Below are 114,211 nucleotides of genomic sequence, written 5' to 3'. Positions count from 1 at the left end.
GGCCGATGCTGCGCGAGGTCGCACGCAAGCCGATCAAGCCGCTTGGCTGCTTCGTCGGCGAGCCGACCCAGATGCAGGTGATCATCGGGCACAAGGGCAAGCACGGCGTGCGCGCCACGTTCCGCGGGCTCGCCCGCCACTCCTCGATCGCGCCCGACGGCGTCAACGCCATCGAATATGCCGCCGACCTGATCACCGAAATCCGCCGCCGCGCCGCGTTGCTGGCCGCGGATGCCGAACAAGTCAGCCTCTACGATGTCCCGCACTCGACCCTGCTCACCAGCATCGTGCATGGCGGCGCCGCGCTGAATATCGTGCCCGACCATTGCGCCGTGGAATTCGAGTGCCGCGGCATCGGCATCACCGAGTCGAGAGAAGTGACCGATGCGATCATCGCCTGGGCGAAGGCCGAGATCGAGCCCGCGATGCGCAAGCGGCATCCCGAATGCGGCATCGACTTCGAGGAGATCCTCGATTATCCCGCGCTCGACACCGCGGCGGACGCTGCGATCGTCACGCTCGCCAAGCAATTTGCCGGCCGCAACGATCACGCCAAGGTCGCCTTCGGCACCGAGGCCAGCCTGTTCGTCAGCATGGCGGATGTGCCCTCCGTCGTGGTCGGCCCCGGCTCGATCGCACAGGCGCATACGCCGGATGAGTTCGTCGAGATGTCGCAACTCGAGGCGTGCGGCGCATTCGTCGCACGGCTGATCGCGCATTGCGCGAAGTGATTTGCAAATGATTGCGTGGGATGGGTAGAGCGAAGCGAAACCCATTCCCTCGTATCCGCGGCGCCATGATGGGTATCGCTGCGCTCCACCCATCCTACGGATCACGGATGCATCACAACCCGTCCGGCGGCAGGCCCGGTCCGGTCGCGGCCGGACGCAGCTTGTCGCGCTTGCGCTCGCGGTAGAAGGCATAGAGGCCGGAGGCGACGATGATCGCGGCGCCGGCGAGCATTGGACCGTCGGGCTTGTGGCCGAAAGCGAGATAGCCCGTCAGCATCGCCCACGGCAGCGCGGTGTAGCGGAACGGCGCCACCGCCGAGATGTCGCCTGTGCGCAGCGACACGATGATGCACTGGTAACCGATCAGGATCAGCACTGCGGCGAATGTGAGCAGGCCGAGCGCATTGCCGGACAGCGGGCGCCAGCCGCCGAGCGGGACAAGGACGACAGCACCCGCCGTCGTCACGGTCACGGTGGTGAGCAGCGTGATGAACACGGTCGGCAAGTCCTTCGGGATGCGGCGGGTGGCGAGATCGCGCACCGCGCAAAAGCCGACCGACGCCAGCGCCAAGAGCGCAGCCTGGCTAAAGCCTTCCGCGCCCGGCCGAACGATGACGAGGACGCCGATGAAGCCGGCTGATATCGCGAGCCATCGCCGCCAGCCGACCGGCTCGCCGAACACCAGCGCCGCGCCGAGCGTGATGACCAGCGGCAACGCCTGGAAGATCGCCGAGGCGTTGGCGAGCGGGATCTGCGAGATCGCGGAGAGATAGGTCAGCGTGCCGCCGATCTCGCCAAGGACGCGCAGTCCGACCGGCCAGATCAGCAGCGCACGGAAGCTGCGCAGCGCGTCGCGGTACCAGGCGAGCGCCGCGACCAGCACCATCGCGACCAGGCCGCGGACGAGCAGGATCTCCCCGACGTTGAGCTCCGCCGACACCGCCTTGGTGATGGTGTCGTTGACCGTGAAGCTGGCCATGGCCGCAGCCATGAACAGGCTGCCGCGAAGATTCGAGGAAAGGGTCAAAATGAAGATGTCCGATCAGGACCAGGGCGGGCGTTGACCGGACTGACTTGCCAAAGCGGCAGCGCGAACTCAAGTCACAGATGGCTACAATGCGGAAACATGCCGCACTTTGCAGCGGCAGCGCGAGCCCTGAGGATCGCGTCATCGCATCAGCTTCGCCGGCGTCCTGCTCGCTCTTAGAGGCTTGGGGTGAGGGGCTGCCTCTGCAAACTCCGTGAAGGACGGACTCGCGGAGAGTCCCCCTCACCCGGATCGCATTTCGCTTCGCTGCATGCGATCCGACCTCTCCCCGCAAGCGGGGCGAGGTGAAAAGAAATGCGGCGCGAGCCCTGAGGATCGCGCCGCGTTCCTGGATCAGGTTGCGCCGGCCTTCTGCGCGTATTCCCAAGACGCCTGCGACAGCGGCACGGTGCGCTTGGCCGACTCGAGGGCCTTGGCATTCGACGCGGTGCCGTCGCGCACCCGCCCCGCGATGCCTTGCGTGATGCCCGCCAAGCGGAACAGATTGTAGGAGAAATACCAGTTCAGGTCGGGCACCGGGATGCCGGTCACGTCGCAGTAGATCTGCGCCGCCTCATCCTGGCTCGGAATGTTCAATGCCTTGAGGTCGGCATTGACGAGGCCCGGCATGGTCCACTGCATCAGCAGATAGGTGAAGTCGGCCATGGGATCACCGAGCGTCGACAATTCCCAGTCGAGCACCGCCTGCACCCGCGGCTCGGTGGCGTGGAAGATCATGTTGTCGAGGCGATAGTCGCCATGGACGATCGAGACGCGCTTCTGCTCCGGAACGGTTTTCGGCAGCCACTCGGCGAGCTTCTCGAATTCGGGAATGTGCTGGGTTTCGGAGGCGCGGTACTGCTTGGTCCAGCGGTCGACCTGCCGCGCAAAATAATTGCCGGGCTTGCCGAAGTCGCCGAGGCCGATCGCCTCGGGATTGAACAGATGAAGCTTGGCCAGCGTCTCGATCTTGCTGGCGAAGATCTTGCGGCGCGCGTCGGGCTCCTGGGTCGGCAGCGTCGGATCCCAGAACACCCGCCCCTCTTCCATCGACATGATGTAGAAGGCCGAGCCGATCACCGCGTCGTCGGTGCACAGCGCGTAGGCTTTCGCGACCGGGAAATTCTGCTTGCCGAGCGCCGCGATCACGCGGAACTCGCGATCGACCGCATGCGCCGACGGCAACAATTTACCGAATGGCTTGCGCCGCATCACATAGTTGCGGCCGGGGGTCTCAAGCTTGTAGGTCGGGTTGGACTGGCCACCCTTGAACTGCAGGACCGTGAGCGGGCCCTGATAACCCTCGACGTGTTCCCTCATCCAGGCGTCGAGACTGGCCTCGTTGATACGATGGCGCTCCTCGACTTCCCTTGTGCCGGAAAATTCCTCGTCTTTCCTGACGCCGTCCGCCACGATGACGCTCCCTCAATCATTCTTGGGGAACGCTATCATGCGTTCCCTTCGGTTCACTCCGTCACACCCTCATGGTGAGGAGCGCGGAACGCGCGTCTCGAACCATGAGGCCCCGCCTGTAGCCTGCATCCTTCGAAACGCCCTGCGGGCTCCTCAGGATGAGGTTCAGAATGGTGATCGCGCAGCAAGATCAGTGCGACGTGTTTGCATACTTCCGAAGTTCAAGTCTGGCAATGGCGCGATTGTGCACCTCGTCCGGACCGTCGGCGAGACGGAGCGTGCGGATGTGGGCATAGGCGCGGGCGAGGCCTGCGTCGTCGGAGACGCCGCCGCCACCATAGGCCTGGATCGCCTGGTCGATGATCTTCAGCGCCATGTTGGGCGCCGCGACCTTGATCATGGCGATCTCGGCCTGCGCGGTCTTGTTGCCGACCTTGTCCATCATGTCGGCGGCCTTGAGGCAGAGCAGACGGTTCATCTCGATGTCGGTGCGGGCATCGCCGATGCGCTGCTCCCAGACCGAATGCTCGATGATCTTCTTGCCGAACGCGGCGCGCGAGGCGAGCCGCTTCACCATCTTCTCCAGCGCCTCCTCGGCCTGGCCGATGGTGCGCATGCAGTGATGGATGCGGCCCGGACCGAGACGGCCCTGCGCGATCTCGAAGCCGCGGCCTTCGCCGAGCAGGATGTTTTCCTTCGGCACGCGGACGTTCTCGAGCAGCACCTGGGCGTGGCCGTGCGGCGCGTCGTCGAAGCCGAACACCGGCAGCATCTTCTCGACCTTGATGCCGGGGGTGTCGAGCGGCACCAGGATCTGCGACTGCTGCTGATGCTTGGCGGCGTTGAAGTCGGTCTTGCCCATCAGGATCGCGATCTTGCAGCGGGGATCGCCGACGCCCGACGACCACCATTTGCGGCCGTTGATGACGTAGTGATCGCCGTCCTTCTCGATGCGGGTCTCGATGTTGGTGGCGTCGGACGAAGCGACCGCCGGCTCGGTCATCAGGAAGGCGGAGCGGATCTCGCCGTCCATCAGCGGGCGCAGCCATTTGCGCTTCTGCTCCTTGGTGCCGTAGCGGATGAACACCTCCATGTTGCCGGTATCGGGGGCGGAGCAGTTGAACACTTCCGAAGCCCAGGAGATGCGACCCATCTCTTCCGACAGCAGCGCGTATTCGAGATTGGTCAATCCCGCGCCATGGAATTCATCGTCCTCATGCGAGGACGGCGGCATGAACATGTTCCAGAGGCCTTCGGCCTTCGCCTTCTTCTTCAGATCCTCGAGGATCGGGATCACCTTCCAGCGCGGGCCTTCGGCGTCCTGCTTGTCGTAGATCGGCACGGCGGGCCGAACATGCGCTTTCATGAAAGCCTGAACGCGCTCCAGCCATTCCTTCTGCTTGGGCGACATCGTGAAATCCATGGGACGCTCCTCGTTTCCTAGACTTGGGCCGCTCACTCGGGCCGTGAACTTGGGCCGCAGCCATTTGTCGACATTGTTGACCCCGCCTCCGCGGCTCGCAAGGGCGTTCGCAGAAGAGTGGCGGTGGTGTGCCAGAATGCTGCCCCGCGATCAGCGGATTGACATTTCCAGCTCTTCAAACGATAGTTTCATACAAATGTTTGAAATGCAACTCCCTGTCGTCTTCGTCATTCCCCGGCGTACCGCGGAATAACGGAAAGGCTCCCAGCCATGGCCAGCGACCAGACCCGATCCGCCATTCTCGCCGCCGCCGAGCGGCTCTATGCCGACCGCGGCTTCGGCGACGTCACGCTGCGCGACATCGTCGCGGAAGCGAACGTCAACCTCGCGGCGGTGAACTATCATTTCGGCTCCAAGGACGAATTGATCGCGGAGCTGTTCGTCACCCGCAGCATCCAGACCAACCGCGAGCGTCTCAACGAATTGCGGGCGGCGGAGGAAAAAGGCGGCGGCCGCGCCGCGATCGAGGACATCATGCGCGCCCTCGTCGGCCCCACCCTGCGCGGCTGCCTCGGGCCGGATCGCGAGGGCTCGACCGCGGCGCGCTTCATGATCCGCGCCTCGATCGAATCCGTGCCGCCGATCCGCCGCATCAAGAATCGCGAGGTCGATCACTTGCGCAAGTTTGCCGCCGCGATGCGCCGCGCGATGCCGGCGAGCAGCGACACCGAGCTCTATTGGGGCCTGCACTTCGCGCTCGCGATGGCGCACCACACCATCCGCGAGAAAGAACGCCTGCTGCGGCTGTCGGAAGGCAAATGCGACCTCGACGACGTCCACGCCATCATCGACCGCGTGGTCACGGTCTCGGTGACGGCACTCACGATGGGCGACGTGCCGAGCAGGCCGGCCGCGCGGCCGGTCGCGATGCACGGTCGGCTGACGCGCCAGGATCTGTGAAACGCGCGCGAAGAAGCCAGGCCGGATAACGCCGGCGATAGGATTGCGCTCCTCGCCCCGCTCTTGCGGGGAGAGGGTTGGGGCGAGGGGCCGATCCGCGCAGACGGTTGCAGCCGAACTCGCGGAGACTCCCCCTCACCCGGATCGCATCTCACGATGCGATCCGACCTCTCCCCGCACGCGGGGCGAGGTGACGCGAAGCCTGTTGCGCGATGCGAGACTCCGTCGGCGCGCCCTACACCATCGCGATGCAGTCGATCTCGACGTCGAACGGCCCGGTCCATTCGGGGATGCAGACGAAGATCCGCGCCAGCGGCTGGTGCGGGAAGTACCTTGCATAGACTGCGTTGAAGGTTGTGAAGTGCTTTGCCGAGGTGCAGAACACGTTGCACTTCATCACATTGTCGAGCGTGGCGCCGGCCGCCTCGAGGCATTGCTTGAGTTGCTCCATGAGCAGCTCGCTTTGCCGCTCCATCGACGCACCGGCGGCGAACTCGCCGGTCGCGGGATCGAACGGCGGCAGGCCGGAGACGAACACCATGTTGCCGGCGCGGGTGACCGGCGATGCCGGCGCTTTCCAGCGCTCGAGCCAGCTCGAGATAGGCTCGACGCGGACTACTTCCCATTTCATGATTGGCACCTTCGATGAGGGATCGATGACGCCAATCTAGCGGGCGGATGTCAATGATGCTTCGATATCAGTCGAAGTGTTATCGCGCCGGCTCCACTGTCTGACCGTCATCCTGAGGAGGCCGCGCAGCGGCCGTCTCGAAGGATCGACGGGCACCAGCCGGGCCGTTCATCCTTCGAGACGCGGCCAAGTGGCCGCTCCTCAGGATGACGGAATGGCGGCTCGAGGGCGCGCGAGCTTACAGAATCCCCTGCGCCTTCAGCCCCTCGACCTTGGCGTCGTCATAGCCGATGGTCGCCAGGACTTCCCTGGTGTCGGCCCCTAACAGCGGCGGGGCGCGGTATTCGGTGATCGGCGTGCCGGAGAAGGTCAGCGCGTTGCGGATCAGCGACAGGTTCGGTTCGAACGGATGATCGACCTTCACCCGCATGCCGCGCGACTGCACGTGCGGATCGCTGAACACCTGCTCGAAATTGTTGATCGGGCCCGACGGCACGCCGGCCTCCTCGAGCTTCTCCAGCCAGTAGGCCACCGGGTGCTTCAGGAACAGCCCGGCGAAGATCGCCATGATCTCCTTGCCGTGCACGACGCGGTCGTTGTTCTTGACGAAGCGCTTGTCGCTCGCGAGTTCGGGCTCGCCGAGCACGGCGCAGGTGCGCTGGAACTGGCCGTCATTGCCGACCACCAGCATCAGCTCACCGTCGGTGCAGCGGAACACGCCGGCCGGCATGCCGCCATTGCCCCAGGTGCCGCGGCGCGGCGGGGTCTTGCCATTGACGAGGTAGATCTGCAGCCAGTGCGACAGCGACGCGATCACGGTGTCGAACAGGCAGACGTCGATATGCTGCCCTTCCCCGTTGTTGGCGTCGCGATGGTAGAGCGCCGAGAGGATACCGATCGAGGTGTTCATGCCGGTCATGTAGTCGACGATCGAGGGGCCGACCTTCATCGGGCCTTCGCCGGGCTCGCCGTCGATATGGCCGGTGACGCTCATCAGGCCGCCCATAGCCTGCAGGATCGCGTCATAGCCGGCGCGCGGTGCGTAAGGTCCGGTCTGGCCGAAGCCGGTGACCGAGCAATAGATGATGCCGGGGTTGAGCTGCTTGATGGTCTCGTAGTCGAGGCCGTAGCGCTTGAGGTCGCCGACCTTGTAGTTCTCCATCATCACGTCGGCCGTCTTGGCAAGCTCGCGGATGATCGCCTGCCCTTCCGGCTTGGCGATGTTGACGGTGACCGACTTCTTGTTGCGGTTGGCGCAGAGATAGAACGAATTGTTGTTGTTCTGCTTGCCTTCGGGATCGGTGAGATAAGGCGGGCCGAAGGCGCGGGCGTCGTCGCCCCCGCCGGGCCGCTCGATCTTGATGACCTCGGCGCCGAGATCCGCCAGCATCTGGGCCGACAGCGGGCCTGCGAGCACCCGCGTCAGGTCGAGAATCTTGATGCCCGAGAGTGGCAGAGCCGACATGAACGTTCCTCCAAAGTCTTGCGATATCTTGATTGTGTGGCGCCGGGCCGCTGCCCGCGCGCGCTCAAGCCTGCCGATACACCATTTTGGTGTGACGAGCACTGCATTGTCGGCATGAAGCCATCCACGGGCGGCCTATGTGCGACGCACCGGCGGTATTTGGCCGGAACCGGCCGGCCCCTGCCCCGATTGCCGCCACGCGAAATTGTGAAGATGGCCGACACCGATTTGCCTCAGCGTCAGCGGTATTTGGCGCGACGAGGAGGAAAACATGCGGACGATCACGACGGTCGGGCTGCTGCTGGCGCTGCTTGCAGTCGCTATGCCGGCGGCTGACGCGCGCCATGGCCATGGCCATGGCGGCGGGCACGCGATGCACGTGGGCGGCGCCACCGGCGCCGGCGGTTTTGCCGACGACAAGCGCCACGGCAACGCCCCCTACACCAAGGCGGCCTCGGACGAAGAGGACCGCCTGCTCAACAGCAAGCTGAAGAGCATCTGCCGCGGCTGCTAAAGCGCGATGGGATCAGGCGGCGCTGGAGCGGTAACGGAGGTTCGCCTCTTTCCGGCGGGGAGAGGTGAACCGAAACCTTGGCGTGCCTGCATCGCAGCAAGCTTGGTTCACGTCCAGCGAAGCCGCGCCAGGATCGCGCGACCCATGATCCAGTCCTTGTCACTTTCGGTAAGGAACGGAAGCTCCTCAGTGAATTGCGTCACACGCTGCCGGTAGGTGGCCCGGGCGAATGAATTGGTGACATCGGTTCCCCAGTGGCAGCGCTCCGGGCCGTAGGCGTCGAACAGGCGGTGGATATGCGGGGTCACGTCACGGAATGGATATGGCTCGGTCGAAATCAGCGGTACCGACGTCAACTTCACCGACACATTCGCATATTTTGCGAGCGCCGCCGCCTGGACGATAGCTTCCGGCACCGCGTTGTTTTCCGATGAGCCAGGACGCGGGCGCAGGCCCGCGCCGACCCCCATGTGGTCGATGATGAGCGTAAGTTGCGGGTGTCGTTCGGCGATCTGGGCGAACAGCGATGTCTGGCCCGACGTGAGAAACATCACAGGCAGGCCGGCCTTCTCCGCCGCCGGCCAGAACCAGTCCGCGGTTCCGTCGGTCAGCCACACCGCTTCGCCGGGGCCGAAGTTCAACCTCACGCCCAGCACGCCGGGCTGGTCGCGCCAGGTCGCAAGCCGTGCCGCGCGGTCGGGCTTGTCGAGAGCGACACGCGCCATGATGGCGAAGCGGCCCGGGTATCGTTTGACCGCCTCTTGGGCATAGTCGATGCGCTCGCCTTCGAGCGACACTGGCGGAACGATGACGACGCGATCGACGCCAGCCTCGTCCATCAGGGGAATTATTCGCTCGATGGTGAAGGGCTCCGGAAGCTGCGGTTTGGCACCGGGGAGCCAGGGTCTTTCCGGGGTGCTCGCCGGCCACAGGTGAACCTGCGAATCGACGATCACTCGTTTTTGCTGCGCGACTGCTGTCGCGGCATGCTGCATTGACAGCGCGACACCGGTCGCGACAGTGCCGGTCAGGAAATGACGGCGTGAAGGCATGCGATGTCCTTCCTGTCTAATAGTTCTAGTCACAACATCATGGGTGCCGCTGAGCAAGCGTCGCAGCAAAATGGCTCGCAATATTGAAGATCACATCAGGAAATTGCGACCATGAAAATAGGGTTCAAAGGTCAATTTGCGCCGCACCAATCTTGAACCGCGCATGTCTCGGTTGGGCCAGGAGCCGCCCATGGCGGCCAAACCGGGCGGCGTCCGCCCTGCTCAAATGAGCTGGCGTGCTCACGGACGAGTGGACCTTCGACGTTAGGCCACAAGCAGGCTTGACGGCCAGATCACTTCGCTCGTTTCCAAATCACTTCAACTATATCTCCTGCCGGGGGATGAACGGTCAGCGTCAGTTGGTCACCCGCAATCGCGACAAAGCGCTTCTGTTCGGTGCCATTCCAGTTTGGAAAAGAACTGCCTTCCACGTGGATTGCGATGCTGCTATCTGCCTCGTTTGCCGAATACGTTCCAAAGTAAGTTATCGTGCCGTCGGCGGTTTCCTTGTATTCCTCGGGTGTGCCTTGCCGCAGGGTATTGCTTGCATATTTAGCTCGATCTGAGCGCATCACTGTGATGATGTATCGCCCACCCGCATCAAAGAACGCGACGCCCTTCGGAGCGGCCCCATAATGCTGGACCTTGGCGCCGTCACCTTTCTTTTGCTCCCATGAGAGCAGCGTCCACGTACCAACCAGTTGATCCTTTAGCGATTGCTTCTGACCAAGCGCGTCGATTGTCATCATGAGCGACCCAGACGCCGCAATAGCGCATGCGGCGAAAATTGCTCGCAAAGTCATTTGTCGATCCCAAGGAAGAATTGATCGTATCAGTTGAGCACCGCGGACGTTATCACGCTCGGGCGAGATGGGTAAGATGAGCCCCACATGTCCGCGCCGGGTCGAGACCGGAAGCACTCGAGGCATGATGAGTCCGCTTCCGGGCGGATCGCGACCCAATTGCACTGCTTGCGTTTCGCCCTGGCGCGGTCGCGACGCGCGAAGATTCAGGACGCGATCGCCTGCCGCGGCTGCGTGGTGGTGCCGATCAGCTTGCCGATTTCGGGCTTGCAGCCGCCGCAATTGGTGCCAGCCTTCAGGCAACGGCCGATCGCATCGACGCTGTCGGCGCCCTTCCTGATTTCGGCGGTGATCTGGTGCCGTCCGACGCTGAAGCAGGAGCAGACGATCGGACCGACATCCTCGCCCGCGCCGAACGGCCGTCCGGCCAGCAGCGACATCCGCGCATTGGCCGACAATTGCTGTTCGGCGAACAGCCCGGTCAGCCACGCACGCGACGGCAGCGTGTGATCGGGCGCGATGAACACGCAGCCCTCGAGCCGGCCGTCGCGCACCGCCGCGTAGCGGAAGCGGCCCGCGGCCGGATCGCGATAGGCGATCCATTCGATCTCGACACCGTCGAGGCCGAGCTGCGCCCTCGCCCAGTCGCGCCAGCTCTCCGGGCGAGTGTCGAGCGCAAGTTCCAGCCGCGTGCAATCGCCGGCCTTGCCGTAAACCCAGTAGCCGCTTGCCGGACGCCTGATCGCGTCGCGGCTCAGGATGAAGGCGTGCCATTTCGGCGCGTAAGGGACGGCCTTGACCGGCGTGTGCTTGGACTCCGGCTGGCCGGACAGCGGATCGGTCGCCGGATTGACCAGCGCGTTGACGCGTCCCTCGCCGGCGAACTCCGCGTTCCAGTGCATCGGCACGAACACGCAGCCGCGGCGCTGGTCGGCGCTGACCACGACGCGCGCGATCATCTCGCCCCAGCTGCTGGTCAGCCGCACCAATCCTTCGTTTTGCAGCCCGGCCTGCCGTGCGTCCTCGGGGTGAAACTCGGCATAGGGCTCGAACACATGCGACAATAGCCGTCCGGTTTTGCCGGTCCGGGTCATGGTGTGCCACTGATCGCGCACGCGGCCGGTGTTGAGCACCAGCGGAAAGTCGCGGCTGGTCGCGTTGCGCGCCGCGCGTGGTGCCACCGGCACGAAGCGCGCCTTGCGGTCCGGCGTGAAGAATTGCTGGCTCTCGAACATCCGCGGCGTGCCGGCCGGATGCTCCGATGTCACCGGCCACTGCACCGGCGCCAGCACCTCATAGGCGCCGTCGTCGAGCGCAGCCAGCGCCGAGATGTCGAAATCGCGCCGGCCGTCATTCTCGAATCCCGACAGTTCGGCGTGCTCGCGGAACACCTCGGCGGCCGAGGCATAGTCGAAGCCGGAATATCCCATCCGGGCGGCGACGTCGCAGATGATGCGCCAGTCGGCGCGCGCCTCGCCCGGAGCTGCCAGGAACGGCCGCTGCCGCGAGATCCGGCGCTCGGAATTGGTGACGGTGCCGTCCTTCTCGCCCCACGCCAGTGCCGGCAGCAGCACGTCGGCATGGCGCGTGGTGTCGGTGTCGCGCATGCAATCCGTCACCACGACGAGCTCGCAGGCGTCGAGCGCGGCGCGCGCGCGATCGGCATCCGGCAGGCTCACCACCGGATTGGTCGAGATGATCCACACCGCCTTGATGCGGCCGTCGGCGATCGCGTCGAACATGTCGACCGCTTTCAGCCCGGCCTTCTCCGCGATCACGGGCGCGCGCCAAAACCGCTGCACCAACGCGCGGTGCGCGGGATTGTCGATCTCCATATGCGCGGCGAGCTGGTTGGCGAGCCCGCCGACCTCGCGGCCGCCCATCGCGTTGGGCTGGCCGGTCAGCGAGAACGGCCCCATGCCGGGACGGCCGATGCGCCCGGTCAACAGATGGCAATTGATGATGGCGTTGACCTTGTCGACGCCGCTCGACGACTGGTTGATGCCTTGCGAGTACAGCGTGACGACGCGCTCGGTCCGCGTGAACCAGTCGAAGAACAGCCCGACCGCACCTTCGGTCAGCCCGCAAGTCGCCGCGGTCTGCGCCACGGTCTGGCCGCCGACCTGTTTCAGCGCGTCGACGACACCCGTCGTGCAATTGCCGACAAAGCCGCGGTCGACCGCGTTGCTGCCGGCAAGGAAGGCGAACAGGCCGTTGAACAGTACGGAGTCGCTGCCCGAGCGCAGCGGCAGATGCAAATCGGCGCCCTCGCAGGTCGCGGTGCGGCGCGGATCGATCACCACGATCTTGCACGCCGGATTCTTCTCCTTCGCCGCCAGCATGCGCTGGTGCAGGATTGGATGGCACCAGGCGGCGTTGGAGCCGACCAGCACGAGAAGCTCCGCTTGCTCGAGATCCTCGTAGCAGCCCGGCACGGTGTCGCTGCCGAACGCGCGCTTGTGCCCGGCGACGCTGGAGGCCATACACAGCCGCGAATTGGTGTCGATATTGGCGGTGCCGACGAAACCCTTGGCGAGCTTGTTGATGACGTAATAGTCCTCGGTCAGGAGTTGGCCGGAGACATAGAACGCGACCGCATCGGGCCCGTACTCCCTGATGATCCTGTTAAAGCCATCGGCGACGCGATCAAGCGCGTCGTCCCACGCCGCCGGCGCGCCGTCCATCATCGGCTCGAGCAGACGCCCGTCGAGATCGATGGTCTCGGCAAGCGCCGAGCCCTTGCTGCAAAGCCGACCGAAATTGGCCGGGTGCTGCTTGTCGCCCTCGACGGTGACGGCACCCGCCGCGTCCTTCGACGCGATGACGCCACAGCCGACACCGCAATAGGGACACGTGGTCTTGACGGACATTGCCTGACCTGACCGCTCAGCTCACCGCAACCGCCTGCCGCACCGACAGCCAGACAACGCCGTTCTCGACCTTGGCCGGATGGGTATGGGTGCAACCTTCGTCGGGCGCGACCGCCTGCCCGCTCGCCAGCTCGATGACGAAGTTATGCAGCGGACAGGTCACACGCTTGTTGTGCACGATGCCCTGCGACAGCGGCCCGCCCTTGTGCGGGCAGCGGTCGTCGAGCGCGAACACCTCGTCGCTCTCAGTCCGGAACACCGCGATGTTGCCGCCCGGCGTGCGCACCACGCGCGAGCCGAGCCGCGGAATGTCGGCCAATGCGCCGATTTCGATCCACTGGGTCATGCGAGCTCCAATTCGGCGAGAGGCGCGAACTCGTTGCGGTCGACGCCGCGGCTGGCGCGCTCGGCCCACGGATCGGTCTGCGCGAACTGCTGCGAATGGGCAAAGCGGGCGAACAGCGCCTTGCGATTCGCAACGTCGTCGACCACCCGCTTCCTGATCTGCTCGAGACCGACGCGGTCGCACCATTTGTACATACGCTCGAGATACCAGCCCTCCTCACGATAGAGCTGGGTCAGCGCCACGATCACCTCGAGGCATTCGTCTTCGGTCTCGACCTTGGTCAGGAACTCGGTGCCCTTGATGTGCAGGCCGGCGGCGCCAGCGAAATGGATCTCGTAACCGGAATCGACGCAGACCACGCCGACGTCCTTGCAGGTCGCTTCCGCGCAGTTGCGCGGGCAGCCGGAGACGCCGAGCTTGACCTTGGCCGGCGTCCACGAGCCCCACATGAACTTCTCGAGCTTGACGCCGAGGCCGGTGGAATCCTGGGTGCCGAAGCGGCACCATTCGGAGCCGACGCAGGTCTTCACCGTGCGCAGGCCCTTGGCGTAGGCGTGGCCCGACACCATGCCGGCATCGTTGAGGTCGGCCCACACCGCCGGAAGATCCTCCTTCTTGACGCCGAGCAGGTCGATGCGCTGGCCGCCGGTGACCTTCACCGTCGGGATGTTGAACTTCTCGGCGACATCGGCGATCGCGCGCAGCTCGCTCGGCGTCGTGACGCCGCCCCACATCCGCGGCACCACCGAATAGGTGCCGTCCTTCTGGATGTTGGCGTGGACGCGCTCGTTGATGAAGCGCGACTGCTGGTCGTCGCGATATTCGCCGGGCCAGGTCGCGAGCAGATAGTAATTCAGCGCCGGACGGCAGGAGTGGCAGCCGTTCAGGGTCTTCCACTCCATGAAGCGCATGACCGCGGGAATGGTCTTGAGCTGCTGCTCGACGATGACGCGGCGAACGTCGTCGTGGCTGTGATCGGTGCATTTGCACAGCGGCTTGACCTTCGGCGCCGCCGAATAGTCGCCGCCGAGCGTGAACGCCAGCACCTGCTCGACCAGGCCGGTGCAGGAGCCGCAGGACGACGATGCCTTGGTATGGGCGCGGACATCGTCGAGCGTGAACAGCTTCTTCTCGCTGATCGCCTTGACGATGGCACCCTTGCAGACGCCGTTGCAGCCGCAGATCTCGGTCTCGTCGCTCATCGCGGCAACCGAGCTCTGACCGCTGACGCCGCCATCGCCGAGATTGGCGGCGCCGAACACCAGGCGCTCGCGCATATGCGAAACGTCGGTGCCGTCGCGCAGATGCTGGAAGTACCAAGGGCCGTCGATGGTGTCGCCATAGAGCACGGCGCCGACGATCTTCTTGTCCTTCAGGATGATGCGCTTGTAGACGCCGCGGTTGGCGTCCTGCAGCACGATCTCCTCCTTGTCCGGGCCCGGCGCGAAGTCGCCGGCCGAGAACAGGTCGATGCCGGTGACCTTCAGCTTGGTCGAGGTGACCGAGCCGTCATAGGTGGCAAAACCCTTCATCGCGAGGTGGTTGGCGCAGACCTTGGCCTGGTCGAACAGCGGCGCGACGAGACCGTAGGTCTGGCGGCGGTGCTGCACGCACTCGCCGACCGCGTAGATGCGGCCGTCATAGGTCTGCATGGTGTCGGAGACGACGATGCCGCGTTCGCAGTAGAGCCCGGCCTTCTTGGCGAGCTCGAAATTCGGGCGGATGCCGACCGCCATCACCACGAGATCGGCCGGCAGCTCGGTGCCGTCGCCGAACCGTACGCCGGTGACGCGGTCCTCGCCCAGGATCGCCTGGGTCTGCGCCGGCATCTTGAACACCATGCCGCGCTCTTCCAGCGACTTGCGCAACAGGCCGCCTGCCACCGGATCGAGCTGACGCTCCATCAGCGTGTCGAGCAGATGCACGACCGTGACGTTCATGCCGCGCTTCATCAGCCCGTTGGCCGCCTCGAGGCCCAACAGGCCGCCGCCGATCACCACCGCGTTGCGATAGTCGGTCGAGGCCTTGATCATGCGATCGACGTCATAGATGTCGCGGAAGCCGATTACGCCCGGCAGGTCCTTGCCCGACAGCGGCAGCATCATCGGATTTGAGCCGGTCGCGATCAGCAGGCGGTCATAGGGCACGCGCTCGCCGGCTTCGGTGACGACCTCGCAGGTGCGACGGTCGATCATGGTGACCGTCTCCCCCTTGCGCAGCGTGATGTTGTTGTCCTCGTACCAGTCGATGGTGTTGAGCATGATGTCGTCGACGGTCTTCTCGCCGGCGAGCACCGGCGACAGCAGGATTCGATTGTAATTGCCGTAGGGCTCGGATCCGAACACGGTGATGTCGTAGAGATCGGGCGCGCGCTCCAGCAGCGCCTCGACCGTCCGGATGCCGGCCATCCCGTTGCCGATCACCACGAGCTTCTGCTTGGTCACTTTGTCGAGCATGGTCTGCCTTTCAATTCCGACGGCGCTGCGCAGCGACGCGGCGTGCGTCGTTGATAGGCACCGATAAAGGTTTGGAGTTGTAGGAAGCCCAGCCGCGGGCGCAGACCGTCTTCGATGACGACCGATGTTCCGTTATTGAGTGTTATTCAAAACGCGTGCCAACTCGCGGCGGACGAATCCGCCTACAAAATCAACAGGTTTCCGGCCGACCAAAACCCACCGGTCCGCACGCCGCGCCGACATCCGGCCGAAATTTTAGCCACGCCGATGATCTCTTGTGCATCACAGCATCGATGGCCGCGATGGCGCTCGCGAAGTCGCATTTGATGCGCGACCGCACGGGCTTGGCGCATCGCACAAAAAAACACCAGCGTGCGCGTTTGCGCGGCGGCACTTGCCGCAAGCCACGCCACGCGCGGCGGCGGAACGCTGTTCGCAATTGCGCGGCAACGTCTTGCGACTGCTCGGCAAAGCGACGCGACCTGATCGATGGCACGGTAATTGCTCACCACAGCTATTGACGGAGTGCGTCTCAACGACGAGCGCGCTCCGCATTCACCCACATTCCATTTGTCTGCGCTTGAGACGGCCGCGCTTTGTGCGGCTGCCTCCGCCGCATCAACGCGAGATGCTTGCGATGAAGCTAGCCGAGTTCAAGAAGGCAGGTCACTGGCCGACACTGCTTGCCGCGTTCCTGTACTTCGACATCAGTTTCATGGCGTGGGTCGCGCTCGGACCGCTGATCGTCTACATCGCGCGCGACATGAATCTGGCCGTGAACGAGAAGTTCACCCTGGTTGCCATTCCCGTGCTCGCCGGCGCGCTGCTGCGCGTGCCGTTGGGCATTCTCGCCGACATCATCGGCGCCAAGCGCACCGGCATCATCGCCCAGCTCGTGGTGATCGCCGCGACCGCGGCGGTGTGGCATTTCGGGCTGACCAGCAAGCTCGCGATCGAGCTGTTCGGGCTTGCGCTCGGCGTCGGCGGCGCCTCGTTTGCCGTCGCCCTGCCCCAGGCGAGCCGCTGGTATCCGCCGCAATATCAGGGCGTGGTGATGGGCATCGCCGGTGCCGGCAATATGGGCGTCGTGCTCGACACGCTGCTTGCGCCGAGCATTGCAGAGCATTGGGGCTGGCAGGCCGTGTTCGGCTGCCTCTTGATTCCGATGCTGATGGTGCTCGCCTATTACGCGTTCGCAGCCAAGGACGCGCCGGGCGAGCGCAAGAAGGTCTCGCTGCAGGCTTACGGCGCACTGCTGAAGGATTCCGACAGCCGCTGGTTCATGTTCTTCTACTTCATCACCTTCGGCGGCTTCGTCGGCCTCGCCAATGCGCTGCCGCTCTATTTCACCGTGCAGTATCATGTCTCCGGCGTCGCCGCCGGCATGCTGGTCGCGTTGATCGTCGCGTTCGGCTCGGGATTCCGTCCCGTCGGCGGCATGATCGCCGACCGCATCGGCGGCATTCGCTCGCTGTCGATCCTGTTCGGTGTCGTGGTCGCCGCCTATCTCGTCATTGCCTTCATGCCGGAGGGCCCGACCGCGCCGACGCCGGCCGGCTGGGCGTTGACCGAACTGCCGCGCATTGCCTGGATCTCGGTGCTGCTGTTCTCGATCGGCGTGCTGGCGCTCGGCATGGGCAACGGCGCGGTGTTCCAGCTGATCCCGCTGCGCTTCCGTCACGAGATCGGCCTGATGACCGGCCTTGTCGGCTGCGCCGGCGGCATCGGCGGCTTCTTCCTCGCCCAGACGCTCGGCTTCGCCAAGGGCATGACCGGCGGCTTCGGCGCCGGCTTCCTGTTCTTCGGCGGGCTGGCGTTGCTTGGCTTCATCGGACTTGCCATGGTCAAGGTACGCTGGCGCACCACCTGGGGCGCGGTATCGGGAGCGCGCGTCTGAGGACTCCGCTCCGCAACGTGACGGGGCTCGGGCGTGGCGAACGGTTCGCAACGGGATTTGGGGGTGCGCGTCGGCTTCGCCAGCGAGACCGGCAAGCGCGCCGCCAATGAGGACTATGTCGCGGCCTGCCTCGGCCAGCCGGGTGCGGTTCACCGCGACGTCGTCGCCGCGGTCGCCGACGGCGTCGGCGGCCACAAGGGCGGACGCGAGGCCGCGGAGGTCGCGGTCCGCAGCTTCATCGACGCCTATTATTCGCTGCCCGAGACGCTCGGCGTCCGCCGCCGCGCCGCGCGGGCGCTGGAAGCCGCCAACAGCTGGATCTACGGCCAGGGCCGCGTCGATGCCGCGCGCAGCGGCATGGCCTGCGCGTTCTCCTCGATCGTCCTGTCGCGGCGGCAATGCCATGTGATCCACATCGGCGACACCCGTGCCTATCGCCTGAGCGACGGCCGGCTGGAACGCCTGACGCAGGACCATATCGCCGGCCGCGGCGAGCTCGCTCACATGCTGAGCCGCGCCATCGGTTTCGAGGAATTCGCCCGCTTCGACTACACGTCCCTCGGGCTCCGGCAACATGATCGCCTGCTGATCTGCAGCGACGGGGTTCACGGCGCGCTCGGCGATTTGCGCCTCCAGCAATTGCTGGAGGAACGCACGCCGCCCGACGAGTCCGCGCGCAGCATCGTCGATGCCTCCCTCGCGGCCGGCAGCAGCGACAACACGACCGCGCTGGTGCTCGATGTCGTCGACCTGCCGCCGGCGGATCGCGACGATCTTACCCACGCGATCGCGACGCTGCCGATCCTCGATTTGCCGGAGACCGGCGATACGATCGACGATTTCAGCCTCGGCGACGTCTTGTCCGACGGACGCTACAGCCGCCTGTTCAAGGCGACCGACAAGCGCGCCGGCCGCGAGGTGGTGCTGAAATTTCCGCATCCGCGGGTCGCGAGCGAGGGCTCCTACCGCCTCGCCTTCGTGCGCGAGGCCTGGGTCGCCGCGCGCGTGCGCAGCCTCTGGATCGGCGAAATCATCGAGGTGCCGGCGGAGCGGCAGACCAGGCTCTATTCGGCGATGCCGCTCTACGAGGGCGAAACGCTGGAGCAGCGGCTTGGCCGCGCGCCACGGCTGTCGCTCACCGACGGCATCGCGATTGCAACCAAATTGGTACGCGCGGTCACCGCGCTGCACCGCGCCGGCATCATCCATCGCGACATCAAGCCCGACAACGTGATCCTGTTGAAGGATGGCGGGTTGCGCCTCGTCGACCTCGGCGTCGCGCGGGTGCCGCTCTTGGAGGACTTTCCCGCCGAGGACATTCCGGGCACCGCGAGCTACATGGCGCCCGAGCTGTTCGGCGGCCAGGCCGGCGACGAAGCCTCCGACCTGTTCGCGCTCGGCGTCACGGTCTACCGCATGTTCACCGCGAACTATCCGTTCGGCGAGATCGAGCCGTTCTCGCGGCCGCGCTTCGGCAAGCCGGCGCCGCTGTCGCGCTACCGGCCGGACCTGCCGGCCTGGCTCGACGCGGTGATCGGCAAGGCGCTCAGCGTCGACCCGGCACAACGTTTTGGCGACGCCATCGAGTTCGCACACGAACTGGAAAACGGCGCGACCTGGGCCGGCCCCGCCGTCACGACCCGCAAATCGCTGCACGACCGCGATCCCGTGACCTTCTGGAAGGTGCTGTGCGCCATCCTGGCCCTGATTGTCGTCGTGCTGCTGGCGCGGCACTAGACTAGCTCCGTCATGCCCGGCCTTGTGTCCGCCTTCGCTGGAGCTTCGGCGAGACTCGCAGTAAAGCCCGGCGAAGCCTCGGCGTAGCCGGCTGCCGGGCATCCACGTCTTCGCTGCAATCGCGTAAGAAAAGACGTGGATGGCCGGGACAAGCCCGGCCATGACGAAGAGAAAGAGAGTCATTTTAGATCAGTTAGGCAACTGAAATTTGGCTATTTCAGTTTGCAGCTCAAGACCCGGCACGGCGAATCGTGATCCGGGTCTCGTCAGTCATGTCCTTGAGCTCCTTGTTCGGCTCGCGATAGAGATGACGTTCGATCTCGACCGTCCGGCCGTCGATGGTCTTGGTGCATTTCTCGTCGACAAATACGCCGCCGACCTCCTGCTTGTCGGCGCCCGGCTGTGCCTTCGAACAGGTCCAGCCGTCCTCGCCATAGCGCGACCTCGCCTGCAGGCCGAGCAGGAAGGCTTTCTTGCGCAGATAGAGCCGCGCCTTCGGATCGGTCTCGATCATCAGCGCCGCGATCTTGGCGTCCTTGTCGATCATGACGGTCAGGATCGCGGGATGGCCGCCGACCATGGTGCCTTCCCGCCCGCTCTCGCGATCGTACTCGAAGCGGATGCCGCGCAGCTGGTCCGGTCCGGCCTGGCAAGCCTGCCACTGCGCCCAATCAGCCAATCTGTGGGTCTTCTCGCCGACGCAGGTCAGGTTGATGTAGCCCGCGTCCGGCACGCTGCTGATCGCCATTCCGACGCTGATGTCGCGCAGGTCGCCCGCGGTCGCCATCGCCGGCACCGCTGCCGTGACAGTGACAGCGAAGACCAACCCACGGATTGCCGATCTTTGCGTGCTCATGGCTTTGCCTTCTCGCTCTGGCCGGACGGCGCGGCGGCGTGGCCGGCCTCCTTATAGATGTTGCAAACCCGCGAGCCATCGCCGAAGAACGCGATGCATTCATCGTAGGTCGGCTCGCCCTTGCCCTTGACGCGGGCGAGCACGTAGTCGGCGACGGCCTCGATCTCGTTCGGCCGCAGGAACACATTCGCCTCGGGCGGCATGCGGTCCGCGACGTCCTGTCGGGTCATCTCGTAGCATTTCGCGGTGTCGTAGGAGCCGCGCACGAAGAACGGCATGCCGGTGCCCGGCCGGCCGCACGTCACGGTCTCGATGATCTGCTCCCGGGTCAGCTCGGTCTTGCGCAGCGACAGCGCGTCGCCGCCATAGCCGCCGCCGCCATTGCCATGCCATTTGTGGCAGCCGACGCAATTGCCGCGCTTGAACACCGCCTTGCCCGCATCGGTCGGATCGTTCGCCGACTGCGCTTGCGCGGTACCGATAAATCCCATCACCAGCGCGCAGCCGAGCCACGCGCCAATCAGCGATATTTTTTTCATTTGTCTTGTTTCTTGTCTTTCGCGGCCAATCGACGCGGGAGGCCCCGATGAGAGGCCTCCCGCGCTGCGACGTCAAAGGGCGAACACGTAGAGCATCGAGCCCGGCTGCATCCGCTTCAGTTCGGGCGTGGCATCGATGAACCACTTGTCCCAGGCACCGCCGAGGCCGACCAGGATCGCGACATACTGCTTGCCGTCCACCGAGAACGTCATCGGGGGCGCGTTGACGCCGCCGCCGGTGTTGAACTGCCAGAGCTGCTGCAGCGATTTCGCGTCATAGGCGATCACCTCGCCGGACGGCTGTCCGGAGAACACGAGGTCCGGTGTTGCCAGGATGCCGCCGAGGTTCGGGAATTCGGTCTCCGCCTTCCCTGCCACCTTGCCGGTGGTGACGTCGATCGCGGTGACGCTGCCGGTGATCTTGACCGGCTGGCTCGGTCCGCCACCCGTGAAGAACTCGCGCTTCTTCAACTTGTCCGGCGTCGTCTCCTCGACCGTGATCCGGTTGCAGCTCTCGATCACCGGGATATACCAGAGCTTCAGGTTCGGATTATACGCGGTCGGCGGCCAGTTCTTGCCGCCCATGTTGCCGGGGCAGATGTCCGTCACCTTGTTAGTGCGGCTTGGCGTCACCGCCGCGTTGTAGCGCTGCACGCCCTGCTTCGGATCATACTCCACCGGCTTGCCGGATTCGGGGTCGAGACCCTTGGTCCAGGTTACCTTCTTGACGAACGGCAGACCCCAGATGAACTTGCCGCTGTTGCGGTCGATCGCATAGGCAAAGCCGTTGCGGTCGGCCTCGAGCGCGAGCTTCTGCGTCGTGTTGTTCGGACCGGGGACGTCGACCAGCACGTTCTCCGCCACGCTGTCATAGTCGTAGGGATCGTTCGGCGTGTGCTGGTAGTGCCATTTGATCTTGCCGGTGTCGGCATCGAGACCAAGCGAGGAGTCGGTGTAGAGGTTGTCGCCGGGCCGATACTCGTTGTCCCAGTCCGGTCCGGGATTGCCGACGCCCCAGACGATGGTGTTGGTCGAGGGGTCGAAGCTGCCGGTGACCCAGGTCGATCCGCCGCCGCTCGCCTTGGCGTCCTTGTCGTCCTTCCAGGTCTCGTGACCCGCCTCGTCCTTGCCCGGGATGGTGTGGGTGCGCCACACTTCCTTCTGGCTCTTCAGGTCGGTCGCCGCGATCCAGCCGCGAATGCCGTATTCGGCGCCGGCAACGCCCGTAATCGCCATGTCCTTGACGATCAGCGGTGCACCGGTGATCACCTCGCCCTTGTCGGGATCGGCGACCTGGCGCTGCCAGGCAACCTGCCCGGTCTCCTTGTTGGTCGCGATCAGGCGGCCGTCGAGCGTGTGCGAGACGACGAGGTTGCCCCACAATGCGACGCCGCGGTTGTCGACGCCGCAGCAGGCGACCGCGCCGGCCCAGTCATGGTCGGTCTTCGGATCCATCTTCCAGAGCAGCACGCCTTTGCCGCCATGCGCATCGATCTTGTAGACCGAACCCCAGCCGTCGGTAACATACATGAAGCCGTTCTCGACGATCGGCGTCCCCTCCAGGCCGCCATGCGACCAGATTCCGCCGCCCTCGACGCCGCCGAGATGCATGGTCCAGGCGACCTTGAGATTCTTGACGTTGTCCTTGTTGATATCGGCCAGCGACGAGAAGCGCGTCGCCGAATAGTTCTTGTGGTGGTGCAGCCAGTTGCCTGCTTCCTTGTCAGCATTGAGCAGACGGTCCTGGCCGACATCGTCGGCGAGCGCGAAAGAGCCAGCGAAGGTCGCTGCGGATGCTACTGCCGCGGCGAGCATATGCGACTTTACCCAATTCAACCTTGTCATGAGTTCATTTCCTCCGGATCTAGCATTCTTCATTGATCGAACCGCCCGTCACACACGGGCGATCACGCGAGAAGCCTTGAGTCCCGGCGCATGGCTGTGCACCACCCGCCGCCTTCTTGAGTCACTTATGTGAGGTCACTTCTGGACCTGTACCTCCGTCTCGATGGTGCCTGCTTTCTGAAAAACGATCGCGCATTTGAAGGTCTCGCCCGGCGTGAGCGCCTGACGCATCTGCAGCAGCATGACGTGATAACCGTCGCGCTTCAGCTCGAGCATTGCCTTCGCCGGCACTGGTATATTGGATATCGAGCGCATCGCCGGTGCCCCTTCGCCGCGATCCACAGTATGACGCTCGGAAAAATTCGCAACCGGGCAGCGGACACGAAGCAGCGCATCGGCGCTGTCGGCCTCGTTCTTGATCGTCATGGTCAACGGAAGGTCCCCGCCCGCTTTGTCGACCGCCGGCACGCGCGCGTCCACAATCTGCAAGGACTCGTTCGCGGCGGCGTTATGCACCACTCCGAACGTGCTGATCAGGCAGAATAATGGCAACGCGATCGATGATCGGCACGCAACGGCGCAATGCAACCCCCGCTCGAACGACATCAAGTTCTCTCCCAACATGATTTTTGCGGCATTGTTTCACGCTTCGTCGTGCGCTGCCAGCAATAGATCGCGAACGCTGCATCAACGCGATTTCGGCGCGCATGGCGGCCATGCTAACTTCTTGCGCATGAGTGCTCTCGATAAACTTCCGCCGGCAGAGCGCGACGCAGCACATGCCGCACTGCGTCAGGTGATCGGCACCGCAGCGATCGACGCCGTCACATCCGTCTCGGGCGGCGCAACGTCGGCGCAATTGTTCCGGATCGATGCGCACGGCGAGAATTATTTGCTCCGAATCGAAGGAATGCCGAGCCCGCTGCGCAATCCGTTTCAGTATGTGTCGCTCAGGATCGCGGCCGAGGCCGGCGTCGCGCCGCGACTCCATTATGTCGACGAGGCCTCGCGCGTCGCGGTGATGGATTTTGTGCAGCGGCAGCCGCTCGGCCGCTATCCCGGCGGCCTGCCGGCGCTGGCGAAGGCACTCGGCGAATTATTGGCGCGCTTGCAGGCGACGCCGACCTTTCCCGCTTTCGTGCGCTACCCCGACATCGTGGCCCGGTTCTGGGCCCATGTCGGCCGCACCGGCCTGTTCGCGCCCGGCGTGCTTGAGCGCTGCAACGAGCAGCTCGCGCGCATCCGCGCGGCGTATGCCTGGGATGAGGCCAACTCGGTGTCGAGCCACAACGACTCGCTCCCCGCCAACATCCTGTTCGACGGCAACAGGCTCTGGATGATCGACTGGGAGCCCGCCTATCGCACCGATCCGCTGGTCGACCTTGCGATTGTCGGCGACAGCCTGGCGCGTACGCTGGAGCTGGAAAGCATTTTGCATTGTGCCTGGCTCGGCCACCCGCTCGACGAGGCGCTGCGCGCACGGCTCGCACATGTCCGCGCACTCACCCGGCTCTACTACGCCGGCGTGCTGCTCAGCGCATCGGCGACGGCGCCGCGCGCCGCACCCGACACGAGCCTTGCGGCACCGACGCTTGCCGAGCTCGCAGAGGCCACACGCGGCGGCCGGCTCAAGGCCGGCACGCCGGCGGCCAAGCACGTGCTGGGCAAGATGTTCGTCGCCTCGTTCCTGACCGAGGTCGCGACGCCCGGCTTCGATCTTTCGGTCTGATGTTCAACCCGGCGGATCGAACGTCGACGGAAACTGCGGCGCAGCTCACTGCGGCACCGGGTGCAGCCTTGCGAGCTGGTCGAGCGACAATTCGGCCTCGCGATCGCTCAGGGGAAAACGCACAATCACGTCCTGACGCGCCAGCTGGCCCCACAGCGCGTCCGACGACCATTTCTGCGGCTCGGGCCCGCGCGGACCGTCGACCCAGATGAAATACCATTCCGCCATGGACGCGACCAAAGCTCCTCGCCGGAACATTGGTCCTTCGCCGGCCAATCCGCAACGCCCGATTTCGGGCGCACCGCGGCAGGTGGGCTATTCGTACGGCGTGCCGTCCTTGTGCAGGAAGCGGCCGTCGGAGCTCGGGCTCATCATGTCGATGTCGGAGCAGGTGATGACGTCGGCGCGCGAGCGCGAGCCGACCTCGAGATAGGTCGCCGTCATCTGCGACCTGTTGATCAGATGATGCCCGTTGCCGGAGTTTTTCGGAAACGCCGCGCAATCGCCGGCCCGCAGCACCGTCTCGCCGTCGTCTTCCACCAGCACCACTTCGCCCGCCAGCACATAGACGAACTCGTCCTCATCCGAGTGCCAGTGGCGCTGGCTCGACCAGTTGCCGGGCGGCAGCCGCATCAGGTTGACGCCGAAGTCGGCGAGCCCGCCGGCATCACCGAGACGCTGCCGCACCCGCTCGGCGCACGGCGCGGCAAACTCCGCCGGATAGCCGGTCCCCTTGCGTTCCGGCACGTTTGCAAGGTCGATCCTGGGCATGGCGTCTCTCCGGCGGTTGGCGGGCGAACGAGCGATCGGGCTGGCGGTAATCCGTTTCATGGAAGGCGCCAGCAACAGGTTCCGACGTCAGCCGCCAAATCGCTTCACCAGTTTTGAACTTTTGGCCGTGCTGATCTGCTGACCGGTCAAATCGCTTCCCACGCTCAATCCCTTCGTCATCAAGTTGCTGCGCAGGGCGGCCTGCTTCTCATCGGCGTAATCTACGTCGACGTGGTCGAGACTCATCAAATGCCCAAGTTCATGGGCCCACGCGCGTCCGTTGGCAAAGTCATTGCCATACCATTGGACAAAGCTTGCCGGCTCGGGATCGCTATGAAGGTATGAGCCGCCACCGGCCGAGAGATTGACAATCGGATTGACGAGATAGATGTGGACCGCATTGTCGGGAGCATGCCGGAGACTGAGAACATCCAGCACGCGCTGATCATTGTTGCGCGCGCTCTTCGCCATATCGAGCGGTTTGTCTTCCACGTAATCATTGATCACGAACGCGATCTTGGCCTTCGCCCAGATCTTATTGACCACATCCAGTGCCTTCTTGGCGGCCTCGCCACTCCATTTTTGAGGCTCGGCGACACCTTTCTCGGCAAATGAGGTGACATAGATTTTCAGCGGAATAGACATGTGCGTCTCCAACGCTAGAGATTTCAACGACACCTGCGGTGGGCGTCCACACGTCGACGGCCAGTTCCCGAGGACGCAGATTTCGATTCTTTCGGGACTCGCACGTCTCAGCTCGAACGGATCGGCGTTGCTTCCAGATAGACGCAGTTCGCGCTCCTATGGAAGAGGCCCGGGGCTGCGACAAACGGCCGAGACGTACGGGCTGAACCTTGTCGATGCCACCGAGACTAACGACGCGGCCGTCACACCCTGACGATCCGGCACGCGCATCGCTCGAGCATGCGAGTTCAATTCCGAGATCACTATCGAGAGATGGAGCTTCGCTTGGCGAAGCCGCCCGAATGGCGGCACTGCCAGCCATTCCGGCGCTAAAGATAAAAAGCAGCTATTTCAATATCTTACAGGTCATCTGACATTTATTCGGCCGTCCGCCACCGGCCCTACACGCTTCGGTGTATCCTTGAACATTCTCGCTTCCCCAAGCGACAACATCAGGAATGGATTGGACTCAGGATTGTTACTGTACGGAGGAATGCCGGCGCTCGTAACGCTTGACGCAGTGGAGTTTGCGCGCGGCCACCTTCGATAAAGCTCCCGTTGTTTCGAGCCGATTTTTGGACGTTCGCGATGCGCTACACGCTCCTCCGAGTTCTTGTTGTTCTTGCTGCTTCAGTTCTCCTGGCGTCTCAGCCCGCCTGGGCAACGAAGCGGGTGGCTTTGGTGGTCGGAAATTCGAACTATCAAAATGCGCCATTGCTTCCAAATCCTGCCAATGATGCCACCGCTATCGCCGCGACCTTGAAGGGCGCCGGGTTCGATTTGGTGGAGTCTCGGCTGAACCTGACCTCGAGCGACATGCGGCGGGCACTGAGGGATTTCGCCGATCAAGCTCGCGATGCAGACATCGCCATCGTCTACTATGCAGGTCACGGAATCGAGATCGACGGGACGAATTATCTGATTCCGACGGATGCCAGGCTGGAACGCGACACCGATATCTATGACGAGGCCTTCTCGCTCGATCGCGTCCTGCTCGCGATCGAGCCCGCGAAGCAGCTGCGCGTCGTGATCGTTGACGCCTGCCGCAACAATCCATTCGCCGACACGATGAAGCGAACCGTCGCCTCACGCGCGATCAGCCGCGGGCTCGCCCGGGTAGAACCCGCCGTGTCCAACACGCTGATCGCGTTTGCGGCCAAGGCGGGACTGACCGCGCTCGACGGCAACAGCACGAACAGTCCCTACGCGACGGCGCTGGTGAAATATATTGCAAAGCCTGGCCTCGACCTGCGCAGGGCTTTCGGCTTCGTCCGCGATGATGTCCTGCAAGCCACGGGCAACCGGCAGGAGCCCTACGTTTACGGATCGCTGGGCGGTGAGGACGTTGCGCTCGTACCAAAGGCAGAGGAGCCGGCGGCGCCGCCGGCTAACGCTTCGTCGGAGATTCGTCGCGACTACGAATTGGCCCTGCAACTGGGTAACAAGGCCGCCATGAGCGCGTTCCTCGCCCAGCATCCCGACGGCTATTACGCAAATCTGGCCAAGCTTCAGCTCAGTCAGATCGACGCGGAGGACGCGCGCGTTACCGCGACCCGGAAAGCGCAGGAAGCGGAGCAGCAGAAGGCTCGGCTTGCGTCCGAAGGTGCCCAGCGAGCAGAGCAGGAAAAGGCGGCCGCAGATTTCAAGGCTGCGGAGGATGCCCGCATCGCGGCAGAAAGAACGAAGCAGGCGGCGCAGGACCAGGCTGCTGAGGCTGAACGGAAGCGGACCGCATCGCAAACCTCAACGGTCGCCATGCTTTCCGCGAACGGATCCACGCCCGACAGCGCCAAGACGGACAATATCGCAACCGCGACCCCGTCCCAGAATAGCGAGGGCGCGAAGGTGGCCGCCTTGAACACGGCGCCGCCGCAGGAGGATCTTGCCAAATCGGTGCAGAGCGAGTTGAGCCGGGTTGGCTGTTTCACAGGCTCCATCGACGGTGAGTGGAACGCGGCCTCGCGTCGCTCCCTGACCCTGTTCAACCGGCACGCCGGAACCAAACTTGACGTCAAGCTTGCAAGCCTCGATGCGCTCGATGCGATCAAGCTGAAACCGGCCCGGGTTTGCCCGTTGATCTGCGAACACGGCTACAAGACCGATGGCGACCAGTGCCGCAAAATCACCTGCGCCGAAGGCTCGTTCCTGAACGAGGACAACGAATGCGAGAAGCGGCGCGGGAAAAGGCCGGTGGCAAAGCGCAACACGGATGAGCGCCCGTCGCGCGCGGATCGGCCGGTCCGCGATACCTCCGAGCCGCAAGCCGATGTTCCCCGACGACGACAGGCGACTGCAAGGCCCTCGGGCGGCAGCGGCCAGATCGTGTGTGATGCTTATCTATGCCGCCCGGTCCGCCGCGGGTGTCATCTCGATTACCGTGGCGGCGGAGGTCCCGGCGGCGGTACCGGCAATGTCGAGGTCTGCAATTAGGACGGCATGCACGGCGGCTCGAGATCATGTACGGGCCGCCGTCTCCTCCCGCAATCGGCAATGCCGGGGGCAAGGGCGCAGGGCCCTGCACGCAAGACGCCGGACAGCAGCCCGGCCGCAGGAATATTCTCGCTTACCTACTTGATGGAGTATGATTTGATGTCGAACGACCAATTGTTCGGCAACAGTCTTCCGCCGCCGCCCTCCGGTATCCGCAGCTGACTGGTCCAATCCGACAGGTAGCTCAACGTGTCGGCCGGCCCCTGAAGCTTGCGCTGAATGTCTGGCAAATCGAGCAATTGCACACGTCGCTCGCTCAGGATCGCAACGATCACAGCGGACCCGGCCGGCGGCGCGACGACATATTCAAATCCACGCTGCTGAGCCGCCGGGGTCGGAACAATGAATTGGACGCCAGGCTTCACAAGATTCATGTCGGGTCCGACCGACTGCGCCAATAGCTCGGCAGTCGGAAAGATCTGGCTCATCCGCCCTTCCGCATCCACATCCACCAGCATCAGATAGCCGGGCTTCCGGGCGGTTACGCCGAATGACACCTTGCCGCCAATGTTGACAGTTGGACCCGGCAGGATCTCAAGCGTCACGCCGGCAGCATTTGCCGGGCCGCGCGGGGCCTGTACGTGCCAGAGCAAGGAAACGTTCGTCGCTGCAGATGGAAATGCCGATGGCGGCGGCGCCGCGCACGCGACCCCACTTCCCGCCAGCAACGGTACGAGCGCGAGCCAGGATTGCTTCCGGGAAAACAGTTTCGCTGGCGACATGACTGGCTGTCACAGCTTTGTCAGGGAACGCTGAAAAAGCCGATTGACGCGATCCGCGCGTCAGCCGGCAGATAGCGCTCCAGACTCTTGATCACCTGCCCCGAGGCACGACGCCGGTTGAGCTGCATCAGGACCGTCTCCAGATCGACCATCCGCTGCTGCGAGGTCACCGCAACGATCTGCTCGGCACCGAACGGCTCGCCCACCCGGAGAGGCAGCCGCAGATTTGCCGATCGAGCCAGCGCGGCATCGGACCCCACCGGATACAGCATTTGGATAGTTCCATCGCCGGACACGTTGAACAGCAGCACCGCCCGTGAACCGACGTCGGACAATTCGACCTCGACGGTCTGTCCGCTGCGCTGCTGTCGATCATCCGGCCAGATACGCATCAGCTGCGGCGACTTCGTCGCCATGCGCTTCAGCTCCCGGATTGCCGCGGTTCGGTTGACAACTGTCGTCAAGCCGCCAACGTCAACGCCATAGGCCACGACGTCGCCCCAGGCAATCACGTCATGGGATACGGGATCCCAGATCAGGTCGGGATTATCAGTCGGTTGAACGGCCTGCACGCTGGCGTCCTGTGGCTTGACGCTGGTGAAATAGTTCATCTTGCCGTCAAGCGCCGCCAGGCGGATCGGCGTGGTGAGGCGGAACGGCGGCAGTGCGGCACTGGGCGCGGCCGGGGCGGTCGCAGCGGCACTGGTTGGAGCAGTTTGCGACTTGGCCGTAACGGCCGGTGGCGCAGGGATCTGTTTCTCGGCGGACACGACGTTGGCAACCTGGCCGGAGGCAGCTCTCGCGGCCGTCCCCTGGATCAGCACCACGCCGCGCGTCAATTCGAAGGCGACCTCGGTTTCCGGCGTCTGTGCCGGCGACGATACCGTCACGATGTTCTGGCGCTGGTCGGACAGCTGATAGACCACCTGCCGGACATTGCTGAAAAGCTCCTTCAAAGTCACCTTGCCATCATGATTGATGTCCGCGTTGCCCTCCACGGCGCGCGCGACGGCATAACTCAGGGCGCCGCGCAGGCCATCGATCCCGGGAATCCGCACTTCCGGAGCCTTGGTGTGCCGATCGACCGCGGCGATGAACGCGGTGTGGTCGAGATCGAGTTCGGACTTCGGGTCGTCGCTGCTCGACACCGGCTTCAATTCATCGACCAGCAGCGTGTAGCGCGGCACCTGTCGAAAGCTCATCTCAGCCGCACGCGGATCGATATCGCGCACCATTCCGCCGCCATGGCAGGTATCCGCGACGAAGATCACCCTTGCGCCGCGCAATTCGAACTGCCGGATGAAATGGTTGAATTCGCTTCCCAGAATACGCTCGACCGACCCGGCTGGCGTGGTCGCGAATTCGGGCAGCAGGAACACGTTCTCCATTCCGTCCGGTTCGGAGCCTTTGATCCGCTCCGGCTCCTGCGTGCCGTGGCCCGCGATCGACAGGAAGACGAGATCGTTGTTCTTTGTCCGCTCCACCAGTGAGCTGATCTCGCGCAGCACGCTCGCCCTGTCGGCCTGTGCATTGGTCAGCTCGACCACATCGCTGACGCCCATGGTCCTCAAGCTCGACACGATGTCATTGGCGTCGGCGACCGCGCCCTTCAACTTGCGCACATGCTGGTAGTCGTCGATCCCGATGACGAGCGCCCGGAGAGCCGCACCGTCAGGATTGCTTATCGACAGCTCACCCGCCGCATGCGCGCGCTGGAGTGGCAGGCCGATCAACGCAGCGAGCAGGATGGCGGCACACAGCCAACCGGTCCTTCGATCAAAGCCCTTGAACGTTCGCATCGCGATCCACCTCGATATCAAGCAGGTCCGCCCTGGAACCGCACGGCAAGGCAGAGCGGCAGGAATGCCGTCCGGACCTCCGGAAACCAGCGCGCAGGCGGTGATCCATGTTCATCTGTAGCCTTGTTCATCTGTAGTCTTGGCAAGACCTCAGGTTCAGCGCCGTTTATTCGCCGTCTTGCGGCCTGTCGGCGCCTCGGTCTCCTGATAGGCGTTCGCGGAAACGGTCGTCTGATCGTCTGCGAACGCGCGAAAGCGGACCGGAACGTAGCCGCGCGCGAGCAGGCTTGCGAGCGGATAGACGTTGCGGCAGACCCGACCGTTGCAGCCACCGGTCGAGGATTCCATGACCTCGGCCTTGCGATCCGGGGTGAACCGCAGGAACAACATCACGTGGGAACCCGGTTTGTTCAGGGCATCACCAGGCTTGAGGTCCCAGGGGTTGGTCACGGGCGCGGCGATCGCGGGGATGGCGGCGGTCGTGTAGTGGACGGAAAGCCCCCACGCGGCGCTGACGAATGCCGAACAGTCGACACCGGCCACATCCGGCCGTGGCTCGTTGCGGGTGCAGACATTGCCCGCCAGCGTCCCGCTGTCGATCCGCTGCCGGAAATTCGCGAGCGAACCGTGGCAGCCCCAGCAATAGGGCACGCCTCGCACTTCCTGGTTTACCTTGCCCTGCAGATACCACGGCCGGCGAATACGGCTGAAACCGGAGCATTGGCTGTCGGGATCGCTGCCGTAGTTGGCCGGTGTCAGCTTCCACTGAATGCCCTCAAACGCGAAGGCGGTCTCGATCGCCTGCTGACGATTGGACGGCCGCACGGCGGCGGTCGCATTGAACTTGATATCCGGCCGCGCCGCCGCCGGCGCGGCCGCCGTGCGCGACGGCCTGACGTCAATGACGGACACCTTCCCCAGGGGGCGGAAGCCGACACCGACCACCTCGACACCATCCGGCTTGGTGCGCAGAAAATAGACATCGCCGTCGCCCGAGACGGTGACGAACCGCCGGGTCACGGGCGTGTTCTCCAGCGGCAGCTCGTAGATCCCCTCAAGCCGTCCGTTCGCGGCATAGCGTGCGACGAAGGTGGAGGCATTCTTGCCCGACGGAGGAATGTCCTCGGCCAGCACGTAGAAGCGGTCGCTGTTGTCGATCTCGAGAAACTCCACGGTGCCGAGCTGGTTGCGGACCCGCAGGCCGAGCTGACCGATGGTCTCGTTGGAGACCATGGTCTGGATTTCGACCCGAACCCCGGCATTGCCCTTGTCGGGAATGATATCGGCGATCACCGATCCCTTGCTGCGCGAGGCGATATATTGCCGGTCGGGCTGTCGCGTGGTCCTCACGATGGCCGCGCGAGTATCCTGATCCAGCAAGTCGGTCGGGCTGCTCAGCGCCTGGGAGCCCATCTGCGCGAAGGCCGAAATGGCGACCTGGTCGTCGGTTCCGCGGGATGAGACTTCCTCCAGCTGGATCACGTCTCCGCCCAGCCCGCGGGTGGACTGGCCTGGTGCCGCCTTCAGCATCCGTACGCCGCCGTCCCAAACCATGATGTCGTCGTTATGGACGACGAGGTCGGTGGGCTGCACATCGCCGGGCATCTTCAGGATGTCAGGAGCCGTGTTCGGTTGTTTGGGGTCGAACTGCAGAATGCGGCCATTGATTTGATCGAGCACAAACAGGTTTCCCTGCCCGTCAGCGCTGAGCGCTTGCGGGCCCGCGAGTTCGACGTCCTGGCTGGCCGCGACGATCCCCACCATGGATGCAGCCGAACCGCCGGCAAAGCTTCGCACGACCGCATCGTCGGCCCTAGCCCCGGTGGCAGCTATGGCCGCGCCGACGATAGAGAGCCAGATCCAGCTAGATCGACGAAGCATATCCGCCTCAATGTAACCGAACCGAATGCGGCGTCAGTCCGACTAATCCAAGACTGCCTAATCCAAGACTGCACGAGTGCAGCGTCAATTAGTGGCGAGCAACCCCGATCCCGTTCAACTCTTTCACTGGACGGTGATAGTCCGAACTCCTTCAGCTTGCAGTGCAAAATCATGGCCCGAAACAGATTTGAGCAAGTCAGCGAAATCCAGCCCGACGCGATTACGCTGGTTTTGAGACGCGACAATGCCGGCGCCTCCGGGTCAATCGTGTTGCCGGCCGCCGCAAGCGGGGGACGCCTGAGCAGCGACCAGGTCAGCGCCGATCTGCCGGCCCAGGATGCCTTTCGCGGCGCAATCCGTCTCGCCAATGACATGAAGCTCGCGATCGTGGTTTGCGACCCCGATGGCGTCTGGAAGCCGGAATGGGGCGACCTTTACCAGGCGATCGATTGACCCACACCGACACACGCTGCGGCGCCGCATGGAGGCCGGCATGGCAAATGGAGCGTTAAGCGGGCTGTCGTTGAGGTCGCGAGCCTTGATGATCGTTCTGTTGGCCGCAACCGGCTGGCCTGCGCGGGCGAACGATTCGGCGGCAGAATTGTCCATCGGCGGGCTGCAATTCGTCCGCACCAAGGACGTGGCCATGGCGAGCGAGGAGCTTCGAATCGGGCTGGACCGGGTCAGCGTTCGCTACCAATTCGTCAACCAGACGAGCAAGCCGGTTGCGCTCACCGTTGCCTTTCCGCTGCCCGACATCGATTTGTCCGAAGCCGAGAACATTGCGTTTCCATCGAGCGATCCAGTCAACTTCGTCGCGTTCGAAACCAGGATCGACGGCAACGCGGTGCCGCTGACCATCGACCAGCGCGCCATGGTCGGCAACAAGGACGTCACCGCCCTCCTCCGTCAGTTCAAACTGCCTTTGCTGCCGCTCGGTGATCGGGAGATCCGGGTCGCCGACCTGCCGGCGACAACCCGCACGAAGCTGATCGATGATGGCCTTCTGATGCCTGCCGGCATGAGCGACAACGGTCGCCAGCAATATACGCCCGGCTGGATAACCAAGACGTCCGCCGTTCGCGAGCAGGTGTTTCCAGCGGCGCGTACCGTCACCGTCGAACATCAATATCGCCCGAGCGTCGGCTCCAGCCCTGACACGGTCCTGCGCTCGGGCCTGCGTCGCAGCGCAGCGCTAGGTCCGGAAGTCGAGCGGTACCGGAGAGACTATTGCGTTACGGACGCGTTCCTTGCCGAATTGGACAAGCGCACAGGTGACAGCCAGGCCAATACCGCAAAGCTGCAGGAGCGGCGCATTTCCTACGTGCTCAAGACGGGCGCGAACTGGGCGGGACCAATCCGGTCCTTCACGTTGACGATCGATCCGGGCGGCGACGACCGTCTGGTCAGTTTTTGTCCGGGGCATCTCAAGCCGTCATCTGCCGACAACGCGCGGCAGTTCACGGCGAGCGACTTCAAGCCGGATGCCGACCTGAAGATCCTGATGATCGGCAGATTCTGAACGGCGGCTCAATTGGTGAGCATCACATACCGTCCAGCCGCGGTGATGGTGACGTTGCCGCGTTGAGCTTCGCTCGTCGCCTGCAGGAAGAATGTGTCGGCAGCCATCGGTCGCGGCTGGCGCAATGAATCCAGGACCCGCGGGGCTGCGACGGCCAACAGGAGTTGCGGACCGGTCGTACGCTCCATCGGCAGGGCAAAGGAAAGCGAGTCGACGCCCGGCTTCAGGAGATAGGACAGGCTGCGCACCTCGCCGCGATCCGAGACCATGAGCAGTTCCACCACCCGGTTGGCAAAATTCTCGACGGTCCCATTGAGGGTCTCGCCGGCCTTCAGCTCCGTCGCCGACAGGTTGATGCGGGGCGCACGCGCTTGATCGCTTCCGACCTGACTGAGGAATTTGACGGCCGGACATTGTGCCTGATTCACCTGCCTGACGCCGACCGACGCCTCAAATCCCTGCTCCTTTCGAAACGCCTTGTCGAAGGTATCGAACGGGGCGGTCGAAGCGCCGAAGCCTTCAATGACGGCTGCACTTGAGCTCACGGCAACAGGCAGGATGAAGAAGCAGTCGCCGCCCGCATATTGGGCAACATATTTGCGGATGCGCTCGGCTCGACCCGGCCCGTCGGGGGACGGAGACGGCGTCAACGTCGGCTGAGACGGCAGCTTCACCGGCTCCTGACGTGCTGGCGGTGGCGGAGCAGGCTCGCTCGGCGGCGTGGATGTCCCGGCGAGTTTCGGAGGTGGCGGCAAAGCCGCCAAGCCCGATGTCCTCCAGACAAATTTATAGAAGGTGTACCCACCGCCGCCCAGCAGAAGCAGCAACCCCGCGACGCAGGCGCCGAGCCAGATGCGGCGGGAGTCCCGCGTGGTCGATGGCGCCCGCTCCTGCGGCGCAGATGCACCAGCCTGAGAATTCGCCAATGGATCGAAGCCGTAGAGCGGTGCTGCGGACGGCTGTGCCGAACCCGTCGGCGTCCAGTTGGCGACCTCCGCCATGGTCGGGCGCAAGGCCGGGTCCGGCTGCAGCATCCTCTCGAGAAGCGGCCTGATGCGCATGTCGACTGCGCCGAGATCGGGCACGCGCCGACGCTTCTCGACCAGTTGAAACTGGCTCCCGCCCATATCGAGCTTCTGTCCGGTCAGGGCATGGAACAGCACGAGACCAAAGCTGTAGACGTCGGATTTCGCGGTGACATCGTTGCCGTACAGGCCGACCTGTTCCGGCGACGCGTAATTGTCCTTGCCGGCGAAGCCGGAACCGATGATGGTCTTGTCGCCCATCTGCGTTGACCGGGCGATCCCAAAGTCGATGATCTTCGCCCGCCTTACATCGTCGAGCGGCACGATAATGTTGTCGGGGGAGACATCGCGATGGATAATGCCGTGCTCGTGAGCGGCCTGAAGGCCCGATGCGACCCGCCGCATCAATTTGATCAGCGCCTCGAAGGTCAGCGGCCCATCGTCGAGCATGTTCGACAGCGAGCGCCCGTTGACAAACTCCATCGCCAGATACGGGCGCTGCAGTGCGGGTTCGACCGTGAACAGGAAGTAGCGAACGATTGCTTCGTGCGGAAGATTGTGAAGTGCGGCTGCCTCCCGCCGGAACAGCACAAGCGCCGCCTCGTTGTCGACCATGTCGGGAAGCAGCATCTTGACCGCAACGGGCGATCCGGTCTGGATCTCGCGGCATCGATAGACCTCCCCCATGCCGCCTGCCCCGATCATCGCCTCGATCTCGTAGATGCCGTTGAGCCGGGTGCCGGCCGGCACACCGCGGTAGGATGACCGAAACGGATCGTTCGCGCTCATGGTCGCGGCTCCGGATCGAGCGGCGTCCTCGTGGGCTCCGAGGATCGTGGCGCGAGCAACCGCACGATCACGATCGTGACGTTGTCGAGCCCGCCGCGATCAAGCGCGAGCGCGAGCATGTCGTCGCAGGCTGTCTGGGCAAGGCGAGTGGCCGCGTGCTGCTCGATCTCGTCGTCCCGCACGTGTCGGGTCAAGCCGTCGCTGCAAATCACGAAGATGTCTTCCGGCTCGGCCGGACCGGTCACCACCTCGAGCTCGGGATCGGCGACGACACCAACAGCCCGGGTGATGGCATTGCTCGGCCAGTCCTGGACCTCTTCGCGCGATAGCGCGCCATCGGCGATCAGTTCCTCCAACTCGCTATGATCGTGCGACACCTGTGTGATGCCGTGGCGGTTGATCAGGTACACCCGGCTGTCACCCGCCCAGATGCAGGCATAATGGCCGTCGCGTACCAGCAGGACTGCCGTTGTGGTCCCGACAATGGCACCCTGCCTTTCATGGCTGAGTGCCAGGATCTGCTGGTTGGCGCTGAACAGACGCGCCTCGCATTGCGCCAACAGGTCCGCCGCGGAGTCCGGCGCGCCGATCGCATCAAGCGACTCCACCACGATGCGGCTGGCAAGATCGCCCGCCTCGTGGCCGCCCATACCGTCGGCGACGGCCCACAGGCCGACGTCGGTTCTTACCAGGTATGAATCCTCATTCCGGGCCCGCACCCGTCCGGCGTGAGTGACGCTACCGACATCGAACAAGGAGGGGACGTGTGCCATCGCGCGTCATCCCGTCCCGGATACTTCGCGGCCAACGTCGCCGGTCAGCAACGTGGAATAGCGAAACGGATCCGGCAATCCGCGGCAACAAAGTGCGATCGGCGAGAACCCTTCGCCTCCGGCGGTCCACCAGAAGCTAGCCGCGGCATAGACTTGAGGGTTGGCGCCGCAGAGCGTGCCGAACGACTCGGCAAACCCATCGACCGTCGAAACCATTCCCAGCGTCGCGTCGCCCAGCGGCACGACCGGCGGTCCATCAGTCCCCGGCGTCCGCAGACGCGGAAGCGCGAGACGATCCAGTGCATCGGAGATCTGCTCGAACGTCGCAGCCCGGTCCAGGGTCGAGAGCAGAAACGTCTCCACTTGCCCATACCACTCGTCCTGCGGGTCGATGTGCGGCGGCGGCAGCGCGGCGTCACCATCCGGCACCGCATGCAGCGTCAACGGATAGTATCGCCCCACACCGTCAAGCGAGGGCATGATCGCTCCTGCGACGGTGGTGCCGCAGATCGCGGCGCCAAGCCAGAATCGCCAAATCGGCGCAGTCAGGAATGCTTCCTGCCAGCCGGCGCCGAGTTGATGGCGGCTCGCGGAGATGGCAGCTTGCACCCACGGCTCCCAGACTTCCAGGAAGTTACGCGGCGTCGCGATCGCGATGAAATCACGCTTCGCGCCGATCTTGCCGAATAAGCCGCATCGCATGGTCATATTCCGGTCGGGCAACGAAACTCGCGGAGCACTGACAGGTTGAGTGGATTGCGCAACGATCCGGTCGAAATCTGATAGTTGAGCTCACGTCCGGCAACAATGAAAGTTGCGCTGGCGGATTCCGCCTTGGCGACCAGCGAGCCGGCCTCCAGCATTCGGAACAATGACCAGGGGCCGATGCGCTCGAGCACGGATGGCGAGCCGGTCTCGTTACTGACCGAAATTGCCGTCCGCGGCGACGGACCGGGCCAGAGCACCGTTGTCGGTGAATTACTCTGCGGCGGCGGCGGAGGAGCGGCTTGCGGCGCACCAAACATGGAGGGAGTTGGGGCTGGTCCTGGTGTGGTTGGACTCGTGATCGTCGTGCCGCCGATCTCGGTCTTGACTGTGATGCCCGGTCCGGCCGCAGCCGGCGGCCGAATTGCAAAGGACACCGCCGGCACACCACCGCCAGTTTGGAAGAAGGCATCGCGGATATAGGCGGCGTTCTGGAACTGCTTCAATGTGTCGGGCGAGAACGATCGGCCGACGGGGCTCTCCTTCCGCCAGACCCATTCGGACCGCGACGTATCCGCATAAGGCGCCAGGAATTGAGTGAAGAACTTGTCCATGATGCCGTTCGGGCTGAACAGCTTGGCGAAATCCGCAAGGGGGACTTCCTGACCACTGCCCCGCACGAACGGATAGCGGTTGGTCACCGTCTGCTGACAGACCGGCGTGACCTGATCGCGCAACGACTGCAGGATCTGACCGGCCGTGGAGGCGGCGATGCTGCCTTCGAACTCCGCGGCCGCCGCCCGCAGCATATCGGAAAATGGTGGCGGCATACGCGAGGCATTGTTGCGCAGCGCTGCAACCTGGGTCTGAAGCCCCGCCGTTGCTTGCGCCGTCAGTTGCGGATTCTCGACCATCAGCGTCAGATTCTGCGCGATGTCGTTCAGGTTTGCGATCGTCGAGTCGATCGGCCGGCGGGTGCTCTCCCCTTCAAGGACTGCATGGTAGGGTTTGAACTGCGACTCGATCGCCGCGCCAGGCGTACCATCCTGGGCATTGTTGAACAGCGCTGGCGTGGTCACCGCGGGCGGCGCGGCTGGCGTGCCGGCGCTCGCCGGCTTCGGGCGTTCCTTGGTCAGCATCGTCTCATCGCGCACCGACTCCAGGATTTGCCGCATCGGCGAGGTCGGTGCCGAGAGCGCTCTCAGCACTTCGTATTTCGGCTTGTCCGCGAGCAATTTCTTCAGACGCAGACTGCCGAGCGCAGTCCGCCACGTCGTCACGAACTCATTGGAGTAGATGCTGAGCAGATCGCCAGCCAGGTTGTCATACTGCTGGTCGATTGCCGACTGCTGGCCGGCGTCACCCAAGACCCAGCGCTCGCGCTTCATGCGCTCCGACAATCCGGGCAGTCGAGCGATGAACTTCTGATTGAAGCCGTTGTAGGTGAAGAACTCGGGCACCCGCACATTGTCCAAGGGCTGCCCATTTGTGGTTTCGAAGACAACTGCCACGTCCGGACCGCCTCGGCGGCTGGCGATCCAGTCGCCGGCGGTCGATCCACGAGCCTCCGACTTCAGGAACTCGTAGGCGCGTTGCGACACGCTGAGGCGCGCCAATGAATTCTGGGCCTGCTTGATCAGCCGGCCGTCAAGCTCGACCAGCGGCGGCTGTTCGGTTTCGAGGTCGAACATGGCGACGAGATTTTCATCGAGCAGACGCCGCCCTTCCGCGTTGGTCGCGCCGGGATAGAGGTTGTCCGCCCAGTCGCGCTGCATCCAGGAACGGATGAGCTCGCGGTCCGGGGATTGCAGGCCGCCGAGCATCAGGTAGACCTTCAGCGCCTCATAGACGAAGGCAGGCTCGTTGATGCGCGCATTGAGCTGCTCTTCCAGGCGGTACAGCAAGCGAGGCCTGAACATGCGCTCAAGCGCGGTGTGATAGGCCGCCTTCGCGGGCGACAACAGGCGCGCGTGCTGACTGAGCCCGTAGCGCGCCGAAAGTGCTACCGGCTCATTCCGCGAGGCATAGCCGGCCGGGGCATTCCGCAGCCGATAGAGCAGCGGCAGCACCTTGTCGAGATCGTGATCGGCAATCAGCGTTTGCTTGATGAGCGGCGCGCCGGCGGCCGCATACTCGTTGTCCGCCTGCAGGCTCTGCTCAATCAGCTCGGAGTTGCGCTTGTAGCTGGTCAGCCACGCACCGATCAGCCCGATCGCCACCAAACCGATCACCGACAGCGCCGCGGTCTTGAGGATCAGAGCGCGGCGAACCGCAGCACGATCGGTCGAGACCCAGTCGGCCTCGCCGATGATGACCTTCGAAATCAAATCGGCGAGGAAATAGCTCTTGCCGGTTCCGGAGTACGATCCGGCGCCGACCTCCTCCGCGCCGAACGTGCGCGCCAACGATCCGATCAATTGATCGATCGGCGTACCCTGCTGGGTGCCCGACGTGAAATAGAACCCACGCAGATTGGCGTTCACGTGATACCGCGTCGGCTCGAAAATCTGGTTGAGGAAATCGTGGATTTGCGGCTTGAGCCGCGCCATCTGCGCCGGAAAGCCGAACAACTGCACCCGGTGCTGCGGCGTCGGCTCGTCCTGCAGACGATCGAGCGTTTCCTCGCTCAGACGTTCCAGCAGGCGATCGAACTCGACCGGGACCTGTCCCACCAGATTCTGGGTCTTGTCGGCGGTCTGGAACGTGGCGCCCCAGACCTGGCGCCGGCCGGCCTCGCTAAGATAGGCAAAATATTCGGTGAAACCGGCAACCAGATCGGCCTTGGTGAACAGCGCGTAGACCGGGAAGCTCACTTTCAGCCTTTGATGCAGCTCGAGGAGCCGCATCCTGATGGCATCGGCATGAAGCGCGAGTTCCTGCTTCGGCAGCGTCAGCACGTCCTCCAGACTGATCGCGACGAGAACGCCGTTGATCGGCTGGCGCGACCGATTCTTTTTCAGGATGTCCAGAAAGGACAGCCAGCTTTCCTTGTCGGCCTTGCTGTTTGAATCCTGGGTTGTGTAGCGACCGGCGGTATCGATCAGCACCGCCTCCTCGGTAAACCACCAATCACAGTAGCGAGTCCCGCCGACCCCGGCGATCGCCGCCGGCGTCGCCCCGCGCGCGAGCGGAAACTTGAGCCCCGAATTGACCAGCGCGGTGGTCTTTCCCGCACCGGGCGGGCCGATGATGACGTACCAGGGCAGATCGTAGAGATAACCGGACTTGTTGCCGCTCGCGGTCTTGAGTGTCGCGAGCGCATCCTTCATGCGCTCCTTGAGCACCGGCTCGTCGCTGACAGCCTGGTCCGCACCGCTGACGCCGTCGGCGATCTCTTTGGCATTCTTGCGTCGCTTGAAGAAATGAAGGCCGGTGATGCCTGCGGCCGCGGCGCCGAGCAGCAGGATCGCGATCTGGCGAACGATGTGATTTTCCAACGGATGCCAGTCGCCGAAAGCAACGAAGGGACCGGCAAGGTAGATCACCGCCCCAAGCGAGCTGAACCCGACTCCATAGAGAACGATGCGTAGAATGTCCTTGGCGAGCATATTGACCGGTACCTGTCGCTTATCGCGTGAGCTTCTGGCGTCCGCCTATTCGCTGCGTTCGATGAAGATTTCGACCCGACGGTTCTTGGCACGCCCCTCGGGCGTCGAATTGCTGGCAATCGGTGAATCAGATCCCTTGCCGTCGACATCGATGCGCGAACCATCGGCCAGGCTGGGCTTCAGCGCGGCGGCAACCGCCTTGGCGCGCTCGACCGACAGTTCGAAGTTCGAGGGGAAACGCACGGTGCGGATCGGCGAGCTGTCGGTATGGCCAACCACCCGGATTCGGCCCGGCTCCTTGTCGAGCGTCGCCGCAACGCGGGCCGCGATCGGCTTGAAACCATCCAGGATGGTTGCCTGGCCCGAGGCAAACAATGCGAGATCGCAGACCCTGATCACGATGAAGCTCGCCGTCTGATCCGCGGTCATGGCGCAGGCCGTCTTCTCCTGTGCAAGTGCGTTGCGAATGCGCTGCAGCTGCGTGATGCGGTCCGGGGGTGGCGGCGGAGGCGGTGGTGGCGGCGGCGCAACGACGCGGCGCTTGAGCTCGATCGGATCGCCGGGATGCAGTGCCAGCGCAACTTGCGCAGCATTCTCTGCACGGCCAGCCAGCAACGTCCGCAGAACGAAATAGGATCCGGTCAGCAGCGCGGCGACCACGGCCGCCACCAGCCAAACGGGGATACGCAAGTGCTTCCGCCGACCGGCCAAGGCCTGGCCGCGCCAGTGCGGCGACAAATCGTTGGTCGGCTTGGGCCGAACCCGGCGCAGCGTTTCATAGAGGTTGCGCTGGATCACCTGGAGGTTCGCAAGCCCGCCCGGCGACGTCCGGTGAATGCCCTGGAATCCGAGCGCAAGGCAGGCGTGCTGAAGCTCGAGCACTGGATAGTTGACGAGCGGATCGGTCTTCAAATGGTCGAGAATCTCGAAGAAGCGTACGCCGCCCACGCGCTCGCCGAAGAACCGGCTGAGCATCGAGTATTGGGCCCAAACGTGTCGATCGTCGGTCGGTATGTGCTGCACAATATCGTCGGCGGTAGCGCACAGGATATACTTCGCGGTATTGGCCTGGTGCTCGGAAATGCCGGCCGAGCGGATATCCTTCTCGAAGAACTTGATGGCGTCGGCGACCTGCTCCATCAGGCTCGCGAATGACGCCCGCATCAGCGCGACGCGCAGCCGGCCAAGCAATTGCAGCAAAGGGCCACCGGCGCGCATCACCGGATTGGCGTTTGGTGCAACCAGATCGTCGACACGCAACGGTGGTCCGGGCGGCAGGATCGGTTGCGGCGCCTGAGCCGGCGCCGGTGTCGAAATCCATTCCTCTGACGGCTGGCTGGTCGGCAGGTTGGCGTAGCTTGCGCTCTGCGGTACGGGAGAAAATGAAGGCGGTGGCGAAGGGCCACCCGGCGTAGCCATGGGCGATGGCGAGTACGCCGGACGGCTGGCAGGCCCCTCGCCTGCCGGAGGTTGAGGGGCCGGAGCCGGCGGCATCTTCCCGCCGGGGTTCGGACGGATGATGGTCCGCTCACCCCGACCGAAAGGATTAACCGGCTTGTCCCTGTCGGTCATGGCCGCTCTTCCAGGATGGCCCAAAGGTACAACTCAAGCTCCGGCCAGTCGCCGGAAAAATGCATCCCGATCGACGCCGCTGTGCTGAACTCGGGCCACAGCGGCGACTTGCGATCGAGATAGAAATAGACGTGGTCTGTGATGGCCCGGATGTGCGGTGGCGGCGTCGGCAGATGCACCAGGGTCAAACCCGGCAGGTTTGCGTGCACAATCTCGGTCATTTTCGTGTTGGGCCCGACCTTGAACAGGTGCGGGAATTCATTCTGAATCTCCACGAGCGGCCGCCGCGCGGCGACCTCAAGCACCAGCGTCGCATTCCGGAACAGCGCGCGATCGCGGATCGGCGATACAAATGCGTTCTGGGCACGTTCGATGATCTCCAGACGGATCGCCCGCCTGCCCAACCGCGCGCTCAGGAAATCCTGGATGTCGCGCACCAGGGGCGTGAAGACGTATTCGAGGTTGTCGTGATCATATACCGGGTAGTCCCGTGCGCGCCGTTCGGTGGTCGCGAAGGTCGCAAGCTCACCGGCAAACCTCAACAGTTCCTCGTACAACCGCTCGGGATGTACGCTGCCGGACCGCTTGAAATGAGTCAGCACCGGAATGGTCCGGTTCAGCACCTGCAGCACCAGATAATCGACGCTTTGCAAGCCGCCGCCGGACGAAGGATCGACTGCGTAGCGCGCCAGCTCGTCGAGCTTGGTCTCAACCCAGCCGATGATTCGATTGAGCCAGCCATCGACAACCGGATGCGCGGCGCAGACCAGCATCGGCGGCACAAATTTGTCGTCGAACAGGATATTCTTGTCGCGCACTTCGAGGATGCGAGCGATGCCGAGCCCCATGTATCCCGGCTTGCTCGTCTTGCGCAGCTCGAACGAGAGCCGCGGATAGACAATGTCGATCTCTTCCTCGATGCGCAGCGCCGAGGTTGAATCGATAAACGTCTCGGCAGTCCGAACGTAGCGACTTGCGCTGTCGGTGCGATCCTCATCCACCTCCCGCGTATTGGGCGCCGCGACCGGCATCATCAGCCAGACGATCTGGCCAGCGGCCGAATCCGGCACTTCGATGGCTTCCGGGATCGGACTGTCGGCAGGAATATCGAACGGCGTTCCGTCCGGCATGACGCCGGTCGCACTGCGCACGGCGAACTTGCTCTGCTGAGTAAGATCGTTGTCGATCTCGAGCTGGGCGAAGCCCCAGGGGTACGGTGTCGTGTAACGAACGCGCTTTTCCAGCAGATGCTCGAGATAGCGATCGTTCTGCTGCAGATGATGCGGCCGCAGGAACAGACCTTCCGACCAGAAAACTTTGCTGTACCAGGACATTCCTACATCCACTTGGCAATGATCGGCGACTGCATCGTCACCGACAGTTCACTTTGACCCCGATTTGTCTGTGCGGTCGTAATATTCGGAGAAATGCAGCATGAAGGTATCGATCGGCGCGCTTTCGTCGCGACCGAGATGCGCGTTCCAGCGCGTCAAAAATTCATCCCAGAGCTTGCTCTTGTTCGAGCCAAACAAGGACCTTGCGCCGCGCTGAAGCTCGAGCTCGCGCGCCATCAGCGTCGGATCGATACTGGCGATCAGTCCCCGGACGGCATGCTGCATTGCCGCATAGGTCTTCAATTGGTGGGATTTGAGGTCCTTGAAGCCCTGGGCGAAGGCATGCGGCGCATCGAGGTAACTGCGCGTCGGCGGCCCGAACAGGATACGCATCGCGTCTTCCGCGGTCGGCGAGAATTTCAGCGGATTGTTCTCGATGGCCTGGATGGTGGTTTGGCTGGTGCTGCGCGTCAGCTGCTTGGCCTGGGTCCGCGCCTGCAGCAGGGCCATCAGGTTTTCCACCGTCATGCGCAGGATGACGCCAAGCTGTTCCGCGAGTTCGGCTTCGGTCTTGTCGGCAAAGAAACCGTCGGGCAGCCCGGCAGCACGTGCAACCAGGCGCGCAAATTCGGGGTTGCCGATCGGCGCGGCCGTGGCCGGTGTCGGCTCGGCCAGTTGCGGCCGCGGCGCTCCCATATGCCCTGCCGGTGAGGGAGCCGGCGGTGGCGGGACAGCCGCTTCGTCGTCGGCCCATACCGATGGTCGGCGCGGCGTCGGCATCGCGTGCAGCACGTCGACCGGCGGTTTTGGCGTGGCGACCGGACCGGCTGCCCAGCTCATGTCGTCGTGCAGCGGCGGCTCGCGCTGAGGCATCTGCGGCGAATGCCGGACAGGATCCATACCCGCCGGCGGAACGCTCGCCGCCCAGTCCAGGAATTCCGGATTGACGGGCCGCGCGGCCTCGCGCGGTTTTCGCAACTGCTGCGGGTCGATCGGCGGCGGCACGTCGCGACCGGGAGCCCACAGTTCCTGGTAATCGGCGTGCTGCCGAGCGAGCGGAGCTTGCTGCTGCGCGCCATGGCTCGGCGTGCCCTCGGCAGGCTCATCCAGGTCCAGCGAAACGCCAATGACATAGTGGCCGATGACGAGCCGATCGCCATTGCGCAGCCGGTGCGCTCCCCGCATGCGCTGGTCGGCACCGTTGAGAAAGGTGCCGTTGGTCGAGACGTCGTGCAACCAGTAGCCGCCGTCGCGATAATGGATCTCGCAATGCTTCCCCGAAATCATCCGCGCCGGATCGGGCAATGTCCAGTCGAGATGGCGGTCCCGGCCAATGTCGACCGAACGCCTTCCGGTGACGGTAAATGACACGGGGCCGCCGTCTGGAAGGGTCGGCTCGTTCTCGATGTTAAAGCGAAGCACCATCACATCGTCTCGTCAGCGTGGAGGGCGCGGTTCGCCGCGTGCCAATTGAATACCATCCTCCAGGCAGGCCGTCATTATCCGGTCCCTGGACTCGCGGGTAAGCCGGCAGAGGCCGATCAAAAGGGCTGCGCGAACCGCCCGCGCCGTCTGATCCGGCTTGGCTTCGACCGGTGCGAATTCCGCGGGAACCACGCTTCCGCCGGACCAACCCGCCGCCAGCGCCAGCCAGGTCGCCGGCTGCTCGGGATCGTTGGCATTGCCGACCGCCAAAGCCTTGTTGCGCGATTGCTCGTCCGGCTGCCGGACCCAGGTCTCGGCAAAATTGAGCGACCTGCCTTCATTGCCGTCGAAATGGTCGAACATCTGCCGCAACGAGCGACAGCCCCAGGCGACGGCCACACGCCTGGGGAGCAGATACGCGCAGAAGGACACAGCCTGGTGCCAGTTGCCCGCATCGGCCGCCTCCTGCAGGAAGTCCAACGACAACTTGTCCGGAGCGGCTTTGCCGACGTCGTAGCGCGCCAGCGGATAGGCTTCGAAGAGATCGTGGACTGTGCTGAACCGAACCTGATTCATGGCTGTCAGCCGACAATGGTTGGCGTGCCGTGGGCAACCAACGGGCCGCCGGCCGCGAGCGCCATGGCGGCCTGCGCGGTCATGGTGATGGTCGGCGCGTTGATGACGATGCCGGCTGGAGACAGGATGATCTGGCTTGGACCAACCTGCAGGGTGATATTGACGTTGGCCGTGAGGGTAATGCTCAGGCCCGCATCGACCGACTGATCCATCGCCAGCTTGATGTGCTGACCGCCCAATTCGATATCAAGCTTGTCGTTGCCGTTCTTGAGCGTGGTCTTGCGGGTATCGCCGCCGAACGCGGCCTCGCCAATGGTCCTGGTCTCGGTGTCGCGGACCGTGACGTCGTAGTCCTTCTCGGCGTGCACGGTGATCTTCTCGGACCCCTTCTTGTCCTCGAAGTTCCATTCGTTGTAGCCGCCGCCTCCCTTGGTCGAGTCGGACTTCAATCCCGCAATCGTCTTCTTGGACGGCAGATCGTAGGGCAGCTTGTATTCATCGTTGTAGACGGTCCCTATCACCAAGGGCCGGTCGGGATCCCCTTCCAGGAATTCCACGACCACCTCCTGCCCGACGCGCGGGATGATCTGACCGCCCCAGCGCTTGCCGGACCAGACTTGCGCCACGCGCAACCGGCATGAGCGCTTCTTCTTCCGATCCCAGAAAAAGCGAACATAGATTTCGCCCAGCGACTCGACGTCGATTTCCTCGCTCGAATTGTCGTCCTTGGTCACCACCTTGGCGGTCTGAATGCCGTTGATCCTCGGCTTCGGCGTCGTCATGGGAGATCGAAACGGCCGATCGCTTGGCAGAAATTCGTAGCTGCCGAAGTAGACGTGCTGTCCGGCGTCACCGGGGCCGCCAGTGCGATAGGATTCGATGGAAAACGAGTGAGCTGCCCGTACCACGAGATATTCGACGTTCTGCGAGTCTTTCGCGTGCTTCTCGAGCTTGGTTAGTCCGCCGGGGAAAAGGTTGACGGCGTCGCCGTTGCCCCGGCGGCGCCGATCCATCGCCTGCTCGGCCTGGAGCTGGATCTTCGCGTATCGCTCGCCGTCGGACTTCTCCTTGAACTTGCCGGGATAGTCGTAGAACTCCATCTCGGATCGTGTGTAGTGCTCGGAGCCCTTGGCGTCACTGATCATCTGCGCGTTGGGCTTCTGATAGTTGTAATCGTTGAGCTCGATCTTCCCGGTGCGGAACCGGCGTTCGGAAGCCCATTCATAAATATGCTGCTCGCCGCGACGGTCGGAGCCGGCGAGCGGGATGTAGGGGATCTTGGCGAGACCGTTGATGGGGCTGTGCGAGGACTTGGAGTCAGCCAGCACCAACGTGTGCTTGCCGCCTTCATGCTTGAAGAAGTAGTAGATCCCGTGCTGCTCCATCAACCGGCAGACGAAATCCAGGTCGGTCTCGCGATATTGAACGCAGTATTCGAGCTTTGGACATGAGCCCTCTTCGGTAAGCTTGGACTCATAGTCCGTGAAGCCGCGCTCGTTGAAGACCTCCTTGATGATGTCGGGCGCCTTCTTGTCCTGAAAAATCCGGCAATCGGTGGTCCGCGACAGCAGCCACAACCAGGGCCTCAGCACGATCCGATAACTGAAGTAGTCGTTCTTCACCCCCAGCCATTGGGCTTCTGTGAGAATGCCGCTGAACTCGCGTTCCTTCTCGTGCAATTTGATGGTGAGGGTGCACTGCTTGCCGATGGCCCGATCGAAGTCGAGATCGGCTTCCTCGCTGAGACATTCGATGCGGTATTCGAACAGTTCACTCAGACCTTCGGCGGCCTCGAACCGGGCAAAAACCAGAACGTCCTTGCCAAGGGGGGTCTTGAGCTCGCAGAGGCGGGTATCCTGGGTAAGCTGGCCCATGTGGGCGTTAAACTCCCTCGTTGACCGCACGAGCTGCGCAACCGGCGCATCAGGCGGTCAAGCACGAACGACCGAAATCCGAGCCGTCCATCGCTGGGATGGCCGACAAGTCCGCCCGGTGTCTCCTCTCCCGGCGCGGCGAAGCATTGCCTGAGGAAGCCACTGCGGCACTCATGTAGTCGGTTCCAAGCGCTTGCCGGTTCACGGGAAACCGCCATCATCGCGGGAATGAACCGAGGCCGGCGTTGATCTGACCTACCAGTCAATCGGATCATGATCCCCCGCGTGATCCGCCAGATGTCCCGGACCTGGTAGAGGGGCCAGACCCCCGCAGACGGATCCTCTTTGCATGCTCGACGTCGCATCCCTGACCCAGCCCATCGACCCGGACGATCCCTGCGGGCCTGACCTCGATGCGGCCGGCGACGTTCAGTACCTGAATTTCTTCGCAGCTGCGGAATCGCTGCTGCCGATGTCGTATTTCGAGGTCGTCAACGCGAACGGAGAGCGCGGACGCTTCGACCCGAAAGCCATCGATATTGCCGGCCAGTGCGCCGCTGCGCAGCCCCTGCTGGCTCGCACCCGCGATCTGCGCCTGACCATGCTGCTCGCCAAGTTTTCCATCCTGAACCGCGATCTCGACGGCTTCCTCAGCTGCCTGAGGGCAACCACCCTGCTGCTGCGCGAACAATGGGAAGCGGTTCACCCAAGGGGCGAGGACGGCGACTATGCTTTTCGGGCCGTCACCATCGAGGCGATCGACGTGTTTCCGACGGTGATCAACCCGCTCCAATTCCTCCCCCTGATCGAAAATCGAAGGCACGGCAGCCTCAACTACCGTGCCTATCAGATTGCCAAGGGCGAAATTCCCGCCGCCGATGCCGATGTCGACATGCCCGATCTCGGAACCATCGAGCGCATCATCGGCGAGACCGACCTCGACACCCTCAAGGCGGTGAGCGCCCGCTGTTCGGCGGTCGCTGCCGAGATCGCCGGCATCAAATCGGTCTGGCACGAAAAGTTGAACTCGGGGCAACCCATCAGTCTCGACAGGCTGGCGGGTGTCGCGAATGGCATGGCCGGCTGGCTCGCGACTCTGGTCACCGCACGCGATCCGGCCGCAATCACCCCGTCCCCGGACGCGGCTGCTCAAGGCGGCCCGCAGCTTCCGATCGAAATCGCCGGCGCAGTGACATCACCCGGACAGGCATCCGCGGCGCTGGCAGCGGCTGCCGACTATTTCGCTCGAAAGGAACCGTCGAGCCCGGCGCTGCTGCTGGTGCGGCAGGCACAGGACATGGTTGGCAAATCGTTTATCGAAGTGATGCGGATGCTGATGCCGGCCCACGTGGAGAGCGCCGCCATCAATATCGGTCGCGACAAGGTTTTCGACCTGCCGATCGAGCGCATGGCGGAGTTCGCCACCTCGCTCCCATCCGCGGCCGAAAATGAGGCTCAAGATGCTGTTTTTGCAGCCGAAAACAGAGCCCAAGCGTTGGACCTGCTGAGCAAGGTTGCCTCCTTCTTCCGGGCCGCGGAGCCGTCCAGCCCGATCCCGTTCCTGGTCGATCGCGCACGCGAACTCGCACAGCGAGACTTCCTCAGCCTGCTGAACGAAGTGCTGCCGGAGGGCGCTCTGAAGGCGATCGATAAATCGAATTGAACCCGCCTTCCGTTCGACGGGACTAACTGAACGGAAGGAAGCTCCGCCGACGAAAGACCGAGGCACTTCCCCTGCCTGCGTCGCGCAAGTCGGCTTCCGCAGAGAATTTTTTGTGAAGAGGGCAACCCAATGGCAACCGACAGCGGTCAAAAATTCATTCGCCGAAACCGCGCACCGCGCGTGCACATCACTTACGAAGATCCATACGATGCCGAGCGGCTGATCGAACTGCCGTTCGTCATGGGCGTCCTGTCCGATCTTTCCGGCAACGACCCCGGCGTCGAGAAGGCGAAGGTCGAGGAGCGCAAGTTCCTCGAGTTCGACATGGACAATTTCGACAACCGCATGGCGGCGATCCAGCCCGGCGTGACGGCGCGCGTCGCCAATCGTCTCAGCGACGGGTCCGACGAAAAGATCTCCGTCAACCTGCGCTTCAACAAGATGTCCGACTTCACGCCGGTGGCGGTCGCCCGCCAAGTGCCGGCGACGGCCAAATTGCTCGAAGCGCGCGAACAGCTCGCCAACCTGCTGCGCTACATGGATGGCAAGGTGGGCGCCGAGGACCAGCTGAAAAAACTCCTCGCCGATCCTCAACTGATGGCCGCACTGCGCGAGCGCGCGACCAGCCAGTCCACCGAAGCCGACAGCAACAGCTAAGGGAAGGAATGGGGACCATGGCAAAAGAAGCAATCCATAAAGAGACCACCACCAAGGTCGGGACCGTCGAGGCCGACGAGTTCGCCGCCCTGCTGAAGCAAAGCTTCAAGCCGCGCACCGAACGTGCGGCGACCGAAGTCGAGAACGCGGTGTCCACGCTGGTTCAGGAGGCGCTCAAGGACACGAGCGTCATCAAGTCGGACGTGCTCGACACCATCGAGGAGATGATCGCGCGGATCGATCAGAAGCTGACCGCGCAGATGAACGAGATCCTGCACGCGCCCGAATTCCAGGCGATCGAGAGTGCCTGGCGCGGCCTTCACTACCTCGTCTTCAATTCCGAGACCGACGCCAATCTCAAGATCCGGGTGATGAACGTCTCCAAGAACGAGCTGTATCGGAACCTGCGGCTTTATCCCGATGCGCGCTGGGACCAGAGCCCGCTGTTCAAGCAGATCTACGAGTACGAATTCGGCCAGCTCGGCGGCGAGCCGTTCGGCTGCCTGATCGGCGACTATTATTTCAGCCACCTTCCCACCGACGTGCAGTTGCTCCGCGATCTCAGCAAGATCGCCGGCGCCGCGCACGCCCCCTTCTTCAGCGGCGCCGAGCCTACGCTGATGGGAATGGACTCGTGGACCGAACTGTCCAACCCTCGCGACATCGGCAAGGTGTTCGACACGCCGGAATACGCCGCATGGAAGGGACTGCGCGATCAGGACGACTCGCGCTATCTCGGCCTGTGCATGCCGCGCGCGCTGGGCCGCCTCCCCTACGGCGCCAAATCGGAGCCGGTGGAAGAGTTCGCCTTCGAAGAGGAGACGGACGGGCACACCGGTGACAAATACGGCTGGATCAACGCCGCCTACGCGATGGCAGTCAACATCAACCGCGCCTTCAAGGAGTTCGGTTGGTGCACGCGCATCCGCGGCGTCCAATCCGGCGGCGAGGTCATCAACCTGCCGACGCATACGTTCCCGACCGACGATGGTGGCGTCGACCTGAAATGCCCGACCGAGATCGCCATCAGCGATCGTCGCGAGCACGAGCTTGCAAAGGCGGGACTCATCCCGCTGATCCATCGCAAGAACACCGACAAGGCCGCCTTCATCGGCGCCCAGTCGCTTTACAAGCCGAAGAAGTATTTCGGCGACAAGGGCGTGGATGCAACCGCGTCCGACAACCTGTCGTCGCGTCTGCCCTACATGTTCGCAGTATCCCGCTTTGCGCATTATCTGAAGTGCATGGTTCGCGACAAGATCGGATCCATGAAGGAAAAGGATGAGCTGACGGTCTGGCTGCAGACCTGGATCAACGAATACGTTGATGCCAATCCGGCCCTGTCGTCAGAAGCTCAGAAAGCGCGCAAGCCGCTGGCCGCTGCGAAGGTTGAGGTCATAGCAAACGAGGAGAACCCGGGATATTACAACGCGCGCTTCTTTCTCCGTCCCCACTTTCAATTGGAAGCGATGGACGTCGGTCTCAGTCTTGTTTCGCGCCTGCCAGGCCCGAGCTCCTGACGCCACGCCATCGCAAACCGTCTATCATCAGAGCATTTTGAAAGGGCTATGCTATGGCTGTCGACATCTTTCTGAAACTCGATCCGATCAAGGGCGAGTCGCTCGACGACAAACACAAGGACGAAATCGACATTTTGAGCTGGTCGTTTGGCGAGAGCCAGAGCGGCACGTTCCACAGCGGGTCCGGCGGCGGCGCCGGCAAGGTCGCCGTTCAAGACCTCCACTTCACGCACTTCGTGGACAAGGCGACACCCGAGCTTTTCAAGGTCTGCGCCAATGGAAAGCACATCGACAGCGCCATTCTCACGGTACGCAAGGCCGGTGAACACCCGCTCGAATATCTCAAGATCGAGATGAAGCACGTTCTGGTCTCCAGCGTCTCGACGGGCGGATCGCACGGCGAGGATCGCCTCACCGAAAACGTCAGCCTGAACTTCCAGAAGGTCAAAATGACCTACAAGACCCAGACGGAAAAAGGCGGCGCCGGCGCGTCTCCGGTATTCGGATGGGACGTTGCGGCCAACAAGGAATGGGCCTGATCGCAAGCTTCCTGCCCGGCGCCGGTTGCCCATAGCGGCAATCGGCGCTGGCGGTACGGGGACCGTCAATGACTGTTACGCCAAGGAAGGACCGGCTCTCTCCGCCATTGATGCTGGCCTTTCGTGCGGCTCATGACGCTCGCGATGCGCGCAAACCACTCGAACTGCGCGATCAGTTCGGTGAGCGAGTGATAGCGGGACGGCGCAGCGCTGGTCGTTTCCCGATCTCGGAGACGCTGCTGAGGCGCGAGGTTTCGCAGGACGTCGAAACACTCCTCAACACCATTGCCCTCGAATCGACGCTTGACCTGACGGGTCGCGGCTGCGTCCGCGCCTCGATCCTGAACTATGGATTCCCCGATATCGCAAACCGTTCGATCGACGAAGTCACCGACGAGGAGCTCAGCGATGCCCTGCGCATGTCGCTCACGACCTATGAGCCGAGACTCGATCGCAAGTCCATCCGGGTGCGGCGCGACACCTCCGTGGGCGCCGAGCAGCTCAAGCTGCGCTTCGTCGTGCATTCCGACCTGAAGTGCGAACCGCTCAACGTGCCCGTGGAATTCGTCGCAGACGTCGACCTCGACAGCGGCGATATACAGATCAACCGACTGTAACATGAATCGCGAGTTCCTCGACTTTTACAATCGTGAACTGTCGCTGCTGTACGAGCATGCGGAGGGTTTTGCCGAGGAATATCCTGGTATCGCCGAGCGCCTCGGCGGTCTGGTCCGCGACCGCTCAGATCCGATGATCTCAGGCCTGTTGGAGGGTGCTGCATTTCTCGCCGCTCGTGTTCAGCTCAAGCTCAAGCACGAGTTTCCTGAATTCACGGCGAACCTGCTTGAGCAGTTGGTTCCGAATTATCTCGCGCCGACTCCGTCCGCCATGCTGGTCAAGATTCAGCCGACCTACGCCGATCCGGCGTTGCGCGACGGCAAGAAGATTGCGCGGGGCGCCTATTTCGACGCGAACTATCGCGAAAGGGAACGGAGCCTCGCCTGCCGGTTCCGGCTTTGCCGCGATATCGTGCTTTGGCCCTTTGACGTCACCGGCGCCGAATATTTTGCGACCGCCGGCGCCTTGCAGGCCCTCGGGATTCCAGTCGGCGGAGAAGTTATCGCCGGGCTCAGGCTCTCCTTGACGCACCGTACCGCCGCGCGGCTCGACGACGAGCCGACGGACGTGGAGGCTCGCAACAAGCCGGACACCTGGTTCGCCGGCTGCCGCACCAGCGAACTGCCCATCTACCTGACCGGTGCCGAGTCGGACGCCATCGCACTTTACGAACAACTGACCTCGAACTGCGTCGGGGTCTATTTTCGCTATCTCGACGATTTCGGCGATCCGGTCGTCATCCGGGCTCCGAACGACTGTGTGCAGCAGGTCGGCTTCAACGAGGACGAATCCCTGTTTCCGAACGACAACCGGGTCTTTCGCGGCTCGGAGTTGTTGCGGGAATATTTCGTGTTTCCGCGCAAGTTCCTTGGCGTCAATCTGACGCAACTTCGCGCAGTGATGCCGCGGTTACGCAGCAAGTCCATCGATATCGTCTTCGCATTCGATGAGCACAACTCGCGGCTCGCCGCCTCGGTCCGGGCGGATACTTTCAGTCTCTACACCGCCCCGGCGATCAACCTGTTCGAGAAGACCAGCGATCGCATCCCGATCAAGTCGAATACCTACGAATACCACGTGGTGCCCGACCGAAGCCGCTATCTCGAATACGAGCCGCACCAGGTGCTGGAGGTTTACGCACACTTTCCGGCGGAAAAGGACAAGCGCCGCGTGCGTCCGTTGTACTCCGCCGCCGTCGACCGGACGGCCGGATCGGTCGAGGGACTTTATTATACGGTTCGTCGGCTGCCGCGGCGTCGCACCGTCGAAGAGAAGACCTATGGCGCAGCCTCGGACTACACCGGGACGGACATGTTCCTTTCGCTGCTCGAGCCCGGCGACCCGAGCGGCGGCGGATCCGCCGCCGAGCTGAGCGTCCGGGCGCTGTGCTCCAACCGGCATCTCACGGAACATCTGCCGGTCGGCCAGGGCGGCGCCGACTTTCGCCTGCTGGACGACACTTCGCTCGAGCTGATGTGCATAGCCGGCCCCACCCGGCCACGCGAGCCGGTGGTGGCGCAGCTACGCAGCCGCAGCGAAATCGCCAATAGCGGCGTCGTCAGCTGGCGCCTGATCAACATGCTGAGCTTGAACTATCTCGGCCTCGTGGAACGCAGCGGCGGCAAGAACGCCGGGGCGTTGCGCGAGATGCTGTCCTTATTCGCCGACCAGTTCGACGACGCGACGGAACGCAAGATTCGTGGCGTGCGCAGCGTCGAGAGCAGGCCCGTGGTGCGGCGGGTGCGTGAGCGTACCGGCAGTGGCGCAGCGCGCGGCCTGGAGATCACGGTCACGCTGGACGAGAAGGCATTCGAAGGCAGCGGCGTGTTCCTGCTCGGGGCGGTGCTGGAACGCTTCTTCGCCGACTATTCTGGCTTCAATACCTTCACCCAGACCGTCATCTCGACCCCGGAGCGCGGCGAGATCATGCGTTGGCCTGCCCGCATGGGCACCCGGAGGCCGCTGTGACGCTGATCGACCAGATGAAGGCCGAGCCCTGGCGGTTCGATTTTTTTCAGACGCTCCGCCAGCTCGAGCGATGCAATCCGGATCGGCCCCGGATCGGCGACAGTGCTGCGCGTCGCGAGGAGTTTGTCGACCTCGGTCAAACCCCCTATCTGGAATTTCCAGCCTCCAATCTGAGCTCGGTCGACGATCGCGATGGCAGGCTCAGAATTCTGGTCAAATTCCTCGGCCTGCTTGGGCCGCAGGGCGCGCTGCCGCTGGCCACCACCGATGAGAGCGTCGGCTGGCAGTTGATGCGGGATGACGCTTTCCCCCGTTTTCTCGACCTGCTGAACGGACGCTTCCTGCAATTGTTCTTTCGAGCCTGGGCAGACGCACGGCCGATCGCCCAGCACGATCGCCCATCCGACGATCGCTTCATCGCCTATGTCGGCTCCTTCGCCGGCCTCGGCTCCGATGTTTTTGCCAATCGGGATACCGTGCCTGACATGGCGAAGCTGAGCTTCGCGGGACTGGTTTCACCGAGAGCGAAATCCGCTTCACGGCTGGCGCGGCTCCTGCAAGGGCTGTTCGATGTCAGGGTCGAGATCGACGAGTTCGTTGGCACCTGGCTCCCGTTCGACCCGAGCCACTGCAGCCGGCTCGGCGGGACGCACGCCAGGCTCGGTCACGACGCGCTCCTGGGCTCGCGCGTGTTCAGCGTCGAAGACAAGATCAGGGTTCGCGTATTCGTGAAGGATTTTGCTCAATACGAGCAGTTCCTGCCCACCGAAGCGCCGAACCTGTCCGAGCCCCTGGCTGACGCCGTCTATTTCTATATCGGCGACGAACTCGAGTGGGAGGTGGAACTCGCCATTCCGGCGGGAGCGGTTGTCCCGATGAAGCTGGGGCACAGCGGACGCCTTGGATGGACCAGCTGGGTTTCGCCGAACTGGGCCTCGACCGAGGAGTACCGGCGCGATGCACGCTTTCACCTAGCCGAGCGTCTGAGAGCCCGGCGCAATGCTGCGACAGGTACGCCGCCGGTTTGAACCTAAGCATCGCTCCGATTGTCCTAACATCATGGGAATTCGAGCCGATTTCCGCGACGACCCGGCATCGCCCAGGGATTGAGCAGGAGGCGCCATCGTGACCGATATCAGCCTTGAGGCCGTGACTGGCAAACTGAACCGGGCCGGCTACGACGCCTTCATACAGGCCCTGCGCCACGCCAAGAGCGCCAGCAACCGTAACGTGGAGCTTGCGCACTGGCTGTTTCACATCCTGCAACAGGAGCGGACCGACCTCAGCCTGTCGGCGGATCGCTACAAGCTCGACCGCGCGCGGCTGTTGTCGGACCTCGCGGGCGTCATCAACGGTTTCCGCAAGAACGAAACCGACATGCCGGGCGTCGCCAATTCGGTCATCGATATTCTCGACCGTGGCTGGCACTATGCCACGCTGTTCTTCGGCGAGACCCAGATCCGCACCGGCCATCTCCTGGTCGCCGGATTGAAATCGAACGAGATCCGTCGTGCGCTCAACAACATCTCGCAGGAATTCGCCAAGATAAATGTCGACGCATTGGCTGCGGAGCACCGCGCGATCTGGGCGGGCTCCGAGGAGGAGACCATGCGTCCGATGGATGGCTCCGGATTGGCCGGTGCCGGCACCGATGGTGCGGACCGGGCGAATGCCAAGGGGACGACACCGCTCGACCGGTTCTCCCAGGATCTCACCGCAAAGGCCAGATCGGGCGAGATGGACCCGATCCTTGGTCGGGACGACGAAATCCGTCAATTGATCGACGTGCTGATGCGCCGGCGGCAAAACAATCCGATCCTCACCGGCGAGGCCGGCGTCGGCAAGACCGCCGTGGTCGAGGGATTTGCCCAGCGCATTGCCGCCGGCGAGGTGCCGCCGCCGCTGCGCAACGTCAGGCTCTGCGCGCTGGATATCGGCCTGATGCAGGCCGGCGCCTCGATGAAGGGCGAATTCGAGCAGCGCCTGCGCTCGGTGATCGACGAGGTACAGAACTCGCCTACCCCGATTATCCTGTTCATCGACGAGGCTCACACGCTGATCGGGGCCGGTGGCACGGCCGGCACCGGCGACGCGGCCAATCTCCTGAAGCCTCCCCTCGCCCGCGGCACGCTGCGGACCATCGCCGCCACCACCTGGGCGGAATATCGCCAGTACATCGAAAAGGATCCCGCACTCACACGACGCTTCCAGCCGATCCAGGTCGATGAGCCGGACGTCGAGACCTGCTGCATCATGCTGCGCGGCCTCCTCGGCCCGATGGAGAAGCACCACGGCGTTCGCATCTCAGACGCCGCGATCGTGACCGCGGTCAACCTGTCGCATCGCTACATTCCGTCTCGACAGTTGCCGGACAAGGCGGTCAGCCTGCTGGACACAGCTTCGGCGCGGGTAGCGATCAGTCAAAGCGCGACGCCGGCCCTGATCGAGGACGCTCGCGTCGCGATCGCGGCCCGCGAGGCCGAACGATCGGCGCTGGTCAGCGACGGCGATCTCGGGGACGAGAACAGCGAGCGCATCACCGCGATCGAAGGCGACATAGCGGCGCTGAAGGACAAGCTGACCGGCCTGGAGGCCGACTGGGCCAAGGAACAGGAGCTCGTCAAGGACATCCGCAGCATTCGCGAAATCCTCTCCGGGAACGAAGACGAAGATCGCGCCACCAAACGCGTCGAGTTGCGCGGCAAGTTCGAGACACTGGAGGGCATCAATCCGGAAAAGCGGATGATCTATGCCCATGTCGATCAGCAGTCGGTGGCCTCTGTCGTGTCCGACTGGACCGGCATCCCGACCGGCAGAATGATGCGCGACGAAATCGAGACCGTCCTGAAGCTGCCCGAAATTCTCAATCGCCGCGTGGTCGGCCAGTCCCACGGACTGACGATGATTGCCAAACGAATCGAGACCAGCCGCGCCAAGTTGGACAACCCGTCCAAGCCGATTGGCGTTTTCATGCTGGCCGGACCGTCCGGCGTGGGCAAGACGGAAACCGCCCTCGCGCTTGCCGAAACCCTTTATGGCGGCGAGCAGAACATGATCACGATCAACATGTCGGAGTTCCAGGAGGCGCACACGGTCTCGACCTTGAAGGGCGCACCTCCGGGTTACGTCGGCTATGGTGAGGGCGGCCGGCTCACCGAAGCGGTCCGGCGCAAACCCTACAGCGTTATCCTGCTCGACGAGGTGGAGAAGGCCCATCCCGACGTCCATGAGATCTTCTTTCAGGTGTTCGACAAGGGAGTCATGGAAGACGGCAACGGTCGGCGAATTGATTTCAAGAACACATTGATCATTCTGACCACAAACGTCGGCACCGATCTCATCATGAGCCTGGCGCGCGATCCCAAGTATCGCAACGATCCGGAAGAACTCGCCAGGCTGCTGCGGCCGGAACTGCTGAAGGTGTTCCCCGCCGCGTTGCTCGGGCGCATTGTCTCGATCCCCTACTTTCCGCTTTCCGACGAGATGCTTGCCGGCATCGTCAGATTGCAGCTCGACCGGATCGGACAGCGCCTCCGCGACAATCACAAGGCTGCCTTCGGCTACGACGATGCAGTCGTCGAGCACATCGTATCCCGTTGCAACGATCCGGACTCCGGGGGGCGGATGATCGATAACATCATCACCAACACGCTGCTGCCCGAACTCTCGCGCGAATTCCTGAGCAAGTCTCTCGCCAAGGAGGAGGTCAAGCAGACGCGCGTCTCGATCGTGAACGACAAGTTTGCATATTCGTGGAACTGACCGCGATGAACATCCAGACCGAGCACCGCCAGCCGACCACCGGCACCACAGCATACGACGAGGTGTATTATCCCGGGCATGTCTACGGGCTCACGCATCCGAACCATCTGGCAACGATCGCTTCGGTCTATGGCATGCAGCCGGCTCCGGTCGAGCGCTGCCGGGTCCTGGAGCTCGGCTGCGGCGTTGGCGGCAATCTGTTGCCGATGGCTTTTCAATATCCAGACAGCGAGTTCATCGGTATCGACCTGAGCGGCGCTACAATCGAACGCGGACAGCGAAACATCGCCGCATTGGGCTTGAGCAACATCAGGCTTCTGCATTGCGACATCATGGATGTCGACGCGGCCTTCGGACAGTTCGACTACATCATCGCCCATGGCGTGTATTCATGGGTACCACCGATCGTGCGCGAGAAGATGATGTCCATCTTCAAACGGAATTTGGCGCCAAAGGGGCTGTGCTACGTCAGTTATAACGCGCACCCGTTCTCGCACCTTCGCGACATGGTCCGCGACATGATGCGCTACCACACCCGGCGCATCACCGGGATGAAGGAGAAGGTGGGACAAGCTCGCGCCATCGTGAAATTTCTCAGCGAAGGATCGAAGTCCAACTCGGTACACGGTGCAGTCATGCGCGATCAATGCACCCGCGTGCTCAACGCTCCGGACGAATTGCTTTTTCACGACGATCTCGATTCCGGCGCGACGGCCTTCCTCTTGCACGAAGTCGTCGAAGACGCCGGCCGACATGGCCTGCAATATCTGAGCGACGCCGATTTCTCGCGACGCTATCTTGCCGGCTACACCGAAGAGGTCCGCGCCACGCTGCAGCGCTTTCCCGAAAGCGAGTTCATGGCGCGCGATCAATACCAGGACTTTATCGACGGCAACGGGTTTCGGCGTACGTTGCTCTGCCACGAAGGCATATTCCTTGACCGCAAGGTCGATCTCGACTTCATCACCGCCTTCTATCTGCTGAGCACCGCCAGCCCACGTCGCCCTGACGCCTGCCTGACTGACGATTCCGAGATGGAATTTGAAAATCAGGACGGCAGCCGGATCACGGTGACCAATCCGCTCCTGAAGGCTGCACATCTTTGTCTCGGCCGGGCCTGGCCGCGCGCACTCTCATTCACTGAACTGCTCGATGGCGCCCGGACGCTGCTGGAGGGCCGGCAAACCGGCGACGACCGGCGGATACTGACGGAAGCGCTCTATATCCTGGCCTGCAGCGGCGAGGTCTCCTTTCTCAAATCACGGCCGTTTCTCGTGAAGGAAGTCACGGATTGCCCGCAGGCGAGTCTGCTCGCCCGCAGACAAGCGCTGACCGGTCCGCTGGTCACCAATCTGCTCCACCAAACCGTGCAGTTGGAGGACGACAGGACGCGCCACTTCCTGCAGCTGCTCGACGGCTCCCGGACGATCGAGCAGATCACAGCCGAAATGACCGAAACCTTCGGGCCGACCGTCCAGGTCAAGCAAATGGACGATGCCGGGCAGCCCACAGCGCCGCTGCTGCTGTCAACCCGACAAAGCGTTGACCGTTCGCTGGCGACGGTCGGCAAGCTGGGTTTGCTGGTTGCCTGAGGCTTTCGACGGCGTGGGCCTCGGTAAGGACGTGGCGGCAGGGAGCCGGGCCGCCAGCCAGTTTGTGGAGCGGAAGCCCCTCCGTCCCATCAGCCGTCGTGGGTGTATTGTTGGCCAAGGAGCCATCCGGTGACAATGCCGCCAGGTCCGCTGGCATAGACCGCACTAAGGCCGACACCGGCGCGCAGCATCCGCCATTCATGCTCGCCGACCCAGGGAATCCCAGGATCACCCTTCTGATATTGCGACAGCAGCGTTCGGGCGACCTCCGCGGCATTGGCGTAGATCGGGCCGTTCGCCCAGCGGGGGCGCGGCAGGCCCGTCATCCGGCAGTAGAGCGCCGTGCAGACATAGGCGGACGCCTCCTCCGCATTGCCGTCAAGGCCGGTCCGCAGCAGATCGTAAGCCGCATGCAAGGCCTCGTGGACGATATAGGCTTCGTCCATTCGCCCCGTCGCCGACACGACCTCCAGCGTATTCGCCGCGACGACCGTACCGTCCGCCCGGGTTCGCGCGACGTCGTTATACTGTGCCGCAACATTTGCCGCGAGGTCGGTCGGAACTCTGACGCTGACCTGTCCCAACCGGATCGCGCGAGCGACGTGATGGAACGTTTGCGGTGCAATCGTCACGTGGCTGCCACGGATCGGAAACCGGAAGCGAATGCGCGCGACCGCCGGGCCATTGAGTACGTCTAGCACCCTGCTCCGAAGTGACATCGGATCGTCCTTGCTGTTGACACTGCTCCACGAATGGTGGTCGGCGTTTCCGGTTGGGAGGTTCAGTTGAACCCGGCCCCGCCCGGACCAGACAAATTGGAGACTGGCTTTCACTCGCAGGGCAGCCCCGTGACGACCACCGACCCGACCACGACCGACACCTACCGCAAGATCGCGGCGCGGCTGATCATGCTCCGGCCGCAGATCGATCTGTCGAAATATTTCGCGGGGCCGAATCCCAATGTCCGCCTCTATGACGAGAAGCCCTATATCCGACGCCAATTGGAGAAGTATGGCGTGGCGGCCGCAACGAGCACGCTCGACGGCGTCACGTTCCTGCCCAAGGACTGGGAAGACCTGATCAAGACGCTGCGCATTGCCAAGACCTCGGACGGATTCGACGCCTTCGCCGAAGGCAAAAGCCCGGAGAAGCCGTCGCATTGGGCCCTTGATCTGTCGATGGCAGCCACAATCGGCAAGGGATTCCGGGAGATCTGGCGCCCAAAGCTATCCGACCGGCCCCTCTCCACGCGAGACCTTCCGGGCCGGCACGGCTTCGGGCTGGGACGCGGCCGAGGGCAATGGAGCGACGACTATAGTGCGCAGTTCGGCAAGGACCCGCAGCCGCAAGACATCACGTCGCTACATTTCGCGGTAGCGCCAGATCGGGTCAATGTTCACATCGACGAGACGGGCTTCGTGTTCGAGGGCGCAGACGGCGCCCTCACGGTCGGACCGAATTTCGGGCACCACGCCGTCAACGAACTGTTCTGGAAGAGCAATCCTCACCTGCCGCGCTGGGCGATCGATCACATCGACCTGATCCTGCCGAACAGCGCCAATGATTTTTCGCGATTTGGCGTTTCGGTCGACCTGTATCAACGCAAGGACTTGCGCGTCACCGTCACCGGATCCTGCGGCATTTTCGGGGGATTCGAGTGCTCGGGAACGTTAAGCGTCAGTGGGACGCACGATCTGCTTGGCTCCAAGCCGAAGGGCGCGCGCTGACGATCGCATTTCTGGGATCCAGATAGCGGCAGGCTCATGACCTCGATGGATCTCACTGGCGATATCCGGAGCCGCTTGAACCGCCGCTTCGGCAAACGCGACTGAGGGATAGGCTCGCTGACGCAAAAATGCGTCCTGTGCCAGTTAAGCCAATGGTGTTGCAATGGCGCCTTTAAAGCCCCCGGTCTGGCTCGATACCAACATCCTCATAGACATACAGAACGGGCAAAGAGCTGCGGCGAGCGCCGCCGAGAAAGCGCTCAGCCGACGTTTTGAGAATGAAATTCTCAACCTGGCCAAGGACGGTCACGAGGTTCTGATCTCACCACGGGTCAAGTTTGAATTTCTAAAGGGAGCGCGCGCTCAGTCAGGGGAAAAATTGCTCACCGACCTGCGGATCGTCGAAGACAAGATGATGACCCAGGTGCCCCGCGCGCAAGTTTGGAAGTGGGGCAATGAGGGTTTGAACCACGGGCTTTCCGCATTCGATTCCGATGTGGTCGCCCAGGTCAGGGCAGGCGGAGTGGCTCGCGGCATCAAAAATCCGGTGTTTCTGACCAGGGACAGTGGAGGAACGCTCATTGCGATGCGCAGGAGAGGCGTTCAGGCGCTCGACTTTCGGGCACCGGAGATACGGCTGAAGGTCCCGCGGAACACACCGACCCCGCCAGAGGTCCCGCCGCCGCCGGCCGGCTCCGTTGCTGGCGAAGGATTGTGGAGCGCGGCCAAGGCCGGCTTCAAGGCCGGGTTAAAGGAGGCTCTTAAGGCCGAGAACATCGCTGCGATGATCCCCGATCTGGTCCTCATGGTGGCTGACAAGGTCGCGGCTCGGGAGGCACTCAAGAACATTCAAGTCAAGTTCATCAAGGAAGGGTTTGCAAAGGGCGTTGCAGCGGGCGTCATGGGTTGGTCCGAGGAGGAGGTTGCATCAAATCTGATGAACCGCATCACCGCGTTCAGAGTTCAAGGCCTGGAGGATCCTGCCGGCATCCTGACGCGCGCGACCATTCTGCAAGTTGCCGAAGCATACGAAAACTATGCGGTGGCGATTGGATTTCAGTTCAGCTCTGCCAAAGACCTGAAATGGAAGCGCGAGATGGTCGCCAAGGGCTCCAAGATCCTGCATCAGTATGGATATTATTTCGGAACCGACCCGCAGGCGCTGTTTGAGTACGAATTCATCGACAAGCTTGCCTGGACGCTTCAGCCGACCACCAACGCGATAGTTGAACCCGCAATCCGCCACTGAACACGACCATATTGCTGGTGATCAGTCATGCCGCAATTGAAAGACAAAGTCGGTCGGTTTGCCGCGACGGGTCGCAGCTGCCAGAATTGGAAGCAAGACCAGGAGCTGGTCATCTCCCTGCTCAACAAGATTGCAATCTCCGACGGAGGAGCCGAGACCACGCTCAAACCGCAAATGGTCGTGACGGGTCACGCCAGCGACAGCCTCTACCACTCGATCCTGTATTTCCAGCAAAAGAACTTCCCGGGCACGCCGGACGGCTATATCCGCCCCGGCGGACCAACATTCACTCGGCTCGTCGACCTCGCGACAAAGGCGACCGCCAAGCCTCCTCCTCCCAAGGGTCAATGGGATGCGATCGCGACGCCATCCGTCGATGCCGCACTCCGCAAGGGTCTGCTCGACGATTCCAAGCTGGATTACGCGGAAGTCGTCGATATCATCAGGGCGACCGTCACGGACGGCATGGTCACCGCATTCGAGCTGGACGACCTGACCACCATTGCCAACACCTCCAGAACGCTCTCTCCGACCTCGAAGAAGCTCATCACGCTCTTCGTCGGCGACGAAAAGAAGAAGTGGCTCGGGATTGGTCCGTACGATCTCAATTCGGACCAAAAGAAGCTCGCCGCCGAGATGGTCTGCGATTTCCTCAAGAACACGAGGACCACATTCTTTCCGAAGCTCGACCCGCACCGAGTCGGGATAGGCATTCTCAGGCGAATTGCGAAGCCGAGCCTCATAGATCAGGATCAGGCGAGCATGTGCGGCCCCTCCGCGCTGATGTTCAGCTACGCATCCGACAAGCCGGGGCAATATGCGCGGTTCGCCATCGACTTGTATCAGAAGGGGCAGGCGAACCTCGGCCGCCTGCTGATCAAGCCAGGAAAGGACGTGAAGAACTACACGCCGCCCTACTCGCTGGACCATGTCGATTGGCTGACATGCGCCTCCATTCGCGACTCCGAAAACTGGTTCCTCGATTTTGACGACACCGGCAGAATAAGCGATGTAGCGGGGATCACCTTGCCGAGCGAAATGGAGCAATGGTTCCGCAAGGCCGGATACCAGGACGTGCGCGAGGAGACCAATCTGAAATTCAGCAAAGGCCTCGACAGCGTCAACGAGGCCAATAGTCTGCTCGCCGGCGGATATCGCGTATGCCTGTTCATAAGCGCCAACATGATCGAATACGACGACCAGTCGGACGAAGGCTCGGTGTTGACGCGGCACTGGGTCGTTTTGCGTGACAGGATACAAGTGTCGAACGGAAACGTGACGACAACGATCTTCACATGGGGCAAAGGAGATTACGCGATCCCTCATCCGGGCAAGGGTGGCGCCCAGAAGCCCCTCTCAATTGGGGACTTCCTCATGAATTATTACGGGTACGTTGCTGCCAAAGCGTGAGTGGAGAACGAGCGCTCTCGCCACGCGTTGCGGAATCGCTTGGCACTCACGATCATCGATCGTCGGAGAGCTCGTCTACTCCGCACAAGAAGATGCCGTGCCCGACGGGCACGGCAAGTTTCAGGGAGGATGAACCGGCAGACTTCCGGTGCATGCCTGAGACCCCGGCCCCATCATCGATCAGGGCGCAACCTGAAAATCAGCGGCCGCTCACCGCAGCGGTCACCATTTCAATGCGGCCGTGCGCACGGGATGATCCCAGAGCGCTGCGGACTCGCTGTCGAGCAGGCTCACGGTGAGCGAGCAGCCCGCCATGTCCAGCGATGTGACGTAGCTGCCGACCAGCGAACGGGCGACGCGCAGGCCCCGCTCCTCGAGCATCCGGCGCGCCGCGTTGTACATCAGATAGAGCTCGATCGTCGGCGTGCCGCCGAAGCCGTTGACGAGCAGCAGCGCCTCGGTACCGACGCGCGCGCCAAGATCATCGGCGATCGCGGTGATCATCTCGGCGGCGATCGCGTCGGCCTGCGCGAGCTTGACGCGGCGGCGGCCCGGCTCGCCGTGAATGCCGACCCCCATCTCCATCTCGTCTTCACCAAGAGCAAAGGTCGGCGTGCCCGCAGCCGGGACGGTGCAACTGGTCAGCGCAACGCCCATCGAGCGCGTCTGTGCGTTGATGCGCTCGCCGAGCGCCACGCAGGAGCTGAGATCGGCGCCTCTCTCAGCGGCGGCGCCGACGATCTTCTCGACGATCAACGTGCCGGCGACGCCGCGGCGCCCGATACTGTAGGTCGACTTCTCGACCGCGACATCGTCGTCGGTCACGATGGTGGCGGTGCGGCCTTCGGCGATCTCGGCCGCCATCTCGAAATTCATGCGGTCGCCGGCGTAATTCTTGACGATGAACAGGACGCCGGCATCGCCCGCGACCGCCTGTGCGGCCTCGACGATCTGGTCCGGCGTCGGCGAAGTGAACACCTGGCCGGGACAGGCGGCATCCAGCATGCCGTAACCGACGCAGCCCGCATGCAGCGGCTCATGCCCGCTGCCGCCCCCCGACACCAGCGCGACTTTCTTCGAGTTCAGCTCGCGGCGGCGAACGAATTTGCGCTCGGCGCCCAGCACGACCAGATCGGCGTGCGCGGCCGCGAAACCGTCGAGGCTTTCTGCGAGCATGTCGTCGACCGAATTGATGAACTTCTTCATGGTGTCCTCCCCGCTTCGTCCGTTCGGCGTTTCTCGCCTATTTTTCCCGCATGATTGCAATCAGGCGCCGTGTGAACTCCTGAAGCAGCGTGTCGAGCTCGGCGTTGCGCTTGGCGCTGCCGAGGTCCGGCAGATGCAGCGTCAGCGTCCGCTCGTGCGAGCCTTCGCTCAGCCGGCCGACGCGGCGCGGATGCGCGCGGGCATAGGCGCGAAGGAAGGCGCTCTTTGCTTGTGGCGGGAAGTGGCAGACGTCGAAGATCGTGTTGAGATGCTGCACCGGGATCGGCACCGGATAGGCCGGGTTGCTGATCTGGCTGACGAAGCTGCGGTTCTTCCCCATGGCATGGGCGAGCCGCAGCCGCATGCCGGACGGGCGGCTCTCGAGCACCTCCTTGAAGATGCGCTTGTAGACCGCAACCGCGCCGGCTTCGGGCGCATCATCGGCCGCCGTGTCAGCCAACGCTGCCTCCGCTGCTCAGCCGGTCGATGGTGTGCTTGATCTGCGCCAGCGCCGAGGCGTTCACGGACAATTCGCGCAGTCCGCAATTCAGCAATGCGGGCAGGCAGCGCGGATCGCCGGCCATGTCGCCGCACAGGCTGACACTGATGCCGGCGCGGCGGCCGTGCTCCGCGGTCCGCGCGATCAGTTCGAGCACTGCAGGATGCAGCGGGTCCATCAAGGGGGCGAGAGCTCCGTTGGAACGATCGCAGGCCAGGACATATTGCGCGAGATCGTTCGAGCCGATCGAGAAGAAGGCGGCTTTGAAGCTAGATACCGCGAGGGCCGCCGCCGGGACTTCGACCATGATTCCCAGCTCGGGAAGCATTGCGGCAATGCCGTCCGCCAGCAAGCGCTGCACGATATCGGCGAACAGCTTCCGTCCCGCCTCGAGCTCATCCGCCGAGGTGACCATCGGGAACATGACCTTGAGATTGCCGCGTATCGCCGCGCGTGCCAGCGCGCGGAGCTGAACGGCAAAGATCTCGGGCCGGGCCAGGCACAGCCGCAAGCCGCGCACGCCGAGAAACGGATTGGCCTCGCCATCCAGCGTAAACCCGGGCACCGGCTTGTCGCCGCCTGCATCGAACGTGCGGATGGTGACGGGCCGCTGGCCGGCCCAGCGCAACACCGCGTCATAGGCCTGGAATTGGGTCTCCTCGTCCGGCACGCTCCGGCCGGCGAGCAGGAATTCAGTCCGCATCAGGCCGATGCCGTCGGCATACTGCGCGTCGGCATGTTCGAGATCCTCGACGCGCTGGATGTTGATGAAGAGCTTGATCCGCTCGCCGCGCCAGGAGGCCGTCGGCCGCCGCAGGATCGCGCGCGCGGATGCCCTGCTCTTGAGATGGCTGTCGCGCCGCTTCTCGAACGTACGGACCTGTTCGGCATTGGGATCGAGCTCCAGCGTCGCGCCTTCGCCGTCGAGCAGCGCCGTGGTGCCGATGTCCGGAATGGTACCGAGTTGCACCACCATCGGGATGCCGCGCGCCCGCGCCAGCATCGCGACATGGCTGGTCGGGCTGCCGCGCAACAGCGCCAGGCCACCGCCGCCGGACCAGTCGATCTCGAGGAATCGCGATGGCGGCAGATCGTCGGCGCAGACCACGCCCCCGCTCGGGACCTTCAGCGGCTGCCCCTGGTCGCCACGCAGAATGTGGACCACGCGGTCGCGCAAATCCGCAAGATCGGAGGAACGCGCTTTCAGATAGTCGTCCGGTGCGGAATTGTAGTCGGCGATCTGCGCGTCGAGCGTCGAACGCCATGCGATATCGGCTGGACGTCCCTCGCCGATCGACGCGAAGACCGCCTCGATCAAATCCTCATCCTCCAGCAGCGCAACCTGGAATTCGAGAATCTGCGCGGCTTCGCCGCCGGCGCTGGCGGCAAGATCCGCGATCTGGCCACTCGCGACGTCGATCGCATTGCGCAAGGCCAGCGCCTCCTCGACCAGTGTGCCGGCCACACGCTCGCCGGCCGCGCCCGCGTCGACACGGACGAACGGGCCATGGGCAAAGCCGATCGAGGCGGTCCTGCCGCGGTAGGCCAGCCCTGCAGCGCCGCCCTGCATGCTATGGTGCTCCATCCGGGAAATCGCTTGCGATCAGATCGACCAACGCCGCGACCGCGGCCTCGGCATCGCTGCCGGAGGCCTTGATCTCGATCGTGCTGCCGTGTGCCGCGCGCATTGCCATGATCTTGGCCACGCTCTTGGCATTGATCCATTCAGGCGCGCCCGCGACCCGCACCGAGATCTGAGCCTGGAATTTCTTGGCGAGCTTGGTCAGCTTGACCGCGGGGCGCGCGTGCATGCCAACCGCGTGCACCAACCGTACATTGCCGGTGAAGATCTGTTCGTCCGCTTTATCAAGCATGCTCATCATCCATCATCGCTTCGCCGCCGCCTCAGTCGGCAGAGAGTTCCTCGGCCACGGCCCTGACCTGGGCCAGCGAGCTGCCGCCCGCAGCTTCGGTCGCCGCCATGACGGCGCCCTCGACGATCGGCGCGTTGCAGACGACAACGAGCTCGCGTCGCGCCGGCTCCAACATCTCGACCGCCATTTCGCTGTTCGTCTCGGCGCCGCCGAGGTCGACAAGCACAGCAACGCCTTTCGACGACCAGGCGTCGTTGATGGCGTCGATGATCAGCGGCACGCTGGTGCCGAGACCACCGTCGGGATTGCCGCCGCAGAAAGCGACCTTGACCTCGCTGCCGACCATTTGCCGTACCATGTCTGCGGTTCCCTTGGCGATGTCCCGGGAATGCGAGACGATCACGATCCCTACGGTATCGGTCATTGCCGCGCCTCCAGGCCAGCGCACACAGCGTGCAGCAGAACGCAGCTCGATCGCGCCCCGGGATCGACATGACCGACGCTGCGCGCGCCGAGGAACGACGCCCGGCCCTTGGTGGCTTGCATCGGCACCGTGCGCTCGACCGCTTCAGCCGCGGTGGTGCGCACCCGCGCGATCAGATCGGGTTGGCCGGCGCCGGCCTTCAGCGTCTCCAGCACCGGAACGAGCACATCGAGCATCGTCTTCTCGCCGGCCTGCGAGCGGCCGCGCGCGCTCACCGCGTCCACTCCGCTGCCGAACACGTCGGCGAGATCATCAGGCAGATGTTTGTCCTGCGACAGCGCCTCGCCCGCGGCGAGAAAGAAGCTGCCATAAAGCGGACCGGAGGCGCCGCCAACCGTCATGACCAGGGTTTTGCCGATCGTCTTGAATGCCTCGTTGAGCGGCTGCGCCGAGATGGCATCGAGCTTGCCGAGCACGGCTTCGAAGCCGCGTTTCATGTTGGTCCCGTGGTCGCCGTCGCCGATCGCCTGGTCCAGACTCGTGAGCTCCGGCGCGCTGGCGATGACCTGCTCGGCGGCCGCCTTGAGCAGCGACTTGAATGTCTCGGGTTGCACAGACATCTATCTGAACCTCTCGCTCCTCTATTGAACCATCGCGCCGATACGTTGCCCGGCACGGTCGAAACACAGCGGCCGCACCAGTTGCAATTCAACCTCCTGGCCGGCCCGCAGCGGTTGATGCGGATCCGCGAGCGTCACCAGTGTTTCGCCCTTATAGTCGAGGTGAACGTGATTCTGCTCGCCGAGGTGCTCGACGCGATGCACCCGGCCGATCATCTGCCCGCCGTTGCGCGCGGCGATCTGAAGGTGCTCGGTGCGGATGCCGACCGTCTCGGTTTCCGGCGGCATCGCCACATCGGACAGCAGCCGTGCGGGCAGGAAATTGATCTGGGGCGTCCCGAGCCGCGACGCGACATAGCTGCTGGATGGATTTTCGTAGATCTCCCTCGGGGTGCCGAGCTGAAGCAGCCGGCCGTCCTTGATCACGCCGATCCTCGATGCCATCGTCATGGCCTCGACCTGATCGTGGGTCACATACAAGATGGTCGCGCCGAGCTCGAGCTGGATCCGCTTCAACTCGAGGCGAAGCTCGGCGCGAAGCTTTGCATCCAGCGACGACAGCGGCTCGTCCATCAGATAGATCGAGGGATCGCGCACCAGCGCGCGGCCGATCGCGACCCGCTGCATCTCACCTCCCGACAGGCGGGTGGCGCGATTATTCAGCTTGCTGGCGATGTGCAGGAGATCCGCGGTCTGCTCGACACGCCTGCGGATCAGCGGCTCCGGCACGCGCCGCGCCGGAGAGCGCAGCGGGAACGCGAGGTTGTCATAGACCGACAAATGCGGATACAGCGAATATTGCTGGAACACGAATGCGATGTCTCGCGCACCCGGCGGCTCCTGCGTCACGTCGCGCCCCCCGATCATGACCGAACCGGCATCGGGGCTCTCGAGCCCGGTAATCAGTCGCAGCGTCGTGGTCTTGCCGGCGCCGCTCGGCCCGAGCAGGACGAGGAATTCGCCGTCGCTCACCGTCAGCGAAAGGTCGCGCACCGCCTCCACCGCACCGAAGCGCTTGCTGATATTGCGCAAGCTGACGTCAACCATGGCGCACGCCCTCCTCGCCGGCGGTCCTGATTGCAAGGCCGCTGCCGGCATCGAACAGTGAGAGCCGAACGGAGTTGAATTCGAGGCCGACCGTCTCTCCGATCCGCACCGAGGCGCTCGACGGCAGCCGCGCCGCGAGCCGCCCATACGCCGTGTCGATGGTGACGATCTGCGTCGTGCCGAGATATTCCGCGCCGAACACCTCGCCACGAACGGATCCGGCGTCGGTGAATCGAATATGCTCCGGACGAACCCCGAGCGCCAGCGCAGCGCTGGCGCGGTCCTCGCGGATCTCGGGCACCGCGAGCCTGGCGTCGTGGAAATCGATCGCCCGGTCACCAGATCGCAGGCTGCTCTCGAAGCGCAGGAAGTTCATCGGCGGCGAACCGATGAAGTCCGCGACGAACATGCTGGCGGGCCGGTCGTAAACCTCCTGCGGCGTACCGATCTGTTCCACGCGCCCCTTGTTCATGATCGCGATCTGGTCGGCCATCGACATCGCCTCGAGCTGGTCGTGGGTGACATAGACCGTGGTCGCCTTGATGCGATCGTGCAGGTCGCGCAGCTCGCCGCACATCAGATGGCGAAACTCGGCGTCGAGCGCGCCCAGCGGCTCGTCCATCAGGAAGGCCTTCGGACGGCGCACCATGGCTCGCCCGAGCGCGACGCGCTGGCGGTCGCCGCCGGAGAGCTTCGATGTCTTGCTCGACAGCAGATGCTCGATCCGCAGCATCCGCGCGGTCTCCTGCACCCGCTCGCGAATCTGGTGCCGCGCCATACCCTGGCACTTCAGCGGGAAGCCGATGTTCTGCCCGACATTCATATGCGGATAGAGCGCGAACAGCTGGAACACGAACGCGATGTCGCGGGCGGCGGCACGGTGGAACGTGACGTCCTCCCCGTCGAGCAGGATCTTGCCCTCGGTCGGAAGCTCGAGGCCGGCGATCATGCGCAAGGTGGTGGTCTTGCCGCAGCCGGACGGGCCGAGCAGCGCGAAGAACGTGCCGTCGTCGATGGTGAAGCTCGACCCTTCCACCGCGGTGAACTGATCGAACGACTTGCGAAGATCTTCGACGCGGATCTGAGCCATGGCGCTATTCCGGAAAGTGGCTGACGACGACGAAGCCGGCCGTGCCGGCGAGAATCGTCACGAATGAATAACTGTACAGATCGATCGAGAACGGCTGCACCAGCATGAAGATGCCGCCCCCGATCAGGGTCATCGCAACGGCTTCCCAGCGCCCGCGGCTGAACAAGCGATGCAATGTCGTCTTGGTCCCCTTGGTCTCCTTGGCAACAGCAGAACCGCTCATTTGCGCACCGCTCCGAAGGTGATGCCGCGCAGCAGATGCTTGCGGAGCAGCACGGTGAACATGACGATGGGGACGACGAACAGCGTGGTCGCGGCGGCAACCGCTGGCCAGTCCTGCCCGCCCTCACCGATGATGAAAGGGATGAAGGGCGGCATGGTCTGCGCCTCGCCGCTGGTCAGCAGGACCGCGAAGGCGTATTCGTTCCAGGAGAAGATCAGGCAGAAGATCGCGGTCGCCGCAATTCCGGTGACGGCCTGCGGCAGCACCACCTTGCGCAGTGCCTGCAGCCGCGTGTAGCCGTCGACGAGGGCCGCCTCCTCGTATTCGCGCGGGATCTCGTCGATGAACCCCTTGAGCAGCCAGACCGCGAGCGAGACGTTCACGGCGGTATAGAGCAGGATCATTCCGAGCCTGGTGTCGGTCAGGTTGAGCTGCCGGTACATCAGATAGATCGGGATCGCGACCGCGACCGGCGGCATCATCCGTGTCGAGAGAATGAAGAACAGGAGATCGTCGGCCAGCGGAATGCGGAAGCGCGAGAAGGCGTAGGCCGCCAGCGTACCGAGGAATACGGCGAGGAACGTCGAACCGAACCCGATGATCAGCGAGTTGACGAAGCGCGGGACGACTTTGGACGGTCCGGCGATGACCATGTCATGCTTGCGGACGAGCTTGTCATACCACGTCTCCGGCGGCGGCAGCTTGGCGATGAAATCGGGTGTCTGGCGGGTGCGCACCGTGAACAGGTTGACATAACCTTCGAGCGTCGGCTCGAAGATCACCTTGGGCGGATAGGCAATGGCATCGCTTTGCGACTTGAAGGCGGTGGCGACGATCCAGACTAGCGGCAGGATCGTGATCAACGCATAGAGGATGACGAGAGCACCGGCGAATGCCTTGGTGCGCGGCGAGGCCTCGACGATCGAGTGTGCGCTGGATCTGGCCAGGACGGATTTGGCTACGGCAGCGGTCATCGTTGCTTCACCTTGTTGAGCGCTTTGACGTAGATGTTGGCGGCACCGAACACGGTCACGAACAGGATGATGGCGAGCGCGGAGGAATAGCCGGTGCGCCATTTCTCGAATGCCGCGCGCTTGAGCGTGATCGATACGAGTTCGGTGGTCGACCCCGGTCCTCCCGACGTCAGCAGGTTGACCATGTCGAACATCTTGAAGTTCTCGATCGCGCGAAACAGCACGGCCAGCATCAGGAACGGCACCGTCATCGGCAGCGTGATCGACCAGAACTGCCGCCAGGCCGAGGCACGATCGACTTCAGCCGCCTCGTAGATATAATCCGGGATCGAGCGCAGTCCGGCGAGACAGATCAGCATCACGTACGGCGCCCACATCCAGGTGTCGACGAGCACGATGGTCCATGGCGCGAGCGCGACCTGCCCTGTCATGCTGAACGAGCTCGGCGGCACACCAGTGAACAAGCTGATCAGATAGTTGAACGGGCCGATCTGCGGCTGCAGCAGCAGCGTCCAGAAATTGCCGACAACCGCCGGCGACAGCATCATCGGCAGCAGGATGATCGTGGTCCAGAAACTGTGGCCGCGGAATTGACGGTTGATCAGAAGCGCGAGCCCAAAGCCGACCACGACCTGCAAGGCGACCGAGCAGATCACGAATTGCGCGGTGGTCTGAAGCCGGAACCAGACGTCCTCGTCGTTGAGTATGTCGCTGAAATTGTCGAGCCCGACAAACCGCAGCGGCAGATAGGACATGCTGAGGTTGAGGCTGGTGAAGGACAGCCGGATCATCCAGACCAGCGGGAAGATATTGATCGCGAGCAGCAGCGCAATCGTCGGCGCGACGAACAGCCACGCGATGGTCCGGTCGGACAGACCATGGACGCGGCGCGCGGCACGGGATTCGGCGGGCTCGCTCACGCCCGGGATCGTAGCATGATCGGGTTGCAGGATCGTCGTCATCTTGTCCATCGGCTGGGCTGGTTCGGCTTCCCCGAGGCTGACCTCGGGGAAGCCAGTTCAGTTGGGACGCGGCGTTCGGGCTATTGCGAGGCGACTTGCTTGCCCTGTTCCTTGAACACCTTGGTCCAGTCCTTGACCAGGAGATCGAGCGCCTGCTGCGCCGTGCCCTTGTCGGCGACGACGTAGTCATGCACCCGCTTCTGCATATCAAGCAGCAGCTGGGCGTAGGACGGCTCGGCCCAGAAGTCCTTGACGATGCCCATCGACTCCAGGAATTGCGGCGCGAACGCCGCGCTCTTCGGGAAGTCCGGCGCGTCGACCACCGCCTTGAGCGCCGAGTAGCCGCCGATCTGCCACCATTTCTGCTGCACGGCGGGCTGCGCGAACCACTTGATATAGGCGAGCGCGTCGTCCTTGCGGTCGGAGGTCGCAACCACCGAGATGCCCTGTCCGCCGAGCTGGGTGAAATGCCCCTTCGGGCCGGCGGGATTGACGAAGAAGCCGATCTTGTCGCCGCCGACATTCGGATCCTTGTAGAGGCCGGGGAAGAAGGCGAACCAGTTCATCTGCATCGCGACCTGGCCGGACTTGAAGGCATCTAAGCCTTCCTGCATGTAGGCGTTGGTCATGCCCGGCGCGGTGCAGCACTTGTAGAGCTCCTTGTAGAATTCGAGCCCCTTGGCCGCCTCGGCGGAATTGACGATGCCCTGCATCTGGTACGGCTTCTTCGGATTGTCGTAGCTGAAGCCGTAATTGTAGAGCACGTTGGTCACGCCCATCGTGATGCCTTCGGAGCCGCGCTCGGTGAAGATATAGGCGCCATAGACCTTCTTGCCGTCGATCTCGCGGCCTTGGAAGAACTCCGCGATCTGCTTCAACTCGTCATAGGTTTTCGGCGGCGCCAGATCACGACCGTACTTGGCCTTGAAAGCCGACTGAATGTCGGGTCGCGAGAACCAGTCCTTGCGATAGGTCCAACCCACGGCGTCGGCCATCGCCGGCAGCGCCCAGTAGTTCGCCGAGTTCTTTGGCCACTGCGAATAGCCGACAACCGTCGCCGGGACGAAGTCGTCCATCGAGATGTGCTCTTTGTCGAAGAAATCGTTGAGCTTGACGTACCACTTGTTCTCGGCGGCGCCGCCGATCCACTGGCTGTCGCCGATGATCAGGTCGCAGAGCTTGCCGTGGGAGTTGAGCTCGTTGAGGAAGCGATCCGCGTAGCTCGTCCAGGGGACAAACTCGTACTTCATCTCGATGCCGGATTGCTTGGTGAAATCCTTGCCAAGTTCGACCAGCGCGTTGGCCGGATCCCATGCGGCCCAGCACAGCGTGAGCTGCTTACCCTGGGCCGCAGCTTCGCCTCCGCCAAATATCCCCAGCAGCGCCGCCCCGAGAACCGTGGTGGCCGCCGAGTTTCTCAGCCAATTGAATGTTCGCATATCCGTTTCCTCTCTCGTTGAAGCATCCAACCCGCTCGGCGCGCTCTGCCGGAGCGACGCCAAGACCCTGAAACCGAGTTTGAGGAGCGACGAGTGAAGGACGAGACGGACCGTTGCCGGAGACGGCTCCGGCATTGGCTTGGGCTCCTCCTGCACATCGGCGCTCGATGCGCGATGTTTAGTTTTTTGTATTACTAAACGTAGTACTAAAATTTTTGAGCCGTCAAGCCGGTTCTCGCGACCCTGGCGAAAATATTCGCGACGCTCGCCCGGGCAAGCGCCGACGTTTGCAATGCAACAAAATGTCTGGGATTTGCAGCGGATGCGGCGGACCACGCTTGCCGATCTGGTTCGACCGACGCAATTCGGCCCGTCCCGATAACAGGAAAGCCGGAAGGTCAGCCACAGCCGATATGTTTAGTACATCACTTTACTGAACGTTCAACAAAACAATTGAGAGCGCAAGCAGCCTCGCCTGCAATGTCTGCAGAGGCAGCGCTGACCGGGGGAGATCAAGACATCGCTGAAAGTTTACGCGCGGGGCTGCGGTTCAGATCCGCAGCAGACATCAAACGCTTCGCGGCAGGGTTCGACCCGCAGCCGATGCATCCGGATGAAGCTACGGCCGCCCAGACGCTTTCAAGGGGCCTTGCAGCATCAGGGAGAATCATTGGAGCGGGTGAAGGGAATCGAACCCTCGTATTCAGCTTGGAAGGGTTTCGGCAGCTGAATACCGTCAACGCTCATTCGGACAATCCACCCCCAAAACCAACCATTGAACCGCAACGGCAATTTTACTCTGTCCGAAGGGGCGCGAGCACTGAACCTCGACGCCCGGGCGGCCCTTGGAGACCAGCCAGTTTGCGCCGGACGTCGCTTGGCAGACGCATCTGCCCTAAGAGCGGTTTTTCGTATCTAATTGCCTCATGCCAACGAATCGAAACACCAGATGGGTTAGCGATATCGAGTTTGTGTTCGCCGAATGCATGCGGATTCGAACCGCGATCTCCGCTGCGGTCGAACATAGTCCTGCCAGTTTGCAAGACCTTCCGAAACAGGACTTGTGGGGCGAGCTACCTCACCCGGATGGTAAGGGAACGATAACGTGCGGGCGCGCGGCTGACCATCGGATTTGGCGGCTTGCAGAACAGGCCGTGAAATACAGCGATGCCGTAGGCACCATCGAAATCGCGCCGGTGTACAAGGCGCTCGGCAAGATCCTCGTCCAGCGCTTTCTGACTGAGCGCCGCCCGATCGATGAACAGCAGGCAGAACGGGCTCTCTCGTCGGCAGTCAAAGAAGCCAAAAAAGCTCGCACGGACCGAACGCACTATTTCCCCTGCCGGCTAATGCACAGCAAGGAACCTCCAAGTTTCACGATCGGGCCAGTTACGTTCTACACGCTCGAACGCTTCAACAAACTGATGGCTCCGCACTACGAAAACTACCTACAGCGTGGTGGTGAGGATTGGAAAAAGGAGTCGGACGAACGACTGCTTGCCAGCGCAAAGCACTACTATGACGGTTTCACCTGGGTCGGCGAGGTCAACGTACTGAATTGCGACGACCGCACCTCGTTCGATCGTGCCCGGATGGCGGTGACCGGAGCGGTCAACATCGTGCATATTCTGTTCGGGGCGTATCACACGCGCCGAATGGATATCGGCGGTCCGCGCCTCGCAACGGACCGCCGGGCGCATATGTCGCTCGATCCCAAACAAAGCCTGTATATCTCGTGCTCCAGCGCCGCTACCTCGGCCGTGGGGTTCGAGGACGATTGGGGCAAATTTCTCGAAGGCGAGAATATCGCGGTACTGCTTCGCGCCGCCGACAAAGCGCTCGAAACGATTGTCAACCCAGCGATCGAGCGGACGCTGGGATCACGCTTGTTGGACTCAGCTGCATGGTTCGGCGATGCCGTTCGCGAGGACTCCCCCGCCGCACAAATCATCAAGGCGGTAACGGCACTCGAACGACTGGTGCTAACCTCCGAACACGAAGACATCAAAAGAACTGTTAGCCAGCGCAGCGCGGCGATTCGGTACGACCCAGCGGACACCAAGTCATTTGACGAACTGGAAAGTGAGCTGGCCGAAGCCTACGTGATGCGGTCTCGCCTCGCCCACGGTTCTCTATCGCCTTTCGATCCGGAAGTCAGAGCCTTCGCTCCGGTCTGCCTGGAGCGGGTCGAACAAGTGATCTGTTGCGGATTGGGCTTGTTTGAGTCGCACGGGCTCTTCGACCGTGAACTGACGAACAGACAAATGGCCGAAGGATTCGACGGTCTGATCTCATTTGCGGAGAAGCGTGACGCCGCTTCCAACGGTGCTCCCGCCTGAAACGCACCGGGCATATGACGTGCGCCTGAAACGAAAACCGGCCCGCGACAGGTGGCGCGGGCCGATCTTTTGGAGCCGGAGCGAAGAAGGCGCGAGTAGCAACACACCACGCCATCACCGAACCAGCAGATCGAAGGAGACACGATCGGCTGGCTCACATGGTGTATCGCGTCATCGTTGCGGTGGCAACGCGGTAACAACCCGCTTTGCACATCCGCACATTCACGCGCCGAAAATAAAATGCGTGATCTTTTCTCACGCGTAACCAGCAAACCCACCCGCGACGCGCCGAACACAGGAATTGCAGAAACCCGCACAAAATGGGCACTTCTGCGATACCTGCTCTATTGGCGCGTAGCAGGATGATTTCTTCGCGATGGGTAACCAACATTTTCTCACGCGGAACAAGCAACGCGATGCAGCGTGCGTTCGTTGGGGGCTTGAGCGGAACAAGACATCGCGACAAAAAGAAAACGGCCGAGCTGTGAACTCGGCCGTTTGAAACACAAGGGGGACGATCCCTTGCGTAGTCTCTTCAAGCGAGACTCGTGATGCCACATACGGCGCGCCTTATCAAGCGTTGTGGTTGTCGTCCCCTTCAACGCGGAGAAGGAGCGACAAAGTGACGATCGTGCAGCACACTTTCACCAGCAACTATACCGTCATCGGTAACGCCTGCTTCAATGACGCGCGCTTGAGCTTCGAAGCGCTGGCGATCTTCACCTATCGTTTCGCGTCAACGGAGGCACGCGCACTCCGTTGCCAAACGATCCGACGTCGCCGGAATTCCGTGCGGCTTATTCGCGGGCACTTGTCGATGCTGCGGCCGCAGAGAGCGATGCGGACGACTGGTCAGAGTTAGAGCGTTTTCACGCTGTGCAACGAGTCGCGCGAGCAAAGGGAGTTGCAACTTGAGTGAGCCGGTAACGATCGAACGTCTCGAACGCGCGCTCGCGATTGTAGCGTATTGCATTACAAAGCACGGCGACTATCTGGTGCCAATTTTCGAGCGGCTGGAGCGCGAGTTGGCGGCAATGCGCGAGGCCCAGGACACCGTGAGGCGCGCCAAGCGCCTGCTCGAAACTTACCATAGTCCATGCCTCGCGCTCGCCGCAGGATGAGTTGGTCATCAGGTGTTCACAGCACCGCGGCCCAACCATGCCGGTTCCACAGCAGGTGAGCAGAGGAGGCCCCGGAGATGATCCGGGGCCTCCTTCATTTTTGCGACTCCCGGCGAAACCGCGATCCACGGCATTGCTGGAAGTTTTCAACAGAAAGTGATGGCGCGCCAAAAATCGAAATGTGAAGACAAGTTTTTGATTTTGCTGCACCCGGATTCATCCAAACTCGTGCGAGTTTGTACGTGTAAAATTCCGATTGACCGCCGGGGGCTCTTATCGACTGATCGCGATCGAGATTTCCCTGTGACCAACGGGGTACGCGCGACGTCCGATCCCGAATTTCCATTGGGGCCTCGGTTTCGCGAGAAGTAGCGAACCACGGCGCGTGTGGCTTGGTCGGCCGAGCGCCCCAATGGAGACCATCTAGCCATGTCGCGCGGCGCGCATTCCTTCAAGCAGGGCGACCTCACCAAGGCGATGAAAGCCGCGGCGAAGTCTGGCGTGAAGGATTGGCGCATAGAGATCGTTCCGGGCAAGATCATCGTGCTCCCCGCTGCGCCGGCCAGCGCACCTGACACCCAGGATGAAACCTCTGCGGACCTCCGGAAGCTGCTATGAGGCCGCCCCGCTCCGCACTGCCGCTTCCCCGTTACGTCGAACGCAAACGAACTGGCGCCGGATGGGCGCATTTCTTCCATGTGCCGACGTGGGCGAAACGTGCCGGCTGTCCGTTGCATAGCGAGGCTCTTGGTCTCGACTATGCCGCTGCGGTGAAGCGCGCCGAAGAGATTTTGCTACCTGCGTTTGACGCGTGGCGGACCGGCGACACCAGCACTGCGACCACGACAACACCAGCGATCGCGGCTGCCGGAACGCTCGATTGGGTGTTCGCCGAGTACCGCGCCGATCGCCGCTTCACAAAGCTCGATCCAAAGTCGAGGCGGAATCACGAGGTCGGATTCAAGCTTGTCGGCGGTTATGTCCTGAAGGATGGGAAGCGCCTCGGCGAAAAGCGCATTGTCTCGATCGATACGGCGCTAACCGATGACCTGTACGAAAAGCTACTGGTGCTCAAGGTCAAGGATAGCGCTGGCAACATCGTCGAGCGCGAGCGGCGCACCACCGTGAACCACGCTATGAAATCCTGCCGCCGCGCCTGGAACGTGTGCGCGCGCCGCAATCCCGGACGACTGCCGATCGTCAATCCGTTCGCCAGGATGGGGCTACGTTCGTCAGATCGCGAGACACCGACTGCGACCTACGAAGAATTGGTCGCCTTCAGGATCAAGGCTGGCGAAATGAACCTTCATTCGCTGGCCACTGCCTCCCTAATCGCCTGGGAGTGGCTGCAGCGCGAGACCGACATCTTCGCAACGTTCGATGCATCTCACTATCGCCCGAAGGACCGCCCTGATCTGGTTTGCGTGATCGATGAGAAGACCGGGTCCGAAAGCTGGATTCCGCTCTTTGACGAGATCGGTGTGCCGCTCTATCCGGAGCTGATGGCGGAGCTCGACGCGATCAAGCGCGAGCGAATCGGCGGCCTCATGCTGGTACGGGATTGGGGAAACCGCGGACCCTGGCCAACATGGCCGAAGCCTGACATGCCGGACTTCACTCACATGAGTCGGAAGGTGAAAGAGGTGGTGCGCGCTGCCGGCCTACGCGACGAGCTGTCGTTCACGTCGTTCCGCCACGGTGGCTTGACGGAGACCGGCGACGCAGAACTCACCGATCGCGAGATCCTCGCACAAAGCCGGCACACCACGGTGAAGGTGCTTCCGCGCTACGTCAAACGCACCCAGAAGCAGATTGCAACCGGCACGAAAAAGCGACGCGCCGCGCGAACGAAGGGCGGACATTTGTCCGAATGAGCAACAGCGTGCCTGTCCGAATGGACAGAAGGAGAGCCGGTAAGTGACTGAAATTATTGGAGCGGGTGAAGGGAATCGAACCCTCGTATTCAGCTTGGAAGGCTGCTGCTCTACCATTGAGCTACACCCGCATCTCGCGTTCACCTAACACGGCCGGGCGGCGGCCTCAACTGCCCCGGCGTGCGTTCTGATTCTCCGTAAAGGAAACCATTTCGGCACAATCCGGCCGGTTTCCTGGCGCGGCCGGGCCGGCTTGCGGCCTTAACAGCGGCGGATTTGGCGCCTATATTCGAAGTCCCATCAACAAAGAAAGGAGGTGATCTAGTGTCTTGTCTCAAGCGCTGTCACCTCGCTGGGATCGCCCGCTAGGACCTGAGCAATCAGCCTGGCATCGGGGCGCTCTCAGCCCTGGACCAGCGAGACATCAAAATCGGGGGCGCGGCGGAAGCTCATCCGCCGCGCCTTTTTGCTGTTTTGGCCTGCGCGATTCGCCGCCGCCATGCCGGCCGCCGGGATACCTTGTCGCAGCACAGAAACCGTGCGATCCGCTCCGGATGAAATGTCGGCTCGGATCGCCGCGAGACGTCCTTGGACCTGGCGCATCAGAAATAAGGAGCACATCAGATGCTTTATGCCATCCTGGCCTATCACGTCGAAGCCGAGGTCAAGTCGTGGAGCGCCGAGGAGGACGCTGCCGTGATGACGGGTCTGCGCGAGGTCCATCAACGGCTGAAGGGCAAGCTCGGCCCGGCTGCGCGGCTCGGCGATACCCGCAACGCCAGCACGCTGCGTGGGCCCGGCCACGGCATGGTGATCGACGGGCCGTTCTCCGAGACCAAGGAGCAATTGCTCGGCTTCTACGTGATCGATTGCGCCGATGAGGCGGAGGCGATCGCCGCGGCGCGCGACCTGCGCAGCGTCAACCCGTCGGCGGTCTACGAGATCCGCGCGCTGAAGCTCTACATCCCGGGCGCGCCGTTTCCGGAGACCGCGGGCCCGCGCGACGCGTGAGCATGATCCCCGCGCAAACGCCTCTGGCGTTTGTCGCGAGGGAAAACCGCTTCGCACTTTTCCGGATCGTGCCTTAGCGGCTGGAGCGTTTCGGCAACTTCGGAAGCTTGCTGGGGTCGAACTTCGGCAGCGGCAGATCCGGCGGCGGCTCGGGTGCCACCTCCTGGCTCGGAATCAGCGTCACCTCGAAGGCGAGATCGGGCACGGCGTCCGCCCTGCCCGTGCAGGTCGCGATCGCGCCGGTCCAGATGCCCTCGAGCCGCACCACGAGGTCGTCGGTGCCGAACACGGTCGTGCCGTCCCTGGAGTGCCGCTGCGTGGTGAGCACGGCGGAGAAGCGCTCGCCGTCGACCTCATAGGTGCCGCTGTAGAGCATGACCGCGTCGCTGCCCCACAGCCTGCCATCGGCGACGTGCACGATGCCGGTGCCGTCCGCAAGCGACGTTCGAAACCACGCCGCGTAGGTGCCGTTCTTGAGCATGGAGCCGGTCTCCATCTGCTCCCGTTTCACAGCGCACGATCTGGCACCGTTGCGTTAACAGGCGATGAAGGAACTCGCGCCTGCGCTCATTGGCCGTCGATCTGCCGCCCCATGATGGCGATCGCCTTCTGGTAGACGCCTGCCGCGTTCCACGCCTCGATCGCGGCAAAGTTGGGTTCCCCGGGCTGATAGCCGGCGCCGGCGCGCCAGCCATGGGCGCGCAGGAAGTTCGCCGTCGAGCTCAGCGCGTTGGCCGCGACGTCGAGATTGCCGGTGCCGTAGGCGAGGACGTTCTTCGGCATGAACTGGGTCTGGCCGATCTCGCCATGCATCGAGCCGCGCGTGCTTCCGGACAAAGTGCCGCGGTCGATGAGCTTCAGCGCCGCATAGAGCTGGTCGGTGAAGAACTCCGGACGGCGGCAGTCATAGGCAAGCGTTGCGATCGAGGACAGCATGTTCTGGTTGCCGCGCTGGCTGCCAAAGCCGCTCTCCATGCCCCAGATCGCGATCAACGGTCCCGGCGGCACGCCATAGCGCTGCTGGATCGAGGCGAACAGCGCCGCCTGCGACTGCTTCAGCGATCGGCCGCGCGCCACGATGGTCGCAGATCCGCGCTTGGCCATGAACTGCTCGAGCGACAGGCCGAAGCTGCGCTGGCCGCGATCCGCGGCAATCGTCGCACTGGCATAATGGGTTTGCATCAGCGCGGCGATCGCGGTGGCGCCGATGCCCTTGGCGCTCGCCTCGCCCGAGAACTGCTGCTTCCAGGCTTCGAACCCGCCGGGCCCGTTGCCGCACTGCGCCGCGTTCGCCTCAGCCCCCAGCGTTGCAACCATCACGACGATGGCGAGTGCCGACGTCGCAACCTGCCAGCCCCTGATCATCCGAAACTCCTCCGCAAATGTGCCGCCGCCCTCGCGGGCGCGGCGCTGACGATGGCCGGATGGACATGACCCGGCGATGAACGATCCACCTCAGATTCGGCCGCGAACCGTCACGATATGTCGCCGGCAGCGGATTGGCCATCCCGGCCGCCTCAGGCAGGCCGGGACATTTGGCCCCTGCGCCCGGAAGGCGTCATGCGCCGGGCATGACGCCGAACACGGCGTGCGCGACGATGCGTGGCGATGCAGATCGCGCGTCAGATCAGCGAAATCCGGTGGTGAAAGGTCTGCGATGTAGTAGGTTCTCCGTGGGGACGGCGGCCCCGCTGTCCTCCAACTTGGGAGGCGATGGCTATGATGAAGGCCCCGTCACTTCTAGCGGTCCTGCCCGTTATCGGCGCCCTGTCGATGTCGACGGGCCACGCCGCATCCACATGCTCCACGAGCAATTTCGGCATCTCTGCGGTACCGTGCGGCAAGCGCTATGCGGTCAGCTACGAAGCCTGCCGGAAATACGTGATCGAGCATGGCGCATCGGCCGCTGAATCCTGGTGGTACTGCACCAGTCAAGGCTACACGAAATAGCCGGCATTTCCCGGGAAAGGTCTTTCGCCGCCGAGGACAGCGCGTTGAGCTGCCGCGGCGCCGAACGCGTATGCCTGCCGATCAGCGTGTTAGAGCCTTTTCCGTTCCGATTGAATCGGAACGGGCTCTGGATTTTTGTCTTGACGCGTTTTCTTGACGCGAACCGGTATCCACTTCGCTGGAAAACGCTCTAGGGCACGTCGCCTCGCCTCACCGGGCCGACGGTCTGCGGCCGGTTGAGGAAGAACTCGCGGTTGCCGAGCGCGGCCTCGGCATACTGGTCAATCGCCACGATGATCGCCTGCACGTGGTGAAAGCACCAGCCTTCCCGCGTCGCCATGTGCCGGACCTCGGCCAGCGCCTTGATCCAGGGCGCGTGATCATCGCTGTCGTGGAAATACCGAAGCGGCTCTCTCATCTTTCCTCCGACACATCACGTCTTGCAGCTCGGCGTACAGCCGCCGCATTCCAAGCGCCGTCATGCACGCGCTTCGCCGACGGCCAGCTCTCGCTTCGCCGGGCGAATGAAGGCCGGCGTCGCGGCGCGACGGCGCGGTGCAACGCCCGCATGCACGATGATCGGATCGCGGTCGCCCAGGACCTCCCGCTCCTCGACCAGGCGGCTCATGACCAGCCGCATCTTCAAGAGGTCCCCGGCGACGAAGGCGCAGTCCTCATCGCGGTTGATCTGCTGGCGCATGATGGCTTCGGCCTCGAGCATGCTGACGCGCAGCGCCCTGATCTGCCTGCGAATTTCGCTGATGCGGTTGTCCATGACGTCCTCCAATTCCCGGTGGAGGCAATTAGAACAAAACAAGAACATTGAGTCAAGCAGTGAAAGCCGGCCGTCATGGGTATCGTCATCACGACGCAACCGGCTGAGTTCAGGTCACCGGCCGTAACAGCTTTCACGAATTCAATGTGAGGTGCCGGATACAAGCGAGATCAGGAAGCCACGGCCGACCGCGCGCAGCAAAGATCGCAGCCGTCAAAGACAAACAGCCGACACACGACTGTGGAACAATGCGGCTTCGAACTTGTCTACACAAATAGACAAGTTAAAATGGGTCGATTCTCTTTCGATCATTGCGCAGCAGATGCCCAAGTCTTCACTGCCCAAGTCCTCCAAGCTGGTAGCCGCGAAGCGCGGCAAGGTTCTTCTGGTTAGACGCCGATCCGACGGGCTGTGGATGTTCCCCGGCGGGCGCAGGCGCGCGCGCGAGACAGGGAAGGACTGCCTCAAGCGCGAAATCAAGGAGGAGTTGCCGAAGCTCAAGCTCGGCAGGCTCAGCCTGTGGAAGGAAGTGACGGCCAGGAACAAGCGTTCGGGCCGCAGGATGAGCGACGCGATCTTCATCGCCAAGAACGCCAAGGGCCGACTGGCGATCGGCGACAAGAAGGAGATCGACCGCGCCGCCTGGCAGAAGCCGCGCGGCCTTCGCCTGACGCCGACCTCCCGCTACATCCGCGACCGGCTGTTTCCGAGAAAGCAGCGGCGCCGGAGATAGGCGCACGATCGACCGCGCCCGCATCGCAGCGCGCGCAGGGTTTTCTTTCGGCTCTCGCGCAGACCACCAGTTCCACCGCAGGAACACCGTACTGATCCGGATTTCTGGAAAGATAGGACGGTCGTAATACCAATCCTGCCGGCGTTACCGTTCTTTGCAGAGCATTTTTCACGACTGAGTTTTTACAGACCTATTGTGACCGGCAGAAAGGGGCCGCCGATGCGACGGCCCTTTTCGATTCAGTGCCCGTGTCATTTGGGCGGCATCAATCCCGGTGAATTTGCCTTACCCATCTCAGTATCAGGCAGAATGAGGCCGCCAACCGGCGGCCTCCTTGTTGAGCGGCCCCAGCAACCTATGGGGGCCTGGGAGGGCAGGCGCTGGGGCCATCTACCGGCCCGGGTAGCGCGGGTCGGGCCAGGTGAGCGTCCATCAAATGAACAGAGCAACGGCAACCATTGCGATTGGGCACAGTCCCAACACGACGATGCCCGCTCGAACAATCACTTCGGACATGACACGCGCCCTTCAATGGGACGCTCAAAATACGCCGCGGCGGAAGCCGCGCAAAGTGCAGTTTGTGCCAGTTTTTCCGCGTCCCTCAATCATGCGTCACCGCAGGGAAAGAACGCGCCAAAGCGGAGTCGTTCGGACACCAAAACTCACGCGTGAGCCTCCCGGAGATCGCCGAAGATTGAGGCCTCAGGCGGTACGGATTTCGGCCCTGGAGTTTGGCGGCTTCGCCGGCACACCGTGCTGATTTCTTGAGCTTCGCATACCGCCGACGCGTGCTAGGAATGACGTGATCCGCTTCGTATCGGACCACGACATGAGCTAAGAATTCGTCAGAATGACTTTCCCCTCCAACCGCCAGAGGCGGCTGTTCAGACTGGTCTCCGCGCGCTGGCAGCGCCGGGCCCTGTTCTTGCTGGGCGGCATTGCGGTCGGTGCGGCGGCCGTCGCCCTCGCACAACTCGCGGATCTGGCGCAGATCGCATTTGGCGCAGTGGTATCCCATTTCCAATATGCCTCGCTGATGCTGACGCCGGCCGGGTTCGCGCTGTCGGTGTTTCTGACCAACCGCTTCTTTCAGAACGCGCAAGGCAGTGGGATCCCGCAGGCGATCGCTGCACGTCATCTGACCGACCAGACCGCGCGCGAAAGCCTGGTTTCGCTGCGCGTTGCGGCCGGCAAGATCCTGCTGACCCTGTTCGGCCTGTTGTGTGGCGCGTCGGTCGGGCGCGAGGGACCGACGGTGCAGATCGGCGCCTCGATCATGTTTGCGCTCGGCCGCTTCTCGCCGCGGCGCCAACCCGGCCTGATCCTTGCCGGCGCGGCCGCAGGTGTTGCGGCCGCCTTCAACACCCCGCTGGCCGGGATCGTGTTCGGCATCGAGGAAATGAGCCGAGCCTTCGAGACGAGAACCAGCAGCCTGATCATCGGCGCGGTGATCGCTGCCGGCCTGACCTCGCTCGCGCTGATGGGCAACTACACGTATTTCGGCACCAGCGCGACGGCCCTGCGCAACGGCACCGACTGGCTCGCGGTCCCGCTCTGCGGCGTTGCCGGAGGTCTTGCGGGCGGCCTGTTCAGTCGCATCCTGATCGCAATGGCACGCGGATTTGCCAATCCGGCCGGACGCGCGATCAAGAATTATCCAACCGGCTTTGCCGCAATCTGCGGATTTGCGGCCGCGATTTGCGGGATTGCGTCCGACGGCGCGATCTATGGCACGGGATATCAGCAGGTCAAATCCGCGCTCGAAGCCGGAGCACAATTGCCGGCGAGCTTCAGCGTCTGGAAATTCCTGGCGACCACGTTCGCCTCGATCAGCGGCATGCCGGGCGGTATCTTCGCGCCCTCGCTCGCGGTCGGTGCCGGGCTCGGCTCCAACATCGCGCCGCTGTTTCACGGCGCGCCGCTGCCGGCCATCATGCTGCTCGGCATGGTCTCCTATTTCGCCGGCGTGGTTCAGGCACCGATCACCGCCTTCGTGATCGTCACCGAGATGACCGACAATCACGCGATGGTCGTGCCCTTGATGGCCGCGGCCCTGATTGCGCACGCGAGCTCGCGCCTGATCTGCAAGGAAGGCGTCTATCACGCCCTCGCCAAGGGCTTCGTCGAGCGCGCTGCGCCGGCGCAGCAGATCACCTCGATCTGAATTCCCAGTGCCCGAATGATTCGCGCGATCCGGCGTTCCGGAAGATAACGCGCGTGAATCCAGGTTAAATAAACTTCGCCTGGAACAAACGGAATGTTTCAGTGACTCTTGATGCGTGAACGAAGTTCCGGGGTTCCTCGGGGAGCGGACTTGTCGCGGCGACGTTGGTCTATGGGCAGTCCCCGAGAAAAGGGGGGAGGCGCCATGATCGAGAACGTCATGACCAACCCCGCCTATTGGCGAGACCGAGCCGCCAGGACACGTGCCAAGGCGGAGTTGTTCAGATACCAAAACTCACGCGCGAACCTTCTGAAGATCGCCGAAGAGTACGATCGTCTGGCCAACTATGCCGAGCAGCAATTGCTGCGCGCACCGACGCTGAGGCTCTCCGGCCAATCTCCTTAGCGGCAGGAGCCTTCTGGAGATCGGGCCATCTCGGCCGGTGCGTGCGCCGCACGTCACGCCGCTTTCGGCCAAACGAGCCTCAGCCGCGATATGCAAACAGCTCGATCGGCTCGCTGAAACCGCGCACCGAATGCTCGCCGACATGCTCGAGCGCGAAATCGTGCGAGACCAGATCGGCGAAGGCGCGCGACAGCAGCACGTTTCGTCCCAATTGCTTGGTCAGAGCCTCGAGCCGCGAGGCCATGTTCACCGCGGGGCCGATCACCGTGAAGTCGAGCCGGCTGCGCGATCCGATATTGCCGTACATGACGTCGCCGACATGGACGCCGATGCCGTAATTCATCGGCGCGCGGCCCATCATGCTGTTCTTTTCGCTCAGCGCCGCCATCGCCTGCCGCGCCTCGGACACCGCATGCAGCAGGTTGGCGCAGGCCCTGGGATCGCTGAGCGGGAAAATCGCAAGCAGACCGTCGCCGATGAATTTCAGGATTTCCCCGCCGTGCCGCGCGATCGGCTCCGACATCGCGTCGAAATAGTCGTTGAGGAGATCGATGACGTCGTCGCGCGGCCAGGAATCCGAGATCCGCGTGAAGTCCCTGAGGTCGCAGATCATGATCGCGGCGCGGACCGTGGTGCCGCTGCCCCGCCTCGTCGCACCCGCCAGGATCATCTCGCCGGCATGGGTGCCGACATAGGTCTCGAGCAGCGTCCGCGCCAGGCGGTTCTTCATCCGGATTTCGCTGACCAGCGCCAGCACCGGCAGCACCTTGCGCAGCTCGGCGATGTCAGCGTCATCGAAACCGCCGGACCGGTCGGTCGCGAATGTCACGACATGCCGCTTGCCGAGCGTATGCAGCAGCGGCCACGCCACATAGTCGGTCAGGCCTTGCGCGCGCATCTCGTCAAAGAGCGCATGCGTGCGGCCAGGCGCCCGTTCGAGCCGCTCGCGTACCTCGCCGGCGCCCTGGTGGATTTCGTAGACCGGGCTACCGATATATTCCGAGCGCTCCCTGACCTCGTAGTCGACCCGCGTGATCTCGGCCTCGCGCTTGCCGTCGCCCCAGATGATCCGGGCGCCGAGCCATTGCGGATGCTGGATCAGGAGATTCATCGTCGCCCGCTTGAGGGGGATACCCGTTTGCTGGAGCCGGACGCACAGCTCGGCGAAGATATTGTCGATGAAGCGCTCGTCGCGGGTCTCGTTGGTCAGCCAGGCCACCACGTCGTCGCCCGATTGCGGCGTGACGGACTCGATGTTGGGGGCGTTCATGGCTTGCTCCGGAGCGGCGGGTGGGATCGGCACGCGATATGTCGTGCTTCCGCCCGGCAACGTCAACGCTGCCAGCGGTATTGTGATCGGGCGTGCCGGCTGGTCAGGGCGTGCCATGCCGGCCTGCCCGCGCCAGCGACCGGCTCTGGGGCTCGATCGGCGGCGGCGGCAGCTACAGCTGGGCGGGCGGCCGCTACACCGTGTTCGGCGAAGCCACCTACCGCGCCAGCCTGCAGGATGCCGGCGACAACCACAGCTACAAGGGCACCGCCGGCCTCCGCGTGGTGTGGTGAAGGACGCTTCACCACGCCCCGCGTGCGGGGGCGAGACGAACGAAGCTGCATGATTTCTGAATAATGGAATAATGCCGCTGAGTTGCCCGACGAGTCAAGCTGCCGTGTTCGCCGGCAGCCGCCGGCTCCTTTGCATGGGGTTGTTTTCGATATTTTGGCCGTGCCCCCCTTCGGCGGCAGGTTAGCGCACCCTACCCGCCCAGCCGGTCGACCTCGGCCTTGCCGGCCTTCATCACCAGCGGGATGTGCTCGCCCTGGCCGAGCAGGCACGTCACGTCGCGCAGCGGGTTGCCCTCGACCACCAAGAGATCGGCGAAGGCCTCCGGCGCGATGCGGCCGAGCTTGCCTTCCATGCCGAGCACCTCGGCACCGATGATGGTCGCGCTGGCGATCACCGCCTGAGGGCCGAGCAGCTCGGCGCGGATCCGGAATTCGTCGCTTTGCAGCCGCTGCGACGGCCCGAGCAGGTCGGTGCCGAACCCCATTTTCACGCCGGCCTCGCGATAGATCGCAAGCGAGCGCAGGCCGGCATCGCGCACGTCGGCGATCTTGGCGACGCTCGCCGCCGGCAGGCCGTATTTCGCGCCCTCATTGGCCAGCGCCTCATAGGTGACCAGCGTCGGCACCACATAAGCGCCCTGCTCGGCCATCAGGCGCGCGGTCGGCAGATCGATCAGATTGCCGTGCTCGATGGTGCGCACGCCGCAGCGTATTGCCCGCTCGATCGCCTCCGCGGTGTAGGCGTGCGCCAGCACATAGGTGTGCCGCGCCCTCGCCTCGGCGACGATGGCGCGGATCTCGTCCTCGGAATAGCCGTAGGCGCCGATCGGATCGGTCGGCGACGCGACGCCGCCGGACGCCATGATCTTGATCTGGTCGGCGCCCATCTGCAGCTCCTCGCGCACCGCCTTGCGCACCGCTTCGACGCCGTCGACGACGCGCGCGATCGCGCCGACCCGCACGCAGCAGGAGCAGGTCGGGTCGGCCAGATAGTCCGAGCGGGCCCGCCCGTCGCCGTGACCGCCGGTCTGGCTGAGCGCGCGGCCGGAGACGAACAGCCTGGGACCGTCGGTGAGACCGGTGTCGATCGCCTGCTTCAGCGCATAGCCGGCGCCGCCGGCATCGCGGACGGTGGTGAAGCCGCGCTTCAGCATGCCACGCAGCAGCATGGTCGACCGCAGCGTCACCAGCACGTTGGCCATCCGCGCCTGCTGCGACAAATCGAGCTCGACGGCAACCGCATGCACATGCAGGTCGATCAGGCCGGGCATCAGGGTCTTGCCCTTGAGGTCGATGACCCGATCGGCGGAAGCCTCGATCGGCCTGTCCGACACCTCCTTGATCAGGCGATCCTCGACCAGCACGTGGTGGCCTTCGAGCAGATCGGACCGCAGCGGATCGAGCAGCGCGGCATTCTTGAAGAGGATAGTGGACATGATCGTCTCCCGGCCTGCGTGATCACGCAGCCTTGCTTGCGATGTCTTCCAGCGACCGGCCGCGCGTCGGCACGCCCATCAGCACGACGGTCAGCGCGCCGATCAGGAGCACCGACGTGGTGACGCCGAACACGCCGGCAAAGCCGAAATTCGGATAGAGGTAGCCGACCAGGATCGGCGCCACGATCGCGCCGATGCGGCCGATCGCGGATGCGAGCCCGGCCCCCGTGGTCCGGATCGATGTCGGAAACACTTCGGCCGTGTAGGCATAGACGCCCGCATAGGTGCCGTTCATGAAGAACGACAGCAGCAGGCCGGCCGTCATGATCTCCGCATCGCTCTTGGCAAAGGCGAGCCCGAGCGCGCTGGCGCCGCCGAGCAGCATATAGGTCGCAATCGTCGCCTGCCGTCCGATCCGTTCATTGAAGAAGGCGGCGGTGAAATAGCCCGGCACCTGCGCGCAATACATCGCGAGCGAATAGCCGAAACTCTTGGTAATGCTCATGCCGTTCTGCACCAAAAGGCCGGGAATCCAGACGAAGAAGGAATAGTAGCTGAACGTGATCGACAGCCACATGATCCACGTCATGGTGGTGATGCGCGCCTGCCGGCCGGCGAGCAGCGCGGCGAAATTGCTCAGCAGCGTTCCCGACGATGCGGCGGGCGCGGCCGGCTCGGCGACCGGCGACGGCAGCGCGCGGCCCTCGCGCGCGAAGCCGGCCTCGATCCTGTCGAGCACCGCTTCGGCCTCTTTCGCCCTTCCGCGGCTTTCCAGCCAGCGCGGCGATTCCGGCAGCGACCTCCGCCACCACAGCAGCATCACGACAGGTACGGCCGTGATGACGAGCACGATGCGCCAGCCGTTCTCGTAGGCGGGCACGATGAAATAGCCGAGCAAGGCTGCGGCGACGAAGCCGAACGAGAAGAAGCCCGCCAGCGCGCCAGTGAAGGCGCCGCGATAGCGCCGCGCCACGAACTCCGCGAGGTACGGCGCGATGATCGCGCTCTCCGCACCGGTGCCCATGCCGGCGACGACGCGCGCGGCAAAGAACGCCGGCCAGCTGTCCACCGCGGCGCTGACCAGCGAGGCCGCGCTGTAGAGCGCGAGCGCCGACATCATCACCGCGCGGCGGCCGATCAGGTCACCCAGCGTCCCCGCGAGCAGCGCGCCGAACAAATAGCCGACGAAGGTGCTAGAGCCGAGCACGCCGGTCTCGACATTGGTCAGCCCCCAGGCGGTGCGCAGCACCGGCAGGATGAACGCCAGCACCGCGGCATCCATCGCGTCGAACAGATAGCCGAGGCCGCCCATCAGCAGCAGGTGCACATGGAACCGCGCGAACGGCAGGCGCTCGATGCGCGCCGAGATCATCGACATGAAAGTCCCCCCTCGCCCCGCGGCCGGCACGCGCCACAGGGTCAGCCGGGGAATGATAGACAAACCGATATTATCCGAATAATTTATAATCGTTATCTAGCACATCACCATTGTGAATATTGCTCGTGTCCTTCCGCACGCTCGACCTCAACCTGCTGAAAGTCTTCGAGGCGCTGATGACCGAGGGCAGCGTCACGCGCGCTGCCAGCGCGCTGACCATGACGCAGCCCGCGGTCAGCAACGCGCTCGCGCGGCTGCGCGACGCACTCGGCGATCCGCTGTTCGTGCGCACCGCGAGCGGGATCCGCCCGACGCAGCGCGCCGTGGCGCTGTGGCAGCCGATCGGCGATGCCCTGGAACATGTCCGCCACGCGCTCGACGAGGACGCCTTCGATCCACGACAGACCCAGGCCGAATTCATCCTGTCGATGTCGGATTACGTGTCTTCGCTGGTGATGCCGCGGCTGCTCAACCGCTTCAGCGAAGTGGCGCCGTCCGCGCGCATCCACACCGTGCCCAACACCATCCTGGAGATCGGCGACCGGCTCGAGGACAATCGGGTCGATTGCGTGCTGAGCGTCTATGTCAACGAGGCGCAGCAGCCGCCGGCGGTGATCCGCTCCCGCTCGCTGTGGACCGTCGAGTACGCCTGCATGATGCGGCGCGACCATCCGCTGGCCAGGCAGAAGCGGCTCAACACCCGGAGCTTCCTTGCCGCCAAGCATGTCGATGTCAGCCTCGCCGGCAAGACGCTGCCGACCTATGACCAGTTTCTCGCCTCGCGCGGGCTGTCGCGCAATCTGGTCGCGACCGTCAACCACTACAACGCCGCCTACGAGATCGTGCGCCAGTCCGACCTGATCGCCGTGCTGCCGCGCGATCTCAGCGCTCAGTCCCGCCACGCGCCCCATCTGCACGCCATGCCGGTGCCGCTGCCGGCGCCGCCGCGCATCGTCAGCCTGTTCTGGCACCAGCGCAACGACACCGTTCCCGCGCAACGCTGGCTGCGCGAGACGCTGGTGGAGATGTTCGCAAGGATGGAGTGAACTGGCGCAAGGCGTACCCCCGTCAGGTCGACGTCGGCGCGGGCTCGATCGACGCGGCGTCCGTGGCCGGCGATCGGACGCTCCGCGGCAGCGGGCGCCCAAACAGCCGATGCAGCGCAAGGTAGCTCGCCATTGCCACGCCGATGCCGGTCAGCCACGACAGGTCGACCCCGCCGGTTGCGAGCGCCAGCGGGCCTTGCATGGCCTTGATCGTGCCCATCTGGAACGCCCACGCCGCTGCGAACCCGGCCGCAAAGGCGATCAGCCCGGCCCAGTTGAAATCGCGATCCCGACCCGGCTCCTCGTACAGCGAGGCGACGTCGATGCGGCCGCGTCGCACCAGATAGAAGTCTGCGAGCGTGACGCCGGCCCATGGGCTGATCCAGACGATCAGGGCGACCATGAAGTTGTCGAAGGCGTGTGCAAAATCGCCCGACTGCAGGAAGGCGTACAGGATCGCGGAGGCGATCAGGCCTGACATCACCGAGATCACCCAGCGCGGCCGCCGCAGATCGAGCGCGAGCGACGACAGCGCCGCCGAATAGATCACGACGATGTTGGTCGCGATCGGGCCATGCAGCAGCACCAGCAGCACCGGCAGCGCCATCGCACCGAATGCTGCGATGATCAGTTTCGACGGATCGGAGCCGGCACCGGCGGATGCAATGGCAGCACCGAGGAAAGCAAGCCAGACCGTGGGCAGGAACATGCCGAGGAATGTCGCCCGAAACACCTTGGCGCCACTGAGCGAGGGCCTGGTGAAGCGCGTATAATCGGAGGCATACGTCAGCCACGAGATGCCCCAGCCGATGCCGATCGCGGTCATCAGTTGCGTCGCCGCCGCGAATGCCGGCATGCCGGTGACGGTTGCCGACTGCCACTTGATATCGACGCGGAAGAAGGCGAGCGCGGTCATGACGGCCATGATCAGCAGAATGACCGGCATGGTGTAGCGCTCGAACACCTTGATGGCATTGAAGCCCCAGGCGGCGATGGCGATCTGGAACAGCATCACCAGCACTGCGATCGCGTATTTGAGCTCGACGCCGCCGCCAATCCCCATCCGCTCGAGCGCCGCCATGCAGAGGTCGAGCACGATCCAGGTGTTGATCGCGACCCACCCCATCGGCATCAGCACCTGCGCCAGTGCCGGCAGATAGGCGCCGCGGCGGCCGAACGCCAGCCGGCCCAGCACCATCTGCGGCACGCCGGTGCGATGCCCCATCAGGCAGAAGGCGGCGAACAGCGCCGCGCCGAACAGATTGCCGACAACGATGACGGCAAGCGTTTGCAGCAGGCTGAGGCCGAGTTGGATGCCGAGCGCGCCCAGCACCCAGTTGATCGGCGCGATGTTCGCACCGGTCCAGATCCAGAACTGATCGAACGATGACGAGGTGCGGTGCGCCGCCGGCACCGGTTCAATTCCGTGGGCATCGAAGCCGGCCTCATCCTGCGCCGGAAGCTGTGTCTGCTTGAGCAACATGTTTCCCCCCTTTGTCCGGCGCATTAGTTTGGGCCGGGATGGGGTATCTGAGCAGCAGGCAGCGTTGAGGCGATAATGAGAAATCCTCAAGCCGGGTTGAGGCGGCATCGAGAGTGAAGTTTGCGCGCTGAATAGCCACAGATCGCAGTGCGATCACGCTCGCACTCCGCGTTGCCATGGCGCGCTGCTTCACTGTTGAGATTCTCTCAACTCGGCTGCCGGATTCGTCAATCACGCCGGAGGTGGCATTTGGTCATTGTGGAGCGACGCATTGCCCCAATCAGCCGAGGCCAGGGATGACGACACTTCTGCATATCGATGCCAGCCCGCGCGGCGACCGTTCGGTCAGCCGGAAGCTTTCCAGATCGTTCGTCGAGCAGTGGCTGACGCACGAGCCCGGCGCCACGGTCATCTCGCGCGACGTCGGCCGCGACCCGCCGCCGCTGATCACGGAGGCGTGGGTGGCCGCGGCCTTCACCGCGCCCGGCGACCGCACCGCAGAGCAGCACGACGAACTTCGTCTCTCCGACGAACTGATCGACGAGCTCGAACGCGCCAATGTGATCGTGATCGGGGCGCCGATGCACAATTACGGCATGCCGGCGGCCTTGAAGTCGTGGTTCGACAAGGTGATCCGCATCGACAAGACCTTCAGCTTCGATCTCGCACGCGGCGACTTTCCGCTCGAACCGGTCCTGCGCGGCAAGACGCTTGTGGTGCTCAGCTCGCGCGGCGAATTCGGCTTCGGCCCCGGCGGGGTGCGCGAGACCATGAACCATCTGGAGACCCACATCTTCACCTGCGCCCACTATCTCGGAGTGCAGGAGAGCCATCTGATCGCGGTCGACTACCAGGAGTTCAACGACGAGCGCTACCGGCGATCGGTTGCCGACGCCTTCGCCGCGATCCCGGTGCTGGTCCGGCAGTGTCTTGGAATCGACGGGCCTGTTAATGTCGCCGCGGAATGATGCGCCGCTGCCTGCCGGCTGCATGAGGATGATCCGATGATAACGAATCCCATCCCCTGGCCGAACGGCGCGCGCTGCGCCTGCGCGATCACCTTCGACGTCGACGCCGACAGCCTCATTCATATCGCGCGGCCGAAGGACTCCTTCGACCGGCTCTACCCGATCACGATGGGACGATACGGGCCGACCGTCGGCGTGCCGCGCATCCTCGAGACTTATCGCCGCCTCGGCCTGAAGCAATCGTTCTTCATGCCGGCCTGGACCATGCAGCGCTATCCGGATGCGGTGGAAGCGATCCTTGAAGCGGGTCACGAGATCGGCCATCACGGCTACATCCACGAGGACCCGACGGAGATTTCCTCGGCGCAGCAGCGCGAGGCCTTCGAGCGCGCGCTTGCCATCCATGTCGCGATGACCGGGCGGAAGCCGCGCGGCTACCGCGCGCCGGTCTACAATGCCAACCAGAGCACGATCGATCTCCTGATCGAGCACGGCTTCGTCTACGATTCGTCGCTGATGGCCGACGACATCCCGTACCAGATGCGCACCACGCGCGGATCGCTCTACGAGATGCCACCGCACTGGGGATCGGACGATTGGCCGCCCTTCGCCCATTACGCGGAGATCGGCTACATGATGCCGGTCAAATCGCCGAGCGACGGCCTTGCCGCCTCGTTCGAGGAGTTCGAAGCCGCCTATGAGGCCGGCGGATTCTGGATGGGGATCTGGCACCCGTTCCTGACCGGCCGGCTCGCCCGCTGGCGCGTGGTCGAGCGCTGGCTCGAGCGGGTCGTCGCCGACCGCAAGGTGTGGTTCGCATCGCTCGAGGAGATCGCCGCGCATCTCGACGGCCTGGTCAAGGCAGGCACCTACCAGGTCCGTGTCGAGACCCTGCCCTACTTCACGCAGCCCGTGTCATGACCTGTCGGGGAGCCGCCCGAAATGCGGCGGCTTCCCCGCGCAGCCAGTCGATGAATGCCGTCACCGATTTGCGCCGGGCAGCGCCCGGCGCATCGACGAGACGATAGGCAAAGCCCGCAAGCGCGGGACCGTCGAGCCGGCGCAGCGTGCCCTGCCGCAATTGCTCGTCGACCAGCGCATCGCTGCACAATAGCGGTCCGAGCCCGCGCTCGGCGGCATGCAGCGCCAGCGGCTCCTCGCTGTACCAGGAGATGCGGAAGTCCCGGCCGGGATCGTGATCGGCCTTCGCGAGCCAGGCCGACCACGCCGGCGAATCCAGCGCGGCGTTCTTCCAGCGGAACGCCAGCAGCGAGCGCGAACGGACGTCGTCAATGGCGAGACGGGCACCGGGCGGACAGATCGTGCTTGCCGCAACCGCAATGTAGCGATCGCTGAACAGCACCGATGTCTCGCCGGCGCGATCCGCGCGTCCGTAGCGGATCGCCAGATCGACGCCGTCGGTGCCCGGTGTGCGCACCTCCTCGGTCGCATCGATGTGGACCACGACCGATGGGAACGCCGCGTTGAAGCGCGCGAGCCGCGGCATCAGCCAGCGCTCGGCGAAGGCGCGCGTGGTCGATACGGTGATCGCATCGCCATCGGCCGGCGGCCTGATCGCCGCGAAGGCGCTCGCCATGCGGTCGAAACCGTCGCGCAGCATCGGAAACAGCGCATGGCCCTCCGCCGTCAGCACGACCGCGCGGCCGGAGCGTTCGAACAGTCTGTGGCCGAGGATCGCTTCGAGTTGCCGGACCTGGTGGCTGATCGCCGTCACGGTGACACAGAGCTCATTGGCGGCGGCAGTGAAGCTCTCGTGGCGCGCCGCGGCTTCGAACGCGCGGACGGCATTGAGCGGCGGCAGCTTGCGCATGATCGGTTCTCCGCGCTGACAGCTTCAGGCGATGAGAAAGTGAGCGTCGGTCGGCCGCATGTCGTTCACCGGCACCATGTCCTGCGGACAGGCCGAGAACACGATGACCAGATCCATCTCGGCGCGCAGCGCCACATACTGCCCGGCCTCGCTGACCGGCGACCTGAAGTCCAGTTGTCCGCTGTCGTCGACCGGCACATTCATGAACAGATTGAGCGGCGCCGGCGTCACCGCGGCCGACAGTCCGACGGTCTCGAGCGCGTGCGCCAGATTCTGCGTGCAATTGTCATGATGGCCGACGGCGCCGAGCTGGCGATAGCGGTGGATGTCGCAGGCCGCGATCAAGGTGTCGTGGATTCCCGGCGTTGTGTCGGCGACCAAGGTGAGGATGGCGCGGCGCCGGTTGGTGGTCAGCGTGTCGCCGACGCGCGGAACGAGCCGCAGCATCGATGCGCGGCTGTGCTCCATCGACATGAACTCGCCGGTGTCGCGGGCATTGAAGGCCCAGGTATCGACCACCTGCTTGCCGTGGGTGTTGACGATCGTGACGGTCTCTCCCGCATCGAGGCGAGCCGCCACGCCGTTGCGGGCCGGGATCAGACGGGCGCGGGTCAGATCGATGGTTGCTGCGGTCACGTGATGTCTCCTCAATGGCTCGTTGCGCCATTGGAGCACCGCCCGTCATGCAATTCTAATAATATTAGTTGTGTCCATTATAGCAGATTCGTATAGTCGCTCATGCGCCTCAGACAGCTCGAATGCTTCCGCGCCCTGATGCTCCACGGCACCATGACAAGGGCGGCCGAGCTGCTCGGCATGTCGCAGCCCGGCATCAGCACCATGATCGCGGGCCTCGAGCACGAGACCGGCCTCAACCTCTTCCTGCGCCGCGGCGGCCGCCTGCAACCCACCCCGGAAGCCAGGCTGTTCTATGTCGAGGCGGCGCGCGCTCTCGAAGCTGCCGAGAACGCATCGCGCGTGGCGGCCGAGATCAGGTCCGGGCGGCGCGGTCACCTCGCGATCGCGGCCTATCCGAGCATCTCGATCAATTTGCTGCCGCGTCTGCTGTCGCAATTCGCCAAGAACAGACCCGAGCTGCAGATCAAGATCATCACGCGGAATTCCGCGACGGTCCGCGAGCTGATCTCGACCCAGCAATTCGATCTCGCGGTCGCCGAGCTGCCGCTGGATTATCCGACCTCGCATATGGAGGTGTTCTCGTATGAGTGCGCGTGCATGCTGCCGCATGCGCATCCGCTAGCGAAGCTGAAGCAGATCACTCCTGATGACCTCGACGGCGTTCCGTTCGTCACGCTGTTTCGCGGCGACCCGATCTATCAGCAGCTGGCATCCGCCTTCTCCGAATATGGCGCACGCTGGAACGTGGTGGCGGAAACCGAATTCTTCTCGACCGCCTGCCAGCTCGTCGCCGAGGGCCGCGGCGTCGGCATCGTCGATCCGGTGGTGAGCAAGCCGTTCACCGAGGGCCTTGCCATCCGCCCGTTCAAGCCGAAGATCCAGTACCAGATCGCGATCCTCTCCCCGACGCATGAGGCGCCGTCGCAGATGGCGCAGGATTTCGCGAAGCTGCTGCGGCGTGGATTGCGGGGGGGTGAGTCGAGGTGGTGGCGGCGCAACGCTGGTGGAGATGTTCGCAAGGATGGAGTGACGGGCTGGATTTGGCCCGCTCCGGCTCGCGGACACCCGTGATCCCCGTAGCGGCACGGGGATGCTGATTAACGCTGCCACAACCCGGGTTTCGTTTCCGATTGACGCCATCGGGGACCGAGGTGGTAGGCTGTCGCCATTTCATGTGGCCATTTGAATGCGCGCGTTATTGGAACAATATCAGCTGTTGCTGGCGCCCCTGATCTTCGTGCCGTTCGAGCAACTCTTTGCAGCGAGGCCGCAGAAGATCTTCAGGCGTGGTCTGTCGACCGACATGGCCTTCCTGTTTCTCAACGGCTGGCTGGTGTTCATCGGCGTGACCGCGATCATCGCACTGGCGACGCTGGTCAATCAATCGATCCTGCCCTCGGCCGTCAAGCAGGCGGTCAGCGATCTCCCGTATTGGGCTCAGGCGCTCATCGCGATCGTGATCGGGGACCTCGGCATCTACTGGACCCACCGCATCCTGCATGTCGTGCCCGCCATGTGGCGCATCCATGCCGTCCATCACGCCGTCGAAGAGCTGGACTGGCTCGCCGCGATCCACCAGCACCCGCTTGACGTGACCTTCATGAAGGTTGGTTCGCTGTTTCCGCTGTTCGCGCTCGGTTTCTCCGCTGAGGCGATCGGGACCTATCTTGCGATCTACTACTGGCAATCCTGGCTCGCGCACGCCAACGTGCGCCTGGGCTACGGCCCGCTACGCCATGTCCTGGTGTCGCCGGAGTTTCATCACTGGCACCACAGCAGCGAGCGGGAAGCCAGGGACAAGAACTACGCCGGGCTGTTCTCGTTCTACGATGTGCTATTCGGCAGCCTCTATCTTCCGGAAGGGCAGAAGCCGACGGCATTCGGCGTCGATCATCCAATGCCCACGAGGTACCTGGCGCTTTTGGCCTATCCATTTTTCGCCTGGGCCTCGATGCTCAAGCGCGACGATCCGTCGGGCACCAGGCGCCCGGTTGGCGCGGAGGCTGTGCCCGGCACGGCAACGCCGCCGGCGCACCAGGACGGCTGATCCTATGATCTTCGCAGACTGTTCGCGATCAGGACACTAAAGCGCGATGAGATCGGGTTGAATCCTCATCGCGCCGGATCATGCTTTAGCCTCCAACGGTCGCAGATTTTCGCAACTCCTCGCCTGGAGCCGTCTCGCCGGCCTCTTGCCGGTATCTCGTCCAGATCAGCGCGATCACGGTTGCGCACATCATGGGGCCGAGAGGCGTGCGCACGAACGGGAAAGCGTATCCCAATACGAAGACGACGCTGACCGCGATCCGGAAGGCGCTTCGACCCGAACGCGACGCGAGGCGGCCCGCGCTGGCGTTCATGAGAAACACCAGCGCGACCACCAGGATCGGCATATCGTAGATCGCGAAGTAAGGAGAAATCAGCGGCGTTGCCGCCAGCAGGCTTGCGGCCTTTACCGCGAAGCTGACATGGCCGCGCCACAGGATCAGCACCCCGACCGCAACCACCGATGCGATGGCGACGTGAAATGCCATCGCCAGACCATAGCCAAGGCCGGCGTCTCTCAAGAGACCATAGATGCTCTGCAGTTTGTACCATGGCAGCGCGCCACTGAGGTGGAATTGCGTCGTGGCGAAGGTGGCGGCCGCGCGGAATCCATCGAAGGTATCCCAACCGAAGATCAGCCCGGCGAGCAGCAGCAGGACCGGAATCATAAGGGCGGCGGTGATGACGACGCGCCAACGTCCGGTGGCGATCAACACGAAGGGAAGCAGAACGCCATATTGCGGTTTGAAGATGAGCAGCGCGATCAGGATTCCGCTGAGAAGCGAACGCCTGTCCAATGTCAGCAGGATGCCGCCGAGCAACGATGCGGCAAGCAGCGCGCTTTGGCCGGAGATGAAATCGTAGAATACGGGCGGAGCAGCGAGTGCCAGCAGAAGCGCGGCGGAGCGTGGCCGGATGGCATGAACGACAAGCAGCCAGCAAGACAGCTTCGCCGCGCTCCAGACCCAGAACGCGATCGGAAAGGGCAGCAGCGCCAGCGGCGCCACAACCAGGAAAAACACCGGCGGATAAAAGAACGGAACCGGTACCTGATCGTAAGGATACGGAGCGTGATTGAGGGATTGCAGCCGGAGAACAAGTTGCTGATGCAGCTGCTCCCAATCGTAGGCCGCCGCCGCATGGCCTTCGAGCGCCATCGCGCCCGCGCCCCAGAAACATGAAAAATCGATTCCGGCCTGGCCAGCACCACCAAAAAATGCCGGTATCGAAAGCAGGATCGAGACGCCGAACAGGACAGCGCAGGCAACCATCAGCGCCGGGTCGTCTCCTGCAGAAGCGTCCCAGTGCAAAATTTTCTTCATGTCGTCTGAAACGGCTCAATCATGAAATGGCGCAATCTACCATTGCACTCTCGGGCCGAGCAACGGAACGCCGGCGGCAGCTGGAGATGTTTGCGCGGATAGGGTGAAGAAGCGGGTGTCGAATGGACGAGCAGGTTGTGGCCCGCCTTCGCTCACTTCGCTACGATGGAGTTTCCTGGGCTTGCCGGGCCGTGGGTCGCGAAGCGACTCATGCCTCGCCGATGCAGCCCGCCGTCGCCCTTCGGGCTATGGCGTGGCAGCCTTCTCGCTTCGCTACGATGGAGTTTTCCCGGCCTGCCGAGCCGTAGCTCGCGAAGCGAGCGAAGGCTGGTGGGGGAGGCAGGACTCGAACCTGCGAAGCCATGAGGCGGCTGATTTACAGTCAAAATTTCGCATGGAAAGTGGTTGTAACTGGTTGCAACTGAGGGAGCGTAACCTTGTAAAATCACTGGTGAATTCCCAATATGTTGGCTGTTTGTTTGAAAGTGAATGTGACTGATTGGAAGCCTTCCACCTTCCACCGTCCTTCCACCAATTGGAAACAGCACCTGTGAAGTTCACCAGCACGACGGCCATGCGGAAGCTCAAGGCACCCGAGGGTAAGACCGAGGTTTTGCTCTGGGACGATCTCATGCCCGGCTTCGGCGTACGCCTCCGGGCAAGCGGTGCCAGCTCCTACGTCGCGCAATGGCAGATTGGTTCCCGGCAGGGGCGGGAAACCATCGGCCGTATCGCCGTCCTCGATCTCGAAGCCGCCCGCGAGAAAGCCCGGCATATCCTTGGCCTCGCCCAAACCGGCAAGAACCCCAAGGCCGCCCGGCTTGAGGAAGAGCGCCGGATATCCCAGTCCATCCTGCCTCTGATCGAGGCATACCTCAAAGCCAAGAAGGCAGGCTGGGCCGCGAAATATTATGAGGACAACGAGCGGGCGCTTAAGGTCCATTTCAAGCGGCTTCACGGTAAGGCGCTCACCGAGATCACCCGCTCGGACGTGTCCGAGGAGCTGGCGACGATCGAGCAAGAGCGCGGAAGCACCACGCGCAACCGCTCCCGCTCTGCCCTCTCCGCTTTCTTCAATTGGGCAATTGGCGAGGGCATGTGCGAGAACAATCCGGCCGAAAAGACCAACAAGGCACCCGAGATTAGTCGCGACCGTGAGCTGAGCCCCGCCGAGCTTCGCAAGCTCTGGCTTTCGCTCGACGGCGACCAATTCTCGCAGGACGAACGCGACGTGGTTCGGCTGCTTATGCTGACGATGCAGCGTGCCGACCAGATTGGCAACCTGCGGGTCGCCGAGATCGCTAACGATCGCGTCACATGGACGCGCGCCCGTGCCAAAAACAAGTCGCTCGCGAGGCATGTCGTCCCGCTTGCGCGGAAGGCGAAGGAGATCATCAGTAGTCGCAAGCTCGAAGGCCGCGACTACGTATTCGGCAAGAAGAATGCTGGATTTGGGAACTGGACACACCTGAAAGAGAAGATTGATGCAGTAGTCCAGTTCAACGAACATTGGATTTTCCATGACCTTCGCCGCACCGGCAAGACGGCAATGGCCGAGCACATCGACGTGCGCCACGAAGTCTCTGAGGCGATTCTCAACCACGGCAAGAAGGACATGGATAAGGTCTATAACAACGCCCAGTACGTCCAGCAGAAGCTCGAAGCCCTGACGAAATGGGAAGCCTACGTCATGGCCGCCGTCACCGCTGAGGATGCGCGACAAGCGGCCTAGCTGACTCACCCGTGCGATAAAAGTGAAGCCCGGTCACTCTGGCCGGGCTTTTTGTTTGAGCGCTATGCGGGCTTTTTATTGCCTCGCCCCTCCCCGCTCTTCGTCAAGACAACTTTGCCGACTATCGAAGAAAGTTTTTGATTGCCGAAAAAGACGAAACCACTGCTACACAAGGACTTTCGTGCTCAGGGTTTTATATGTAAAGGACTACTTGCCTCGACTTGAATGAATGTGCGTGGTACCACGCGCGCACGTTGTTCCCCGCCACCATTGGCTAAATGAAAGCGCCTCCGAAAATTCTCGGTGGGCGCTTTCTCCGTTTGCGCTCAAACCAAAGGAAGTAATCACATCATGCCTGCAAAACCTCGCGCGCCATTGCCGCTGCATCACCCCGATCGCATTGGCTGGCGCATCGCCGAATACGCTCAGATGACCGGACTGGATGTTGGGACCGTCTACAACCAAGTCTACAGCGGCGCGCTGCCGAGTGTGAAAATCGGAGGGTCGCGCCTTATTCCGCGTCGTGTCGCCGTCGAAGCCGGTCTGATCACAGAATGACCAAAACTCAAGCGCGGCTGGTGAAGGTCGATCGCACTGACGCGAGAGCGGTGGCGCAGACCCGCGCGCTTATTAAGCTGCTCTACGACGTTCACGAAAACAGCCGGAAAACACCACTCTACCAGACGCGCAAGAACATCCGCTTTTCCGAGCTGGAACTACTCTTCGCCTATCAGTTTCGCGACACCGTGTTGCCCGACGACAGCGCAGGACTGGACTGTCTCCACATCGCGGCCTGCCATCTCTGGCACCTTGGTAAGAATTGCGGTCCAGATGCTGCAATCAGAGAGTGGGCCGCGCAGTGGGCTCCGTGGCTTAGTCCCTACGACGTAGAAACCATTATCATGATGGTTGAGGCTGATCCTCGGAAGTGGACAGCCGACGAACTGGGCCAAGAGATGCAGCTGCCATTCGAGACGCGACAAGCGCTCGGCATCACCACCATCGGTGCATTCGATCTCGATAAGGCTGGCCGCGAGCTGCGACGTAAGCGTTGCAAAAAGCAAGCCGAAGCCGAACGTCGGCGTAAGCGCGGCGCACAGCCGCGCGCTGAGTATCTGGCGACGCACTCCGAAAACAGGACTAAGCCGTGGCTGGCGCTGGGTATCAGCAAGCGCACCTATCAACGCCGCAAAGCAAACGCCAAGGTTGGCACAGGTCCGTGTACAGCAAAGTAAGTAAGTAACTGGTGTACACGCACTTGTGCCACTTCGCACCAACCGAATAGAGCAACAGATGACCAATATCGTAGTACTAGACGACCATAGGCCACGGCCAACTGATGACGACTGCCGCGCCGCCTACCGGCGGCATGCGGACAAGAAGCTAGACGACGCAATCAAGGCGTTCGCCAAAGGCGAAACCCTCACGTCTCATCAACGCGGCTTGCTGTTTCTTGCGGCAAGAAAAGGCCAACGCTCGGTGACGGCATGACCACAATCACAGTCCGCAGCGGCGATACTATCGCTGTAACAGCGTCAAGCACCGGCTGCATTCTGAAAATCAGCGGAAGCGCGCACATCGCCCGGATGCATATGTGCGCCTCGTGCTCCAAACCGATCGCGCCGACAAGGAAGACTTGCTCTGACCGGTGCCGGACGGCGTTGTACCGGTCTAGTCGTGACAAGAATTCCCCGTCACATGTGACAAGGCATCGGCTATGATGCCAGCAAACGCTAGACGCGCCGAGCAAGCACCTCGCATCAACGTTGTTACGAGTGTGACCGATGCCGTCCTTGCCGCTTTCGCCAAGCGTGAGTACCAGCGCGAGCTGGTCAAGGTTGCCTTGCTCGATACGACTATGAACCGCGTAATGCTGGACGTTGCCAGCGCGATTGCTGAGCACGCCGAGTTGGTGACCAACGAGGTAGTCGTTCCGGTCACCGCACTGCAAGCCGTATGCAATCCCCCAGCATGGGGACTGCGCTGGCTGAGGGATGCCGGATATGTCGCCGCATACAAGGGGGCATCGCGTGGACCGGATGGCGGGTTTCGCTGGCGCGTCACGCTGAGCGCACGTTGGTTGCGAGCTGCAAGTGAGCACCATCCCATTCGCAAATGGATCGCGCAGCAAGGCTGCTGGTGAGTCCGCAGCTAGTCGGCAGCACTGGCAGCCACCGTCAGAACAAACGCACCAGTGACTCGCGCTGAGTCAGGAAACCGGCATCTGACAGCGTTGGTCGGCAAGACCCGCAGCACCGTCAGCACTAAGCCAAAGCACCAATTCCCATAGAGAAGCGCTCCCACATGAGCAGCGCGTAAGCGCGCGCTCTCTGCTCTTCCCCTCGATCTAACGCACCACGAGCCCGCGCTGCTGATCCTCGCAGCGAATGAAGGCTCAGATGGTGCGCTGTAATACGCAAAAGGTTCTTCCATAGGGAGGGTGCCGGAACGGGTCAAGCCCCAGCGCTGTATCCGACTACGCATAACGTTCGCTAAGGGGGTTCAGATCATTGCCATTTTCAACACTACGGAACCTCGCACAGCACTTGTAAGGAAAACTTGACATGGACTTAGACCTGTTTGGCGATCGGCCAGACCCACTGACCGAGAAACGCTACGTGCGCGTAAGCACGGCTCTTTCCCTCATGAGCATCTCGAAATCGAAACTCTATTCGTTGATCCGGGAGGGCCGGATCACAGCCGTCAAACTCGATACAACCACGTACATCGATACCTATAGCGTCAAGGCCCTCTTTACTTCGTGCCCAAGGATCAAGCCGAAGCACAAGGACGTGCCTCCCAGCCGCGAACTGCTCAAGGCTCTCGGCTTTGACGCACCCGACGACGCCAGCTTGACGCTCTCGATCGCTGAGGACGATCTCCCCCTCGACGACCGGATGGCCCGGCAGCTCAGCAAACGCGGGGGGCAATAGCGATGCGCGATAGCGTGAACGATCGCCTGTTACACGAGCTTCTGCAGCCCGCACTCGATTGTCTTGACCGCGCTATGGCTGAGGCCATCGATCCGGCAGTTGCCCAGCTTCCTCCGGGACAAACACGAGATCGTGTCACCAAGTCCGTCAGGCAGCTCAAACGCAATATCCGCCAGCTCCCGCGCAGCCTCGCCAAGCACCATATCCGCACCGACGACGAATTCAGGGACGCGCTGCTGGCTGAGGTCGGGCGACTCGTCGCCAGCTCCGCCGAGATCGTCGCCCTGTGCAAATGTGAGGGACGCCGATGGGAACATTAAGCATAGTGCAGCAGACCGACGAGCCGCAGACCATCGCCGAAGCCTTCGCCACTTATGCCAGCGACTGCCCCTGTGACGGATGCCGCAACGCCGACTTGTGCTCGGTTGGTCTCGCCTGTGGCGAATACGTTCTCTGGGTCTGCGCGACCGACTGCTACATTCCACGTAATGTGCCGAACGATCGCGAGCCATCGTCCGCTCTTTATCGCAAGCTGTTCGGCAAGCGGAGCTTGACATGACCGCAATCTATCCAACGAGACCGACAGGCCCGGCACAGCTCGACGAGGAAATAGTCGGTGTCACCCGGTCTGAACTATCCCGCCTTCGCCAGCGCATCCGCGCAGAGATCGAAGGCCAGCTCTGGGCGGAGATCGAAGGCCAGATCAGGGAAGAGACCAAGGTCCAGCTCCGGGAGGAGATCGCTGCCGAGCTGCGCGAGGCCAAAAGGGAAGCCGCCGAAGCCCGGCGCGAATGGTGGAAGTCGGAGGAAGAGCGGGACGGCTGGCGCGACCGCGCTAAGATCGCCGAAACCTTGCTTGAACCGCTGCGCGAGAAGGTCGCCCGGTTGGAAGCCGAACTCGCCTCCGCGCGCCTAGCCCAGACCGTCATCGATCTCGGCAGCGCAAGCCGCCCGATGGGCGGCATGATGCCAGTTCCTACGCTTCTCGAACAAGTCCCGCACGGCGTGATTAGCAAATCCAGAGTGTACGAACTCGCCAAGTCAGGCGAGATCACATCGTGTCAGTCGGACGACGGGCGGCTCTACGCATTGCCAGCAAGTTTTTGGGCTGCGGTTCGCAAGGCGGCGGCAAGGAAGTGCTTGCGGCTGCTCGAACGCGATGGGCAGCTAGTCGCCGAACCGTTATGAACCGGACGAACTGGACGAGCTACGGTATCGCCTCCGAAACCGGGCTATAGTTGCCTTCGTCGCCCGGAGCGAACCGCGCTCCCGCCCAAACCCTTTCCCAATCATCCCGAACCCCAAAACCTACGCCTCGTTGCCAGCGTGCAACGGGGCTTCACCTGTTGAAACGAGGACTCCTATGGGATTTTCATTCTTCCCGAAAAAGGGCGGTCAGACCCTCAAGTCACTGATCAAAGAAATCGCGAACATCGAAGATCGTCTCGGCACCCTTCGCGGCGAACTGAACGACGCTCGCGGTGCTGCCGCCGCCGCCTCTGAGGCGGCTGAGAGGCTCGTTTTCGAGCGTAAGCCAACCGCCGAGATCGAGGCCGCGCATGCCCTCCTTGCGCAATCGGAGGCGTCCGCGAAGACGCTTACGTCTGTCATCCGCCGCTATGAACAGGCACTCGCCCAGAAACGCGCCGAACATGACTCGATCGTTCGTGCCGAACTGGCCGCGAAGCTGGCTAACGAGCACGAGGCCGCTCTTCACGACTATCAGGCCGCCGCGCTCGCTGCGGTCGATGCTATTCGCGCATTGATCGCGCCAGCCGAGAAAATCGGAGGTTTGTCGTTCGCCGCCGCAGAAATCGCTGGCTTCGCGCAATCGATCTCCCGCGATCTCGCGCTCAGCGTAGATCACACTGCGGCTGAGCTTGCCTACCTGATCGACGGTCTCCGCGCTGGCCGGATCGCGCCCAATATTCCGGTCGAGCATGAGCCCGTCGCTCCGACTGCAGTCGCGCCGGTCATCGAACGTCGTACCGTGCTCGCACTCGCTCCAATCGAGTGGCGCGAGGATGACGGGGCCATGGCTTGTGTCTGTGGTAGGTATTCGCAAGGCGCACTCCCGGTAGCAATCGCCGCCCGCGCGATCGAGTACGGATACGCGCTGGACTTCGCCGACCCGCAGGTTCGCGTTCTGACACGCATGCACTCTCCCGCGCTCACCGCGCCGGGCGCGAAGCAGAACGTCAGCCTCGACGATCCTTCCTTGCAAAAAGCTACGCCGATCTTCGGCAGTGATCGCGTCGCCGCTGATGCTGGTGTTCACGACAGCCACGGCAAGTCGTATATCGTTCATGGTGGCGTCTAATGCCCGTAGCGCCTTGGACTACTCGGCGATCGCCTGAAAAGCGGTTCGCCAAAACATCTGCATCGCCACGGTCGTTCAATCCGAGTCAAAGAACCGTCGAAGTCGTCGCCTCCGCTGGATCACCTGTCGATCGCGGGCTATACACCGAGCGACTGAAAATCAGCCCGTCGAGCGTTGATCTCAGCCGCATGCAGAAAGGCGGCATCGCAGTCCTCGACTCTCACTCTCAGGCAGGTCTCGGAAACATCATTGGCAAGGTCGTCAGCATCCGCTTTGACGGAGGTCTGATGCTTGCGACGATCAAGTTCGCCGAGACTCGCGCTGGTGACGACGCGATGGCGATGGTTCGCGACGCAATGATCCCCGGATCATCGATCGGATACGTCGTCCGCAAATGGCGGTTTGAAGATAGCGACGGTCGCGTACTCGACCCTGAACAAGACCGCATCCCATCTGATGGCAGCGTCACCGCATGGGCTGTCCGGTTCGAGCTGATGGAGCTTTCGCTCGTGAGCGTTCCCGCCGACTCTGAAGCAGTCTTTCGTAGTCTAGACGTTACCTCGCTTGCCGCTGCTCACCGCGCAGCGCTCGCACGTATGGCCGCGAGAACCCGCATGCTTGCTCGTCAGCGCATGATTGACCGCATGCGTGGCCGGTGATGTTTCACAGTCAGACCGCTCTATGGCGCGAGCAACAGCGCATCGCCGCACACGAGAGCGCACACTGCATCGCCCGCTTTGCTTGCGGTCTATCGATCGATCACGTCTCGATCGTCGGCCGCCTCGAAGGTTACCGCACGATCAATGGTGTCGTCATCGGTGGCGCTGCAGATGATGACGAGCGCGGAGACTTCTCCCGGATCGTCGTGCTCGTCGCGGGCTCGATCGGCGAAGAAGTGTTTCTCAGCGAAGGCACGGGACTGCGCGGCTCCGATCGACGCAAGGCACTCCGCTACGCCGAGCGCCTTGCGTCGAATAGCAATGCGATCTCGTTGCTCATTAGAGCAGCGGAGGTCGAGGCGGAGGCGATACTTCGCCAGCACGAGCTTGCCTTCCGCAACCTCGTCGAGACCCTGCTCGCCCGTAGCAGGCTGACCGGTCAGCAAGTGCTCGAAGTGATAGGACAATCGATCTAACCGGTTTCCGGTGGTTACCGCACCGGAACGGACGCGGGCACTCAGCATCTTCTATTACGCCGTGACATAAAACATCACGAGAGATGTTGAACCCGCGTCCACCAATTCAGCTCCCTGCGCATCGGTTTTAGCCCTGTGCAGGTCGATGGCGGTGGCGGAGCGTTGAGGTTTTTCCCTATTCCTTCCCTCAACGCTCCGCGCATGCCTAATTCCAGCGTTCGTCGAAGATGTTTGCTGCATGGTGTCATCTACCTGCAGGGTCACCATCGTCATTCGGCGTAGGCGCGATCGAGCCGCCGGTCAGTTATGGCCTTTCGGATCGGCGGCTCTCGCTGCCCACCACACACACATTCCACGCGCAACGGCGCGAACACGGAGTAATCAATGTCCGAACAAGAGACCATGCGCCTTGTCGCAGAAGTGGTCGATAAAAGTACCGGAGTCCTGAAAAAGATTCAGGAGAGCTATAAACAGCTCGGCGAAGAGACAAGGAAGACGCACGAGACAGGAAGCAAAGCCGCTCGTGAGCACAGCAAGCATATGAAGGAGCTTCACGAGCGAGTCGAGAAGGCCAAAGACTTATTGTCCGACGCCATGGTGCCGGTTCTGGCGTCGCTCGGCGTCACTGCACTCGGCGTCGGCGAGGCCGTCGGAAAGCTCGCCGAGAAGATCAAGGGTGCTGCTGAGAAGTACCAACTTTTAAACGATACGGTGAAGCGCGGCCACGTCTCAGCGACATTCGTGCAGGGCATGAGTGAGGCATTCACCCGCCTCGGCATGGATGCGTCAAAGGCGAATGAGTTCATCGGCGAGACCGGCGAGACCCTTGACAAACTCCGCCGTGGCAACGCTGCCGAGATGCAGCGCCTCACCGATACCTTCGGCAACGCGCTGCCGTGGCTTGAAAAGGTAGTCGCAGGCGCTCGCAACTATCAAGAAGCCGCCGAGCGCATCATGAAGTCGCTCACGGATACCCGCATCCCGATCGACCAGCGCCGCAAGCTGGCGGAAGCCTTCCACATCGATCCCCGCATCGCCTCCAAGAACGGTGAAGAGGTTGGCAAGGCTCTCGCCGAGAGCATGAACGAAGCTGCAAAGCACGCCCTGAACCTCGATACGCTGTCAAAGCTTGATGACGCATACACCAATCTCGCCATTGCCCAGCAGCATTTCTGGAGCGACTTGATCAACATGTACGGCCCAGAAGCCGTCACCGCGATCGAAAAGGTCACAGAGGCTACCGACGCCTTCGGTAAGCAAATCAATTACGAAATCCGGGACGCCAAGGCGTTGTACGGTATCCTCAAGAAGATTTGGGACGGTCCCAACATCCCATTCCTGAAAAAGACGCCCGGCGAGGCTCTTCACGACTACTTTTCAAGCCCGGAGACCAAGCGCGGCTCTGTGGTGCCATTCATGGCTGATCCTCACGGTCTGTATCACAAGTCGGCGTTCTTTTCCGATCTCGGTGGCGACCGGAGCAACCCGCTCTACCGTGGTGTACGTGACGGCGTTCTCGACGCCTTCCGCCAACTCATGGGTGAGAAGTCTGCCGGTGCTGGCGGCGGCTTCACCAACGCCTCATACACCACCGAGGGCGGCGGCTTTAACAGCGCCGTCGTAGGCCGCTGGGGAGGCTATGGCAGCGGTGGCACTGGCGGCCACGGAAGCCGATCTGACTCACCCAGCGGCTCCGGAGGCGGTGGAGGAGTCATTCCGGACGATGCCGGAGCTGACACTTCCCATCTGATCGGTTCCGACTTCCTCGAAGCCCGCCGATCCCGCTTCGCCAAGGAGCTGAAGGACCCGAACGTCATGGCCCGCGTCAAGGCCATGATGGCGACAGAGGGTACCCCTCTGCAGAGCCTTGAAGCCGCGATGAACCGGGCTGATTACACCGGCAAGTCGCTCGCTCAGACGCTCAGTCCCAGTTTTTACGGCCCGATGCGCAAGGCAAGCTTTGCGCGGATCGTGGCGGCGATGCGCAACGGCAGCGGCAAGAAGTACGATGCGCTGGTCGCCAAGGCTCTGGCAGGCAGCGATACGATCCACGGCTACACCGATCAGGGAATGCCGACCGATCCGAACGGCTCCCGCCGCAGCGCGGCCTCTGCCCGCGACCACATCTCGGTCCGGGACCGGACCGGCCTCAACGAGTTCACCGATTGGGCGGCTGGTCCCGGTGGACGGCGGGCGGCTCACGCCTATCGCCAGATGATCGAGCAGCACATCAACGCCGAGCGTCACGGTGCCCGGCTCTCGGACCATATCATCCGCAACCACCTCAAGAGCAGCCACGGCAGCGGTTTACTCGGCCACGCTTCGCTCAGTGTCGATTTTCACAACATGCCGCGCGGCACTCGCACGTCAGCGAAGGTCAGCGGGATGTTCAAGGAAGCGAAGCTCAATCGCGGTCGCCCGATGGCGATGGCCTCACAGGACAGCTAACATATTCGGGTTCGTCGCGACCCTGCTACCCGATCTACCGGAATGGGCTGGCGCGATGCCAGCCCTTTCGTTTGCTCGCCCACAACCAAGGAACGCAATGCACAAAGCAAGTCACGAAGAGATTTTCCAGAACGTCATCGACTGGCATCTCGCCCAAGCGATCGATGCCCGCAAGAGTGGACGAGACCTCGACAGTGCCCGACACCATCGCATCGCGATCTACCTTCGCGGCGATCGGAAAGCACCGTGGCGCACTGCAAGCGTGCGCCGATGACCTACACCTTCGAGGTTCTGCCTCTCGCAGTCCGCGACGATCGCCGCGTCGTTCCCGACTTCGACGCTGTGTGCAGCGCTCTCAGCGAGACCGCTGCAATGCGTATCGCCGGAAAGATCGTTGCCGAGGGTGCGGCTATCGGCGTCGTCGGCGCTAATGTTTACCGCTGCCCATGCGATGACGAACCACGGCCGCGCTACCACTCGGAGAGGATCGCCTACATAGGCAAGCGGCTGGTTTGGTCTGGCTATCATCGCTCTTGGGTAGTCGAAGACGAAAAGCTTTAATCAACATGCTGGCCTTCGCTGTGCTTTCGGGCACTGCGAGGGCTTTTTTTTGCGTTTTCATAGCTACGCTACTTGACGCGCGCGCAGTGCATGTCGGGAATTTCTCAACACTTCCGCACCACTTGACATGTTAGTAAGCGCGGCTTGACGTGGTTTTGCCCTGCCCGAATTCACTGGACTTGCCAACTCCAAAGCTCGGACTCAATTTGCCATCCGTGAGCTTTCAGCCATTGGAGATATTCATGCCCCGCAAGTATGCAGTTCTCTCTCGCAAAGACATTCCCGCCGATGGTGTCGGCGTCGTCCAGATTGATGACCGTGAACTCCGCCGCATCATCGGCAATGATGATGTCGCGGAGGAAGTAGTCGCGTACATCGAGTCGCTGTGTGATCGCGCGAAGGTGAATTACGCATAAAGGACTTGGACGATCGCCGACAGCAAACAGCCCCTCTTCGGAGGGCTGTTTTTCATAGAGGCCTCTCTTGCCGCGAAATCTAGTCAGCGTATCCGGCAATCGTGAAATCGACGCGATCGACGGCGAGAAGCATGAGAGCGGCGAGTATTGAGCGAAGCATTTCTAGGTAGTCCATAGGGTGTCCGTCACATCCTGCGAATAAGGCTTTTGATCCAGATCATCGAGTTTTCGATAGCCCAATTGGTCTGCTGATCAGTGAGGCTGGGCATGGGGGCAGCGCCGGGGCCGTGTCCAAACGGATTGCGGACTTTCGTAAAGAAGTGCTTCAGCGCCTCCATCTCCCACACCTCGATGAGTTTCGCGCCCATCAGGTTATCAATGTAGTTGTGAGCGCCTTTCTCCTTGTCTGTGGTCAACTGCTTTTCGCCCGAGATAATCTTGATGGTGCTTTCTAGAGAGCGCGCGGCATAGAGAGCCGGATCGCGCCCGCCCGTATCGCGCAGATCAATAGCCTCCTTCATGTCGTGGTCAACGTTGTGCCACTTCGGCTCCGCCACCAGCCGCCAAAACGGCGTCTCGATCTCCTCCGCGACCGTTTGGTCCTCAGAGACTTGAATAAAGCCGTTGTGGTAGTGCAACTGGCAGTTAGCTTGGCGAAAGCGGGCATTTAGCTCGTTCACGGCCCCCTGAAACTTGGCGTTCAAGCTAGCATTTTTCGCTCGTACCGCATCGGCGGTGTTGCCGAGTATCAGCAAGCCGACGCCTTTGGTGACCGTTCGGTCGAACCCCTCAGCGATTGCGATATTTCCAGCTAGGTTAGCGTTCAGCGTCGCCAAGAACTTCTCGTGCTCACGAAAGCCGATTTCGACGAGGCTAAGCCGCTCCTTGACAAAGCGGTCAGCCGATGTCTTGCCGTCGAAAGTCTCCAGCATCCACGTCTCGCACATCTGCACCCTGCTAGGGTGATAGCCCTGCCATTGATTTTGCTTGTTGTAGTAGCCGACGTACGGCGGAGATAGTTCTTTCAGGCCAAGCTCTCTCGCTAGCAGGTCGTGTATCAGCGTCCAAAATTCCTTGCCGCGCTTGTCCTCGTTGCCGTCCACATAATACGGACAAATATCATTCAGAAGTTGGTAGCCCTGCACGAGAAGGCGGCGGTGCTCCTCGTAAAACGTCTCCCACATGCGGGGCTGTGCGTAACGATGGGCAAAAATATCAGTCAGCATTAGAAATTTTCCTTAGCCAGTTCCTCTACTTCGGTGGCCTGCACCACACCGATGATCCGCCGAAGCTTCGCTGCGACGCCCGTCCAGCACCGGGCGTCACCTTGCCTGCACTGGGACCGAAGGCCAATCGAAAGACTTCATTTTATGAAGATTGAACATCAGTCCTCCGGTCCGCTTGCGACAATTTTGTCCTCCTTGTCAGCCCCACGCATCACGATCTTGAGGGCGTCACCCGGCAACGGCCGCTGAAGTGCCTTCGCCTCATCCCACGGCGCGCGCATCCACACGTCACGCTCCGCGTCGGTCGTCAAGATCACGGGCATGGCTTTCGGATGGATGGGCTCAACGATCGCATTAGCTGTAGTGGTCAGAAAACCGTAGACGAGATGCGGACCGGGGATTGGCTTGGACTTGGTACCCCGGTCGCCCTTGTATTCGGTCCAGATGCCAGCGAAGGCCGTGAGCGGTCGGTCGTCGCTGAGCGCAAACCACACCACGTCCTTCTTTTT

The 114,211-nt window shown here is 63.0% G+C and carries 109 protein-coding genes, 1 tRNA gene and 1 pseudogene (2 of these 111 only partly in view); 51 read left to right on the top strand and 60 right to left on the bottom strand.

All coding sequences use genetic code 11. The features are described from left to right. Positions 1-731: the 3' portion of an acetylornithine deacetylase gene (gene argE, locus JEY66_RS19940; RefSeq protein ID WP_018272165.1), read on the top strand. The gene continues 439 nt to the left of window position 1, outside the view; only the last 731 of its 1,170 coding nucleotides appear in the window; the start codon falls outside the window, past its left edge; the stop codon is at positions 729-731. A 112-nt stretch (positions 732-843) separates the two neighbouring features. Here argE and JEY66_RS19935 read toward each other — a convergent pair whose 3' ends face one another. From JEY66_RS19935 to JEY66_RS19925, 3 genes are all read right to left on the bottom strand, one after another. Continuing rightward, positions 844-1,758: a DMT family transporter gene (locus JEY66_RS19935; RefSeq protein ID WP_018272166.1), complete on the bottom strand. Its 915-nt coding sequence runs from the start codon at positions 1,756-1,758 to the stop codon at positions 844-846. A 354-nt stretch (positions 1,759-2,112) separates the two neighbouring features. Next, entirely contained in the window at positions 2,113-3,171 is a 1,059-nt protein-coding gene (locus JEY66_RS19930; RefSeq protein ID WP_018272167.1) for a phosphotransferase family protein, read from the bottom strand. A 190-nt stretch (positions 3,172-3,361) separates the two neighbouring features. Then, complete coding sequence (locus JEY66_RS19925) at positions 3,362-4,594, bottom strand: acyl-CoA dehydrogenase family protein (protein ID WP_018272168.1); 1,233 nt, start codon at positions 4,592-4,594, stop codon at positions 3,362-3,364. Between the two features lie 270 nt (positions 4,595-4,864). Between JEY66_RS19925 and JEY66_RS19920 the strand changes: the two genes are divergently transcribed. Beyond that, entirely contained in the window at positions 4,865-5,554 is a 690-nt protein-coding gene (locus tag JEY66_RS19920) for a TetR/AcrR family transcriptional regulator (RefSeq protein WP_018272169.1), read from the top strand. Positions 5,555-5,789: 235 nt separating this feature from the next. Here JEY66_RS19920 and JEY66_RS19915 read toward each other — a convergent pair whose 3' ends face one another. Together JEY66_RS19915 and JEY66_RS19910 are read right to left on the bottom strand one after the other, a co-directional pair. Then, positions 5,790-6,185, bottom strand: a complete 396-nt coding sequence (locus JEY66_RS19915) for a RidA family protein (protein WP_018272170.1) — start codon at positions 6,183-6,185, stop codon at positions 5,790-5,792. 238 nt (positions 6,186-6,423) lie between these two features. Then, positions 6,424-7,650: a CaiB/BaiF CoA transferase family protein gene (locus tag JEY66_RS19910; protein WP_018272171.1), complete on the bottom strand. Its 1,227-nt coding sequence runs from the start codon at positions 7,648-7,650 to the stop codon at positions 6,424-6,426. Between the two features lie 271 nt (positions 7,651-7,921). Here JEY66_RS19910 and JEY66_RS19905 point away from each other — a divergent pair, with 271 nt between their 5' ends. Continuing rightward, entirely contained in the window at positions 7,922-8,164 is a 243-nt protein-coding gene (locus JEY66_RS19905; RefSeq protein WP_018272172.1) for a hypothetical protein, read from the top strand. 107 nt (positions 8,165-8,271) lie between these two features. Here JEY66_RS19905 and JEY66_RS19900 read toward each other — a convergent pair whose 3' ends face one another. The 6 genes from JEY66_RS19900 to JEY66_RS19875 form a co-directional block, all read right to left on the bottom strand. Further along, positions 8,272-9,159 carry an amidohydrolase family protein gene (locus tag JEY66_RS19900; RefSeq protein WP_063709302.1) on the bottom strand — a complete coding sequence of 296 codons (888 nt, stop codon included), beginning with the start codon at positions 9,157-9,159 and terminating at the stop codon, positions 8,272-8,274. 350 nt (positions 9,160-9,509) lie between these two features. Further along, a complete protein-coding gene (locus JEY66_RS19895; protein ID WP_018272174.1) occupies positions 9,510-9,965 on the bottom strand; it encodes a lipocalin-like domain-containing protein in 456 nt (151 codons plus the stop codon). Positions 9,966-10,225: 260 nt separating this feature from the next. Then, on the bottom strand, positions 10,226-12,889 hold the full coding sequence (locus JEY66_RS19890; protein WP_018272175.1) for a nitrate reductase: 2,664 nt from the start codon (positions 12,887-12,889) through the stop codon (positions 10,226-10,228). Between the two features lie 16 nt (positions 12,890-12,905). Continuing rightward, positions 12,906-13,235 carry a nitrite reductase small subunit NirD gene (gene nirD / locus JEY66_RS19885; protein WP_018272176.1) on the bottom strand — a complete coding sequence of 110 codons (330 nt, stop codon included), beginning with the start codon at positions 13,233-13,235 and terminating at the stop codon, positions 12,906-12,908. After that, the gene (gene nirB / locus JEY66_RS19880) at positions 13,232-15,691 is read right to left on the bottom strand and encodes a nitrite reductase large subunit NirB (protein WP_018272177.1); all 2,460 of its coding nucleotides are present in this window, start codon (positions 15,689-15,691) and stop codon (positions 13,232-13,234) included. The genes nirD and nirB overlap by 4 nt, the downstream gene beginning before the upstream one ends. 182 nt (positions 15,692-15,873) lie before the next feature. Then, a complete protein-coding gene (locus JEY66_RS19875; RefSeq protein ID WP_129965108.1) occupies positions 15,874-16,200 on the bottom strand; it encodes a hypothetical protein in 327 nt (108 codons plus the stop codon). 128 nt (positions 16,201-16,328) lie between these two features. Here JEY66_RS19875 and JEY66_RS19870 point away from each other — a divergent pair, with 128 nt between their 5' ends. Together JEY66_RS19870 and JEY66_RS19865 are read left to right on the top strand one after the other, a co-directional pair. Beyond that, a complete protein-coding gene (locus tag JEY66_RS19870; RefSeq protein ID WP_026192906.1) occupies positions 16,329-17,588 on the top strand; it encodes an MFS transporter in 1,260 nt (419 codons plus the stop codon). Between the two features lie 63 nt (positions 17,589-17,651). Continuing rightward, a complete protein-coding gene (locus JEY66_RS19865; RefSeq protein ID WP_018272179.1) occupies positions 17,652-19,325 on the top strand; it encodes a bifunctional protein-serine/threonine kinase/phosphatase in 1,674 nt (557 codons plus the stop codon). Between the two features lie 229 nt (positions 19,326-19,554). On the opposite strand, the gene JEY66_RS19860 is transcribed toward JEY66_RS19865, so the two are convergent. The 4 genes from JEY66_RS19860 to JEY66_RS19845 all read right to left on the bottom strand — a co-directional run bounded on the left by JEY66_RS19860 (position 19,555) and on the right by JEY66_RS19845 (position 23,171). Beyond that, entirely contained in the window at positions 19,555-20,181 is a 627-nt protein-coding gene (locus JEY66_RS19860) for a hypothetical protein (protein ID WP_063710723.1), read from the bottom strand. Then, on the bottom strand, positions 20,178-20,672 hold the full coding sequence (locus JEY66_RS19855; RefSeq protein WP_041482889.1) for a c-type cytochrome: 495 nt from the start codon (positions 20,670-20,672) through the stop codon (positions 20,178-20,180). Before JEY66_RS19855 ends, JEY66_RS19860 begins: the two co-directional genes overlap by 4 nt. 120 nt (positions 20,673-20,792) lie before the next feature. After that, the gene (locus tag JEY66_RS19850) at positions 20,793-22,565 is read right to left on the bottom strand and encodes a PQQ-dependent dehydrogenase, methanol/ethanol family (RefSeq protein ID WP_129965109.1); all 1,773 of its coding nucleotides are present in this window, start codon (positions 22,563-22,565) and stop codon (positions 20,793-20,795) included. Positions 22,566-22,700: 135 nt separating this feature from the next. Next, positions 22,701-23,171 (bottom strand): copper chaperone PCu(A)C, encoded by a 471-nt coding sequence (locus JEY66_RS19845; protein ID WP_129965110.1) that lies wholly within the window; start codon positions 23,169-23,171, stop codon positions 22,701-22,703. A gap of 127 nt (positions 23,172-23,298) precedes the next feature. Here JEY66_RS19845 and JEY66_RS19840 point away from each other — a divergent pair, with 127 nt between their 5' ends. Further along, positions 23,299-24,294, top strand: coding sequence for a phosphotransferase (locus JEY66_RS19840; RefSeq protein WP_080650435.1), 996 nt, complete (start codon positions 23,299-23,301; stop codon positions 24,292-24,294). A 45-nt stretch (positions 24,295-24,339) separates the two neighbouring features. Here JEY66_RS19840 and JEY66_RS19835 read toward each other — a convergent pair whose 3' ends face one another. The 3 genes from JEY66_RS19835 to JEY66_RS19825 all read right to left on the bottom strand — a co-directional run bounded on the left by JEY66_RS19835 (position 24,340) and on the right by JEY66_RS19825 (position 25,710). Beyond that, on the bottom strand, positions 24,340-24,522 hold the full coding sequence (locus tag JEY66_RS19835; RefSeq protein ID WP_168857061.1) for a hypothetical protein: 183 nt from the start codon (positions 24,520-24,522) through the stop codon (positions 24,340-24,342). Between the two features lie 87 nt (positions 24,523-24,609). Continuing rightward, the gene (locus JEY66_RS19830; RefSeq protein ID WP_018272185.1) at positions 24,610-25,065 is read right to left on the bottom strand and encodes a cupin domain-containing protein; all 456 of its coding nucleotides are present in this window, start codon (positions 25,063-25,065) and stop codon (positions 24,610-24,612) included. An 87-nt stretch (positions 25,066-25,152) separates the two neighbouring features. Next, the gene (locus JEY66_RS19825; RefSeq protein WP_018272186.1) at positions 25,153-25,710 is read right to left on the bottom strand and encodes a zinc metalloprotease; all 558 of its coding nucleotides are present in this window, start codon (positions 25,708-25,710) and stop codon (positions 25,153-25,155) included. A gap of 627 nt (positions 25,711-26,337) precedes the next feature. Between JEY66_RS19825 and JEY66_RS19820 the strand changes: the two genes are divergently transcribed. After that, positions 26,338-28,179 carry a caspase family protein gene (locus JEY66_RS19820; RefSeq protein WP_063710724.1) on the top strand — a complete coding sequence of 614 codons (1,842 nt, stop codon included), beginning with the start codon at positions 26,338-26,340 and terminating at the stop codon, positions 28,177-28,179. A gap of 137 nt (positions 28,180-28,316) precedes the next feature. On the opposite strand, the gene JEY66_RS19815 is transcribed toward JEY66_RS19820, so the two are convergent. From JEY66_RS19815 to JEY66_RS19805, 3 genes are all read right to left on the bottom strand, one after another. Further along, positions 28,317-28,961: a DUF4384 domain-containing protein gene (locus JEY66_RS19815; RefSeq protein WP_026192908.1), complete on the bottom strand. Its 645-nt coding sequence runs from the start codon at positions 28,959-28,961 to the stop codon at positions 28,317-28,319. A 20-nt stretch (positions 28,962-28,981) separates the two neighbouring features. Next, entirely contained in the window at positions 28,982-30,760 is a 1,779-nt protein-coding gene (locus tag JEY66_RS19810) for a caspase family protein (RefSeq protein ID WP_018272189.1), read from the bottom strand. Between the two features lie 156 nt (positions 30,761-30,916). Next, a complete protein-coding gene (locus tag JEY66_RS19805; protein WP_026192910.1) occupies positions 30,917-32,641 on the bottom strand; it encodes an NHL repeat-containing protein in 1,725 nt (574 codons plus the stop codon). Between the two features lie 171 nt (positions 32,642-32,812). Here JEY66_RS19805 and JEY66_RS19800 point away from each other — a divergent pair, with 171 nt between their 5' ends. Then, complete coding sequence (locus JEY66_RS19800; protein ID WP_018272191.1) at positions 32,813-33,094, top strand: hypothetical protein; 282 nt, start codon at positions 32,813-32,815, stop codon at positions 33,092-33,094. A gap of 88 nt (positions 33,095-33,182) precedes the next feature. Continuing rightward, a complete protein-coding gene (locus JEY66_RS19795; protein ID WP_026192911.1) occupies positions 33,183-34,163 on the top strand; it encodes a DUF4424 domain-containing protein in 981 nt (326 codons plus the stop codon). Between the two features lie 8 nt (positions 34,164-34,171). Here the strand turns inward: JEY66_RS19795 and JEY66_RS19790 are convergent, their stop codons facing one another. From JEY66_RS19790 to JEY66_RS19750, 9 genes are all read right to left on the bottom strand, one after another. Then, entirely contained in the window at positions 34,172-35,977 is a 1,806-nt protein-coding gene (locus JEY66_RS19790) for a serine/threonine-protein kinase (RefSeq protein WP_018272193.1), read from the bottom strand. Then, positions 35,974-36,750: a PP2C family protein-serine/threonine phosphatase gene (locus JEY66_RS19785; protein ID WP_026192912.1), complete on the bottom strand. Its 777-nt coding sequence runs from the start codon at positions 36,748-36,750 to the stop codon at positions 35,974-35,976. Before JEY66_RS19785 ends, JEY66_RS19790 begins: the two co-directional genes overlap by 4 nt. A 6-nt stretch (positions 36,751-36,756) precedes the next feature. After that, on the bottom strand, positions 36,757-37,458 hold the full coding sequence (gene tagF / locus JEY66_RS19780; RefSeq protein ID WP_018272194.1) for a type VI secretion system-associated protein TagF: 702 nt from the start codon (positions 37,456-37,458) through the stop codon (positions 36,757-36,759). Continuing rightward, complete coding sequence (gene tssM, locus JEY66_RS19775; protein ID WP_018272195.1) at positions 37,455-41,003, bottom strand: type VI secretion system membrane subunit TssM; 3,549 nt, start codon at positions 41,001-41,003, stop codon at positions 37,455-37,457. The genes tagF and tssM overlap by 4 nt, the downstream gene beginning before the upstream one ends. Before the next feature lie 45 nt (positions 41,004-41,048). Beyond that, positions 41,049-42,263 (bottom strand): type VI secretion system protein TssL, long form, encoded by a 1,215-nt coding sequence (gene tssL / locus JEY66_RS19770; RefSeq protein ID WP_018272196.1) that lies wholly within the window; start codon positions 42,261-42,263, stop codon positions 41,049-41,051. Positions 42,264-42,571: 308 nt separating this feature from the next. Next, positions 42,572-43,909, bottom strand: a complete 1,338-nt coding sequence (tssK, locus tag JEY66_RS19765) for a type VI secretion system baseplate subunit TssK (protein ID WP_018272197.1) — start codon at positions 43,907-43,909, stop codon at positions 42,572-42,574. Between the two features lie 48 nt (positions 43,910-43,957). Continuing rightward, positions 43,958-45,334, bottom strand: a complete 1,377-nt coding sequence (tagH, locus tag JEY66_RS19760; protein WP_018272198.1) for a type VI secretion system-associated FHA domain protein TagH — start codon at positions 45,332-45,334, stop codon at positions 43,958-43,960. Positions 45,335-45,346: 12 nt separating this feature from the next. Beyond that, positions 45,347-45,814, bottom strand: a complete 468-nt coding sequence (locus JEY66_RS19755; RefSeq protein WP_244620811.1) for a DUF6931 family protein — start codon at positions 45,812-45,814, stop codon at positions 45,347-45,349. 101 nt (positions 45,815-45,915) lie between these two features. Then, entirely contained in the window at positions 45,916-47,784 is a 1,869-nt protein-coding gene (locus JEY66_RS19750) for a type VI secretion system Vgr family protein (protein ID WP_018272199.1), read from the bottom strand. Positions 47,785-48,133: 349 nt separating this feature from the next. Between JEY66_RS19750 and JEY66_RS19745 the strand changes: the two genes are divergently transcribed. From JEY66_RS19745 to JEY66_RS19705, 9 genes are all read left to right on the top strand, one after another. Then, positions 48,134-49,447, top strand: coding sequence for a type VI secretion system protein TssA (locus tag JEY66_RS19745; RefSeq protein ID WP_018272200.1), 1,314 nt, complete (start codon positions 48,134-48,136; stop codon positions 49,445-49,447). Between the two features lie 129 nt (positions 49,448-49,576). Then, entirely contained in the window at positions 49,577-50,104 is a 528-nt protein-coding gene (gene tssB, locus JEY66_RS19740) for a type VI secretion system contractile sheath small subunit (RefSeq protein ID WP_016843425.1), read from the top strand. A 17-nt stretch (positions 50,105-50,121) separates the two neighbouring features. Beyond that, the gene (tssC, locus tag JEY66_RS19735; RefSeq protein ID WP_018272201.1) at positions 50,122-51,624 is read left to right on the top strand and encodes a type VI secretion system contractile sheath large subunit; all 1,503 of its coding nucleotides are present in this window, start codon (positions 50,122-50,124) and stop codon (positions 51,622-51,624) included. Between the two features lie 53 nt (positions 51,625-51,677). Further along, positions 51,678-52,163: an Hcp family type VI secretion system effector gene (locus JEY66_RS19730; protein WP_016843423.1), complete on the top strand. Its 486-nt coding sequence runs from the start codon at positions 51,678-51,680 to the stop codon at positions 52,161-52,163. A gap of 110 nt (positions 52,164-52,273) precedes the next feature. Continuing rightward, positions 52,274-52,780: a type VI secretion system baseplate subunit TssE gene (gene tssE, locus JEY66_RS19725; RefSeq protein WP_038375420.1), complete on the top strand. Its 507-nt coding sequence runs from the start codon at positions 52,274-52,276 to the stop codon at positions 52,778-52,780. A gap of 1 nt (position 52,781) precedes the next feature. Continuing rightward, a complete protein-coding gene (gene tssF, locus JEY66_RS19720; protein WP_018272202.1) occupies positions 52,782-54,749 on the top strand; it encodes a type VI secretion system baseplate subunit TssF in 1,968 nt (655 codons plus the stop codon). After that, positions 54,713-55,777 carry a type VI secretion system baseplate subunit TssG gene (gene tssG, locus JEY66_RS19715; RefSeq protein ID WP_018272203.1) on the top strand — a complete coding sequence of 355 codons (1,065 nt, stop codon included), beginning with the start codon at positions 54,713-54,715 and terminating at the stop codon, positions 55,775-55,777. Before tssF ends, tssG begins: the two co-directional genes overlap by 37 nt. 97 nt (positions 55,778-55,874) lie before the next feature. After that, positions 55,875-58,511: a type VI secretion system ATPase TssH gene (tssH, locus tag JEY66_RS19710; protein ID WP_018272204.1), complete on the top strand. Its 2,637-nt coding sequence runs from the start codon at positions 55,875-55,877 to the stop codon at positions 58,509-58,511. A 5-nt stretch (positions 58,512-58,516) separates the two neighbouring features. Then, positions 58,517-60,103 (top strand): class I SAM-dependent methyltransferase, encoded by a 1,587-nt coding sequence (locus JEY66_RS19705; protein ID WP_038380522.1) that lies wholly within the window; start codon positions 58,517-58,519, stop codon positions 60,101-60,103. Between the two features lie 89 nt (positions 60,104-60,192). Here JEY66_RS19705 and JEY66_RS19700 read toward each other — a convergent pair whose 3' ends face one another. Next, positions 60,193-60,822 (bottom strand): hypothetical protein, encoded by a 630-nt coding sequence (locus JEY66_RS19700; protein ID WP_026192915.1) that lies wholly within the window; start codon positions 60,820-60,822, stop codon positions 60,193-60,195. Between the two features lie 129 nt (positions 60,823-60,951). On the opposite strand from JEY66_RS19700, the gene JEY66_RS19695 reads away from it, so the two are divergent. From JEY66_RS19695 to JEY66_RS19685, 3 genes are all read left to right on the top strand, one after another. After that, the gene (locus JEY66_RS19695; protein ID WP_018272207.1) at positions 60,952-61,830 is read left to right on the top strand and encodes a hypothetical protein; all 879 of its coding nucleotides are present in this window, start codon (positions 60,952-60,954) and stop codon (positions 61,828-61,830) included. Positions 61,831-61,993: 163 nt separating this feature from the next. Beyond that, complete coding sequence (locus JEY66_RS19690; protein ID WP_016843414.1) at positions 61,994-63,079, top strand: hypothetical protein; 1,086 nt, start codon at positions 61,994-61,996, stop codon at positions 63,077-63,079. A 27-nt stretch (positions 63,080-63,106) separates the two neighbouring features. Then, complete coding sequence (locus JEY66_RS19685; protein WP_018272208.1) at positions 63,107-64,489, top strand: hypothetical protein; 1,383 nt, start codon at positions 63,107-63,109, stop codon at positions 64,487-64,489. A 222-nt stretch (positions 64,490-64,711) separates the two neighbouring features. On the opposite strand, the gene dhaK is transcribed toward JEY66_RS19685, so the two are convergent. The 12 genes from dhaK to JEY66_RS19625 form a co-directional block, all read right to left on the bottom strand. After that, positions 64,712-65,695 (bottom strand): dihydroxyacetone kinase subunit DhaK, encoded by a 984-nt coding sequence (gene dhaK, locus JEY66_RS19680; RefSeq protein ID WP_018272209.1) that lies wholly within the window; start codon positions 65,693-65,695, stop codon positions 64,712-64,714. A gap of 37 nt (positions 65,696-65,732) precedes the next feature. Next, entirely contained in the window at positions 65,733-66,155 is a 423-nt protein-coding gene (locus JEY66_RS19675) for a hypothetical protein (protein ID WP_018272210.1), read from the bottom strand. Continuing rightward, the gene (gene ptsP, locus JEY66_RS19670) at positions 66,148-67,764 is read right to left on the bottom strand and encodes a phosphoenolpyruvate--protein phosphotransferase (RefSeq protein ID WP_018272211.1); all 1,617 of its coding nucleotides are present in this window, start codon (positions 67,762-67,764) and stop codon (positions 66,148-66,150) included. The genes JEY66_RS19675 and ptsP overlap by 8 nt, the downstream gene beginning before the upstream one ends. A 1-nt stretch (position 67,765) precedes the next feature. Next, positions 67,766-68,068 carry an HPr family phosphocarrier protein gene (locus JEY66_RS19665; protein WP_063607060.1) on the bottom strand — a complete coding sequence of 101 codons (303 nt, stop codon included), beginning with the start codon at positions 68,066-68,068 and terminating at the stop codon, positions 67,766-67,768. 31 nt (positions 68,069-68,099) lie between these two features. Next, a complete protein-coding gene (dhaM, locus tag JEY66_RS19660) occupies positions 68,100-68,492 on the bottom strand; it encodes a dihydroxyacetone kinase phosphoryl donor subunit DhaM (protein ID WP_016843407.1) in 393 nt (130 codons plus the stop codon). Further along, on the bottom strand, positions 68,489-69,112 hold the full coding sequence (dhaL, locus tag JEY66_RS19655; RefSeq protein WP_016843406.1) for a dihydroxyacetone kinase subunit DhaL: 624 nt from the start codon (positions 69,110-69,112) through the stop codon (positions 68,489-68,491). The genes dhaM and dhaL overlap by 4 nt, the downstream gene beginning before the upstream one ends. Positions 69,113-69,133: 21 nt before the next feature. Next, positions 69,134-70,159 (bottom strand): ABC transporter ATP-binding protein, encoded by a 1,026-nt coding sequence (locus JEY66_RS19650; protein ID WP_018272213.1) that lies wholly within the window; start codon positions 70,157-70,159, stop codon positions 69,134-69,136. After that, on the bottom strand, positions 70,152-71,249 hold the full coding sequence (locus JEY66_RS19645) for an ABC transporter ATP-binding protein (RefSeq protein ID WP_018272214.1): 1,098 nt from the start codon (positions 71,247-71,249) through the stop codon (positions 70,152-70,154). The genes JEY66_RS19650 and JEY66_RS19645 overlap by 8 nt, the downstream gene beginning before the upstream one ends. 4 nt (positions 71,250-71,253) lie before the next feature. Continuing rightward, positions 71,254-71,472, bottom strand: a complete 219-nt coding sequence (locus JEY66_RS19640) for a hypothetical protein (RefSeq protein ID WP_016843404.1) — start codon at positions 71,470-71,472, stop codon at positions 71,254-71,256. Beyond that, positions 71,469-72,446, bottom strand: a complete 978-nt coding sequence (locus JEY66_RS19635; RefSeq protein ID WP_016843403.1) for a carbohydrate ABC transporter permease — start codon at positions 72,444-72,446, stop codon at positions 71,469-71,471. The genes JEY66_RS19640 and JEY66_RS19635 overlap by 4 nt, the downstream gene beginning before the upstream one ends. Further along, positions 72,443-73,417, bottom strand: a complete 975-nt coding sequence (locus JEY66_RS19630; RefSeq protein WP_016843402.1) for a carbohydrate ABC transporter permease — start codon at positions 73,415-73,417, stop codon at positions 72,443-72,445. Before JEY66_RS19630 ends, JEY66_RS19635 begins: the two co-directional genes overlap by 4 nt. Before the next feature lie 71 nt (positions 73,418-73,488). Continuing rightward, complete coding sequence (locus JEY66_RS19625) at positions 73,489-74,847, bottom strand: ABC transporter substrate-binding protein (protein ID WP_018272215.1); 1,359 nt, start codon at positions 74,845-74,847, stop codon at positions 73,489-73,491. 480 nt (positions 74,848-75,327) lie between these two features. Between JEY66_RS19625 and JEY66_RS19620 the strand changes: the two are divergent. The 6 genes and pseudogenes from JEY66_RS19620 to JEY66_RS19595 form a co-directional block, all read left to right on the top strand. Continuing rightward, positions 75,328-75,510: pseudogene (locus tag JEY66_RS19620) on the top strand (hypothetical protein); the annotation flags it as partial. 491 nt (positions 75,511-76,001) lie between these two features. Next, the gene (locus JEY66_RS19615) at positions 76,002-77,186 is read left to right on the top strand and encodes a HEPN domain-containing protein (RefSeq protein ID WP_085964835.1); all 1,185 of its coding nucleotides are present in this window, start codon (positions 76,002-76,004) and stop codon (positions 77,184-77,186) included. 622 nt (positions 77,187-77,808) lie between these two features. Further along, entirely contained in the window at positions 77,809-78,048 is a 240-nt protein-coding gene (locus JEY66_RS19610; protein WP_129965113.1) for a hypothetical protein, read from the top strand. 49 nt (positions 78,049-78,097) lie between these two features. After that, positions 78,098-78,307, top strand: a complete 210-nt coding sequence (locus tag JEY66_RS19605; RefSeq protein ID WP_018272217.1) for a hypothetical protein — start codon at positions 78,098-78,100, stop codon at positions 78,305-78,307. 429 nt (positions 78,308-78,736) lie between these two features. Then, complete coding sequence (locus JEY66_RS19600; protein WP_018272218.1) at positions 78,737-78,925, top strand: hypothetical protein; 189 nt, start codon at positions 78,737-78,739, stop codon at positions 78,923-78,925. Positions 78,926-79,374: 449 nt separating this feature from the next. Further along, positions 79,375-80,181 carry a site-specific integrase gene (locus tag JEY66_RS19595; RefSeq protein ID WP_248887620.1) on the top strand — a complete coding sequence of 269 codons (807 nt, stop codon included), beginning with the start codon at positions 79,375-79,377 and terminating at the stop codon, positions 80,179-80,181. A 57-nt stretch (positions 80,182-80,238) separates the two neighbouring features. On the opposite strand, the gene JEY66_RS19590 is transcribed toward JEY66_RS19595, so the two are convergent. Beyond that, positions 80,239-80,312 (bottom strand) — tRNA-Gly (locus JEY66_RS19590). A 271-nt stretch (positions 80,313-80,583) separates the two neighbouring features. Then, positions 80,584-80,784 (bottom strand): hypothetical protein, encoded by a 201-nt coding sequence (locus tag JEY66_RS19585; protein WP_026192920.1) that lies wholly within the window; start codon positions 80,782-80,784, stop codon positions 80,584-80,586. 21 nt (positions 80,785-80,805) lie between these two features. Between JEY66_RS19585 and JEY66_RS19580 the strand changes: the two genes are divergently transcribed. Next, positions 80,806-81,192 (top strand): YciI family protein, encoded by a 387-nt coding sequence (locus JEY66_RS19580; protein ID WP_018272221.1) that lies wholly within the window; start codon positions 80,806-80,808, stop codon positions 81,190-81,192. A 73-nt stretch (positions 81,193-81,265) separates the two neighbouring features. Here the strand turns inward: JEY66_RS19580 and JEY66_RS19575 are convergent, their stop codons facing one another. Together JEY66_RS19575 and JEY66_RS19570 are read right to left on the bottom strand one after the other, a co-directional pair. After that, entirely contained in the window at positions 81,266-81,688 is a 423-nt protein-coding gene (locus JEY66_RS19575) for a hypothetical protein (RefSeq protein WP_018272222.1), read from the bottom strand. 71 nt (positions 81,689-81,759) lie between these two features. Continuing rightward, a complete protein-coding gene (locus JEY66_RS19570) occupies positions 81,760-82,557 on the bottom strand; it encodes a lytic murein transglycosylase (protein ID WP_018272223.1) in 798 nt (265 codons plus the stop codon). A 354-nt stretch (positions 82,558-82,911) separates the two neighbouring features. On the opposite strand from JEY66_RS19570, the gene JEY66_RS19565 reads away from it, so the two are divergent. After that, positions 82,912-83,142 carry a hypothetical protein gene (locus JEY66_RS19565; RefSeq protein ID WP_244620813.1) on the top strand — a complete coding sequence of 77 codons (231 nt, stop codon included), beginning with the start codon at positions 82,912-82,914 and terminating at the stop codon, positions 83,140-83,142. 190 nt (positions 83,143-83,332) lie between these two features. Here the strand turns inward: JEY66_RS19565 and JEY66_RS19560 are convergent, their stop codons facing one another. Further along, entirely contained in the window at positions 83,333-83,560 is a 228-nt protein-coding gene (locus JEY66_RS19560; RefSeq protein ID WP_016843397.1) for a hypothetical protein, read from the bottom strand. A 60-nt stretch (positions 83,561-83,620) separates the two neighbouring features. After that, the gene (locus JEY66_RS19555) at positions 83,621-83,917 is read right to left on the bottom strand and encodes a hypothetical protein (RefSeq protein ID WP_018272224.1); all 297 of its coding nucleotides are present in this window, start codon (positions 83,915-83,917) and stop codon (positions 83,621-83,623) included. A 322-nt stretch (positions 83,918-84,239) separates the two neighbouring features. Here JEY66_RS19555 and JEY66_RS19550 point away from each other — a divergent pair, with 322 nt between their 5' ends. The 3 genes from JEY66_RS19550 to JEY66_RS19540 all read left to right on the top strand — a co-directional run bounded on the left by JEY66_RS19550 (position 84,240) and on the right by JEY66_RS19540 (position 87,219). After that, a complete protein-coding gene (locus tag JEY66_RS19550) occupies positions 84,240-84,650 on the top strand; it encodes an NUDIX hydrolase (protein ID WP_016843395.1) in 411 nt (136 codons plus the stop codon). Between the two features lie 850 nt (positions 84,651-85,500). After that, a complete protein-coding gene (locus tag JEY66_RS19545; protein ID WP_018272225.1) occupies positions 85,501-86,814 on the top strand; it encodes a chloride channel protein in 1,314 nt (437 codons plus the stop codon). Between the two features lie 204 nt (positions 86,815-87,018). Beyond that, on the top strand, positions 87,019-87,219 hold the full coding sequence (locus JEY66_RS19540; protein WP_041482667.1) for a hypothetical protein: 201 nt from the start codon (positions 87,019-87,021) through the stop codon (positions 87,217-87,219). Between the two features lie 79 nt (positions 87,220-87,298). On the opposite strand, the gene JEY66_RS19535 is transcribed toward JEY66_RS19540, so the two are convergent. After that, a complete protein-coding gene (locus JEY66_RS19535) occupies positions 87,299-88,489 on the bottom strand; it encodes an adenylate/guanylate cyclase domain-containing protein (protein WP_016843392.1) in 1,191 nt (396 codons plus the stop codon). Positions 88,490-88,581: 92 nt separating this feature from the next. Between JEY66_RS19535 and JEY66_RS19530 the strand changes: the two genes are divergently transcribed. Further along, on the top strand, positions 88,582-88,782 hold the full coding sequence (locus JEY66_RS19530) for an autotransporter (protein WP_145972847.1): 201 nt from the start codon (positions 88,582-88,584) through the stop codon (positions 88,780-88,782). A 191-nt stretch (positions 88,783-88,973) separates the two neighbouring features. Here JEY66_RS19530 and JEY66_RS19525 read toward each other — a convergent pair whose 3' ends face one another. Together JEY66_RS19525 and JEY66_RS19520 are read right to left on the bottom strand one after the other, a co-directional pair. After that, a complete protein-coding gene (locus JEY66_RS19525) occupies positions 88,974-90,218 on the bottom strand; it encodes a metal-dependent hydrolase family protein (RefSeq protein ID WP_018272228.1) in 1,245 nt (414 codons plus the stop codon). Between the two features lie 22 nt (positions 90,219-90,240). Next, a complete protein-coding gene (locus JEY66_RS19520; protein ID WP_026192923.1) occupies positions 90,241-91,596 on the bottom strand; it encodes an MFS transporter in 1,356 nt (451 codons plus the stop codon). Positions 91,597-91,715: 119 nt separating this feature from the next. Here JEY66_RS19520 and JEY66_RS19515 point away from each other — a divergent pair, with 119 nt between their 5' ends. Further along, positions 91,716-92,642, top strand: coding sequence for a LysR family transcriptional regulator (locus tag JEY66_RS19515; RefSeq protein WP_018272230.1), 927 nt, complete (start codon positions 91,716-91,718; stop codon positions 92,640-92,642). Between the two features lie 22 nt (positions 92,643-92,664). Here JEY66_RS19515 and JEY66_RS19510 read toward each other — a convergent pair whose 3' ends face one another. Then, on the bottom strand, positions 92,665-94,125 hold the full coding sequence (locus tag JEY66_RS19510; protein ID WP_018272231.1) for a purine-cytosine permease family protein: 1,461 nt from the start codon (positions 94,123-94,125) through the stop codon (positions 92,665-92,667). A gap of 296 nt (positions 94,126-94,421) precedes the next feature. Between JEY66_RS19510 and JEY66_RS19505 the strand changes: the two genes are divergently transcribed. Together JEY66_RS19505 and JEY66_RS19500 are read left to right on the top strand one after the other, a co-directional pair. Beyond that, positions 94,422-95,093, top strand: coding sequence for an FMN-dependent NADH-azoreductase (locus tag JEY66_RS19505; RefSeq protein WP_018272232.1), 672 nt, complete (start codon positions 94,422-94,424; stop codon positions 95,091-95,093). Positions 95,094-95,129: 36 nt separating this feature from the next. Continuing rightward, a complete protein-coding gene (locus JEY66_RS19500) occupies positions 95,130-96,014 on the top strand; it encodes a polysaccharide deacetylase family protein (RefSeq protein WP_018272233.1) in 885 nt (294 codons plus the stop codon). Here the strand turns inward: JEY66_RS19500 and JEY66_RS19495 are convergent. Next, complete coding sequence (locus JEY66_RS19495; protein WP_016843384.1) at positions 95,995-96,924, bottom strand: LysR substrate-binding domain-containing protein; 930 nt, start codon at positions 96,922-96,924, stop codon at positions 95,995-95,997. The two genes, JEY66_RS19500 and JEY66_RS19495, sit on opposite strands and share 20 nt — an antisense overlap. Positions 96,925-96,948: 24 nt before the next feature. After that, complete coding sequence (locus tag JEY66_RS19490; RefSeq protein WP_016843383.1) at positions 96,949-97,560, bottom strand: DUF1989 domain-containing protein; 612 nt, start codon at positions 97,558-97,560, stop codon at positions 96,949-96,951. Between the two features lie 102 nt (positions 97,561-97,662). Here JEY66_RS19490 and JEY66_RS19485 point away from each other — a divergent pair, with 102 nt between their 5' ends. Further along, positions 97,663-98,634: a LysR family transcriptional regulator gene (locus tag JEY66_RS19485; RefSeq protein WP_018272234.1), complete on the top strand. Its 972-nt coding sequence runs from the start codon at positions 97,663-97,665 to the stop codon at positions 98,632-98,634. A gap of 115 nt (positions 98,635-98,749) precedes the next feature. Beyond that, positions 98,750-99,610 (top strand): sterol desaturase family protein, encoded by an 861-nt coding sequence (locus JEY66_RS19480; protein ID WP_240537337.1) that lies wholly within the window; start codon positions 98,750-98,752, stop codon positions 99,608-99,610. A gap of 85 nt (positions 99,611-99,695) precedes the next feature. Here JEY66_RS19480 and JEY66_RS19475 read toward each other — a convergent pair whose 3' ends face one another. Next, positions 99,696-100,931 (bottom strand): glycosyltransferase family 87 protein, encoded by a 1,236-nt coding sequence (locus JEY66_RS19475; protein ID WP_016843380.1) that lies wholly within the window; start codon positions 100,929-100,931, stop codon positions 99,696-99,698. A 550-nt stretch (positions 100,932-101,481) separates the two neighbouring features. Between JEY66_RS19475 and JEY66_RS19470 the strand changes: the two genes are divergently transcribed. The 11 genes from JEY66_RS19470 (at position 101,482) to JEY66_RS19420 (ending at position 108,575) form a co-directional block, all read left to right on the top strand. Further along, positions 101,482-102,663, top strand: a complete 1,182-nt coding sequence (locus JEY66_RS19470) for a tyrosine-type recombinase/integrase (protein ID WP_018272235.1) — start codon at positions 101,482-101,484, stop codon at positions 102,661-102,663. Between the two features lie 351 nt (positions 102,664-103,014). After that, positions 103,015-103,221, top strand: coding sequence for a helix-turn-helix domain-containing protein (locus tag JEY66_RS19465; RefSeq protein ID WP_129965115.1), 207 nt, complete (start codon positions 103,015-103,017; stop codon positions 103,219-103,221). Continuing rightward, positions 103,218-103,898 (top strand): hypothetical protein, encoded by a 681-nt coding sequence (locus JEY66_RS19460; protein WP_018272237.1) that lies wholly within the window; start codon positions 103,218-103,220, stop codon positions 103,896-103,898. Before JEY66_RS19465 ends, JEY66_RS19460 begins: the two co-directional genes overlap by 4 nt. Positions 103,899-103,956: 58 nt before the next feature. Next, positions 103,957-104,154: a hypothetical protein gene (locus JEY66_RS19455; protein WP_129965116.1), complete on the top strand. Its 198-nt coding sequence runs from the start codon at positions 103,957-103,959 to the stop codon at positions 104,152-104,154. Positions 104,155-104,440: 286 nt separating this feature from the next. Then, positions 104,441-104,806 (top strand): hypothetical protein, encoded by a 366-nt coding sequence (locus tag JEY66_RS19450; protein ID WP_129965118.1) that lies wholly within the window; start codon positions 104,441-104,443, stop codon positions 104,804-104,806. A 421-nt stretch (positions 104,807-105,227) separates the two neighbouring features. Next, positions 105,228-105,596, top strand: coding sequence for a hypothetical protein (locus tag JEY66_RS19445; RefSeq protein ID WP_018272239.1), 369 nt, complete (start codon positions 105,228-105,230; stop codon positions 105,594-105,596). 2 nt (positions 105,597-105,598) lie between these two features. Then, on the top strand, positions 105,599-105,916 hold the full coding sequence (locus tag JEY66_RS19440) for a hypothetical protein (RefSeq protein ID WP_129965119.1): 318 nt from the start codon (positions 105,599-105,601) through the stop codon (positions 105,914-105,916). A gap of 5 nt (positions 105,917-105,921) precedes the next feature. After that, entirely contained in the window at positions 105,922-106,155 is a 234-nt protein-coding gene (locus JEY66_RS19435) for a hypothetical protein (RefSeq protein ID WP_018272241.1), read from the top strand. Then, on the top strand, positions 106,152-106,784 hold the full coding sequence (locus tag JEY66_RS19430) for a hypothetical protein (RefSeq protein ID WP_018272242.1): 633 nt from the start codon (positions 106,152-106,154) through the stop codon (positions 106,782-106,784). The genes JEY66_RS19435 and JEY66_RS19430 overlap by 4 nt, the downstream gene beginning before the upstream one ends. A 175-nt stretch (positions 106,785-106,959) precedes the next feature. After that, positions 106,960-107,916, top strand: a complete 957-nt coding sequence (locus JEY66_RS19425; protein WP_129965120.1) for a hypothetical protein — start codon at positions 106,960-106,962, stop codon at positions 107,914-107,916. Further along, positions 107,916-108,575, top strand: coding sequence for an HK97 family phage prohead protease (locus JEY66_RS19420; RefSeq protein ID WP_080650375.1), 660 nt, complete (start codon positions 107,916-107,918; stop codon positions 108,573-108,575). Before JEY66_RS19425 ends, JEY66_RS19420 begins: the two co-directional genes overlap by 1 nt. Before the next feature lie 89 nt (positions 108,576-108,664). On the opposite strand, the gene JEY66_RS19415 is transcribed toward JEY66_RS19420, so the two are convergent. Beyond that, on the bottom strand, positions 108,665-109,099 hold the full coding sequence (locus JEY66_RS19415; protein ID WP_129965121.1) for a hypothetical protein: 435 nt from the start codon (positions 109,097-109,099) through the stop codon (positions 108,665-108,667). Between the two features lie 336 nt (positions 109,100-109,435). On the opposite strand from JEY66_RS19415, the gene JEY66_RS19410 reads away from it, so the two are divergent. Then, the gene (locus JEY66_RS19410; RefSeq protein WP_018272248.1) at positions 109,436-111,499 is read left to right on the top strand and encodes a methyl-accepting chemotaxis protein; all 2,064 of its coding nucleotides are present in this window, start codon (positions 109,436-109,438) and stop codon (positions 111,497-111,499) included. 270 nt (positions 111,500-111,769) lie between these two features. Then, on the top strand, positions 111,770-112,060 hold the full coding sequence (locus JEY66_RS19405) for a hypothetical protein (RefSeq protein ID WP_018272249.1): 291 nt from the start codon (positions 111,770-111,772) through the stop codon (positions 112,058-112,060). A gap of 170 nt (positions 112,061-112,230) precedes the next feature. Here JEY66_RS19405 and JEY66_RS19400 read toward each other — a convergent pair whose 3' ends face one another. The 3 genes from JEY66_RS19400 to JEY66_RS19390 form a co-directional block, all read right to left on the bottom strand. Continuing rightward, positions 112,231-112,575, bottom strand: a complete 345-nt coding sequence (locus tag JEY66_RS19400) for a hypothetical protein (protein ID WP_041482668.1) — start codon at positions 112,573-112,575, stop codon at positions 112,231-112,233. Between the two features lie 86 nt (positions 112,576-112,661). Next, positions 112,662-113,702, bottom strand: coding sequence for an AbiJ-NTD4 domain-containing protein (locus JEY66_RS19395; RefSeq protein ID WP_018272252.1), 1,041 nt, complete (start codon positions 113,700-113,702; stop codon positions 112,662-112,664). A 158-nt stretch (positions 113,703-113,860) separates the two neighbouring features. Further along, positions 113,861-114,211, bottom strand: the 3' portion of a protein-coding gene (locus JEY66_RS19390) for an SOS response-associated peptidase (RefSeq protein WP_018272253.1). It continues 327 nt past the right edge of the window; only the last 351 of its 678 coding nucleotides appear in the window; the start codon falls outside the window, past its right edge; it ends in the stop codon at positions 113,861-113,863.

The sequence above is a fragment of the Bradyrhizobium elkanii USDA 76 genome (assembly GCF_023278185.1).
Lineage (GTDB): Bacteria > Pseudomonadota > Alphaproteobacteria > Rhizobiales > Xanthobacteraceae > Bradyrhizobium > Bradyrhizobium elkanii.
This window is presented reverse-complemented; position numbering and strand designations above follow the sequence as displayed.

Bases quoted from the DNA above. Each gene is read 5' to 3' on its own strand.
- JEY66_RS19925 (WP_018272168.1), bottom strand. From the start codon at position 4,594: ATGGATTTCACGATGTCGCCCAAGCAGAAGGAATGGCTGGAGCGCGTT.
- JEY66_RS19920 (WP_018272169.1), top strand. From the start codon at position 4,865: ATGGCCAGCGACCAGACCCGATCCGCCATTCTCGCCGCCGCCGAGCGG.
- JEY66_RS19915 (WP_018272170.1), bottom strand. From the start codon at position 6,185: ATGAAATGGGAAGTAGTCCGCGTCGAGCCTATCTCGAGCTGGCTCGAG.
- JEY66_RS19910 (WP_018272171.1), bottom strand. From the start codon at position 7,650: ATGTCGGCTCTGCCACTCTCGGGCATCAAGATTCTCGACCTGACGCGG.
- JEY66_RS19905 (WP_018272172.1), top strand. From the start codon at position 7,922: ATGCGGACGATCACGACGGTCGGGCTGCTGCTGGCGCTGCTTGCAGTC.
- JEY66_RS19900 (WP_063709302.1), bottom strand. From the start codon at position 9,159: ATGCAGCATGCCGCGACAGCAGTCGCGCAGCAAAAACGAGTGATCGTC.
- JEY66_RS19895 (WP_018272174.1), bottom strand. From the start codon at position 9,965: ATGATGACAATCGACGCGCTTGGTCAGAAGCAATCGCTAAAGGATCAA.
- JEY66_RS19890 (WP_018272175.1), bottom strand. From the start codon at position 12,889: ATGTCCGTCAAGACCACGTGTCCCTATTGCGGTGTCGGCTGTGGCGTC.
- nirD (WP_018272176.1), bottom strand. From the start codon at position 13,235: ATGACCCAGTGGATCGAAATCGGCGCATTGGCCGACATTCCGCGGCTC.
- nirB (WP_018272177.1), bottom strand. From the start codon at position 15,691: ATGCTCGACAAAGTGACCAAGCAGAAGCTCGTGGTGATCGGCAACGGG.
- JEY66_RS19870 (WP_026192906.1), top strand. From the start codon at position 16,329: ATGAAGCTAGCCGAGTTCAAGAAGGCAGGTCACTGGCCGACACTGCTT.
- JEY66_RS19860 (WP_063710723.1), bottom strand. From the start codon at position 20,181: ATGAGCACGCAAAGATCGGCAATCCGTGGGTTGGTCTTCGCTGTCACT.
- JEY66_RS19855 (WP_041482889.1), bottom strand. From the start codon at position 20,672: ATGGGATTTATCGGTACCGCGCAAGCGCAGTCGGCGAACGATCCGACC.
- JEY66_RS19850 (WP_129965109.1), bottom strand. From the start codon at position 22,565: ATGACAAGGTTGAATTGGGTAAAGTCGCATATGCTCGCCGCGGCAGTA.
- JEY66_RS19845 (WP_129965110.1), bottom strand. From the start codon at position 23,171: ATGTCGTTCGAGCGGGGGTTGCATTGCGCCGTTGCGTGCCGATCATCG.
- JEY66_RS19840 (WP_080650435.1), top strand. From the start codon at position 23,299: ATGAGTGCTCTCGATAAACTTCCGCCGGCAGAGCGCGACGCAGCACAT.
- JEY66_RS19835 (WP_168857061.1), bottom strand. From the start codon at position 24,522: ATGGCGGAATGGTATTTCATCTGGGTCGACGGTCCGCGCGGGCCCGAG.
- JEY66_RS19830 (WP_018272185.1), bottom strand. From the start codon at position 25,065: ATGCCCAGGATCGACCTTGCAAACGTGCCGGAACGCAAGGGGACCGGC.
- JEY66_RS19825 (WP_018272186.1), bottom strand. From the start codon at position 25,710: ATGTCTATTCCGCTGAAAATCTATGTCACCTCATTTGCCGAGAAAGGT.
- JEY66_RS19820 (WP_063710724.1), top strand. From the start codon at position 26,338: ATGCGCTACACGCTCCTCCGAGTTCTTGTTGTTCTTGCTGCTTCAGTT.
- JEY66_RS19815 (WP_026192908.1), bottom strand. From the start codon at position 28,961: ATGTCGCCAGCGAAACTGTTTTCCCGGAAGCAATCCTGGCTCGCGCTC.
- JEY66_RS19810 (WP_018272189.1), bottom strand. From the start codon at position 30,760: ATGCGAACGTTCAAGGGCTTTGATCGAAGGACCGGTTGGCTGTGTGCC.
- JEY66_RS19805 (WP_026192910.1), bottom strand. From the start codon at position 32,641: ATGCTTCGTCGATCTAGCTGGATCTGGCTCTCTATCGTCGGCGCGGCC.
- JEY66_RS19800 (WP_018272191.1), top strand. From the start codon at position 32,813: ATGGCCCGAAACAGATTTGAGCAAGTCAGCGAAATCCAGCCCGACGCG.
- JEY66_RS19795 (WP_026192911.1), top strand. From the start codon at position 33,183: ATGATCGTTCTGTTGGCCGCAACCGGCTGGCCTGCGCGGGCGAACGAT.
- JEY66_RS19790 (WP_018272193.1), bottom strand. From the start codon at position 35,977: ATGAGCGCGAACGATCCGTTTCGGTCATCCTACCGCGGTGTGCCGGCC.
- JEY66_RS19785 (WP_026192912.1), bottom strand. From the start codon at position 36,750: ATGGCACACGTCCCCTCCTTGTTCGATGTCGGTAGCGTCACTCACGCC.
- tagF (WP_018272194.1), bottom strand. From the start codon at position 37,458: ATGACCATGCGATGCGGCTTATTCGGCAAGATCGGCGCGAAGCGTGAT.
- tssM (WP_018272195.1), bottom strand. From the start codon at position 41,003: ATGCTCGCCAAGGACATTCTACGCATCGTTCTCTATGGAGTCGGGTTC.
- tssK (WP_018272197.1), bottom strand. From the start codon at position 43,909: ATGTCCTGGTACAGCAAAGTTTTCTGGTCGGAAGGTCTGTTCCTGCGG.
- tagH (WP_018272198.1), bottom strand. From the start codon at position 45,334: ATGGTGCTTCGCTTTAACATCGAGAACGAGCCGACCCTTCCAGACGGC.
- JEY66_RS19750 (WP_018272199.1), bottom strand. From the start codon at position 47,784: ATGGGCCAGCTTACCCAGGATACCCGCCTCTGCGAGCTCAAGACCCCC.
- JEY66_RS19745 (WP_018272200.1), top strand. From the start codon at position 48,134: ATGCTCGACGTCGCATCCCTGACCCAGCCCATCGACCCGGACGATCCC.
- tssB (WP_016843425.1), top strand. From the start codon at position 49,577: ATGGCAACCGACAGCGGTCAAAAATTCATTCGCCGAAACCGCGCACCG.
- tssC (WP_018272201.1), top strand. From the start codon at position 50,122: ATGGCAAAAGAAGCAATCCATAAAGAGACCACCACCAAGGTCGGGACC.
- JEY66_RS19730 (WP_016843423.1), top strand. From the start codon at position 51,678: ATGGCTGTCGACATCTTTCTGAAACTCGATCCGATCAAGGGCGAGTCG.
- tssE (WP_038375420.1), top strand. From the start codon at position 52,274: ATGCTGGCCTTTCGTGCGGCTCATGACGCTCGCGATGCGCGCAAACCA.
- tssF (WP_018272202.1), top strand. From the start codon at position 52,782: ATGAATCGCGAGTTCCTCGACTTTTACAATCGTGAACTGTCGCTGCTG.
- JEY66_RS19705 (WP_038380522.1), top strand. From the start codon at position 58,517: ATGAACATCCAGACCGAGCACCGCCAGCCGACCACCGGCACCACAGCA.
- JEY66_RS19700 (WP_026192915.1), bottom strand. From the start codon at position 60,822: ATGTCACTTCGGAGCAGGGTGCTAGACGTACTCAATGGCCCGGCGGTC.
- JEY66_RS19690 (WP_016843414.1), top strand. From the start codon at position 61,994: ATGGCGCCTTTAAAGCCCCCGGTCTGGCTCGATACCAACATCCTCATA.
- JEY66_RS19685 (WP_018272208.1), top strand. From the start codon at position 63,107: ATGCCGCAATTGAAAGACAAAGTCGGTCGGTTTGCCGCGACGGGTCGC.
- dhaK (WP_018272209.1), bottom strand. From the start codon at position 65,695: ATGAAGAAGTTCATCAATTCGGTCGACGACATGCTCGCAGAAAGCCTC.
- ptsP (WP_018272211.1), bottom strand. From the start codon at position 67,764: ATGCAGGGCGGCGCTGCAGGGCTGGCCTACCGCGGCAGGACCGCCTCG.
- JEY66_RS19665 (WP_063607060.1), bottom strand. From the start codon at position 68,068: ATGCTTGATAAAGCGGACGAACAGATCTTCACCGGCAATGTACGGTTG.
- dhaM (WP_016843407.1), bottom strand. From the start codon at position 68,492: ATGACCGATACCGTAGGGATCGTGATCGTCTCGCATTCCCGGGACATC.
- dhaL (WP_016843406.1), bottom strand. From the start codon at position 69,112: ATGTCTGTGCAACCCGAGACATTCAAGTCGCTGCTCAAGGCGGCCGCC.
- JEY66_RS19650 (WP_018272213.1), bottom strand. From the start codon at position 70,159: ATGGTTGACGTCAGCTTGCGCAATATCAGCAAGCGCTTCGGTGCGGTG.
- JEY66_RS19645 (WP_018272214.1), bottom strand. From the start codon at position 71,249: ATGGCTCAGATCCGCGTCGAAGATCTTCGCAAGTCGTTCGATCAGTTC.
- JEY66_RS19640 (WP_016843404.1), bottom strand. From the start codon at position 71,472: ATGAGCGGTTCTGCTGTTGCCAAGGAGACCAAGGGGACCAAGACGACA.
- JEY66_RS19635 (WP_016843403.1), bottom strand. From the start codon at position 72,446: ATGACCGCTGCCGTAGCCAAATCCGTCCTGGCCAGATCCAGCGCACAC.
- JEY66_RS19630 (WP_016843402.1), bottom strand. From the start codon at position 73,417: ATGGACAAGATGACGACGATCCTGCAACCCGATCATGCTACGATCCCG.
- JEY66_RS19625 (WP_018272215.1), bottom strand. From the start codon at position 74,847: ATGCGAACATTCAATTGGCTGAGAAACTCGGCGGCCACCACGGTTCTC.
- JEY66_RS19600 (WP_018272218.1), top strand. From the start codon at position 78,737: ATGTCGCGCGGCGCGCATTCCTTCAAGCAGGGCGACCTCACCAAGGCG.
- JEY66_RS19585 (WP_026192920.1), bottom strand. From the start codon at position 80,784: ATGCGCCAGGTCCAAGGACGTCTCGCGGCGATCCGAGCCGACATTTCA.
- JEY66_RS19580 (WP_018272221.1), top strand. From the start codon at position 80,806: ATGCTTTATGCCATCCTGGCCTATCACGTCGAAGCCGAGGTCAAGTCG.
- JEY66_RS19575 (WP_018272222.1), bottom strand. From the start codon at position 81,688: ATGGAGACCGGCTCCATGCTCAAGAACGGCACCTACGCGGCGTGGTTT.
- JEY66_RS19570 (WP_018272223.1), bottom strand. From the start codon at position 82,557: ATGATCAGGGGCTGGCAGGTTGCGACGTCGGCACTCGCCATCGTCGTG.
- JEY66_RS19565 (WP_244620813.1), top strand. From the start codon at position 82,912: ATGATGAAGGCCCCGTCACTTCTAGCGGTCCTGCCCGTTATCGGCGCC.
- JEY66_RS19560 (WP_016843397.1), bottom strand. From the start codon at position 83,560: ATGAGAGAGCCGCTTCGGTATTTCCACGACAGCGATGATCACGCGCCC.
- JEY66_RS19555 (WP_018272224.1), bottom strand. From the start codon at position 83,917: ATGGACAACCGCATCAGCGAAATTCGCAGGCAGATCAGGGCGCTGCGC.
- JEY66_RS19550 (WP_016843395.1), top strand. From the start codon at position 84,240: ATGCCCAAGTCTTCACTGCCCAAGTCCTCCAAGCTGGTAGCCGCGAAG.
- JEY66_RS19545 (WP_018272225.1), top strand. From the start codon at position 85,501: ATGACTTTCCCCTCCAACCGCCAGAGGCGGCTGTTCAGACTGGTCTCC.
- JEY66_RS19540 (WP_041482667.1), top strand. From the start codon at position 87,019: ATGATCGAGAACGTCATGACCAACCCCGCCTATTGGCGAGACCGAGCC.
- JEY66_RS19535 (WP_016843392.1), bottom strand. From the start codon at position 88,489: ATGAACGCCCCCAACATCGAGTCCGTCACGCCGCAATCGGGCGACGAC.
- JEY66_RS19525 (WP_018272228.1), bottom strand. From the start codon at position 90,218: ATGTCCACTATCCTCTTCAAGAATGCCGCGCTGCTCGATCCGCTGCGG.
- JEY66_RS19520 (WP_026192923.1), bottom strand. From the start codon at position 91,596: ATGTCGATGATCTCGGCGCGCATCGAGCGCCTGCCGTTCGCGCGGTTC.
- JEY66_RS19510 (WP_018272231.1), bottom strand. From the start codon at position 94,125: ATGTTGCTCAAGCAGACACAGCTTCCGGCGCAGGATGAGGCCGGCTTC.
- JEY66_RS19505 (WP_018272232.1), top strand. From the start codon at position 94,422: ATGACGACACTTCTGCATATCGATGCCAGCCCGCGCGGCGACCGTTCG.
- JEY66_RS19500 (WP_018272233.1), top strand. From the start codon at position 95,130: ATGATAACGAATCCCATCCCCTGGCCGAACGGCGCGCGCTGCGCCTGC.
- JEY66_RS19495 (WP_016843384.1), bottom strand. From the start codon at position 96,924: ATGCGCAAGCTGCCGCCGCTCAATGCCGTCCGCGCGTTCGAAGCCGCG.
- JEY66_RS19485 (WP_018272234.1), top strand. From the start codon at position 97,663: ATGCGCCTCAGACAGCTCGAATGCTTCCGCGCCCTGATGCTCCACGGC.
- JEY66_RS19480 (WP_240537337.1), top strand. From the start codon at position 98,750: ATGCGCGCGTTATTGGAACAATATCAGCTGTTGCTGGCGCCCCTGATC.
- JEY66_RS19475 (WP_016843380.1), bottom strand. From the start codon at position 100,931: ATGAAGAAAATTTTGCACTGGGACGCTTCTGCAGGAGACGACCCGGCG.
- JEY66_RS19465 (WP_129965115.1), top strand. From the start codon at position 103,015: ATGCCTGCAAAACCTCGCGCGCCATTGCCGCTGCATCACCCCGATCGC.
- JEY66_RS19460 (WP_018272237.1), top strand. From the start codon at position 103,218: ATGACCAAAACTCAAGCGCGGCTGGTGAAGGTCGATCGCACTGACGCG.
- JEY66_RS19455 (WP_129965116.1), top strand. From the start codon at position 103,957: ATGACCAATATCGTAGTACTAGACGACCATAGGCCACGGCCAACTGAT.
- JEY66_RS19445 (WP_018272239.1), top strand. From the start codon at position 105,228: ATGGACTTAGACCTGTTTGGCGATCGGCCAGACCCACTGACCGAGAAA.
- JEY66_RS19440 (WP_129965119.1), top strand. From the start codon at position 105,599: ATGCGCGATAGCGTGAACGATCGCCTGTTACACGAGCTTCTGCAGCCC.
- JEY66_RS19430 (WP_018272242.1), top strand. From the start codon at position 106,152: ATGACCGCAATCTATCCAACGAGACCGACAGGCCCGGCACAGCTCGAC.
- JEY66_RS19425 (WP_129965120.1), top strand. From the start codon at position 106,960: ATGGGATTTTCATTCTTCCCGAAAAAGGGCGGTCAGACCCTCAAGTCA.
- JEY66_RS19420 (WP_080650375.1), top strand. From the start codon at position 107,916: ATGCCCGTAGCGCCTTGGACTACTCGGCGATCGCCTGAAAAGCGGTTC.
- JEY66_RS19415 (WP_129965121.1), bottom strand. From the start codon at position 109,099: ATGCTGAGTGCCCGCGTCCGTTCCGGTGCGGTAACCACCGGAAACCGG.
- JEY66_RS19410 (WP_018272248.1), top strand. From the start codon at position 109,436: ATGTCCGAACAAGAGACCATGCGCCTTGTCGCAGAAGTGGTCGATAAA.
- JEY66_RS19405 (WP_018272249.1), top strand. From the start codon at position 111,770: ATGACCTACACCTTCGAGGTTCTGCCTCTCGCAGTCCGCGACGATCGC.
- JEY66_RS19395 (WP_018272252.1), bottom strand. From the start codon at position 113,702: ATGCTGACTGATATTTTTGCCCATCGTTACGCACAGCCCCGCATGTGG.